This window comes from Aquirufa sp. OSTEICH-129A, assembly GCF_054558355.1.
Map to the genome: position 1 here is coordinate 1 of NZ_JBPXKC010000007.1, position 115343 is coordinate 115343.

Sequence of the window (115343 nt, forward strand, 5' to 3'; positions counted from 1 at the left end):
ATTGCTCAAGATCTAGACATCTCTCTTCATACCACTAAAAAACATCGAGAAAACATTGCCCGTAAGATTGGTAGTCATGGCAAAATAGAATTCCGAAAAATCATTCGAAATATCAAAATGTAGCTTGGCAGAGGTTCTACCCCAGGCCTGAAAGGTGAATTATCAACTTCTTGATTAAAGTAGGACTTCTTTCCCTACTATTCTCTTTTATTTTTCCAGCAGCTTTACACCATGTTTGCAAACATTGGTATTGCCCGAAAAACCAGAAAAGAGTAGGGATTGAAAAATTTATATCCATTCAAATGAACTTGACAAAAAATTACACAAAACTTTCAAAAGTATTGGCTGCTACAATTCTTATTGGGCTTACAGGCATATCAGCCAAATCCAATGGTACTAGTTTACATTTTACCAAATGTTGTACTGCCACCATAAAGCTTGAAAATAGGGAGAGTACAATATCTGTTACAAAATGTAGAACTACACTTATTGATGCTTGTGATGCTGCTTACAGAGAAGCACGAAAAGCCGCAATAGCTCTGGGGGAATAATTTACGAAAACGATGATTATCAGGGTAATCCTTTCTGATCATTATCCTGATAATGTTAATGAACAAATAATATTTTAATTCTAAATGAAAATGAGAACATTAGTCATAACTCTATTTTTCACCATTCTAATTGGAATAAAATGTCTAGCACAAAATTCAGAAATAAATATAGTTTATCAACTATTCAAAAACGGTGATATTATCCATTTCGATGTAAAAATATTGGATGATTTTTCAACTTATAAAGTTCAAGAAACAAAAGAAAATACCCCAAATGATTTTGTAATGAAAGTCACGACTCCAGGAAGTTACATTTTTGAAAAAATTAAAAAAGAAAATAAACTCTATTATTCTGAGCCAATCATGACAAAACGCTTTTATGTAGTTGATTCATTACATCCGATGAAATGGAGAATAAATAAGGAAATAAAATCAATTCTTGGCTATCCTTGTCAAAAGGCTCAAACACATTTCAGAGGTAGAGACTACATTGCCTATTTTACAAAAAAAATACCCGTAAATAATGGTCCATATAAGTTTGGGGGATTACCTGGATTAATTCTTGAAGTATATTCAACAGATGGAGAAATTAAATTTTTGACGAAAAGCATCAATTTTTCGAAAAACACAATTACCCATGTTCCCTCATATACAAAGTATTATGGTAAATACATTTCTCACCAAGATTTTGTTTCAACATATATAACTACTTGGAAAAACATTATTGCCAAGCTCAAATCAAGGGCTGAAGAGCATGTTCCTGGAGATGAAGACTACATCAAAAGCCATGAAATTGAAATCAAATATCCCGCATTACAGTTGGGAAGGGGAATGAATTTAAACGAATAGGTCATTATAATCGGATAATCAAAAGCCTAAAATGACCCAAATGAAATATTACTCAAATTCCCTTTTTAATATATCCGTGTTAGTTCTTTTGGGTTTAACTTTTACTAGTCCTGCTCAAAATCCAAAAATTTCTGCCAAAATTTTGGATGCAAGGAATGGCAAAAAGATACCTCAGGGCATAGCTATCATTGAAGATTCGCTTGAAAACCATATCAATTTCGCCCAAATTGAGTCCGGATTTCTATCTATTGAAATCCCCAGAAATACGACTATTTGGTTAACAGTTAATTCTTTAGGCTATCAGGGCTACCGCCATCAATTTCATGCTCAAGAGGCTATCAATAACACCCTACAAATATTCCTTCAATCTGATACTACTTATTTACTAGAGGAAGTTTACGTAAAAGCAAAACCTATTTATCAAAATCAAGACACATTAACATACAAGGTTCAAGCACTCAAACTTCCCGGTGATCAAAAAATTGAAGATTTACTTAAGAGGTTGCCTGGAATTACGGTGGATGAATATTCAGGCAAAATAAAATACAAAAACAAAAGAATACAGACGGTGCTATTAGATGGGGAAAACTTGTTAGATCAAAATTATAGCCTAGCCACTAAAAACATTGCCATTGATGATATTGATGAAGTTCAAGCCATTGAACATTTTACCGAGAATTCAATCATTAATAGCTTGGGGAGCTCTGAGGAGGTCGCCATAAATTTAAAATTTAAGAAAAAATTTACCTTTTCAAATTCCAGTAGTATGGATGCAGGAATCATGGAAAGCTCAGTCAATGCACTTCAAATTAAGAATAACACATTGATTAGTACCCCCAAAATCAAAAGTATCTTCAATGGCTCATTTAACAATATCGGAAATAATAACACTAGCATAGAATTTTCTAATATTAATTCTAATAACCCCGCCTACTCTTTTCTACCTGAAAAATTAATTCCCTTTAGTTCATCCTTTTTAAATTCGGATTTACAAAAAACGAATCGAAATAATCAACTTCAATTAGACTTCAATTCAATCTTTAAACTTCATAATAAGTTTAAAATTAAGGTAAGCAGCGCTAGGTTAAAAGATAAATATTCCATTATCCAAGAAAACGTTAGTTCGATTAACTTACCAAATCAATCCTTTAGCATATCTGATAATCGCCATGAAAAAACCTTATCGGATTATTGGTTAAATTCTATTTATTCCAAATATCAAGCTTCTACAAGTTTAATTATTGAGTGGAAATACCAATATACCGATGCATCACTTCTGAATTCAACGGAACAAGTAATTAATTCAGCTATAGACTTTAACTCAAATCAAAATTTTCAACAGAGGGACCAATTAGCTGATGTTATTATCACTTCCAAAATAGGCCAAAATTCTGCTCTCATATATACCTTTCAAAGCCTCATTAATACCAATGATTATGATTTGAATTACTTATATAAGTTATCAAACCCAGTAGATAAATTTCAACTTATCAATCATCGGAACCATTTGACAAAAAACACAATTCAGTTGATACACGTTTTTATTCCTAAAATTTTAATTGCTGAAACTAAATTAGATGTTAATCAACTTAAGCAGATTATACTCAATTTCAGACAATCCAATTATTTCGAAAAATCCATTAATCTGTCTCAAACCTTAAAAGGTAAGCTTTCCAATCTGGAATATAATTTCTCCGTCAATCATGAAGAAAATAGAATAGAAAATAATGAGCACGTAAATAATTCCTCAAGGTTTAACTACTCATTTAAAACAAGTTTTCCGTTTTTAGGTCAATTTATAGAATATAGAAACTCAAAATCAAATAAATCAAGCTACCGTAATTACATTTTAACCGATAGTGTTTTTTTAAATAGTCGATTTATTCGGCTTGATTCAAATCTAACCAATATCCCAATTTTACATACTCAGTCCATTAGCTTAGGGAATAACATTCAACATAATCTATACTATAATTTCAGTTATAGTCATTCCAAGCTGAACGGAGATTATTACCAGTCACAAGAAATTTCTGATTTGAATATTATACAAAAAAACATTTGGCTAAATCTTGCAAATGAAATGACCAATACTAAGCTTGAAGTAAACTTTTTTGTCCAACCTCTTACCATTAATTTGAAAAGTATAGTTGAGGTCTCCGCCTATCGATTTCCTAATATCATTAACAATTCCCAACCAAGAATCAATGAATCTTCAACTTTTCATCTTGGAATGGGGTTCTCCACTGGTTTTTTAAAAGGTTTTTCCATCCAAAATATTTTTCATTCCTATTATAATGTAATTGAGAACAATAGCTCTTTGTTTGAAAATTTTACTTACCGAAACCAATTCCAATTATTCTTTCGATTAAAAAAACTAGCCTATCGATTTGATTGGCAATCTTTGCAATACAGCACTAATGCAGATCCATTGCATTTTTTGGATTTTTCAATTCTCTACCGTCCAGAAAAATTACCTTGGTCAATCACGCTTAGAGGAAATAACTTATTGAACTATACTCAAAAAACATTCGTCACCTTGTCGGACTACGCCACTTCTTCATATAGTAATCCACTATTGGGCAGGTCGATTCTACTCTCGATAGCATACAGCCTATAAACTAGAAAAAAAATAAAGCAGGCTTAAGACATAAAGCTTATTTCAAAGTCAAATCAAGCCTAATTCAATAGATCATAATTATCAACTTCTTGGATAAAATAGGACTTCTTTCCCTATAAAATACTTTTTGAGGTCCATTAGCTTTACATCAAGTTTGCAAGTCTTGGTGTCACCCGAAAAACCAATAAAGAGTACGGAAGTAAATACTTAATTCCAACATTAAAATCAATTAAAGTACTTATTATGAACTGATTTACATTGGGATTATTTGTTTTAATCATAATTAATTATGTGAAGATCCCATTAAAGACTCTAAGTGAAAAATTTGGATGTCAATCTGTAAATCGTTGGTACAAAATTGACTATTAAAAGGAAGTTATTTATAATCTTTTTTATAAATAAAAAAGTAACTAAAACAGATATAATCATGAAAACAATTAAATATTTAAAAAATGCGGTCATTACATTATCTCTATTTGCAATACCTTCAGTAACTATTGCTCAAACAATGCTACCAGAAGTTATAGTTCGTTGTACACGTTACTCTGGAAGTTTTTCTTTTGGAAATCATTATGTAGAATGGATTATTGTAATTTGCGATAACCCCGAGGCCAATAATTTTTGGATTGATGTTTACCGTTAATATTAACTTACAAGGTATCAGGGCTTTTAATTCCAAATCTAAGCCCTGATACCCTAATTTTTCTCAATAATGCTCAATGTATCAAATCTAAAATTATCCAAATCAAAAAAAATAATCCTATCAAATGTTAACTTGTCAGTAGAGCTAGGAGAAATTATTTGTTTTTTAGGCAAAAATGGTGCTGGAAAAACGACATTATTAAAATCGATCGTAGGAGTCTACAAATTAGATGAAGGTCATTCATTTTTCGAAGATATAGATTTAGCTTCTAAAAATAGAAGTCAAATAATTCATGAAATTGGAATAATGATTTTTAATGATGCCTTTTATGATTTCTTAACAGGTAGAGACAATATAGAAATTGTACGCAATTTCTATAAAAACCCTTTTTTCTCAACAGATGAAATAATTGATTTGTTTGAATTAAAGAGTGTTGCTAACGAAGTAGTAAACAAATATTCTGCTGGATATAAACAGAGGCTCTTATTAGCGTTAAGTGTAATAAATTGCCCCAAACTTGTAGTATGGGACGAGCCATTCAATTCAATTGATAAGAATTATATAAAGTCTGTAATTAATATTATTAAGCATTTTCAAAAATCTTGGAATACAACTTTTCTAATAACAAGTCATTCTTTAGAAGGAGTAGAATCAATTTTTTCAAGAGTGGTACTTTTGAAAGAGACATGCATTAGTTTGGATATTCAAGTTGAGAATCTAAATAATTATTATCTATTTACCATTCAAGAGCATATTCCTATTGATAAAATAAGCTATGGTAATCTCTATTTTACAATTGATTTTGAGAATAAGATCAAAATAATATCGAATTTGGATATTAAAGAATTTTGCTTTAAAAATAATTTAAGTGAAAAAATAATAACTTTTAGCAGATTAACCACTAAAGATATTTATGAGTTTATTTAATTTTTTTATTGCAGAACTAAAAAAGGTAGTTTGGCAAAAGAAGATTTGTATTGTTTTTATAATTCAAGCAATACTTTTTTTTATTGTGATCTCTAACTTCTTTGGTTCATTACCAAATCTTTACGAACGCTGGTATGAAAAAAGTAAAGACATAATTCAATACGGAACATTTTTTACATATTTCAGCGCTAGTCTTTCCAACCGTGTATTTTTCATTATAACAATTTCAATTTGTAATCTAACTTTCCTTGTAAATGAAATGGAAAAGAAAAATTTACTCATAAGAAATTTGTTTTTCCTACCACCAAAATATTGCAGCTATTTTTTGTCAAAGTTCATAATCTGCAACTTTGCCATTTTTTTTCAGTTAATGTTTTATGCTACTATATTTTATTTTTTGTATAGTTCCGGTATCGAACCATATATAAAAGCAGAACTTGAAGAATTAACAATTTTAGATATTGCAATTAATTTCTTCTATTATTTTATAAAAACCATTTCGATTACAGCGGTTGTTTTGAATATTTCATTCTTCTTGAAAAGAAAACAATTTTACACCATCTTGATTTGTATAATTATAACATATAGTATGAGTTTTATAAAATTTAGCCCTTCTAATAGCCTGTTTGAGTATAAGTTATTTATAAATGATGAAATAATATTGGTTGATGGATTACTCATCGGATTTTGGTTATTACTTTCAATAGGAATATCATATAAAATTTTAAGTACACAGTTATGATATTTAAATTATTTCAAAATGAATATCGGAAAATTATTTCGCTATATCCCATTTGGATTATCACACTTACCTTCCTAATTATTTCATACTTATTATGTTACTATTTTATAGTTTCTAATCCTGTCCTTAAACAGTCTGTAATTAATAATTATTTTGATACTGCTTTTGTAGCTTTATTTATGAATTTTAACCTAACTTTTATTCTTTGGGGCTTTGTTTTTATGTATAGTACAATCAAGGAAATGTCATGTATAAATTTTTTCAAAACATATCCAATAAGTACAACCCATTTATTAGTTTCGAGATTTTTTACGCTTTATTCTCTATTTTTCATTAGTCTATTCATCATACTTAGCGTATCATATTTCCTTACCCATTATAGTTTTTCAAGTCGGATATTACTAACAAAAAATGAATATTTATATTTTAGGAACGGTTTTTGGGCTATGTCTTCTCATTTTTTTATTCTTTCATTTCCTTTTTTACTAACAGCATATATACTACCAATTATAATCAAAAGTACAGCCTTAAATGTAACTATAATCTTCTTATGTCATCTTTCAAGTAATTACATTTATTTTCCATCAAACCCTTTTAGAATTGCTGTTACAGTTTTTTCCCTTCACCACTCTATTCTTACGGGTAATCAATTATTTACTTTAATCGACATCCTTCCAAAATATATCATCTCCATTACCTATGTTGTTGTCATCTATTACTTTACAAAATCATTTTTAACAAAAAAACAATCTTAGAATTCAAATGACAACTGAACATTTTAAAATTGCAACGCTAATGATAATATACTATTTGATAGTATACTTTACATTATACTTTATTGATTTTGAATATTCAAATAATACAATATTGAAATTATGTCTAATCACCATTGAAATTTCAATTCCATTCTGTTTATATTTTTATTTCTTTCAAAAAAGAATATCTAATGTAAAATCTCTTTATTTTTCATGTTTATTGGCCCTTACACTTTGTGCAATATGTCATTTGTTCGTAAAAATATTCATTTATCAATATATAGATCCTGAACGTTCTAGCATTATCGCTAACAAAATTGCATCAGGAGTGGTAGCTAGAATAGAGTCAATCGAAAGAGAAAATAATATTAAAATTGATGTAAACAAAAGCACTGAATATAAAAAAGTTTACACTGACATAAAATCTAATTATGAAGTGAATGGTATCATAAAAAGTGCGTTTATGGATATTTTTATTTATTCAATCATTTCTGGACTTTTTGTTTATTTTACCCAAAGAAAAATGTTAAAACATTAACCTTTTGCAAAAAATTAGGGACTAATGCTATTGTACAAACCCCTAATACTTGGACACATTTGTAGAAACAGTTGTGTAATAATTGGTTGCCTTTTCGTTTAAATTTTGTCTAAGGTTTGTACACCTACCCCAAAAACGGATATCGAAAATCCGTCGGGGAAGAAAACACTTCTTTCACTGTTCTTGGAGAAACCCAACGCAATAAGTTCAGATAAGAACCCGCTTTATCATTTGTTCCAGAGGCTCTAGCCCCACCAAACGGCTGCTGACCTACTACCGCTCCCGTACATTTATCATTCAAATATAAATTTCCTGCTGCATGCTCCAAGGCTTTAGCTGCCTCCGACAAAGCATAGGCATCTTGCGAGAATATTGCCCCCGTTAATGCATAAGCCGAAGTTTGATCCACCAAATGTAAAGTCTCTTTCCAATCTTGATCTGGATAAACATAAATCGTCAATACTGGCCCGAAAATCTCCTCTTCCATGGTGCGATAATGTGGATTACTCGTCAATAGGACGGTCGGCTCCACAAAATACCCCCGACTAGCATCAAAGCCTCCTCCTGCAATCAATTCTACTTCCGATGATTTTTTAGCTTCAATGATATAGGATGTAATCTTATCAAATGCTTTTTGATCAATGACTGCATTCACAAAATTGCCAAAATCCTCTGTCCCTCCTACTTTAATCTGGGCTAGTTCAGATTGCAACTCGCTTTTCACGGCTGACCATAAGGATGCTGGCACATAAGCTCTAGAAGCAGCTGAGCATTTTTGACCTTGATATTCAAATGCTCCACGAATCAATCCTGTCACTAAGGCCTTTACATCTGCTGAAGGATGAGCCACTACAAAATCTTTGCCTCCCGTTTCTCCCACAATCCTCGGATATGATTTATATTTAGCGATATTATTTCCTATATTCTGCCAAATGGTCTGAAACACTTTCGTAGAACCTGTAAAGTGGATACCCGCAAATTCCCGGTGGGAAAATACAACCTCCCCTGCTTCGGGTCCATCGGAAAAAACTAAATTAATAACACCCGCCGGCAATCCTGCTTCTTCTAATATTTGCATCAATAAGGCTGCAGAATAAATTTGCTGAGGGGCTGGTTTCCAAACTACTGTATTCCCCATCATGGCTGGAGCTGCTGGTAAATTACCCGCAATAGCCGTAAAATTGAAGGGCGTCAAGGCATATACAAAACCCTCTAAAGGTCTATATTCTAATCGGTTCCAAACTCCTGGTGAAGAAATCGGTTGATCTGCATAAATTTGAGCTGCAAAATGGGCATTAAAGCGTAGAAAATCTACCCATTCACAAGCAGCATCTATTTCTGCCTGGTAAGCATTTTTTGATTGACCCAACATGGTTCTGGCATTCAATTCCATGCGGTATTTGTTGGCCGACAAATCAGCGGCCTTTAAAAAGATGGAAACGCGCTCTTGCCAAGTCAATGCTGCCCATGCTGTTTTAGCAGATAAAGCTGATTCAATGGCATCTGAAATTTCCTTTTTTCCTCCTTCGTAATAATATCCTAAAATATGCTGGTGATCATGTGGACAAGTCATGGCTACTTTCTTTGCTCCTAGAACCGACTTCCCATGAATACGCATCGGAACCTCAACTTGCGTATTACGCAGATTTTGAAGCGTATCTTGTAATCTTTGACGCTCAGCACTACCTACTGAGTAGGCGTATATGGGCTCATTTGTAGGCTGGGGGACTCTAAAAAAACCAGTTGACATATCTTTATTTAATGAAGTGTAAATTTCAAACAAAAGTACAGCATATTTTTCAAGGTTCAAATGAAAGATAAGGACTAAGCTTTTGCCATACGGCTTCATCTAGTAGTTGAACCTTTTTCAAATCTGCCCAATTTTGAAAAGGCCCATGTTGCTTGCGGTAGTTCAAAACCAAATTCGCTTGTCGGTATGGCAAATAAGGATGTCTAAATTCCTTCCATTCCGCCCTATTAATCAGCAAATATCGATAAACACCTTTCCCTAGTTGAAAGTGCTTTTGATGCTCATTGACCCAGCTACTATCCAAGCCATAAATTTCCTTCAATTGGGAAACTTGATAAAATCCCCCCAATTTTTCCCGGTAAGCAATGATTCTTTTGGCAAAGGCCGGACCTATCCCTGGCAAGGCAATCCATGCTAAAGAATCCGCTTCGTTGATATCGATTTGCCAATTTTGCTTTTTTCCTTTTTTGAATTCATGAGGGTAATCCGTATTTGAAAAGCTAGAAAATTTATTTACTGGAAAAGTGGAGAATTGCTTCTTTTTAGAATAGGATTCTTGATTTGCTTTTTCCATTTCAATCAAAGTTTTTGTCCAATAGGTCGGTTGAAAGGTTGCCATGACTTGTTGCCGACTAGCATATTCAATCCAGCGAGCGGTCAAATCCGCCAGGACTAAACAAATGAATAGGCAAAGCGTTCCTAGCATTTCGGACCTAGTCATTCCTAATATGAAGCGTAGGTAGTAATGAACTTTATTTTTCCACATGAAACTGATCATCATTTTGGCAAGAATAGTATTTTTTTGTGGAGGCTTCTAGCTAAGCTATTGTTTATTAGAAAATTATCAGTAATTTTGCAGGCTATTTTAGGATTAAAGCCCTCTGGGCAAATCCGAAGAGTGGTTCCGAAACAACTTTTCTTTTCGTAGGGAAATGGTCAAGGGACACCACTTCTTTTCATCTACGAGGCGTTCAGCTTGATTAATCTCTTCCAAATGGAGGAGAATTTGTGCCCCTAGGGCCATTATTCACATTAATTAAAACGTATAAAGCCTTGAGTAACATCACTGCCACCGGAAGACACAGCTTTGCGAAAACGCAGAGTGTGATCAATTATCCAGATTTTCTGGATATCCAAATCCAATCCTTCCAAGATTTCTTCCAGCTTGAAACTGCAGCTGAAAATCGCACGGACGAGGGTTTATTTAAAGTATTTGCTGAAAATTTTCCAATCGCGGATTCGCGTGAAAATTTCGTTCTTTCCTTTGTTGATTACTCAGTAGATCCACCGAAATATTCGGTAGATGAGTGTATTGACCGTGGATTAACGTATTCAGTGCCTTTAAAAGCCAAGTTGCGATTGATCTGTAATGACACAGACAACGAAGATTTCCAAACCATCGAACAAGAGGTTTTCTTGGGAAATATTCCTTACATGACAGAACGTGGGTCCTTTGTGATCAACGGAGCTGAGCGTGTTATTGTATCGCAATTACACCGTTCACCAGGGGTATTCTTCGCGCAATCGAAGCATACGAATGGAACGAAGTTGTATTCGGCTCGTATTATTCCATTCAAGGGTTCTTGGATTGAATTTGCTACGGACGTAAACAACGTCATGTATGCTTACATTGACCGTAAGAAAAAGTTTCCTGTAACAGTATTGCTTCGTGCCATTGGTTACGGAAATGACAAAGACATCTTAGATTTATTTGGTTTAGCTGAAGAAATCAAAGTTGATAAAAAAATCATCAAAGGTATCGTCGGTCGTCGTTTGGCTGCAAGGGTTCTAAAAACTTGGCAAGAAGACTTCGTAGATGAGGATACAGGTGAAGTAGTTTCAATTGACCGTAATGAAATCTTGATCGAGCGTGATACGGTTATTACGGAGAATGAAGTAGAAACGATTTTAGAATCAGGTTCTTCTACCGTTATTCTACATAAAGATGATGTGAACGTTTCAGACTACAACATCATTTATAACACATTACAAAAAGATACTTCCAACTCTGAAAAAGAGGCTGTAGAGGTTATTTATAAGCAATTACGTAACACGGATGCACCGGATGAGCAAACTGCTCGTGACATCATCCAAAACTTATTCTTCTCTGACAAGCGTTATGATTTAGGAGAGGTTGGTCGTTACCGTATCAATAAAAAGTTAGGCCATGACATCCCAATGGATGTGAAGGTATTAACGAAGGAAGATATTATTTCTATCGTGAAGTATTTGATCGGATTGATCAACTCTCGTGCGGTAGTCGATGATATTGACCACTTATCAAACCGTCGTGTTCGTACCGTAGGTGAGCAATTATATGCTCAGTTCGGAGTGGGTCTTGCTCGTATGGCTCGTACCATCAAGGAGCGTATGAACGTACGTGATAACGAAGATTTCAAGCCTGTTGATTTGATCAACGCTCGTACTTTGTCTTCGGTTATCAATTCATTCTTTGGAACCAATCAGCTTTCTCAGTTCATGGATCAAACAAATCCATTGGCCGAGATTACGCACAAAAGACGTATGTCTGCCCTAGGACCAGGCGGTCTTTCTCGTGAAAGAGCTGGTTTTGAGGTTCGTGACGTTCACTACACGCACTACGGTCGTTTGTGTACCATTGAAACTCCTGAGGGACCTAACATTGGTTTGATTTCCTCACTTTGCGTTCACGCTAAAGTGAATTCCATGGGCTTTATTGAAACTCCTTACCGTGTCATTGATGGCGGTAAAGTGGATGTAAGTAGCCATGTTCAGTATTTGACTGCTGAGGAGGAAGATGGCAAGAACATTGTTCAAGCTAATGCTCCTATTGATATTAAGTCAGGTAAATTCTTATCTGATCGTGTTAAGGCTCGTTTTGAGGGTGACTTCCCATTGGTTAATCCATCCGAAGCACAATTCATGGACGTAGCTCCTAACCAGATTGTTTCGGTAGCTGCTTCTATGATTCCATTCTTGGAGCATGATGATGCTAACCGTGCCTTGATGGGATCTAACATGCAACGTCAAGCGGTACCTTTATTAAGACCAGAAGCTCCGATTGTAGGAACTGGTTTAGAGCACCGTGTGGCCATTGACTCAAGAACTTTAGTAGTAGCTGAAGGAGATGGTGTTATTGAGTATGTAGATGCATTGAAGATTGTAGTGAATTATGATCAAACGGAAGATGAAAAACTAATCAGTTTTGATGGTTCTTCTAAAACCTACAAATTGATCAAGTTCCGTAGAACGAACCAAGATACCACGATCAACTTGAAGCCAATTGTTTTCAAAGGAGAGCGCGTTACGAAAGGACAAGCACTTTGTGAAGGATATGCGACTCAAGGAGGAGAATTAGCTTTAGGACGTAACATGAAAGTGGCATTTATGCCATGGCAAGGTTACAACTTTGAGGATGCGATTGTAATCTCAGAGAAAGTAGTTCGTGATGATATCTTTACTTCGATTCACATTGAAGAGTTTGAATTAGAGGTACGTGATACAAAACGTGGTGAAGAAGAATTAACTTCTGAAATCCCGAACGTATCGGAAGAGACTGTTCGTAACTTGGATGAAAACGGCGTTGTTCGTGTAGGATCTGAAGTTAAAGAAGGTGATATTTTAATTGGTAAGATTACTCCTAAAGGAGAATCTGACCCAACTCCAGAGGAAAAATTATTACGTGCCATCTTTGGTGACAAAGCAGGTGATGTGAAAGATGCTTCTAAGAAAGCACCTCCATCATTAAAAGGTGTGGTAATCGACACGAAGTTATTCTCTCGTCCTAAGAAGGATAAAGAAGAGCGTGAGAAGTCGAAAGCGGAGTTGAAAAAAGTGATGAAGCAGTACGGCAAAGATTTATTAGACATTCGTCGTATCATGATTGACAAGACAGTAGCCTTGTTAAATGGTAAAACATCTAATGGAATCAAGCACAAATTCGGAACAGTGATTGTTGAGAAGGGTGTTAAATTCAGTGCTAAAAACATTGAAGAATTATTATTCCCTGACAAGAACTTGTATCGCGATGAGAGCACTTATGCAGTACCAGAGGAAGCTAATTTACTGTCTGATTTGATCGTAGAAGAAGCTACTGCTGATGCAGAATTAAATGCGCGCTTCTTACAATTGATCAAGAACTATAACATTCGTCGTAATGAAATCGCTGGTCGATTCAAGCGTGAGCGTTTCGTGTTAGAAGTAGGTGATGAATTACCTGCAGGTATCGTGAAATTGGCGAAAGTATATGTAGCTAAGAAACGTAAGTTGAAAGTAGGAGATAAAATGGCGGGTCGTCACGGTAATAAGGGTGTTGTAGCTCGTATTGTACGTGAGGAAGACATGCCATTCTTGGAAGATGGAACACCAGTAGATATCGTATTGAATCCACTTGGAGTACCTTCTCGTATGAACTTAGGTCAGATTTACGAAACGGTATTAGGTTGGGCTGGACAAAAATTAGGTAAGCGCTATGCGACACCAATCTTTGACGGTGGAACTGAGGCTGAAGTAGCTGCTGAGTTGACTCTAGCTGGTTTACCAGATTGGGGCCGTACGTATTTATACAATGGTTTGACGGGTGATAAATTTGATCAACCAGTAACAGTAGGTATCATTTACATGCTGAAATTGGGCCACTTAGTGGATGATAAGATGCACGCTCGTTCGATTGGACCATACTCATTGATTACGCAACAACCATTGGGTGGTAAAGCTCAATTTGGAGGTCAGCGTTTCGGTGAGATGGAGGTATGGGCGCTTGAGGCCTTCGGAGCAGCGAATATCTTGCAAGAGATTTTGACTGTTAAATCCGATGACGTTATCGGCCGTGCTAAAGCATACGAAGCCATCGTAAAAGGTGAAAATATGCCAAAACCAAATATTCCGGAGTCATTCAATGTATTGATTCATGAATTACGTGGTTTAGCATTAGAAATCACCCTAGAGTAAACATACATAGGGCTGGCAACGGCCCTTAACTAACATCATTTTCCAAAAAAATTAAACGAAAATGTCATTTAAAAAGACTAGAAAGCTGAATAGCGATTTCCAAAAGGTGACCATTTCATTGGCCTCCCCTGAGTCGATCTTAGAAGGTTCAAATGGTGAAGTAACCCAACCGGAAACCATCAACTATAGAACGTACAAGCCTGAAATGGGTGGATTGTTCTGTGAGAGAATCTTTGGACCTACCAAAGATTGGGAATGTCACTGTGGAAAATATAAGCGTATTCGTTACAAGGGCATCATTTGCGACCGCTGTGGTGTTGAGGTAACAGAGAAAAAAGTACGTCGTGAGCGTATGGGCCACATCGAATTGGTGGTTCCAGTAGCGCATATTTGGTACTTCCGTAGCTTACCCAACAAAATTGGTTACATGCTTGGATTATCAACTAAGAAATTAGATCAAGTAATCTATTATGAAAGATACGTGGTTGTTCAAGCCGGTATGTATGCTGAAGAAGGAAAGATAGGTTCTCAATACCTTGATTTCTTAACTGAAGACGAATACTTGGATATCTTGGATAAGTTACCTCGTGAGAATCAACATTTGCCGGATGAAGATCCGCAGAAATTCATCGCGAAGATGGGTGCTGATGCCTTGAACATGTTGTTATCACGCATCAACTTAGACGAATTATCGGCAGACTTACGTCACTCGGCAGATACTGAATCTTCACAACAACGTAAGGCGGAAGCATTAAAGCGTTTGAAGGTTGTTGAAGCATTCCGTGAATCAGTTGGCCGTATTGATAACCGTCCAGAATGGATGATCATCAAAATGGTGCCAGTAATTCCACCAGAATTGCGTCCATTAGTGCCATTGGATGGAGGTCGTTTCGCGACTTCAGATTTGAATGATTTATACCGTCGTGTAATCATCCGTAATAACCGTTTGAAGCGTTTGATTGAGATCAAAGCTCCAGAAGTTATTTTACGTAATGAGAAGCGTATGTTACAAGAGGCTGTTGACTCCTTGTTTGACAACTCTCGTAAAGTCAATGCGGTTCGTTCAGAAGGTAACCGTGCTTTGAAATCCCTTTCAGATATGTTGAAAGGAAAGCAAGGTCGTTTCCGTCAAAACTTATTAGGAAAGCGTGTTGACTACTCAGGTCGTTCGGTAATTGTGGTTGGACCAGAATTAAAAATGCATGAGTGTGGTCTTCCAAAAGACATGGCAGCTGAGTTATTCAAGCCATTTGTTATCCGTAAGTTGATCGAACGTGGTATTGTTAAAACAGTTAAATCTGCGAAGAAAATCGTTGATCGCAAAGATCCAGTGGTTTGGGATATTTTGGAAAATGTCATGAAGGGTCACCCGGTATTATTAAACCGTGCTCCTACTTTGCACCGTTTGGGTATCCAAGCGTTCCAACCTAAATTAATTGAAGGAAAAGCGATTCAATTACACCCATTGACCTGTACGGCATTTAACGCCGACTTTGATGGTGACCAGATGGCGGTTCACGTTCCACTAGGACATGAAGCGATTTTGGAAGCCTCTTTGTTGATGTTAGCCTCTCATAACATCCTTAACCCTGCGAATGGAGCACCTATCACGGTACCTTCACAAGACATGGTTCTTGGATTATATTATGTAACGAAGGGAAGAAAATCGACCGAAACGCATAAAGTAGATGGTGAAGGCCGTCGTTTCTATGGTTTTGAAGAAGTGGTGATTGCTTTGAACGAAAAGAAATTATCTAAACATGCGAACATCGTGGTAAAAGCGAATGTACGTAAGGAAGATGGTTCTTTAGTAAGTGAAATGGTTGAGACAGTAGCGGGTCGCGTATTGTTCAACCTTTGCGTACCAGAGCAAGTAGGTTACATTAATGAATTGTTGACTAAGAAGAAATTGCAGCAAATCATTTCTCAAGTTCACAAGATTTGTGGAATGGCTCGTACTGCGCAGTTCTTGGATGATATCAAAGATTTAGGATTCCAACAAGCCTTCCACGGCGGATTGTCGATGGGTATTGGTGACGTTCAAATTCCAGAGGAGAAAGCACATTTAGTGAAGAAAGCTCAGGAAGATGTACAAGCAGTTTGGGATAACTACTTAATGGGTTTAATCACGGATAACGAGCGTTACAATGCTGTTATTGATATCTGGACAAAAGTGAACTCGAAAATTACCGAGACATTGATGAAGCAGATGGAAGAGGATAACCAAGGATTCAATGCCATCTACATGATGATGCACTCTGGAGCCCGTGGTTCTCGTGAGCAAATCCGTCAGTTGGGTGGTATGCGTGGTTTGATGGCTAAGCCACAGAAGAACTTACAAGGTTCGGTAGGTGAAATCATCGAAAACCCAATCCTTTCTAACTTTAAAGAAGGTCTAGACGTATTAGAGTACTTCATTTCAACTCACGGTGCGCGTAAAGGTTTGGCAGATACTGCCTTGAAAACAGCCGATGCGGGTTATTTGACTCGTCGTTTACATGACGTAGCACAAGATGTGATTGTGAATGAAGAAGATTGCGGTACCTTACGTGGTATTCAGGTATTCCCATTGAAAGATAATGAGGAGATCATTGAGCCATTATCAGAGCGTATCTTGGGTCGTGTGTCAGTACATGATGTATATGATCCTATCAGCAATGAATTGATTGTAGCTTCTGGTGATGAAATCACGGAAATTGCAGCTAACAAAATAGATGAAACAGCGATTGAATCCGTTGAGATTCGTTCGGTATTAACTTGTGAAACTAGAAATGGGGTTTGTGCGAAATGTTACGGACGTAACTTAGCTACAGGCCACATGGTGGGTCAAGGTGAAGCTGTTGGTGTGATTGCATCTCAGTCGATCGGTGAGCCAGGTACACAGTTAACATTACGTACATTCCACGTGGGTGGTACTGCTCAAAACGTTTCCTTAGATGCTAGCGTAAAAGCTAAGTTTGACGGGGTAATTAATTTTGAAGAGGTTCGTACAGTTAGTTCAACTGATTCAGAAGGAAATCCAGTAGAAATCGTTATGGGTCGTTCAGGTGAGGTTCAGATTATCAACCCGGCTAACAAGCAGTTGTTGATTTCAAGCAATATCCCTTACGGTTCTGTGATTCGCGTGAAAGATGGTCAAACCATCAAGAAAGGTGAAGAGATTTGTGCATGGGATCCATATAATGCGGTCATCCTATCTGAAGCTGAAGGTAAAGTGGTGTTTGAATCGATTGAGGAGAACAATACGTACAAAGAAGAAGCTGATGAGCAAACAGGCTTACGTGAGAAGGTAATTATCGAATCGAAAGATAAGACGAAGAACCCATCCGTATTGGTTGTGGCTAAAGGCAAAGAAGACTTGGTATATAACGTTCCGGTAGGTGCTCGTTTGGCGATTGATGAAGGAGACAAAATCAAAGCTGGACAGATCATCGCGAAGATTCCACGTGCAGCGGGTAAAACTCGTGACATTACGGGAGGTCTTCCACGTGTTACTGAGTTATTTGAGGCGCGTAACCCATCTAACCCGGCGGTAGTTTCTGAGATTGACGGTGTTATTTCATATGGTATCATCAAGCGTGGTAACCGTGAGATTATTGTTACTCCAAAAGAAGGAACAGAGCGTAAGTACTTGGTGCCATTGACTAAGTTTATCTTGGTACAAAACAATGACTTCGTACGTGCTGGAACGCCATTATCTGACGGAGCTATAACTCCATCGGATATCTTGTCAATCAAAGGACCAACAGCGGTACAAGAATACTTAGTAAATGAAATTCAAGATGTATACCGCTTACAAGGGGTAAAAATCAACGATAAGCATATTGAGTGTATCGTTCGTCAAATGATGCAGAAAGTTGAAATTCTTGATCCAGGTGATACTCAATTCTTACAGGGCCAAAACGTAGATCGTTTTGCATTCCGTGAGGAGAATGACCAGATTATGGACAAGAAAGTCATTACGGATGCAGGTGATTCAGATAAGTACAAACCAGGTATGATTATCTCTGCTCGTGCTTTACGCGATGAAAACTCTTCATTGAAGCGTAGAGACATGAAAGTGATGAAAGTACGTGATGCTCACGCGGCAGTATCTTCTGCTAATTTGCAAGGTATTACGCAAGCATCCTTGGGAACTGAATCATTCATCTCGGCCGCTTCCTTCCAGGAAACTACGAAGGTATTGTCTGAGGCATCGATTCGTGCGAAACAAGATACATTGGATGGCTTGAAGGAGAATGTGATTGTTGGACACTTGATTCCTGCGGGAACGGGAGTTCGCAGATACAAGGACTTCATTGTTACTCCAGTAGATGAGTTAAAACAATTAGAAGCCAAAGTAGCAGCTAGCGAAGCGGAAGTTGCCACTAAGGTTTCAGTTGAAAACTAGTCTAATTTAGAATTAATCAAAAGCCCCTTCAGGAAACTGAGGGGGCTTTTTTTATGATAATGAAATTTTAGTGGGAGAAAATTTAATTTTCTATAGTAAAATATAAAAAATACCACCACAAAAACCCAAATGGCCTTAAAAACCAAAGAAATATCCCATAGCATACAATCGCTACCGTAGCCCAGCGGGACTTTTGAAAAATCAGTGGGTAGCGATCATTTTCTACCAACATGATGATAATCAAATGGAGAATAAAATCGCCAAGGCTACTAAAACATAGCGAGTATCTACCCAAAAATAAGTGAAGGGTATCCAATCCAAAGCCTTGATAAAATCTACTAAGGTGCCCATGCAAGACAACAACACGATAAAGAAATTCATGTACCAGGAGGTCCAACGAAAGCGAAGTAAATTTTCCATAAGTTTTCCTTTTAATGTAAACTCAGCACTATTCCCGCCAAGTGTAATGATTTCTTTTCCTTCGCTTTTGTTCATTTCCCTTAACCATATTGGATTTTTTACCAATAATTAAATATCCAGACTGGTGTATGATTGGATTAATAAAATCAAGTCTTTCCTCCCTTTTATTGATTTTAAAATTCATCAAGGGACTCGGGAGCAGCAACTTTCTTGAATGAGCTGTACTATCCGAAAAATAAAAAAAAAGGACTAGCGTAATCATGATTATATCCAAAACCCAAAAAGTATACTTTCCCATTATCTGTTGCTTGTAAACACGTAAATCTTACCTTCCATCAACTCTTTTTTTATCTCTTTGTATTTGAGGGCAATCAAGAGTGCCATACACGTAAATGCGACGATAAGTAATTTTCCAATGAAATTTTTCATGTGATTAAAGGTTAGGCTGTAAATCAAAAAACTGGTTGAAAAAATTCTGCATTAAATAGTTGAACAAATTTGTCTATTTGCTGATGAAAGTTTCTTGCGAAATAGCAAGAAATGAGATTTACATGAACGAATATCAATTATATGATATAAATAGGGAGGCACTTGCTTAGCTTTTTAGACTTAAATTGCTTTGGCATATATCAATCAAATTATACTAGGTAAAAGATGCTTATACGCACATTATTCCTAATAATTCTTTAAATTTAAGCTTCCTATTTTAATGCTATGAAAAATCCCAATCCAGAAGAAAATCAGTTGAACATTGAATTACCAGAAGAAATTGCTGAAGGAGCTTATGTTAACCTGGCGCTGATAGCTCATTCTCCCTCAGAATTTGTCATGGACTTTATTCGTATTTTGCCTGGAATTCCGAAAGGAAAGGTAAAGTCCCGGATCGTCATGACCCCTGATCATGCTCAACGTTTATTGATGGCTCTTCAGGAAAATATTCAACGCTATGAAGAGGCATTTGGTCCCATTGCTAAGGATTTAGATAACCCTGGTTTTCAATTTCCGATGAACTATAATGGCCCCATAGGCGAAGCGTAAACGTTTGCGGAATCATTCCTTTAAAATAGAGCTTAAATTTTCTACATCTATTGGGTAAATACCCCTACTTTTCTGCTTTAGAAAGGTATATTAACCTTTTTTATATTAATGGCCATGCCCATTCTCAACCAACAATTAGTCAGTCAAGGAGCATTTAATACACAGCTTCCCCTGCAATATCCCTCTCCGGAAGTATTTAGCTATCCAGAGAAAATTCTTCAATTTGGAACAGGTGTTCTGTTGCGTGGTTTATGCGATTACTTCGTTGATAAAGCCAATCGAAATGGCGTTTTTAAAGGGCGTGTTGTTTTGGTAAAATCAACCTCAAAAGGAGGAGCGGATGCTTTCGAAGCACAAGATGGATTGTTTACACATTGTATCAAAGGAATTGATGAAGGGAAAGAAGTGGAAGAATATTTGATTAATTCTTCTATTTCCCGAACATTGACCGCCTCTAAAGAATGGGATGCCATTGTGGCCTGCGCTAGCAGTCCTGATATGCAAATTATCATTTCCAATACCACGGAAGTTGGTATACAATATGTTGCCGGTGATGCTATCTCAGGTGGCTGTCCTAGCTCTTTCCCTGCTAAATTATTAGCCTTCCTTTATGCTCGTTGGCAGCATTTTGGCGGCACTAAAGAATCAGGCATGGTGATTATTCCCACTGAATTAATCATCAACAATGGTGATGTATTGAAAGATATTGTCCTAAAACTAGCCCAGGACCATCAGCTTCCTGAAGAATTCATGCAATGGATTCAAAGTGCCAACCATTTTTGTAATTCATTAGTCGATCGCATTGTGCCTGGAGCTCCTGATGCAGCTACAAGCTCAGCTATCTGTGAACAATTAGGCTATCAAGATTCCTTAGTTATTATCTCTGAGGTGTATCGTTTATGGGCTATTCAAGGTGGAGCAGAAGTTAAAAAAATCTTAGGTTTTGCTTCGGCAGATGCAGGAGTGGTAATTGCTGAGGACATAGAAATTTACCGCGAATTAAAACTTCGCCTGTTGAACGGTACCCATACCCTCATGTGTGGAATGTCTTACCTCTTAGGATTCCGTTTGGTGAAAGATGTAATGAGCAATTCCTATTTGAGCAAATTGGTCATGAACCTAATGCTGACCGAATTGGCACACTCCATTCCCTACAAAATGGATTTTAAAATAGCCGATCGCTTTGGGCGTTCTGTTTTGGACCGTTTTAAGAATCCGTTCATTAACCATAAGTTGATTGATATTACGGTTCAGTATACCACCAAAATGAGAATGCGTAATATTCCATTATTGGTCAATTATTACCAAATATTTGGCAAAGCACCTGAACTTTTTGCCATGGGTTTTGCTGCCTATTTACAGTTCATGCATGCAGTTAAAGTAGAGGATGGTAAATATTTTGGAGAATGTAATGGGGAGTTTTATCCCATCCAATGCGACTATGCCGCTTATTTTTTCGAGGCATGGAAGGACTTAAATCTAACAACATTATTGGCAGATGAGAAAATCTGGGGGCATAATTTAAGTGCTTTGCCAGGCTTTGAAGATGCGGTGAAGAAATATTTATAAGGAAGAATGTAGAATTTAGAATGAAGAATGTAGAATGTAGAATGTAGAATGAAGAATGTAGATTGTAGAATGAAGAATGTAGATTGTAGAATGAAGGATTAAGGTATCTGGGATTGGGGAATTCGGTTGGGTTACTAGAAAAATGCTTCTACGAAAGTAAAGTTCCACCCAAAAAATTCTACATTCTACATTCTTCATTCTTCATTCCTCATTCTACCATAATTAATTAGTATGAAAGCTTTTTTAAACGAAGATTTTTTATTGCAGTCGAGCACGGCGCAAACATTATACCATCAATATGCGGCACAAATGCCCATCATTGATTACCATAACCATTTGGTTCCGCAGCAAATAGCAGAAGACAAGCAATTTGATAATATCACGCAAATCTGGCTATATGGTGACCATTATAAATGGAGAGCCATGCGGGCACATGGGGTAAATGAACGCTACATCACAGGAGACGCAAGTGATGAAGAAAAATTCATGAAATGGGCTGAAACAGTTCCCTATACCATGCGTAACCCTCTATATCATTGGACTCACTTGGAACTACAACGCTATTTTGGTGTGACGGAAGTCTTGAATGCTGAATCGGGAAAGCGTATTTATGATCATTGTTCTGCCCTGTTACGCAGTAAAGAATATTCGGTTCGCAATCTCTTGAGAAAAATGAATGTGAAGGCACTTTGTACGACTGATGATCCCATTGATAATTTAGCCTATCATCAAGCCATTGCGGCGAGTGGTTTCGAAATTAAAGTATTACCTACTTTCCGCCCAGATAAAGCCATGGCAGTGGATGATGAATTAAGTTTCATTGAATACATCAATGCCCTAAGTGAGGTCACCGGCAAAGCAATTAATCACCTACAAGATTTCAAAGATGCAATTCAAGAACGCCACGATTTCTTCCATTCAGTAGGCTGCCGTTTGAGTGATCATGGCCTAGAACATATCTATGCAGAAGACTATACAGAAGAAGAAATAGAATTGATATTTTCCCGCCTACATTCGGGTAAAACCATCAATAAAAAAGAGAAATGGCAGTTTAAGTCAGCCATGCTGGTGTTTTTTGCACATTTAGATCATGCCAAAGGATGGACACAGCAGTTTCATTTGGGTGCCTTACGAAATAATAATAACCGACTTTTAAGTAGTTTAGGGCCTGATACAGGTTTTGATTCCATCGGGGATTTTGAACAAGCAAAATCTTTGTCGAAATTTTTAAATACACTGGATACCACCAATCAACTGGCCAAAACTATTTTATACAACTTGAATCCAAGAGATAATGAATTGTTTGCGACCATGACGGGGAATTTCCAAGATGGAACGATTGTCGGGAAGATCCAATTCGGTTCAGGTTGGTGGTTTTTAGATCAAAAAGACGGCATGGAAAAGCAAATCAATGCTTTGTCGAATATGGGATTGTTAAGTCATTTTGTAGGTATGCTTACGGATTCCCGTAGTTTCCTTTCATTCCCAAGACATGAGTATTTTAGAAGAATACTTTGTAATTTGATAGGTCAAGATGTAGAAAATGGCGAATTGCCAGCAGATATGGATTGGTTAGGCAAATTGGTGAAAGACATTTCTTATACCAATGCCTCCCAGTTTTTTAATTTTGAATAAAGCATGAAAAAAGTAGTTACGTTTGGAGAAATCATGGGGCGACTAAGTCCTCCAGGATACGGGAGAATAGTACAGGCGCAATCGCTGAACTTAACCTTTGGCGGTGGAGAGGCAAATGTTTCTGCGGCTTTGGCGCATTTGGGAATACCCGCTGCCCATGTGACCAGATTTCCAGATCACGAAATGGGCCACGCTGCCACTTCCTATTTCAGAAAAGTGGGGGTTGATATGCAGTATGTTCAATATGGTGGTAATCGTTTGGGATTGTATTTCACGGAATTTGGAGCAGCGATGCGCCCAAGTAAAGTGGTTTATGACCGAGCAGATTCCTCCTTCGCTCACCTTGATCCTAAAGAATTTAATTGGAAAGAAATACTAAAAGAAGCCCAATGGTTCCATTGGACGGGCATTAGTCCTGCCATATCTGAATCAGCTGCACAGGCGTGTCGGGAGGCTATCAAGACGGCAAATGATTTAGGTATTACGGTTTCTGCTGACGTCAATTACCGTAAAAACTTATGGCAATATGGCAAAACGGTACAAGAGGTTATGCCCGATTTAATTGCAGGATGTGATATCATTGTTTGTGGGAAAGGGGATGCCGAAGACATTTTGAACATTGTTCCAGATGGCAGTACCAAAAGTGGCTGGGAGTCCATTTGTAAGCAAATCATGGCCAAGTTTCCTCGAATTAAAAAGATTATCAATACAAAAAGAGGTCAAATTTCTGCCTCTCAAAATACCTTGTCGGCCGCTTCATACAACGGGAAACAAGTATTAAAATCAGAAACAGTAGAAATTAGTCAAATTGTAGATAGAATTGGCGGGGGAGATGCTTTTATGGCTGGGTACATTTATGGGAATTTAATCCTAAAAGATGAAGCTAAGTCATTGTCCTTTGCCGTAGCTGCTTCCGCATTAAAACACACCATTGAGGGGGATATTAATTTAGCCAACCTAGATGAAATAGAAACCGTCATGAAGGGAGACCTGACAGGACGACTAAAACGATAACCATGGCAAGAAATTCTTCCGAAGTTGTATACCAACGCATTCAAGAGACACCCATTGTCCCATTATTTTTTAATGCTGATTTATCCATCGCAACTAGCGTATTAAAGGCTTGTTATGATGGAGGAATCCGTGTTTTTGAATTTACCAATCGTGGTAAAGAGGCTCCTTATATTTTTGCGAAAGCCATGGAATATGTGGAAAAGGAATGCCCTGATTTAGTCTTGGGAATTGGAACAATTTACGATGCCAAGCAGGCGAATGAATTCATTCAAATGGGAGCTGATTTTATGTTACAGCCTTTCACGACAGAAGCGGTAGGTGAGGTTTGTGGTAAACATGATATTCCATGGATGCCTGGAGCTATGACCCTAACTGAAATTCGTCAAGCTGAAATATGGGGAGCCAAAATTGTTAAAATATTCCCAGGTAATGTGGTGGGTCCAGCTTTTGTGAAGGCGTTGAAAGGCCCTATGCCTAATACCCAAATCATGGTAACTGGTGGAGTAGAGCCAAATAAAGAGAGCTTGAGCACGTGGTTTAATGCAGGTGCTGCTGCGGTAGGTATGGGATCTCAATTATTCCCGGCAGATTTGATTGCTAAAAAAGATTATCAAGCTATAGAACAAATGATTGCCCAATTAATATCAACTTACCGGGAACTGTAACCCAAACAAAACCTCATACTTATGGAAATAGGAAAATACCGTTGGAAAATTTGCGCATTGCTTTTCTTTGCCACGACCATCAACTACCTCGATAGGCAGGTAATTGGTTTATTAAAGCCGGTTCTGGAAGATCAATTTAATTGGTCAGAGACCGATTATTCCAACATTGTCATTACATTCCAAGCGGCTTATGCTATCAGCTTACTCGGTTTTGGTGGTATTATTGACCGTATCGGAACAAAATTAGGCTATTCGATTTCCATTGTAGTTTGGAGTATAGCGGCCATGTTACATGCTTTGGCAACTGGGACCATGAGCTTTGCCTTCATGAGAGGATTATTAGGTTTGGGAGAAGCAGGTAACTTTCCTGCCGCAATCAAAACCGTAGCGGAATGGTTTCCTAAAAATGAAAGAGCTTTGGCCACGGGAATATTTAATTCGGGTGCCAACATCGGTGCAGTAGCAGCCCCCATTTTAGTGCCTTGGATTTTAGGTGTTTATGGTTGGGAGATGGCATTTATCGCGACAGGAGCAATTGGATTTATCTGGTTGATTTTCTGGTGGTTATACTATGAAGTTCCGTCCAAGCACAAAGAATTATCAAAAGCAGAATTTGATTATATACACGCAGATAAAGACGAGAAAGACGAGAATCAAGAGCCAGTTAAATGGGCAAGGTTATTTGGCTTCCGCCAAACTTGGGCATTTTTCTTTGGGAAAATGTTAACAGATCCAATCTGGTGGTTTTTCCTTTTCTGGTTACCTTCTTATTTCTCCGAGCGTTTCCAATTAGACTTAAAAAAACCAAGTTTGGAATTGATCATCGTTTATACAGCTACCACGGTAGGTAGTATTGGGGGTGGTTGGTTATCAGGAAAATTAATTAACCTAGGCTGGCCTTCATTTCGTGCAAGAAAAATCACCATGCTTGGTTTTGCCTTAGCCGTAGTACCTATTATGTTAGCCCGCTATTGCGATAATATTTGGCAGGCCGTGGCCTTAATATCCTTGGCTGCAGCTTCTCATCAGGCTTGGAGTGCCAATATTTATTCGATCGCCACAGACATGTTCCCAAAGAAAGCTGTTAGTTCAGTGATTGGAATAGGTGGAATGGCTGGATCCGTGGGGGGTATTTTCTTCCCAATGATTGTCGGATCCTTATTAGATAAATATAAGTTATTAGGTAATATCAATGATGGTTATAATATCATCTTCTTACTTTGTGGAAGCGCCTATGTATTGGCTTGGTTAATCATTTATTCATTGGCCCCTAAATTGGAAACGGCTAATATAGACTAATCCAAAACAAATTTCATCAAGCGTGCTGAGCTTATCGGCACGCTTTTTTTATGTCCATTTTTGGAATAAATCCACTAAGTCATGAGCCAGTTCATCCTTGTGTTTTAAGCCAAAGGAATGGGTCTCTCCTAAGGCTGTATAAACAGTAACTTGATTCGTATTTATGCCAAATCCTGCACCAGGCACCTTTAAGGAATTTAAAACGATGGCATCTATTTTTTTACGATGAAGTTTTTCTAGGGTGTTTGCCTCCTCATTTTCTGTTTCCAGAGCAAAACCTATCAAATGCTGATCGGGCCGTTTTTGAGATCCCAAAGTTGCCAAAATATCATGGGTCTTTTCTAAATTCATCGTTAAGGCATTTTCCTTTTTCTTGATTTTCTCCTCAGCCCTGTTTGCTGGTCGATAGTCTGCTACCGCAGCCGCCATGACAGTCCAATCAGAAGAAGGAAATTCTCGTAAGCAAGCCTCTTCCATTTCCTTGGCAGAAGTAACAGGAATCCATTGAATACCTGAAAAGGTTGGTTTCAAAGCCATTGGACCAGCAATAACGGTCACCTCCGCGCCTTGTAAATAAAAAGCCTCTGCCAAGGCAATACCCATTTTCCCTGAAGAGTGGTTGGATATATACCGAACAGGGTCAATGGCCTCTTGGGTAGGCCCTGCACTTATCAATACCTTTTTCCCTTGCCATCCCCTACCCCTACCTATATTTTCAATTAAAGCAGCGACTATCTCTTCCGGTTCAGCCATTCGACCTTCTCCATGTAAACCACTGGCTAAAAAACCTGTATTTACAGATAGAATTTGATTCCCAAAGGATCGTAGCTTCGCCAGATTTTGCTGGGTGGAAGGATGTTTATACATGTCCTCATCCATGGCAGGCGCAATGAAGATAGGACAACGGGCAGATAAATAAGTAGCCAAAACGATGTTGTCACAAAGGCCATTGGCCATTTTACCTATGGTATGACATGTGGCAGGGGCAATGACATAAGCATCTGCCCAAAGGCCTAATTCCACATGATTATTCCAAACATTATTTTCATGAAAATCAATCCAAACGGGATGATTAGAAAAGGTAGATAAGACCAAAGGTGAAACAAAATCTTTAGCAGATTGCGACATTACTACACGTACCTCAGCCCCATTTTTTTTCAAAAGACGAACTAACAGTATGGCTTTATAGGCAGCAATACTGGCACTAATTCCTACAATGATTTTTTTACCCTGTAACATAGCATTGGAAAAGGTCGGCAAGTAACGAAATTTGCTCAAAATAAGGTAATTTTAAGCCCAAATTTGACCATGAAGATATTTGAAACAAAACTAGCCCTGCAAGATTTCATCGATGAATGTCGGTCGAAAAACGCTAGCATTGGATTCGTTCCTACCATGGGAGCATTGCATGAGGGGCATATGTCACTTATCAAAAAATCCAAAGAAAGTGGAGCTATTACGGTGTGCAGTATTTTTGTAAATCCAACCCAATTCAATGACCCAAAGGATTTTGAAAAATATCCCAAAACGATTCAAGAAGACTTAGAAAAGCTTGAAAAAGCGGGTTGTGAGCTTGTTTTTCTCCCTAGCGTAGCCGAGATGTATCCACAAGGAATGAATCAATTGCCCCAATATCCATTAGGTCGATTGGAGGAATTGTGGGAAGGAGCTCATCGTCCAGGACATTTTCAAGGAGTTTGTGTGATTGTTCATCGCCTGTTAGAAGCGGTTCGTCCGGATATTCTGTTTATGGGAAGTAAGGATTTTCAACAAGTAGCAGTCATCCAACACTTAGTAGCAAACTATTCATTTGAACCGCCAATAAAATTGATCTCCTGCGAAACCATTCGTGAGGCCAGTGGATTAGCCATGAGTAGTAGAAATGTCCGACTTAGTGAGGAACAAAAAAAACAGGCACTAGCTATTTATCAAGGCTTTGATATTATTCGAACCGCTTTGGCAAAGCAAGCGCAAGTAAGTATCGCTAACTTGGAGAAAAACTTTGAGCAACAACTACTTGATGCGGGATTTGACTCGGTAGATTATATTGCTTTTGCTGACCCTAACACATTAGAACCAATTACTGATCTCTCTCAAACCTTTGTTGTTTTAGTAGCTGCCTTTATCGGGGGTGTTCGCCTAATCGACAATCAACTATTTACTCATGAGCTATTTAAAAGAGTTTAAAAAAATCACCACACAAAGTCTTCAAATCATGAAAAAGCAAGGAGAGAAAATCTCCATGCTGACCTGTTATGATTTTTCTATGGCCAAACTTTTGGATCAATCAGGGGTGGATGTTTTACTGGTGGGTGACAGTGCCAGCAATGTGATGGCTGGGTATGAAACAACTTTACCCATTACCTTGGAACAAATGATTTATCATGCTCAATGTGTAGTTAGAGGTACAGATAGGGCATTGGTGTTGGTGGATTTACCCTTTGGTTCCTATCAATCCAATAGTGAAATTGCATTGTCCTCAGCTATTCGAATCATGAAAGAAACGGGAGCACATGCCATAAAGTTAGAAGGGGGTCAAGAAGTGATTGAAAGCATCAAAAAAATTGTGAAGGCCGGAATACCTGTCATGGGGCACCTTGGTTTAACGCCACAAAGTATCTATCAATTTGGTTCTTATGGGGTTAGGGCCAAGGAAGAAGATGAAGCAAATTTATTAATAGAAGAAGCCAAAATGCTAGAAGAAGCAGGTTGTTTTGGCCTTGTATTAGAAAAAATACCAGCTGCATTAGCGAGGCAAGTGAGTGAAAGTTTACATATCCCCACCATAGGCATAGGGGCTGGAAAACATTGCGATGGGCAAGTTTTGGTTATGCATGATATGTTGGGAATCAACACCGAGTTTAAACCCAGGTTTTTGCGCCGTTATTTAAATTTGGGAGAATTAATCCCCCAAGCTGTGAAAAACTATGTCGCGGATGTAAAAAACCAAGATTTCCCGAATGAGGCAGAGTCCTATTAAGCTAAACGATTTTGGGCGTTAGGAAACACAACGGTTGGCTGAAAGGTTTTTGCGGCTTCAAAGTCCATCAAGGCATATGAAATAATGATGACTATATCCCCCACTACCGCTTTTCTGGCTGCAGGACCATTGAGGCAAATGATACCGGAGCCTCGTTCCCCTTTTATCAAATAGGTTTCAATTCGTTCACCATTATTGACATTGACTACTTGAATTTTTTCATGTTCCAGCATGTTTGCAGCATCCATTAGGTCCGCATCCATGGTTAAACTTCCTACATAGTCAATATTGGCTTCTGTAACGGTGGCACGATGCACCTTTGATTTTAATATTTGTATTTGATACACCTTGTTGGTTTTTGAGAGTGTGCAAATTTACGAAAAAGAAATATTTAACTTTGTTAACTAATCAAATGAATGATGGTACTTTGCTTGGATTTCGGTAATTCTTCTTTAAAATATGCGTGGTTTGAGGCTGAGAAAATAAGGCACACGGGAACCATAGCAGTAGCCAATAAGGAATCAATATCAAATATTTGCCAAGGCCACAAAATCGAGTCCATCATACTAAGTAGCGTCATAGATCTTCCTGCTGACCTAGTAAATTTCTTAAAGAGGATCGCTCCATTTCACCAGCTTAATGCTTCTTCTTCAAGTTTGGTTAATTATTCTAAATATGATAAGTCGACCTTGGGGGTGGACCGTATAGCATTGGCAGAAGGGGCCCACATGCTTTACCCAGATCAGGCAAATGTAACAATTTGTTTGGGAACCTGCATCACTTATAATTGGGTCCTTGATGGTTTTTTTACATCAGGGGCAATAAGTCCTGGGCTGATGATGAGGGCAAAATCCATGCATGATTATACGGCTCATTTACCTATGATTAGCCCTCAAATGGACTTCCCCCTATTGGCTAACTCGACCTACGGGAATTTATTGGCTGGTACGATGTTTGGGATGTTATTAGAAATTCAAGGTTATATTACAGAAATAAGAAAAATCAAACCTTCCGCTAAAATTCTCCTTTGTGGCGGCGATGCCCCTTACTTTATTGAACGACTTAAAGGATTAGGTGTTCAATATGAGGCTAACCTAATTTGGAAAGGTTTAGCGGGATTGGGGAAATTAAATTTAGGGCTTTCCAGCAACGCTGTCAAGGTTTAAAACCTTGACAGCGTTAGGCAAATCTACTATTTTTCAATTCATATTCACTCCAGTTTGTTGATAAAATCAACTATTAAACAGGTAGTTTATTTTATTAAAAAATTACCAATAAACAGATTGGATTAGATGTTTAAAAAAGCAAAATTGGCTTGAGGGAACCAACGCTGTCAAGGTTTAAAACCTTGACAGCGTTAAGAATTTTAAGCTAACATTTAACCAAAGCTTAACTCCCTCCTAACATAAGCCTCTGCCAATCCACGTAGTTTTGATACAGAAAAACTACGCAATATGAGCGTTTCCTACCAACCCACTTACAAGACCATCGTTATTTCCGATTTACATTTAGGAAGTAAGGGTGCCAAGGCCAAAGAGATCAATGAATTCTTAAAAGCCTATTCCTGCCACCAACTCATTCTTAATGGGGATATCATAGATGGCTGGCAATTAAAAAAAGGAGGCGAATGGAAGAAAAAACATACCGGGTTCTTCCGGGCTGTGTTGAAAATGATGGATAGGTGGGATACGGAAGTAATATATCTTAGAGGCAATCATGATGATTTTTTAGACCAAATAATTCCCTTAAAAATCGGAAAACAGTTTTCAATTCGCCGAGACTATACCCTAAAATCCTTTGGGAAAAAATACTTTATCACACATGGCGACATATTTGATAGTATCACTAGCCAAATGAAGTGGCTTGCCTATTTAGGAGACATTGGATATACTTTTTTATTATGGGTAAATAAATGGTACAACTACCACCGTCAAAGACAAGGCAAGCCCTATTATTCCTTGTCACAGACCATCAAACAAAAGGTTAAAGCAGCCGTCAATTTCATCTCCGATTTTGAGGAAAAACTCGTCGAACTAGCCATTGCCCAAGAGGCAGATGGTATTATCTGTGGGCATATTCATAAAGCAGAAATCAAACAAATCAAGGGTATTTCCTATATGAATTCCGGGGATTGGGTTGAATCATTAAGCGCCTTGGTAGAGACACATCAAGGAGAATGGCTTCTACTTCAGTATCCTGATTTTGATTTAAAATCAGAATTAAAAGAAATCTTACATGATCAAATGACCCTCTAATATGGGAAAGTTTATATTTACGGTTCAAGGGGAAGGAAGAGGTCATCTGACCCAAGCCATTTCACTAAGTCAAATCGCTCAAGAGGCGGGTCATGAAATCATTGCTTACGCGGTGGGATCTACTAACATGCGTACTATCCCCCGTTTTTTTACGGATTTTATTGGGGACAAACCCCTTTTGCAATATGAAAGCCCTTCGCTTTGTTATGGAAATGGGAAAGCGGTTCAAGTGGGAAAAACAGCCCTACAAGCATTTCTTAAATTTAGAACTTATTGGAAAAGTGCCAGTGAATTAGCCGCATTTATCGAGCAATACCAACCAGATGGCATTGTCAACTTTTACGAATCCATTACTGGATTATATCAATGGAGAAATAGGTCTAAAAATCCCTGTATGTCCATTGGGCATCAATATTTATTATTAAATCGCCATTTTGAGAGTATCCCTGAAAAAAAATTAGACCAATTTTTCCTGAATTTAAATACTCAAATTACAGCGATTGGTTCCAAGAAAAAACTAGGTCTTTCCTTTCTTCCTTTAGAAAATGACCCCCAAAGAAATATCGAAGTTATACCCCCACTGCTAAGGAAAGAAGTAAAAGATTTGCAGGCAAAACAAGGGGGAAATTGGTTAGCATATCTGACACACTATCGATTAGCCGAAGATATCATGTCTTGGTCTATACAAAATCCAGCTATTAGGTTAGATTGTTTTTGGGATCATCCAAAACACAAAGAAGTTTATCAATTTTCGGAAAATTTAACCTTTCATCCCATCAATGCGGAAAAGTATCTAGAAAAAATGTCCGAATGCGCTGGTCTAATTTCTACTGCGGGCTTTGAATCGATTGCTGAGGCTATGTATTTAGCCAAACCAACCATGATGGTCCCTGTTCCCAACCATATCGAACAGATGATCAATGCCTTTGACGCATCTAATGCAGGAGCTGGAATAGCGACTAAAACATTCGACTTAAATCAATTCAAAAATTATCAACAAAAGCATCAAACCGATTACACCAACTATCAAAATTGGATTCAAGAATCTCCCCGATTAATGGACTTTCATTTGAGAGAACTTATTCAATCTAGACCAGTTCAAAAAAATGATTGGAAGTCTATTTTTTCGAAGCGAATCAATTGGACTTTGCCTAAAAATAATGGTGGGCTTTCCTTTCCTAGGGCCTAAAATCAGGCAACTCTTCTGCTTAAAAATAGAATTTCTAGGCTAAAGCTTAGTTATTGGTATTCGATTTTAGGAACTTTACCCTATTGTCTACATCCCATATGATTAAACCTTGGATTTACCTATTAATCGCTTCCATTTTTGAAACAGGATGGACTTTTTCATTAAAGTACATGAGCTTTGGAAGGCTGAAAGATGCTTTTCAACAGTATCCCCTGTGGTCTAAAGGCTTTGGAGTTGAGTTCTTCCCTTTACTTGGTTATATATTTTTTGGGGTAGCCAACATTTATTGCTTGTCGGTGGCGTTTAAAGATATTCCAACTGCAACTGCCTTAGCCGTTTGGACGGCATGTTCCCTGATTTTAGTCAAGCTGTTTGATGTGTTTTATTTTAAAACTCCTACCAACCTCACGGAGGTATTTTTCATGAGTTTAATTGTAATAGGCATCATTGGCTTAAAAAAATTTGCGGCTAGTTGATCTACATTTAAATTATTTTAAATTTTTACCCTACTTAGCGTATGAAAAAAATATATTTCCTTTTCTCCTTAATTTTTCTCTCAACTACATTATTGGGGCAAAAACCTCGTATTAAAAACATTATTTTTTTAATTGGAGATGGAATGGGCGTTAGTCAAATTTATGCTGGCCTAACCGCTAATAAAGGTCATCTGGCATTAGAAAGAATTCGACACATTGGATTTCATAAAAACCAAGCTACTGATAATTATGTGACGGATTCAGCAGCTGGAGCTACGGCCTTTTCAACGGGAAAAAAAACCTATAATGGCGCTATTGGTGTGGATGCCACTCAAACTCCTCAGGTAACGCTTTTGGAATTGGCAGAGAAGAAAGGGCTCGCCACCGGTTTGGTCAGTACGGCAGATATTACCGATGCTACCCCAGCCGCCTTCATAGCACATCAAATCAAGCGGAACATGCATGATGAAATTGCCAAAGATTTTCTAAAAACCGATGTGGAAATAGTTGTAGGAGGCGGTAGAAAAAGCTTTGACCAAAGAAAAGATGGACAAAATTTACTGGATTCACTCAAAGCTAATAAATACCAAATCGTGGAAACTAAAGCTGAAATGAATCAGATTAAACAAGGGAAGTTTTACTACCTCTATGCGCCTGGAGATCCTATTAAATTCAGTGAAGGTAGAGGTGAGGTCTTATTGGATGCGACTAAAAAATCCTTGGAATTGCTTTCTAAGAACAAAAAAGGATTTTTTGTGATGATTGAAGGTGGGCAAATTGATTGGGGTGGCCATGCCAATGATGCCAATTATGCTGTCACAGAAATGGTCGATTTCAATAAGAGTATTGCAGCAGCCTTAGATTTTGCGGAAAAAGATAAAGAAACCTTGGTAGTCATAACTGCGGATCATGAAACTGGAGGCATGGCACTACTCGGTGGGGACATGACAACTGGCGAGGTAAAAGCCTCTTTTATTACGAAAGGACATACCGGACAAATGGTGCCAGTATTTGCTTTTGGTCCAGGTTCAGAGGTTTTTCAAGGTATTTATCAGAATACCGCCATTTTTGACAAAATGAAAGCCGCTTTACGCCTATCTCAAAAATAGATTGTAAACTTTTCATGTGAATTTTTAAAGCCCATTGCTTCATAAAAAGCGTGGGCTTCTTTTCTTCGTTTATTCGAGGTCACTTCAATCGATTTCACGTCCTTGTCCTTCAGCTCAGATTGAAGCGCCTCAATTAACAAGCTCCCCAATCCTCTACCTTGATAACTGGCAGTAACTATCAATTCTTGAATTTCATACACCATTCCCCCATGATGCAATAGATTTTGTCCAATGGCGCTTAAAAATCCTAAAACAGATTTAGTTGAATTTTCAATAACTAATAAAATAATATTACTGTTGATTAAATATCCTTCTAAAATTTGTTGAAATACAATTGGATTAAATTGCCTATTCTCTAATTCCTCTAACAATGATAAAATTTCCCTCGCATCCTCCAATGTACCTCTCCTAATTAGAAATTCTCCTTTCATATGTTTACAATTTTTGTAAACATACTAATCTTCAATTAATTAAGACTTTTAATTTTCAGAATCCCCACTCAGAAAGGTACAGTTTACCAAGAAATTGATACAATAGTCTAAATAATAAATCGTTCTGTCTGCGCCCAGCTACGCAACGCTGTCAAGGTTCCAAACCTTGCCAGCGTTAAGAAAGCGCAGGCAGTTTTCTATAATTCCCTATTACTCCAATAAACAAGAAATGCCGAAAGGAATCCTTTCGGCATTTTCTGAATTACACCAATATAAAATCTTAGTAATCTGTATTTTGTGGATCCCAATTTGTCCAACCCTCAGTCCAATCCGTAGTTCCAAAGGCTCCAATATTAGTATTTGCCTCAAAACCAGCAGGTAAGCTAACTCCCGCTCCCAATAATTTAGAAGTGGATGTCAAGGCTAAACTTGGCTTTCCTTGTAGACGATTATAGCCCGCTGTTAAACCTAAGGTTTCTGCTGCTACACCAAACTGGTTTTTGCGTGATGCATCTTTCAACAAAGTTTCATCACCAGTTACGATAGGCTTCAACATGCCTGTTACTACTAATCCTGAAAGAACATTCTTACCAGTTACAAAATTATTTTGAGACGCAGTACCCTCTAACTCTAAACCACCTTTAGCTACCCATCCACCTACAAACAAACTATTAATAACTGAAATAGCTGAATTTCTTCTAATTCGCATAGCTGAACGATATTTTTTATCAACCGTTCCATCAGCAATAAACGCACTCACATTGGCAAACTTGGCACTTGTCTGAGGCGTAGCATCTGATCCTGCCGCATCATTATCTGATTCAAATGCATTACTATCTGAGCAAGAACATTGATCCGCTACTTGTGGGTCACGAATGGATAAAGCATATTGAACATTACCACTATATCCCCAGTCCGTATCAAAATCATCATCTAAATTTCTATAGGACACCAAGTGCTTTGCGTTTACATTACCGCCAAACCACTCAAATGCATCATCTCCATTGTAAGAAACCTGTACATAATCAATCTCCGTTCCTGATCCTACTCCGCCTAAAGTCAATCCATTGATTTCCTTATCTGTTTCAAAGGCAATTCCAGCAAATTCAATACGTACATATTTTAAAACACCTGAATTATCCGTATCAACTGTTCCTCCAAATGTAGACACGTTTTCTCCCTCAATCGTTGCTGGCGTTTTATTCACACGTGCATTGCCCAACATAATTAAACCACCCCAATCACCATAATTTCTAGAACCTTTTGCCTGTGCCGAAGTAAATACGATAGGCTTAGCTGCCGTTCCTCTAGCAATTAATTTAGCTCCTGGTTTAATAATTAAGGTACCTTTAGTGATTTTATCCCCCAAGATAATGGTACCTGGCTCTACCGTTAAAATCGCACCAGATTCTACATATACGAATCCTTTTAACAAATATTTTTCAGACTCTTTCCAAGTAGTATTAGCTGTGATTTTTCCTGTAACCTCCACTACCTTGCGGTTTGTAGGGGCAGGGACTGTAATTTCTACCTCTGAATCGTTTTTTGTACAAGCCGACAATCCTATGGCAGCTGTAAGCAAACAAGCGAAAATGACACGTAATTTTTGCATGAATTTGTTTATTATATGTTTTTAATTGTTACTACTTATCATTTTTCCTTGTGCCCTCACTAAAACTTCATGGTAATTCCCATGGTAAAATAGCTACCACGGTGATACTCTTGGTATACACCATCCTTGTCAGAAATTTCACCATCGCGGTTAGTATCCTGCACTAAAGAAAACTTCTGGTTTAATAAATCTTGAATCGCCAATTTAAAATCAATCTTTTGTGTCAATGCTTTCGTAATATTGATATCAACCACATTTCTAGGCATTTCATAAATGTCCGCCGACAATTGACTATCACCAATGACGAAGATTCGCTTACCAATCACATTGTATAATATATTGGCCTGCCATCCTTTATCCGCATTCTCATAAAATATACCTGCATTAATTAAATAAGGCGACTGGCCCTGAAGATTACGGTTCAACATGTTGTCAGACTGTCCCGCACGAACATTACTATTGATCAATGCTGCGTTGAATAATGCTACCCAATTCGGTGCTAATTGCTTTCTAATTTCTAATTCCACTCCAGTACTAGTAGCCTCTGTCGCATTATCTACTGTAAAGGCCACTGTACTACCATTGTAGAATACCTTTGACTCAATAGGATTCAAGAACTTTTTGTAAAATACCGCTACTGAAATCAGTTCTGATTTAGACGGATATAGTTCATATCTTACATCAAAATTATTGATAGTCGCATTTAATAATTTTGTCTTATCAGCTCTTGGGATAAATCCAGTACGAGTAACATCGTACACGAAGTCATAGTAAGTAAATGGCGCTAACTCGCGAAATTCCGGGCGGTTTACCGTAGAGCTATAAGCAAAACGTAATAAGTTTTTGGTAGTGAAGTTATAGGCCAAGTTCAATGATGGAAGTGGACTAAATACAGGGTTTGTTACCTTAATTGGCACCCCTGAACCTCTCTCTTTACTTTGCAATTCTTGGTTATTATACTCTCCTCTTAAACCGATAGTTGCATTTAATTTATCCCCAATCGGTAAATACAATTGAGCATAAGCAGCTCCAAAAGTATTTTGCGCAGTATATTTATCTTCAAAGTTGGTTCCTACTCCATAGTAGATGGAGTTTCCTCCTAAATTACTTGGGTTAAAGAAGCTAGTAGGATCTTGTTTTAATAATGAATTATCTGAGGATAAACGATTTGGGTTCGTAATACCATACCAACGGTTTGAAAATGCTCTCTCTTTGTATTCAGTATAAATACCCGCACGGAAAGTCGTTCTTAATTTTTCGTCTTCATTTTCCTTCAAAATACGATCAAAGTCCACCCGTGTGGTATAAATAAACTCCTCTACATGAGAGAATGAACGGGCTGATTGCTGTAAAGTAGGGCTGTCTGATTGCTGTAAATCAAAGGTAAATGGACCGGTAGAATTTCTCTCTCTACTTCTCGTATATCTTCTATAATCAGGCTCTGTTCTGTAGGTATAGCCCAAACCAGTAATCCATTTCAATTTACTAGTTGCCGACAATTCATGTGTTCCACTCAACTGGCCAGAATAGATGGATCGTTGCTCGTAGCGGAATGAGGCATTATTCAAATCAACGTTCTCATTATAGCCATTACGGAAAACTGTTTCTTTAATCCCTATTTGGTTGAATAAATTGCGGAACTCTAACTTATTGTTCGGATTTAAAATCAAGGCCCAATTGGACATCATACCAATTCGAACATTTTGCGACAAAGATTGATCCTGGTAATATTTCTCTGTATCTCCCAAGAAAGTAAATCTTCTCTGCTGCATCTGGAAGGCCTGATTGGTATTGGAATAATTCACATACGAAAAGTTCGTCAGCTCCTTATCTCCCATAAACCAGCGGTGAGCAAAATTTAAATTTCCCCTAAAATCAGGTAATACGTTTTTATCTTCTACTTGATAAAAGGCAGGTAAATTTCTAAAGTGCGAAATAACGGCTTCTGTATTTCCCGCTGTAGCAATACTATTTCTGGATGGGAATCCCGCTGGCAACTGACGTCCGCCATCATCATATCCTAACCAATCTGTTTTACCTCCTACATAAGACATGGCCTTTTGTGCTGTTGTTCCTGAGCGATAACTCGTAGAAAAGCTAGCCGAAAATGAATTTCCATCTGGAACCGTTTTGGTATAAATCTTGATGGCTCCTCCACCTAAATCACCCGGCAAATCAGAAGATGCTGATTTAAAAATCAACATACGATCGATGATTGAACTAGGAATTAAATCAAATGAAAAAGCCTTCGAATCTACCTCCGTGGATGGAGTAATGATATCATTTACCAGTACCGTGTTATAACGTTCATTTAAACCTCTAACCACCACAAATCTTTCATCAAATATTGAAACACCAGGAATTCTACGTACCACTGCAGAGGCATCCCTGTCTTGTGTTTTTTGAATCTGCTGTCCTGAAATACCCACCGCAATTTGCTGCAATTGTCTCGTTTCAGTTAATACTGCTACTTCCGATGTAGTAATTTTTTGAGCCTTAACCACGACGTTGGCTAGGGTTTTGTTGTCCTCTTGTAAGGAAACCGTAATGATGGTCTCTTTTCCTGACTCAACACGAACATTAGGAATTTGTTGAGATTGGTATCCCACCGAACTAACCACCAATTTATAAATTCCCGCAGGAACTGATGTTAATTCAAAATTTCCTTCAATACCCGTACTAGCTCCTATGGTCAACCCTTCTAGACGAATGGTTGCTCCAATAACCGGCTCCTTAGAAACAGGGTCTGAAATAGTCCCTTTAATCTTTCCTACTTGGCCAAAAGTATGGCCAAAAGACGCCAACGATACAAAAACGATTAATAAACTTCTAAATAATTGGTGCGTATTCATTTGCATTTATATTGATTACGGCACAAAATTACCTGCATTCAATAGGCTCATGGTTAACACGGTATTATCTATATGTTTCCTTATTGTTAAATAATTCCAAAAAATTTAACGATTTCGTAACATTGAAAATAAAATATAACTATTCAAAGAAATATAATTTTTTTAATAGGAATTTTCTAAAAAAAGTGAAATTTTTTGCCCTATTAATTTGGAGTTAACATGAAAAGTCTAGTTTTGACCCAACAAACGGAAATACTCCGCCTAAGAATTTATTAATCAAGCATTTAACATTAATCAACATTATGAAAAATTTCATCACCAAAAACGCCTTAGCCGCTTTCGTCGTAGCCGCTATTCTGTCTGTTTCGTCTGCCAATGCCGCAGAATTTGCACTTCCTGTCAGTATTGACCAAGTAGGTAAATTAAAATTCCTAGTTAGTTCAGAAAATAATTCGCCCTTGTTCGTTGTCATCTATGATGAGGACAATAACCAAATAAGCCGAGAATCACTTAGTGCCAAGAAATTATTTAATTTCTCCAACCTAAATGACGGCCTCTATAAAATGGTTATTCTTGATTCACGTAAAAACATCATCAAATCCAAGACCTTCAATATTTTAACTGAAACCCGAAGAGATTTGATTGCCATCCAGTAAGCAAAATCATCCCAAACCGAAAAAGGCGCTGCGGCGCCTTTTTTTGTTTTCATCCAAAATACCCTCCCAAAAAATAAGTTATAATACCAAGGCCCTGCTCAAAAATTCGTAAATTTAATTTCTGTTTTTTCCCATCAATTAAATTTCCCTTATGGATTATTTGGCTGGCTTGAATGAGCCCCAACGACAAGCTGTTTTACACACGGAAGGCCCATTAATGATAATCGCTGGAGCTGGCTCTGGTAAAACCCGCGTATTAACCTACCGCACGGCTCACCTGATTCAACAAGGGGTAGATCCATTCCAAATATTACTCCTAACCTTTACGAATAAGGCCGCTGGCGAAATGCGCCATCGTATTGAAACTGTGATTGGTAAAGATGCCAAAAATATTTGGATGGGAACTTTTCACTCCGTATTTGCCAAAATCTTACGTTTTGAAGGGGAAAAATTGGGCTATACCTCCAATTTCTCCATTTACGATACCGATGATTCCAAATCCTTATTGCGCACTATCATCAAAGAACAAAATCTAGACGACAAGGTATATAAAGTCAATTTAGTTTTGAATCGTATTTCTGGGGCTAAAAACAGATTAATTAGCCCTGAACAATACCTAAACAGTGCCATCCTGAATGAGGAGGATCGCATGGCTAGAATCCCCAAAATGGGCGAAATTTATCGAACCTATTGCATTCGTTGCTTTCAAGCCAATGCCATGGATTTTGATGATTTATTATATCAAACCAATATTCTTTTTAGGGATCATTTAGATGTATTAAATAAATACCAGCATAAATTCAAACATGTGATGGTAGATGAGTTTCAAGATACCAACGTTTCTCAGTACCTATTAACGAAGAAACTAGCTGCCGTACACCGTAATATTTGCGTGGTGGGTGATGATGCTCAAAGCATATATGCATTTCGTGGAGCCGATATCCAAAATATCTTGAATTTTGAAAGGGACTATTCAGACCTAACTACCATTAAATTGGAGGAGAATTACCGATCAACCAAAAATATTGTGGCTGTCGCAAATTCCATTATTTCTCGGAATAAAAACCAGCTTGAAAAGAATGTTTTTACTTCCAATGAGATTGGGGATCAAATAGAAATTATCCGAGCCGGAAGCGATAATGAAGAGGGTCGAATGATTGCCTCCACCATTTTTGAAACTAAACAAAAAGAAGGTTTACATTGGTCTGATTTTGCCATTTTATACCGTACAAACGCTCAATCACGTTCTTTTGAGGAATCCCTGCGTCGGCTAAATATCAAATACCGGATTGTAGGAGGTCTTTCTTTTTACCAAAGAAAGGAAATCAAGGATGTGCTTGGATACCTACGTTTTGTTGTCAATCAACAAGATGAAGAGGCTTTCAAACGCATTATCAATCTTCCTAAAAGAGGGATTGGTGATACCACCATAGCCAAAATTGCTGTGACTGCCGCAGAAAACAGTTGCTCCATTTGGGACGTCATTTCAAATATCCAAACGTTCCAAGGTGCTAGAGGTACTGCCGCCATTGAAAACTTCGCGGATTTGATTAAATCATTTAAAATAATGGCGGAAGTAGAGCATAAAGATGCCTATGAAATAGCCAATCACGTGGCCAAGGCATCTGGACTCCTTCGTGAACTTTATGAAGATAAAACCGTAGAAGGCCTAGCTCGATATCAAAACTTACAAGAATTACTCAATGCCATCAAACAGTTTGTCGATGACCCTGAAAATGAGGATAAATCATTGGCTACTTTTCTTCAATCTGTGTCATTATTAACGAATGCCGACACGCAAGAAGACCCCAATGACCGCGATAAGGTGACTTTGATGACAGTACACTCTGCCAAAGGCCTAGAATTTAAACACGTTTTTTTGGTGGGTTTAGAAGAGGATTTGTTCCCCAGCCAAATGATGTTACAAAGTCAAGCTGATTTGGAAGAGGAACGTCGACTTTTCTATGTAGCTGTTACCCGAGCAGAAAAGAAATTGATGATTTCCTATGCAGAATCGCGGTATCAATTTGGTCGACTAAAATCCTGTGAGCCGAGTAGATTCCTAGATGAGATCGATAGCGCCTATTTGAAAATGGCTAAAACGCCAGGCAAAAAGGAAGTTCAGGCTTTCAGACCCGTTCAAAAAACAGGATTTGTTTCCAGTTCAACTAGCCCATCAGCAGCCCAATTGATTCAAAAGCCTAAGCAAAACTCCAATTACCAGCATGTGGCTTCTAGTAATTTCGTGCCCACTGACCCTTTAAAATTAGAGGCGGGCCAACAAGTAGAGCATCAAAAATTTGGCTTTGGGCTAATCAAAAAAATCGAAATAAATGGCGCCGAAAGAAAGGCGATTATTAATTTTGAAAAAGGGGTAGGAGAAAAGACCTTACTGTTAAGTTTCGCCAAATTAATGGTGAAAGCCTAACTTATTTCTTGGGGGTGAAATACACATGTACAGGTCCTGGAGAGCTAGCAACCTCAGAAATGGTGTAAAAACCATCGGCTTGATGGGAAAAAGCCAGGGCTTCCCCTTGAGGTTCTAATTTGCTTGGAACAATTTTTGGTGGACGCTTTAAGGCTTCGCCTAAACTTTCATGCTTTCCCTTTTTCCAATAGTAAACCTCCAAATAATTACGGATAATTACCTCCTGATTATTGCTAGCCACATCTCCAGCGGTGATATTATACAATTGTTTCAAGATAGCAAGGTCTGAACTTGGTTCCGAAAAGTTCAACTTTCTAACAAAATCTGCCTCCACAATCCCAGAACTTTTAAAACTATTGGCACGGATACGAAACAAGCTTTTACGATCCTCTTGCTTGCTAATTAAATACATATCTCCATTCAACTGATCCACCAAAAGGCACTCCATATCCTTAGATCCATCAGGTAATTTAAATTCCAATTTCTCTACTTTCTTAATGATTCTTGTCACCATATTGGAGCCTCGAATATCAAATTCCTTGAACCGATAAATAAAATAAGAGTCGTACTCCTGCTTATTGTCGCCCGTATCGGCTACATAGATGTATGATTCACGCGGATTTTTATACCAATAAGCCAAATCTTCCCAATCACGGTTATGGGCTCCTTGCAGTAGAAATTCAACCTTACCCGTACCGTATCTGTCAATTAAGAAAATCCGATTTAAATCTTGGGAATCATTGACTACCCAGAATAATTCTAGATTCAGACGACTAGCAACCATTCCAGATGCCTCATCAATTTCGATATTCTCTAATACCCCCTCATCGACAGTCGCTGAAAAATTGGTTTTAGCCATTTGCGCATCGATGATATAGAGCGACTGGCATGCCCAAACGATTAAGGCAAGAACCACTAAACGAATCCAGTTAATTAATTTCACTTTCGTTTATAAAAATAAAGACGAACAGGTGAACTTCCTTTTTCTGAAATGGTATAATACCCTCCTCCATCTGCAGCAAAAGCTATTCCTTCTCCTTGATATTCCGTAGGGTTTCCTACATAAGGAACAGTTTTATGAGCTCTAGCTAAAGCTTCTGGGATCGTTTCATTGGCTTTTCTTTTCCAATAATAGCATTCAATGTAATTTTTAATTAAAATCTCCGAGTTATCGGGAGAAACATCCCCTGCGGTAATGTAATAGGCTGTTACGATTTTATCTATGGTGGAAAAGGGTACCGAAACGCCCAGTTCCTGAACAAATTCTGCCTTGACATTCGCTTGATTGGTAAAACTACCCGCCGGAATTTTATAGAGTCTTTTTCTATTTTCTCTTTTTGATATGATAAAAACATCCTTGGATTTTTGATCTACCAACAAACATTCCATATCTCGAGAGCCATCGGGCAAGGTGAATGTCAATTTCTGAACGCCCGTTATGCTGGCATTATTGATGGAGGAAACATTTGGTTCATTAAACCAATAAATTGCATAGGAAGCTTGATTGGCATTATTATCTCCAAAATCGGCTATATAGACCACCGCACTACCATTACTATCAGAGATCAAAGCAATATCCTCCCAATCCCTATTTTCTGCTCCTTGAATCACAAATTGTTTCATCCCCTTTCCAAAGGTATCAATCAAAAACAAGCGATTACTGTCTCCAGAATCATTATGTGCCCATAAAAAACCTTCATTTTTCTTACTAGCCACCAAGCCTGATGCCTCATCTAATTCCGGATTTTCAATGATTCCGCGATCTACACCTTCCTCATAACTAGACTCAGTCAAGCCAGGTTCTGGCGTGGGTGCTGGACCAGGACATGCCGTCAGCAAAAAGCTTAATGGAATTAAAAAAAGAAATCGTTTATAATTACTAGGCAGTTTTTTCATCAGATTCTGTGGGCATAGGCGTGGCATTCAAGCTAACCTTAATTTTTTTAATTCGGCGGGTATCTACCGACTGTATTTTGAACACAAATGGGTCGCAAACAATCTCCTCTCCAGCATGTGGAATACGTGAAAATAATTCAATACAAAGACCCGCTAATGTTTCGCTTTCCCCTTTTACCTTTTCAAAAATGGAAACATCAACATCAAAAACACGGCAAAAATCGTTCAAAGAAATTTTAGCCTCAAACAAATAGGTATGCTCATCTAGTTTTTTGTAGTCTAATTCTTCTTCATCAAATTCGTCGTTGATATCCCCGACAATTTCTTCAATGATATCTTCCATGGTCACTAAGCCCTCTGTCTCACCATATTCATTGACCACAATAGCCATGTGAACCCGTTTTTCTTGAAAATCATACAGTAAATCATCAATTTTCTTATTCTCTGGGACAAAGAATGGTTGATGCAATAAGGACAACCAATCAAAATTTTCATCGTTATCTATATGTTCCAAGAGGTCTTTTATGTATAAAATACCTTCTATTTTGTCAATTGTCTCGGCATATACAGGTACACGGGAGTATCCATTTTTATTGATTTTATCCATTAATTCATGGAAGTCCATTTCCGTATCAAATGCCACGATATCTCTCCTGGCTTTCATGACCCCTTTGACAGAGGTATTTCCAAAATTCAAAATCCCACGTAAAATATCCTTTTCCCTTTCAGAGGTATTTTCATCCGTGGTAATCTCCAAAGCCTGGTTTAATTCATGGGTAGTTAAATAATAGGATTTCTTTTCAATCCTACTTTCAATCAAATTAGAAATCCCCAATAAAACACGAGAAAGTGGCTTAAATACCAAGGTAAAGAAGTCAATCAATGGAGCTGTATACCTTGCAAAAATCAAGTTATTCTGTTGGGCCCAAACTTTTGGAATCAATTCTCCGAAAAAAGCAATGATGAAGGTGACGCCAAACAAGAGGAATAAGGTAACCAGCAAAGAGTTAACGGACTCCTCCCCGATCAATAATTGGGTTAGGTAATTTGCTAGTGTAATGAAAATAATATTGACAAAATTGATGGCAATGAGAAGCGTGGCCAGTAAAAGTTGAGGTTGATCCAATAATTTACTTAATGTTTTCTCCCTTTTAATGACACTTTCTTTTAGCGATATTCTTTGCTCTGCATTGAGCGAAAAAAAGGCAACTTCTGAGCCGGAAAGCAAAGCAGAAAGTAATATTAGAGCAAATAAAATAAGGCTAATAAAAATGATGGAGGGCGCGCTGATGTTGGGTTCAAAAGCAATCAATAAGACATTCGAAAAGGGATCGGCCTCCATAGGGTAAAATCAAAATTTATACAAATTTATAAAAAAGGGAATAGCTTTTTTAACTATTCCCTTCTAGCCCAGAATATTAAAATGGAAGATCATCATCTCCAGAGTCTGCTACTTGTGGAAAACTTGGTGAAGGTGATGCCGATTTCTCTGCCGTTGGCAATGCCTCAGGACGGGGTCTTGCTTCTGGAGATTCATTGGCTGGTCGATCATTTCTTCCTCCAATCAAATTGATGGATGTGGCCCGAATTCGATACCCACGTACCGTAGCACCATTTTTATCTTGCCATTCTTCTGACCTGATTTTACCTTCAATGTACACTTGATTACCTTTTCGCAAATATTGCTCTGCAATATTGGCCAAATTATCCCAAAGTTCTACGCGATGCCATTCCGTTTGCTCTACGCGTTGTCCGTCTTTTCCTGGATAGGATTCTGAAGTAGCAATATTGATATTGGCTACTTTAATCCCACTTGGTAAGGCTCTTACTTCTGGGTCTCCCCCCAAATTGCCTAATAAAATCACTTTGTTTACTCCTGCCATAATGTGTTTGTTTTATTTGATTATCGGCAAACCCTTTGCCAAAACAAAATTATCGTGGCATTGAATCATTAAAAATCTGCATCTGCAAATTATCAGTTATCAGATTCAAAAGCAAGACCGATTTTCCCAGCTTTTCGAAGTCCACAGGTCGCATCCATTGAAATCCCTCCTGAACCTTAATATCAAGATTATCAGGAACTTGGATATGCCAAGCCCGGCAATGAATCTTTTGGTGACTAAGCAAGTGTATTTTAGGTGATTTCAAGCTCTGAACAGAACTCCCTTGCAGGAATAGACTAAGGTTTTCATCTATTTCCAATAGGTTTTCTAAGTCTTCCTCCTGTTGAGATTCGACCAAATAAAACTCCCACAAACCAGACCAAATATCCTTTTCTTTTCTTTCTCTAACTAAAATTTTGTTTCCCTGCTCAATAATAAAATAGTTAAAGTAGCGATTCCGTTGCTTAACTTTCTTTTGTTTGACAGGAAAATCTTGAACACGTTTTTCTTGAAATGCAAAACAGGTCACACTCAGTGGGCAGCTAGCACATAAGGGGGCCGGACTGCATTGCAAGGAACCAAAATCCATGATGGCCTGATTGAATTCTGCGGCTTGATCGGGTGGAATTAATTCTTGGGCCACTTCGGTAAATTCTTTCCTAGCTGAACTGTGTAAAATATCCGTTTCAATCCCAAAATACCGAGCCAAAATTCGAAAAACATTTCCATCCACCACTGGCTTGGCTTCCCCAAAAGCAAAAGAAGCAATGGCGGCAGCTGTATATGGCCCAACACCCGGCAATTGAATTAAAGAATCATAGGTAGTGGGGAAATTCCCTTGATATTTTGAAACTACTAATTTGGCCGTTTTATGTAAATTTCTGGCTCTGGAATAATACCCTAAACCTTGCCAATGTCGAAACAGAACTGACTCATCTGAATCAGCCAAGGATTTTACCGTAGGGAAAACCTCCAGCAATTTTAAATAATATGGCAGCCCTTGGGCTACTCGAGTTTGCTGTAAGACTATTTCTGATAACCATATAGCATAAGGATCTTGGGTTTGTCGCCAAGGTAATTCACGAGCATGTTGTCGATACCAGCTTAAAAGGCCTTCAGTAAAAGGGTGATGATTTTTAGATTGCATGGGATGAATCAAAGATACGAAGAAAGAAGGGAGCTATTTGACAAGCAATTGCTAAAAAAATCAATTAAATCATTGAGAAGCATTTCTATTCTTCGAGAAAAACATTACTTTTGTGTCCCTTTTAAAGAAAGGGAAAGCGATTAGAACAAAATAGATCATTTAAAGCATTAATTACCGTGACCAAGGCAGATGTAATTGCTGAGATTTCCAGCAAAACAGGGATTGACAAAAAAGATGTTTCTGAAACGTTAGAAAAGTTTTTCGAAGTTGTAAAAGATAATTTGTCCAAACAAGAGAACATTTATGTTCGTGGTTTTGGAAGTTTTATTAACAAAAAGAGAGCTAAAAAAATTGCTAGAAATATTTCAAAAAACACGGCAATTACGATTGACGAGCACTATGTGCCAAGCTTTAAGCCTGCCAAAGTGTTCATTGAACAAGTTAAAACGAGCACTGACCCTGCTAAATAAGGTATAATACCTCAGGTCTAGAAAGATGAAGAAATCCTATGTGATCATTCTTGTTATTGGCCTTGGGTTAACAGCCCTCATATTTCAATTACCTAAAGGAAATGTGAGTAATACCACGAGTAACGCTCCTGCTGGAGGTGCCAATCGCGATGCGAAAGGCGATGATCACCAGGATGAGCATAAAGAAGAAAGCGCGACAAAATCAGAAGAAATGCATGCCGCACCGTTGACAAAAGCTCAACAAGCAGCCGTTTCAAAATTAAAAGTTGAATTGAGTCAAGCTAAAACAGAGGTTTCTCAATCCGGTGTGTTAGATAAATTAATCAACACATTTGTGGGAGCTAATCATTACGATAGTGCTGCATATTATGCAGGGCAATTCGCAGAGCAGCACCCCGGTATGAATAATCTCTTACGTGCAGGCCAATTGTATTTTGAGGCCCAAACTTATGCGCTGAACCCAAGTAAAGGTAAAGCCATGGGAGAAAAAGCACGTGTATATTTTGAACAAGTATTATCGAAAGATCCGTCTAACCTATTGGTGAAAACGAATTTAGCGATGACTTACGTGGATACGCCCACTCCCATGAAAGGTATTACCTTACTGAGGGAAGTGATTGAACAAGAGCCGACATTCGTGCCTGCTTTATTCAACTTAGGAATTTTATCCATTAAATCGAATCAATATGGCAAAGGCCAGGAACGATTCACACAGATATTGAAGCTGGAACCAAACAATTACAAAGCTGCCTTAAACCTCGGCTTTTGCTTGGCCCAGTTAGATAAATTAGATGAGGCAAAGAAAGTGCTTCGGATGGTGCTTGACAAGAGCAAAGATCCAGAAGAAACCAAAGCTGCCCAAGAGTTGCTCGCAGAAATGCAAAAACATTGAGGTTGAAAATCAACTTCTTACATTATTTAAAAATTTAAACGCTAACAGGTATGCCTTGCGGAAAGAAAAGAAAACGTCACAAGATTTCAACACACAAAAGAAAGAAACGTCTTCGTAAGAATCGTCATAAGAAGAAATAGTTAGTATAATTACCTCCTTTTGGTAGCGTAATTAGGTAACCCAAAAACAGACCATCACAAATGGCCTGTTTTTGGTGTTTGTTATATATATTAGCATAGGGATAAGTCTGTCCCGTCTAACATTCTTCTCGTAATATATTGTGAGTAATGAATTAATCATCAATTCTACCCCCAAAGGGGATAGAATTGCCCTTTTGCAAGACAAAAGGATTGTAGAATATCATATCGAACAGTCGGAACCTCAATTCTCTGTGGGTGATATCTATCTCGGTACTGTCAAAAAATTAGTCTCTGGTCTAAACGCTGCCTTCATTGATATTGGTTATGAAAAGGATGCATTCCTTCACTACCATGATCTAGGCCCTAACTTGAACTCGCTCCAGAAATTCTCACGAGATGTGATGAATAAAAAGGGTAAGAACATTAAGTTAGAGAACTTCAAAATAGAAGAAGAAATTGATAAGCTAGGTAAAATCGACAAGGTTTTAACCCGCAATCAACTCATCTTAGTGCAAGTAGTTAAAGAACCTATTTCTACTAAAGGCCCTCGTTTATCCTGTGACATTTCCATAGCAGGCAGATTCTTGGTATTGGTTCCTTTTTCTAATGGGGTCAATATTTCTAAGAAAATTACGTCCAAAGCCGAAAGAAGTCGATTGATGAAATTGATGTCATCCATCAAACCAAAAAACTTTGGGGTCATTGTTAGGACAGTAGCGGAAGGTAAGGCAGTAGAAGAAATGGAGCGCGACCTTCGCGATTCCATATCCAAATGGGAAGATGGTATCGCTAAGTTGGTAGATGCCAAGCCTAGAGATCGGGTTATCGGTGAAATGAGCCGAGCTACATCGATGTTGAGGGATTTATTGAACAATGACTTCGATAATGTCATTGTCGATAACCAAGATTTATACAATGAGGCTAAAGGTTATGTGCACCAGGTAGCTCCGGAAAAAGAAAAAATTGTCAAATTACATACGGGTAAAACCAAGTTGTTTGAACAGGTGGGCATCGAAAAGCAGTTAAAAATGCTATTCGGAAGATCCGTTTCTTTACCAGCGGGTGGTTACCTGATTATTGAGCATACAGAAGCATTGCACGTCATTGACGTAAACTCTGGAAATAAATCCAATTCCGAAGATGATCAAGAAGCTACGGCATTAAGTGTAAACCGAGAAGCCGCTAAGGAAATTGCTCGTCAATTACGCCTTCGTGATATGGGTGGTATCATCGTGATCGATTTCATCGACATGAAAAAAGCGGATAACCGTAAGTTGATTCAGGACATCATGCGTGATGAAATGAGAACGGACCGCTCCAAGTATACCATCTTGCCGCTGACCAAATTCGGTTTAATGCAAATCACCCGTCAGCGTGTTCGACCAGAAATGAACGTGGCTACGCATGAAACATGCCCAAGTTGTGGAGGTACAGGTACCATCACGGCTAGTATTGCTGTTTCAGAGATTATTGCCCAGCATGTAGAACATTTGGTTACCAAACAAAATGAGAAAAAGCTCACTTTATTGGTTCATCCATTCTTAAGTGCTTACTTTACTAAGGGATTCCCTTCCATACGAATGAAGTGGTTTATGACGTTTAAGTCTTGGATTCACATCACAGAAGATTCCTCCCTAGGTATTACTGACTTTAAGTTTTTGAACCATAATGGAGATGAGATCGAGATATCGTCTTAGATCATATATATTACTTCTAAGTTTTCTTTCACTGTCTTTCCTAAGCTTAGGTCAATGGTGGAAGAAAACCGAAGAAGCAGAAAAAGAGCGTTCCAAAGGGATGCTTTTGTTCACATCAGAAGTACAGATTGAGGCCACCAATGCCATCAATCAAATGTACAACTTCAAATTCCCGGAAGCCGAGCGGGAATTTAACTACCTCAAAGTCAAACATCCAGATCATCCACTACCCGACTTCCTTTTGGGCCTTGTTCAATGGTGGAAAATGGTTCCCAATACGCAAAACGAAGTCTATGACGACCGATTGTTGGAATACATGGATCGGAGTATTTCGAAAGCAGAGAAAATTTGGGATGAAACAGAAAATCCAGAAGCCGCCTTTTTTATGGCAGCCGCTTATGGTTTTAAAGGGCGTTTACATGCTGAGCGTAAACATTGGGCAAGGGCTACTTTAGCCGCTAAAAATGCGCTTAAATACTTAGAAAACTCCCGAGAATTTGCCGATTTTAGTCCTGAACTGATGTTTGGAGATGGTTTATACAATTACTATTACCACTTCATTAAACAAAATTTCAAACTATTGCGACCGGTATTATGGCTTTTCCCAAAAGCTAATAAACAACAAGGAATAGAACAATTGGAAAAGGTTAGCTACCAAGCTTTCTACACGCGTACGGAAGCACGGTATTTCCTATTGCAAATCTATGCCATGGAAAATATGTCGGACAAGAGCTACGAACTGGCCAAATATACCCACCAAAATTATCCTGATAATCCATTTTTTGAACGTTACCATGCCCGATCTGCTTTTATGTTAGGCAAATTGGATGAAGCCATGGAAATTTCTAAGAGTATTCTCCAAAAAATAGATAACCATCAGGTGGGTTATGAAGGAGTATCCGGCCGATATGCCAGTTATATTTTGGGCTATTATCAATTATATATTTTTAAAAACCCCTCTGAGGCTAAAATATATTTCCAAAAATGCATGGATTTCTCCATTCAAACTGGTTCCTTAGAGTCAGGATATTATTGGGCCTCTGTTTTAGGATTAGCGCGAATTGCCTTTCAAGCAAGCGATTTCGATAAGGCCGTTGACCTTTGTAAAGAGGTGATGGACAAAGCAGATAAAAAAACAAGCCAATATACCGAAGCTAAAAAACTACTTTCTGAGGCAAAAAAAGCTAGAAGAAAAAAGAAATAAAGAATTTAACAATTACTTAATATTGGCATCGTAGGTATCATGTACTTTTGCATCCATATTTGCACCAATATACCTTAAATAACATCCTATGTTTGGGTTAGATCCTACCTTATTTTTCTTACTTTTTTTCTGTCTGTTTGCTGCTTGTGCATTTGAATTCGTGAATGGTTTTCACGATACTGCCAATGCCGTAGCAACTGTCATCTATACCCATTCATTAAAACCAACTCAAGCTGTTGTTTGGTCTGGATTCATGAATTTTGTTGGCCTTTTAACAGGTGGAGTAGGTGTAACCATGAGTATCATCGGCTTACTTCCGACCGAGTTGCTCATTGACACCAATGTCTACCATTCCATGGCCATGGCACTCTCCTTATTATTTTCCGCTATTTTGTGGAATCTTGGTACTTGGTATTTTGGTATTCCGGCATCCAGTTCACATACCTTAATCGGTTCCATTATTGGTATTGGCGTGGGACACGCCATTTTACCAGAAAATCAAACAAATGTCAGTGCGGTAAACTGGGATAAAGCTCAGGAAATTGGGCAAGCCTTATTGCTTTCGCCGCTATTTGGTTTTGCATTAGCTATTGTATTGATGTATATCTTAAAAAAAACCATTAAGAATAAAGAAATATTTAAGGAGCCTAAAAAGAATTCCCCTCCTCCCCTTTGGATTCGTGCTATACTGATTACTACCTGTACTTTAGTTTCTTTTTTCCATGGACGTAACGATGGTCAAAAGGGAATCGGTTTAGTAATGGTTATTCTAATCGCCTTTTTACCAGGCTATTTTGCCATCAATTCTACCTTGGATTTACAGCGATTACAAAAAGATTTGAATCAAGTTGAAATCATTTCAGCCAAAATCGATACCACTACCTTATCCATCAAAGAGCAGGAAAGTTACCGCACCGTAATGGTCTCTTCTAAAGCATTGCACGAACTACTTTTAACAAAAAACATTCAAACTAGTAATTTAAGTACCAAGCAGAAATTTGAAATCAGAAAAGCCGCCTTGAACATCAATAAGCATGCCAAAAAGCTGATTGAAAGTGAGGCTGTAGCGTTATCGGAAGCTGATAAAAAAGCATTCAAAAAAGCTACCGCAGGAGATAAGGCTGCATTTTTTGCATTTGGTGCTACTTCAGGTACAGGGATTGCCGCAGTAACAGACTTTGCTCCAAACTGGGTGATGTGGATGGTTGCTTTATCCCTAGGATTAGGAACCATGGTAGGCTGGAAGCGCATTGTAGTAACCATTGGAGAAAAAATCGGTAAACACCATTTAACCTATGCTCAGGGTGCTTCTGCCGAATTAATTGCCTCGGTAACCATCGGACTAGCCACTGCCTACAAATGGCCAGTTAGTACTACGCATGTATTGAGTTCGGGTATTGCAGGAACCATGGTAGCCTCGAAAGGAATCAAAAATTTACAAGGCGGAACCGTTAAAAATATTGTGATGGCTTGGGTATTAACCCTACCAGTTACCATCATATTAGCCGCAGGTTTATTTGTCTTTTTCCGCTGGATAACGGGCTAAACATACTCCATGAAAGGGAAGCAAATATGGCTTCCCTTTTTTTTATCTAATTCTTGGGAATAGATTTTATAGAAATCCATCTCCCGATCCCAGTGAATCTCCACATATCAAATCTGGAAACATTCTTTTAAACAAGGCATTTGCGTATCTTTGCACTTTGAAAAAAAATGAAATCAGATATCATCAAAAATTACTTTCCAGAATTGAATCCAAAACAATTGGAACAATTGGAAATGCTGTATCCATTGTATCAAGAATGGAATGAAAAAATCAATGTAATTTCTAGGAAGGATATCGATAATCTGATGCTACATCATGTGCTTCATTCTTTAGGAATAGCCAAAATTATTAACTTTAGACCTGGTACGGAGATTCTAGATGTAGGTACAGGGGGAGGATTCCCTGGTATCCCATTGGCCATATTATTTCCGCAGTGTACTTTTACTTTGGTAGATAGTATAGGTAAAAAAATCAAAGTAGTAGAAGGTGTAGCTAGTGCTTTAGGGCTAGAAAATGTAACTGCCTTACATACCCGGGCCGAAGATTTAGATCAAGACTTTGAGTTCGTTGTTAGTAGAGCTGTGACACGCATTACACCCTTTTATTATTGGGTCAAAAATAAGATTAGTCCAAACCACTTTCACACCCAAAGAAACGGTATTCTTTGCCTAAAAGGCGGAGATTTAACGGAAGAATTAGCCGAGTTTGGGAAAAAGCATAAAATATTTGAGTTGGGAGAAATCTTCCAAGAAGAATTTTTTGAAACTAAAAAAGTGGTTTACGTTCCTATGTAAACAAGGTTTATTCCATATATTGAATTTTTAATCTGTTTGAATGCCCCATATTTCAGTTGCTCTTTGTACCTATAACGGCGAAAAATACCTACCATATCAACTGGAGAGTATAGCTTCACAAACTCAAGCCATTGATGAACTTGTGGTCTTTGACGATGGCTCCAGCGACAAAAGCATTGAAATTTTAGAAGCTTTCAAACAAAAAGTCCCTTTTGACGTCCACATACATCAGAATGAAAAGAATGTGGGAAGTAGTAAGAACTTTGAACTTTGCGTTCAAGCATGCCAAGGTGATTTAATCTTTTTTAGTGATCAAGATGACCTTTGGCTTCCTCATAAGGTAGAAACCTTGGTTCGATATTTCAAAAACTATCCTGAAATAGATGCTGTTTTTTCCAATGCCATCATGATTGACCGATCTGGAAAGCCTACCGGCAAAACCAGTTTTGAACAAATTGAATTCATAGAACCTTTACAGGAACTTTGGAAATCGGGGCATGCTTTTGATATTTTATTGAAAGGCTACGTAGTCACTGGAGCAACCTTGGCTATTCGTTCCCAGGTAAAAGCTGAAGTTTTCCCTACACCACACATTATTCCAGAACTCATTCACGATGGCTGGATAGCCTTGTATTTGGCCATGACGAATCGGATTGCCTTTGTAAAAGAAGCCTTGATTCAATACCGTGAACATGAAAGCCAGCAGGTGGGGCTTAAAAGCGAGAAAAAAGCCGTATCTCTTCTGGATAGACTTAAGCGCTCTAGGAAGACCAAATTGGCACAAATAGAAAAAAAAGCCACAGATTCTGCTGCCCTATTCACCTATTTGTCATCTCATGGGAAAGCACCTGAGGGTGCCTTAAAAAAAGTAGCCAGCCGAATGTCTCATTACCAAATGCGCGCTAGTCTAGCTGATAACCGATTACTAAGAATTTGGCCAGTCATGAAAGGAGTTTTGCAAGGAGATTATAAATTGCATGACGGAGGCAAGTGGTGGCATCCTGTATTAGGAGATATCGTTGAATAAGATGCAAACATTAGTGGGAATCGTTATTCCTATTTACAAAGAATCCATTTCTGAATTGGAGCAAAAGTCTTTGCTTCAATGTAAAAAAATTTTAGGTCATTACCCCATTCATTTTGTATTACCTGAAGGCCTACATGCTCCTTATGTTAAGGAATATTTCCCAACAGCTAGTATAGAATATTTTGCGCCGACATTCTTTACAAGTACCAAATCATACAATCATCTATTGATAGATCCAGCTTTCTATGAGCGATTTATTCAGCATGAGTTCATTTTAATCTACCAATTGGATGCCTATGTATTCCAAGACGATTTAATCGCTTGGTGCCAAAAAGACTTTGACTATATAGGTGCCCCCAAACTGAAAAAAAAGCATTGGGAGAACAAGAATGCCTTTCAATGGCCCTTGATTGAGCCTATAATGATGAATGGGGGCCTATCTTTACGAAAAGTGGCCCCCATCATTAAATTTTTGAATTGGTATCATCGACTATTTGGCACTTGGCCTGCCAATGAAGATTCGCTTTTTTCTGTTTACCATAAAAGAGCTTTCCCCCTTCGATTTTTGCTCAAATTACCTAATTGGAAAGAGGCCCTAGCCTTTGCCTTTGAACAAAACCCCCAAATTAGCCTTCAACTCAATGAGGGAAAATTACCATTTGGTTGTCATGCTTGGGAAAAATACAATCCCCAATTTTGGAAACCTTACATGGAAGAAAAAGAATCTTAGAAATTTTTCTTCGCTAAATAATCACGACTGATCTTTAAACTTTCAAATGGATCGCGCTTACTAACGTCTTGCTCTACAAACCAGTATTTCAAGCCTGCAGCTTTTCTAGCAGCAAAAATTCGATCAAAATCAATGGTGCCATTTCCTACTTCGGTAAACACTTTAGTTCCTGCTTCCATGTCTTTTACATGCCAAAGTGGGAAACGACCTGGATGCTTTTCAAAATAAGCTACAGGATCTACTCCAGCCCGACCAAACCAATATAAATCAGCTTCCATTTTTACCAAGTCTGCTGATGTATTTTGTAAAATGAAATCATAAGGCACAAAATCTGCCGACTTCACAAATTCAAAATCATGGTTATGGTAGGCAAATTGAATACCTGCCGATTTTGTTGCTTCGCCTGAACTTGTCAATAAACTAGGAAGGGCTTTATAATGATCGGCGCTACGCTCATTGGGGAATAAGAAAGCACAAACCATGTACTCTGCACCTACATGATGTAAATCTTCTACTGCTTTTTGCCAACCGTCAGACAAAGTACCTTTGGACTTAATGGCAATCCCTGAGGTATGGTGAGAACTAACCACTTTTAAACCTACACGGTCTAAAATACCTTTAAATTCATGTGCGGTTTTCCCAAAAAATGTACCATTGTATCCGTAGATTTCTAAGTTTTTATATCCTAGGCCTGCTAATTTTTCTAAAGACCCTTCAAGATCCCTGGCAACAGCATCACGTACCGTGTATAATTGTACACCCAAAGGTCCTAAATAGGGATTGGATGCTAAGCTGGAGTGAGCATATAAGCCAGAAACTCCTAAGGCTAAGCCTTTTAAAAATATTCTTCTTTCCATTGTATTAATATGATAAAATAGATATCTACGAATTTAACTATTCGCATAAATAAATGAAATTAATTGGGTAATTAGTTTTACTATCCTCAAGATTTCAGGAGATACGTAGATTTCAAAGTCTTGCTTTTCGACAAGATTTCATCGAAAAACAGACTTCTATAAATTAAAAGAACAAAGGAATACAAAAAATGAATTTATGAGGCCACGATCAAGGCTTGGGCAGTCATGAAGTCGCGCAGTGGTCTAACTTGTCGCCGAGATATAGAAATATTCACGTCATTTGTCAACTTGATGACCTTTCCATGTTTCAAATCAACTGAAGAAATACTTTTAGGGTTAACTAATGCAGATTTGGAAGGACGAATGAATCCATACCCTTGTAATAAAGTTTCGTAAAATTTTAAGGTACGGCAGGAAAGAACTTTACGACCGTCATTCAGAAAAATATTGGAATAATTGCCCTCTCCGCGGATGAACAAGATACAAGATGGGCAAACTTTAAAAGTTCCTAAATTAATTAATAACTTTTCGTCTTGATTAACAGGTTTAACATTATTCATAAATTTGAGTAGATTAGTGTAACACAGGGAACTAATACGATGTAAAGCTAGGCAATGTTCTCAAATAAAATCTAACCATTCGCGTTATTTGTGTTATTAACGCATTTAAAGTGCATGAAGGCCAATAAAATTCTAATTTTAATCTCAAAAAAATAATCTGTACAAACATATTTCTTTACATAATTTCAATCATATTGAGAAAAATAAGTTCTTACAATATACCCAAATACTTATTTAACAGGTCAAAGTCCTTTTAGAAAATCCATACCTTTAAGAAAAAAAACAACTATGAAATACAGACGTTTTGGCAAAACAAATTGGCAAATAAGTGAAGTAGGCTATGGCATGTGGGGTCTAGCTGGTTGGACGGGCTCCGATGATAATGAAGTACAAAAATCCCTAGAATTATCGGTAGAATTAGGTTGTAATTTCTTCGACACTGCCTGGGGCTATGGTGAAGGATTATCCGAACAAATTTTAGGGTCCTTGCTCAAAAAACATGCAGATAAGCAATTGTATGCTGCCACTAAAATCCCACCAAAAAATTTTATTTGGCCCTCGAAATCACATTTTGAATTAAAGGATTGTTTCCCTGCTCAACACATCATTGAATACACCGAAAAAAGTTTGAAAAACTTAGGTGTAGAGCAAATTGATCTTCAACAATTCCATGTTTGGGAAGATGCTTGGGCGGACAACGATGATTGGAAAGAAGCTGTCCAAAAATTAACCCAAGAAGGAAAAGTAAAACATTGGGGAATCTCTGTGAATCGTTGGGAACCTGCTAATTGTTTGCGTTCATTAGAAACCAATTTATTTTCAGCGGTACAGGTGATTTACAATATCTTTGACCAAAACCCAGAAGACCAATTGTTTCCACTATGTCAAAAATTAGACATCGGCATCATTGCACGTGTACCCTTAGACGAGGGTAGTTTAACCGGTTTATTGGATTATAATACCACTTTTCCTGCGGACGACTGGCGTTCTACCTATTTTGTTCCTGAAAATTTGATATCAAGTGTAGATCATGCAAATGCATTGAAACCACTGGTTCCTGCCAATATGGATATGCCTGAAATGGCACTTCGATTTATATTGTCGAATCCTGATGTGGGAACGATCATTCCAGGAATGAGAAAAATCAAACACGTGAAAAGTAATATCGGAACTTCAGATGGACATGGATTAAGCCCAAGCCTATTGGAAGAATTGAAAAAACACCGCTGGGAAAGACAGCCTACCGAGTGGTCCCAATAGACTGATCAAATAGTTCCTTTAACTGAGCCTCTTCACGGAATCCCGATGTTTTTTGGAGTAATTTTCCTCCTTGGAAAACCAAAAAGCTCGGGATTTCATCAATTCCGAATGACTGTAAGATCGCCTGATTCCCATCAGCCTCCACTTTCAAGACTGTCACCTTTCCTGCGTAATCTTGAGTCAATTTATCGACGGTGGGCATCATTTTTAAACATGGGGCACACCATTTGGCATAAAAATCAACGACCACTGCTTTTTCTTGTTGGACTTTCTTGGTAAATTCTGCTAAATCCCAGCCTTTATCATGGGCTACTTGAGGAACACCCTCCAAAGGTTTTAACTTAGTTGTCCATTTCAAATAACCGCCTTTCAGCTCCGTCACTTGAAAGCCTTCCTTTCGCATCAATTCCGCAGCTTGTGCCGAACGTCCTCCAGACAGACAGTATATTAAAACTAGCTTATCTTTCGGCAATTTTTTGATTTGCTCCGAAAAATCAGCTGACCTGAAATCAATGTTTAATGCCTTTGGCAAATGGCCTCCTCCAAATTCACCGGATGTTCTAACGTCAAGTAAAATAGCATTGGGAGTTTCTTGAATCTTTTTTTCAAAAACCTCAACCTCAGCAGACTGAGCATGAAGCGAAGAAGTTAATAAAAGAGCAAAGGCGAAAAGAGTAGGAAAAAGTATTTTAGCTTTCATTATTATTTCATTAATTATCAGCGATTTAAGTAGCTGACTTTCGGTAAATCAGTGATATTATCTAAAAATTACGTTATTTTGCAGGGCAATTTAATCAATTACAACGTAATCCATTTATTCACAATAATAATTATACGATGAGTGCAATACAGTACGTTCACGCAAGACAAATTTTAGATTCACGTGGAAATCCCACAATCGAGGTAGACATCAAAACTGAAGATGGCGCTTTCGGTCGTGCAGCCGTTCCTTCTGGAGCCTCTACAGGTATCCACGAAGCAGTGGAATTACGCGATGAAGACAAATCTGTTTATGTAGGAAAAGGTGTTTTAAAAGCCGTAGAAAACGTAAACACAACTATCGCAGAGGAATTATGGGGCCTAGAGGTATCTGAGCAGAACATGATCGACCGTTTGATGATCGAATTAGACGGTACACATAACAAAGGAAAATTAGGTGCTAACGCTATTTTAGGTGTTTCTATGGCTGTTGCTAAAGCGGCTGCACAAGAAGCAGGTCTTCCATTATACCGTTATATCGGTGGAGTAAACGCTAATACTCTTCCTGTTCCTATGATGAACATCTTAAATGGTGGTTCTCATGCGGATAACAGCATCGACTTCCAAGAGTTTATGGTAATGCCTGCAAAAGCGGAAAGTTTCTCTCATGCTTTACGTATGGGAACAGAAGTTTTCCATGCCCTAAAAGGTGTATTAAAAAGCAAAGGTTATTCAACCAACGTAGGTGATGAAGGAGGTTTTGCTCCAAATATCAAGTCGAACGAAGAAGCTATCGAAATCGTTTTACAATCGATTGAAAAAGCAGGTTACAAACCAGGTGAAGAAATCTTCATCGCCATGGATGCTGCTTCTTCTGAATTCTTTGATGAGAAAACAGGATTGTATACTTTCAAAAAATCGGATGGCAAGCAATTGAACAATATGGAAATGGCTGCTTATTGGCAGACTTGGGTAAATAAATACCCTATCATTTCTATTGAGGACGGTATGGCTGAAGATGATTGGGCAGGTTGGGCTGAGCAAACTAAATTGATTGGTTCCAAATGTCAATTAGTTGGTGACGATTTATTTGTAACCAATGTGAAGCGTTTACAGCAAGGTATTGAGCAAGGTGTTGCTAATGCTGTTTTGGTTAAGGTAAATCAAATTGGTTCTTTAACAGAAACCATCGATACGGTTAACTTAGCGAAACGCAATTCATACAAAAACATTATGTCGCACCGTTCTGGTGAAACAGAAGATGCCACCATCGCTGACTTGGCTGTAGCTTTAAATACGGGTCAAATCAAAACTGGTTCTGCTTCTCGTTCTGACCGTATGGCTAAATACAACCAATTACTTCGTATTGAGGAGGAATTAGGTGCAAATGCATATTTCCCAGGTTTAAATTTCTAAGAATATGGACCGCATTAAAGGGCTTTTTCTTGGACAACATCGTTTCTACGTAATTTCAACCAGCATCTTGTTGGTTTGGATGTTCTTTTTAGATACGAATGACCTTAGAGTCCAGTATCGACTTTGGAACGAACTTAGGGTGATGAAAAATGAAAAAGCTTTTTACCAACAAAAATTAAAAGAACTGGAAAAAGAGCGCCGAATGGTGATTGGAAACCCAGCCTTGTTGGAAAAATATGCGCGAGAAAAATATCTGATGAAACGACCCAATGAGGATATTTTTGTCATCGTTGATGAGGAAAATAAGCCCTTGGAACCTTAATAAAAAAGCTCCCTTTGAATGGGAGCTTTTTTTATTGCTTTGAATCAATTTCTTTATCAAGAAATTGGACAATATGGTAAAATCTTAAACGTTTTCCACAACGCTGTCAAGGTTTGGAACCTTGCCAGCGTTAAGGGAAAAAATCAATTTCATTAACTAAAACTTCAAGTCCTTACTGGAAATAGTTGATTTCTCTGCCGCATTTCCTTTCCAAACACTCCAAGGCTCTGTTCTTTGCTTCATGACCGTAGCGCCCATACTCACAAAAGTTCCTTCGCCAATCACTGAGCTATCTCGGATGGTGGCATTTACGCCAAAGAAACAATAATCATTCACCTGGCAATTTCCCGAAAGAACAATTTGTGAGGTGAAAAATACATGGTTCCCAATTTTGCTATGATGACCAATGTGATTTCCTGACCATAATACGCAGTTATTTCCAATCTGAACGTATGGTTGAATGGTGTTGTCTTCCAAAATAAAACAGTTTTCTCCTATTTTATCGGTTAGGACAGTCGCATGTGAACTGATGTATGAAATGTATTTATAGCCTTTTTCTAGGCCTTGCTCATAAACTCTGGCTCGAACTTGATTCATTCCTGCCGCCGTCATAGGCGCAAAAAATAGGTATTCCGCAGGAGGGAAACGCTGTTCCACCGTTTCAAACGGAACCAAAGGCAAACCATGAAATTCATTCTCTTTGATATACTGCTCCTCCACAGTAAAGCCAGCTACTTCATGTTCACTATCGTTCTTTAAGTAATATAATGCTAATTCGGCAGACTGTGTATTTCCAAAAATGATAACCTTTCCCATATATTCAATCGATAGAATGATTCAAACACAAAACGTAAATGTGCCAGAAATTATTTAAAATAACGCAACGCCTGTCATCTCTTTAGGTTGCTCTACTCCCATCAATTTTAAGATGGTCGGGGCAATATCTCCTAATTTTCCGTTGGACAAGCTTGGGTGATCATGAGCATCCACTAAAATGCAAGGTACTAAGTTGGTGGAGTGAGCTGTATTAGGTGAACCATCTTCATTTATCATGACATCCGCATTACCGTGATCAGCAATGATGATGAAAGTATAACCATGAGCTAAACCTGCTTTAACCACTGCCTTGGCACAGCGATCAACTGTTTCTACCGCTTTCACTACCGCAGAAAACACACCCGTATGACCCACCATGTCAGGATTTGCAAAATTTAAACACACAAAATCTACTTCTCCTTTCTCCAATTCCGGAATCAAAGCATCTCTTAAATCAGCCGCAGACATTTCAGGTTGCAAATCATAAGTAGCCACTTTCGGTGAATTTCTTAGGATGTTGGTTTGCCCAATAAAAGGCGTCTCTCGACCTCCTGAAAAGAAGAATGTTACGTGTGGGTATTTCTCTGTTTCCGCAATTCGAATCTGCTTTTTACCTGCTCCTTCCAAAACCTCTCCTAAAGTCATCGGTAAATTAGAATCATTGAAAATGACATGAACATTCGTAAACTCTTTGTCGTACTCCGTCATAGTCAAATAATACAAATTCAACTTATGCATGTTTTCCTCATGGAAATCCTTTTGCGTCAAAGCTTGGGTGATTTCTCGCCCACGATCCGTACGGAAATTGAAACATATCACCACATCTCCTTCTGTAATCTTGGCTAAAGGCACCCCATTGGCATCTGTGGCTATAATGGGCTTAATAAATTCGTCCGTCACATCGGCAGCATAACTATCCTTGATAGATTGAATAACATCTTGTGTCAAATAACCTTCTGCATCCACCATGGCATGGTAGGCTAAAGCCACACGCTCCCAACGATTATCTCTGTCCATGGCAAAGTAACGACCCGTTACCGAGGCAACATGGGCTCCCGTTTTTTCACAATGCTGAACTAAATCAGTCATGAACTTCAATCCTGACTTAGGGTCCGTATCACGTCCATCTGTAAATGCATGTACAAAGACCTTAGGCAATTCTGCTTCTTGAGCCGTACTTAATAAAGACTTTAAATGTTCAATATGGGCATGAACTCCGCCATCAGAAACAAGACCCATAAAATGAACCGCCTTGCCCTCTTTTTTGGCATAGTCAAATGCTTTTGCCAATTCGGGTTCTTGTCCTAAGGTATTTTCAGTCACCGCTTTATTAATCCTAACCAAATTTTGGTAAACGATTCGACCAGCACCTAGGTTCATGTGACCTACTTCTGAATTACCCATTTGACCTTCAGGAAGACCAACGGCCAATCCTGAGGCCTCTAATTTAGCATGTGGGTATTGGGTATATAAGGACTTAACAAATGGGATATTGGCTGCATCTATGGCAGAAACCTTTGGGTTGGTAGCAATTCCCCAACCATCTAATATCATTAGTACAACTTTCTTATTCACAGTATTTCATTTATTTCCTATAAAATTAGCCAAATTCAGGGAAAAAATCGGCTATTCATCCTTCAGAACTTTCGATAAGCGAACAATATCTGCTACTTCTATGGCAGTTTTGTCATAACCATGAATGGTAACAGCAATCATCGCTTGCCCTAACTCCTTCAAGGTACAAACCATATTGGGGGCCGCCCAACGTAAAAATGGGTACATCCAATTGATGTATTTATAAAATGGTAAAGCGTGTTGTAAACCCTCCGTAGGATGAAGCATTCCAGGTCTAAATGCATAAGCCGCTTTAAAACGTAATTTTCTTAGGTCATTTTCCGTTTTTCCTTTGACCCTTGCCCACATTAAACTCCCTTTCTCAGTTGAATCGGTACTTTTCCCCGAAACATAGATAAACGTGAGCTCGGGATTATTTTTTTCAATAGACTTCGCAAATCCCAAAGTCAAATCGTAAGTCAACCGCGTGTACACTGCTTCATTTTTACCGATGGACGTAACTCCCAAACAAAAATAGCATGCATCATATCCCTTTACTTGGTCTTGCAATTCCTCCGTTTGATAAAAATCTTTCAAAATAATCTCCTTTAATTTGGGGTGGGATTTACCTGAAGGACGGCGACTTATGACCAATACTTCTTCTACATGAGGTGATAGCAAACATTCCTGCAAGACTCCTTCCCCCACCATACCGGTAACCCCCGTTACGATTACTTTGATTTTTGAATTTTTCATGGTAGAATTGAATTAAAATAATTTGAGTTTAAATTTAAATGAACACATGAACAATCGTCGCGAATTTTTACAACAATCTGGCCTATTAGCCGCAGGTTCAGCACTAACAGGTTCAGCAGCTACTCCTTCTATGAATTTCATCCACCACGTTTTATTTTGGGCCAAAAATCCAAGTAACGAAGCCGAAAAAACCCAACTTTTCAAAGCGCTCAAAGCGCTAGGAGGCCTTCCAATGATCCAATCTGCTCATGTGGGCAAACCGATCATTACGGAGTTTGACAAACCAGTTACTGAGGGAAGTTATACTTTTTCTGTCGTATTGACTTTTGCCGATGCAGAAAAGGAAAAAGAATATTTATATCACCCTTTACATAAAAAGTTCATAGATGACAACAAGCATTTGTGGGGGAAGGTTCAAGTAATTGACTCTCAAGCTATATAATTTGAATAAAACCTATTAAAAACTATGAATAATAATCGAAGAGACTTTCTCAAACTTAGTGGATTAGCCGCATTAGGTGGATCCGCTAAATGGGAAATTAAGGACTTGGCTACGAGCATGCAAGTAGAACAAGGCAAGCAAACTTTTAACATGTCGGGCTATGCCGCGCCAAAAATTGAAACCGTACGTATTGGATTTATCGGTTTGGGAAACCGTGGTTCTGGTGCTATTACCCGCGTCAATCGCATTGATGGAGTAAAGACGGTTGCGGTTTGTGATATCCGAAAAGAAAAAACGGATGCCGCTTTGAAAGCCTTGGGTAAAATGGGTATTCAACCTATCGTTTACACCGAGAAAGAGGAAGCTTGGAAAGCGATGTGTGATCGACCGGACATTGATTTGATCTACATTGCCACCCCTTGGCATTTACACACCCCTATGGCTGTATATGCCATGAAACAAGGCAAGCATGTGGCGGTAGAAGTACCGGCAGCCACCACCTTAGAAGAATGCTGGCAATTGGTTGAGACTTCTGAGAAGACTAAAAAGCATTGTATGATGCTGGAAAATTGCTGCTATGACTTCTTTGAGTTATTAACTCTCAACATGGCTCGCCAGGGATACTTTGGAGAAATTATCCATGCGGAAGGTGCTTATTTGCATGATTTATTAGACCATAATTTCACGCAAAGTACCTATTACCAAAGCTGGCGCTTAAAAGAAAACCTACGCAACGGCAATTTATACCCAACCCACGGCCTAGGACCTATTTGTCAATTATTGGATATTAACCGAGGTGATCAAATGGATTATTTGGTATCTACCTCTACCAATGATTTCTCTATGCACCAACGAGCGGTAGAGTTAGCCCAAAAAGACCCTTTCTACCAACAATTCACCAATAAGAGTTTCCGTGGGAATATGAATACCACCACGATTCGTACCGTGAAAGGTAAAACCATGATGGTTCAACATGATGTTTCTACACCTCGCCCCTATTCCCGAATCCATTTGTTAAGTGGAACTAAAGGTATGGCTGTAAAATATCCTGATCCTAAAATTTCTGATCACCACCATAACTGGATTTCAGCCGCTGAGATGGCAGAATTGGAGAAAAAATATGCGCCACCGATTGTAGCCAAGATAGGTGAATTAGCCAAGCAAATAGGCGGACATGGAGGCATGGACTTCATGATGGACTGGCGATTAATTGATTGCCTACGCAATGGATTGCCTTTGGATCAAAATGTTTACGATGCCGCCGCTTGGAGCTCGATAGGACCATTAAGTGAAATGTCCGTTAAAAACAGATCTAGATCCATGAACGTCCCTGATTTTACCCGCGGAAGTTGGAAATCCAATACCCCGGTGGATATCACTTTAGCACAAGGAGGAACTACGGGAGTAAAAGCCCAAAAATAAGCTTTACTTTTTCTTTTTCCCCCAAAACTTCTTACCACCTTTTTTAGGTCCAGAAAAATTTCGCCCCTTATCGCCAGCCTTTTGTAAGGCTGGCTCATAAGCGGGGCCAGCTCCAAACTCTTCTGGAATAGGTGATTTTGTCACTTCTTTTTCTAACAACTTTTCAATACTCGCAAATTTTCTCTGTTCGGCAGGACTGATTAAAGTATAGGCGGTACCTTGACTTTCTGCCCTTGCCGTACGACCAATGCGGTGAATATAATCCTCTCCATCATTAGGGACGTCGTAATTGATGACCAACTCAATTTCGTCGATGTCAATGCCTCGACTTAAAATATCTGTGGCTACTAAAATAGTCGTCTTTTTATTTCTAAAATCCTGTAATACTTGTTCACGAACATCTTGTTCCAAATCCGAATGGATTTCCTCTACTTTGAATTTGGCCCTCTTTAAATCGTTAGTAAGTGTTTTTACGTTTTGCTTTCTGGAACAAAAAATAATCACACGACTATACTCTTTTAATCGCAATAGGTGCTTAATCAAAGGTGATTTTTGCTCCTCAAAAACAACAAAAGCTTCTTGAACAATTTGCTCAGGGGGTTTTGAAACAGCAATATTTATCTCTACAGGATTTTTCAATAACTTTCTGGCCAATTCCCGCATTTTATGCGGCATAGTAGCTGAAAATAAGAGGTTTTGACGCTCTGGACTTAAAAAAGAGGTGATTTTGATTAGATCATCTTGGAAGCCCATATCCAACATACGATCAGCCTCATCCAACACCAGGTATTTGACCTCTTTGAGATTAACATAACCCATATTTAAGTGGGCAATCATACGACCAGGCGTACAAACTACAATATCGCAACCACTGGTTAAAGCGGTTTTCTCCGTCGTAAAAGACTGGCCATCCCCTCCACCATAAACGGCAATGCAAGAGACATTGGTAAAATACCCTAAACCTTCCATATTATCCGCTATTTGAATGGCCAATTCACGGGTAGGAACAATGATTAGAGCATTGATTTGATTTTCAGCATGTGGCTCAGTGATGATTTTATTTACAATAGGCAGCAAAAAAGCAGCAGTTTTACCCGTACCTGTTTGTGCTGATGCAATAATATCTCTCCCCTCCAAAATCGGTTGAATAACTTGAGACTGTACGGGAGTTGCGGTCTTATAGCCCATGGAATCAATTCCTGCTAAAAGGCTGTCGGCCAGACCTAATTCTTTAAATGTCAAAATCGTTTGATTAAAATGATGCCTCTTCCGAAGATGGAATTGGAAAGACAAATTTACGCCTTATATCTCACATTTCTTTCAATTTACCTTGGGAGACCCTACAGACTAGGCTTTGACCTGTCTTTTAGCCAGGAAGTACATTCCTAAGCCGGAAAATACTAGTAAAACCACACTTGCTCCGTCCTGCCAGGTGAACGATTCTGGATGATGCAAAAGGTATTCCCAACTCTTTGCTTGAGTCCCTGTCCAAACAGCCAAAGCGGTTCTTGGTAACATACCTATCATTCCTGCCAAACAAAAATCCAGGAAACTTACTCCTAAAAACGACATCATGGCGTTGGTGATAGCAAAAGGAAATATAGGCGAAAGGCGAGCTAAAAATACCCATGAAAATGATTGAGCCTGCACATTGGACAAAAATTGTGCACCTTTTTTCGTACGTTTTATCCAGCGAATTATGGCTTGACCTTTCCATAATTTGGCCATACCAAAACCCAACATTGACGCTAAACTATAGGCAAAAATCAAAGGCCAAATACCTTGAAAACCCCAAATATAGCCTACAAATAAGGCCAAAAAAGTAGTTGGGCACAAGGCCAAACCCATCACAAATACAGTAGCTAACCAAAATAATATTTGTTGACTTAAACTAAAGTCTAAAAAAAAGCTTGGATTAGATACGGCAAAATAACCTAAGGCTAAACTTGAAATAAAAGGTAATAGACCCATCCACAAAAGGTAAGCCATTTCTAAAAAAAGTTTTTTACGAAAGCGCATGTGGTATGAGATAGAACAACAAAGATAGGGGAATTTCATAATCCAGCCTATTTGCCTACCTTTGCAAGGCTGTTTACCCAGAAAGAAAGCCCATGGAAATTGCCATCGTTAAATACAATGCCGGGAATGTTGCCTCCGTGATGTACGCACTTGATCGAATCGGAGTGCCGTATCGCTGGACAGACGATGAGACGATTTTACGCCAAGCAGATAAGGTGATTTTTCCTGGCGTAGGAGAAGCTAGTACGGCCATGGCACATTTAAAAGAAAAGGGCTTAGATTTACTTATTCCTCAGTTAAAGCAACCCGTTTTAGCTACTTGCATTGGTATGCAACTTCTTTGTAAACACTCAGAAGAAAACGATACCACTTGCATGGGAGTATTTGATGTGGAAGTAAAACGTTTTCAGTCGCAGGACTTAAAAATCCCGCATGTTGGCTGGAATTCCATCCAGGCCAATCAAGCGAATCCTTTGATGGAAGGCTTAAAAAATGAAGAATACGTTTATTTTGTGCACTCGTATTATGTGCCGGTAAACCCTCTTACCACAGCCATATGTGATTATGTACAGCCATTTTCAGCCATGCTTCACCAAGACAACTTTTATGCTGCCCAGTTTCACGCAGAAATTAGTGGAATGGCAGGCCAACGAATTATAGAAAATTTTCTCGCATTATAAATCATGTTTCAACTTATCCCCGCTATAGATTTAATTGGAGGCCAATGTGTTCGCTTGACCCAGGGTAATTATGCTCAAAAAAAGGTATATCATTCGGACCCATTGGAGATTGCAAAGGAATTTGAGGGGGCAGGTATCCAACGATTGCATTTGGTAGATTTGGACGGGGCAAAGGCTAAAAAAATTGTCAATGCGCATGTTTTGGAAAGAATTGCCAAAGGAACGAACCTTCACATTGATTTTGGTGGAGGTGTACAATCCGACGAAATGATTGATATCGCCTTTTCAGCAGGAGCCCAACAGATTACGGCTGGTAGCATTGCCGTTAGTCAGCCAGAATTAGTAAGAAGTTGGTTGAAAAAATACGGTGCTGACAAAATCATTTTAGGCGCTGATGCCCACAATGAGCAAATTGCCGTTTCAGGCTGGCAGGAAAATTCCCAAATTTCCATCTTTGATTTCCTAAGAGACTATTGTGCTGCAGGAGTAAAATATGTGATATCAACGGATGTGGCTAAAGATGGCTTATTGCAAGGACCTAGTTTTGATTTGTACGAAAAAATACAAGCTCAAGAGCCTGACTTACAGCTCATTGCAAGTGGCGGGGTGGCTTGTTTAGATGATTTATACCGACTGCGCGACATGAACATTTTTGGTGTGATAGTTGGAAAAGCCTTTTATGAAGGACGAATTAGTTTAGCTGAATTAGCCACCTTTGCCAAAGAATCTGCATGTTAACCAAAAGAATCATTCCTTGTTTAGACATCAAAGATGGGAGGACCGTCAAAGGAACCAATTTTGTGGATTTACGTGATGCAGGAGATCCTGTAGAGCTTGGAGCTTTATATGCTAAAGAAGGAGCCGATGAATTGGTTTTCTTGGATATCACTGCTACCGTAGATGACAGGAAGACCTTGGTTAATTTGGTACGAGAAGTGGCAAGACATGTGAATATTCCCTTCACCGTGGGAGGGGGAATATCTTCTATACAGGATGTTTCAGCCTTATTAAACGCTGGGGCAGATAAAGTTTCAATCAACTCCTCAGCTGTTAGAAATCCTGATTTAATTGATGAATTAGCCTTACAATTTGGCTCGCAATGTATCATTGTGGCCATTGACACCCGTTGGGTTGATGGAACAGATTGGGTACATACTCATGGAGGAAGAAAAATTACGGATATTCAGACCATTCCATGGGCCAAAGAAGTTGAGAATCGAGGTGCTGGAGAAATTCTATTGACTAGCATGGATGCTGATGGAACGAAAGCTGGATTTGCCAATAAATTGACATCCACAATCTCGCTTAATTCCTCCATACCAATCATCGCCTCGGGTGGAGCGGGTAGCATGGAACATTTTTATGAAGTATTTACGGAAGGGAAAGCCGATGCCGGATTGGCGGCCAGCATTTTCCACTTCAAAGAAATCGATATTTTAGATTTAAAGAATTACCTAGCCAGCAAAGGAATTCCGATGCGTATTTAATAAATTCACCAGTATTTTTGACAAAATGAACTCAAGCCCCGACTTTTCTAAAGGATTAATACCTGCTGTTATTCAGGATGCCTCCACTCTACAAGTATTAATGCTTGGCTATATGAATGAGGAAGCCTATGTAAAAACACAGTCAGAAAATATTGTCACTTTCTATTCTCGATCAAAAGAGCGATTGTGGACCAAGGGAGAAACTTCCGGAAATTTCTTTCATGTTAAAAATATTCATTTGGATTGTGACCAAGATACCCTGTTAATCCAAGTTAACCCGGTAGGCCCTGCTTGCCATACAGGTGCAGATACCTGCTTTAATACCTCTAACCAAGACAATGCCGCTTGGCTTGACTATTTAAAGCACATCATTCGCTCTAGAAAAGGAGCTTCTGCCGATACTTCATATACCGCATCTTTATTCCAAAAAGGAACCAATAAGGTAGCTCAAAAAGTAGGAGAAGAAGCCGTAGAACTCGTGATAGAAGCTATGTCAACTAACGATGAATTATTTAAAGGTGAGGCGGCAGACTTAGTTTTTCACTTATTGGTTTTATTAGAAGACCGAGGAATTGGATTGGAAGAAATCATAAAATTATTACAGCAAAGACACGCGAAATAACATGATAGGGTTCATCATTCGATACATCATCATTGCAGGGGTCATTTTAATCATCCCGCGCTATTTAAAGGGAATTGTCGTTGACGGATTCACCACTGCCCTCTTAGTAGCCTTAGCCATGGGCTTTTTAAACTCATTTGTAAAACCCTTTTTGCAAATCATTAGCTTTCCTATCACCTTTATGACCTTGGGATTGTTTTCTTTGGTCATCAATGTGGCCATGGTTTACTTGACAGAATTATATGTTCCAGGTTTTCAAGTAAGTGGTTTTGTGGCTCCCTTAATCTTTAGTTTTCTCGTAAGTTTTTCTAGCACCGTGGTGGGCTGGTTTACCAAATAATCATGGCAAACCACGTTGAAAGGTGATTTCAGTAGCTAAACCTATGGCACTGAAACGAAATGCCATGGAATAAGCTTGTGATGGATTTGTCATTTTATCACAATGAGGTCCTTTTTCCAAAAAATACACATAGTATTCTTGATTTCGATCTGCCAATTGTTGGATATCCGGTTTGCCAAAAATATCCTCAATATCATTGGAACTAACCCCCTTTAAATTCTCTTTGTGGGATTTCAACCAATCAACTTGAGAGCCTCTGCTACCTTGACATCCAGCTTCATCTTGTACAAATTTATTGACATCAAAACCACTTAAATCGGGCTGTTTGGTACAAGAGGACAAAAGCCATATTAGTAACAAAAAGCAGGATATTCGAAATGAAAACGACATAGGGCTTTATTTATTTATTCAAAAATACCAAAAGGATTCCCGTCAGGAAAGCACTCGAGGATAAATTCATGGATTTAAACAAATTGTTGGTAAATTCAGGTCAAATTCACGTGATGCGCATATTACTTTGTCCTGATAAATTTAAAGATTCCCTTAGTGCCGCCGAGGTTTGCCAGGCTTTAGCCAAAGGGATTAAAAAATCCTATCCAGATGCTATCATCCAGTCGCTGCCATTAGCAGATGGTGGAGAAGGGACCTTGGATGTCATTCACGAAATTTTTGGAGGAGAATGGATGCATGTCAAGGTCAATAACCCACTCTTTCAACCTATTCATGCCCCCTACCTTTGGGTAAAAGAAAAAAAACAGGCATTTATTGAGATGTCAAGAGCCTCGGGGATAGAATTATTAGCACCCAAAGATCGTAATCCTGCATTAACGAGTACCTATGGCACGGGAGAGCTAATCCGACATGCCTTAGAATTAGGGGCTAAAAAAATCACCTTAACCGTGGGTGGATCTGCCACGAATGATGCAGGAATGGGTATGGCGGCCGCTTTAGGTTTCCGTTTTTTAGATGAACAAGGAAATGAGTTAGCTCCGATTGGAGAAAATTTGAGACATATTCATCGAATATTGCCTAGTAATTTAAAGGATCAATTAAGTCTGATTCAGTTTCAAGTAGCCACAGATGTTCGCAATGTTTTGCATGGGCCTCAGGGTGCAGCATACGTTTTTGCCAAGCAAAAAGGAGCTGACGAAACCATGATTGAGCAATTAAATGAAGGTTTAATACATCTAGCTACATTCTTTCCAAATGCTAGCATGGCACATACACCTGGAGCAGGAGCAGCAGGAGGTTTAGGAGCAGGAGCCTTGTTTTTTCTTCAAGCTAGTATTCACCTCGCTTCTGAGTGGATATTAGAATTAGTGTCATTTGACCAGCATGCTGCCCAAGCAGATGTCATCATCAGTGGTGAAGGAAAAATTGATGTCCAATCTTGGGAAGGGAAATTAATATCTACCCTAATTCAACATAGTCAAGCCTGCCAAAAGCCCATCATCCTAATTTGTGGTGGACTACAAGATGTAGGGAAAATTCCTGCATCGATGCAACACATACCTGTTTATCCCATTTTGGTGCCTCCCATTCGATTAGAGGATGCCATGACTCATGCCGCAGACTATCTAAGCCAAATAGGGCAAAAATTAATCTTATAATTGAACGAGTCTTGCAGCCGCTTCCAATAAAACCTCATCCGATTTGGCGAAGCAAAAACGCAAAATTGTATCACCGGGAGCCTTTTCATAAAAAACAGAAATAGGAATAGACGCCACTTGGATTTCTTTAGTCAATCTTTCTGCTAAATCTACATCTCGTTCTTGGCTGATTGCACTATAATCCATGCATTGGAAAAAACTGCCATGACTTGGTAATAATTTCCATTTACTTCCTTCAAAAGCCGAAGCAAATAAATCCCTTTTTCTTTGGTAAAATTCAGAAAGTCCCAAATAATGTGCAGGTTCTTTAAGGTAATCCGCAAGGGCATATTGCAATGGAGTGGCACTGGAAAAAGTCACCCATTGGTGTAGTTTTTGAAACTCCTTGGTCAAATAGGCGGGCGCCAAACAGTAACCAATTTTCCAACCCGTTATGTGGTAGGTTTTACCAAAAGAACCACAAACAAAACTTCGTTGACGAAGCTCTGGGTGCAACAATACGGAATAATGCTTTTGACCGTCAAAAACTATGTGTTCATATACCTCATCGGAAATAATCAGGATATTGGTCCCTTTCACTATTTCAGCCAAGGCATTTAAATCATCTTCGGTCCAAATGGAGCCCGTAGGATTATGCGGACTATTCACCATAATGGCCCTTGTCCTGGGACTAATGGTACGAGCCAGCTCTTCCCAGTCTATTTGAAAACCCCGCTGAGCATCCATAGATAAATGAATGGGTATGCCGCCTGCCAAACGAACAGCAGGGTCATATGCATCATAACTGGGATCAAACATGATGACTTCATCACCCGGAAAAACGCAACAATGTATGGCACAAAATAAAGCTTCTGTAGCCCCAGAAACAACTGTTACTTCCTTATTAGCATCGACGTCAATACCATAAAACAAACTAGTCTTATCCGCTATGCTTTGTTTAAAAACGGGCACTCCAGCCATAGGAGCATATTGATTATGGCCTTTGGAATAGAATGCCAACAAAGATTGAAGTTCTTCCGAACAGTCAAACCCAGGAAAGCCTTGCGACAAATTTAAGGCATTGTGCTCGGCTGCTAGAGCCGACATTTTAGTGAAGATAGTGGTTTGTACTTGCGCTTGTTTGGAAGGAAAACTAATCATATTAATCCATCAAAGGTTCACCGTCCAACCATACTTGTTGAACTTTTAAATCATCACTCATATGTATCAAGCAGGCCTTTTTCCCTACTTCGACCGATCCTATTTCTCGATCTAAATTGGCCACTTGGGCTGGATAAAGGGTAGCCATACGAATGGCTTCTTCCACATCTATCCCCACGTGATGCACGCAATTTTGAACGGCCTGTTCCATCGTTAAAGCAGAGCCCGAAAGCGTACCCGATTCATTAGAAAACTTTCCATCCTTTTTTTCAAATAAATAAGGGCCAGACACATCATGAGTCACGGCATCGGTAATCAAAAATAAACGATGTTTCTTCAATTCTTTGGCCAACTTCACAGAACGAAAATCACAGTGTAAGCCGTCCACGATAATACTAGTCCAGGCATCGCTCGACAAACTAGCTCCCACAAGCCCCAATGCTCGGCTTTGCCACTGTGACATGGCATTAAATAAATGTGTAATCCGATGAGCCCCCTTGGATAAAGCATTATTTGCTTGGTCAATAGTTGCATCTGAATGCCCCAAAGAAACCATGATGGGGCTTTTGATGATATAATCTAATTCCTCTTCCGAAAACATTTCCGGAGCGATGGTCATGTAGATAGGCAAATCACCAGCACGATGCACAATTTCTTGGATGTAGTCAATGGAAGGCTTTTGTACAAATTCTTCTTTATGAGCCCCCTTTCGTATAGGGTTGAAAAAGGGCCCTTCTAAATGTAAACCAATCAAACCTTTGCCTCCCTTTGCCAGATAGGCTTTACAAGCATCAATAGCCTTCCACATGGTTTCCTTAGGGGAGCAGTTCAAGGTAATCTGAAAATGGCTTGTCCCTGTTTGCTGATGCTCTTCAAAAGTTTTGGCTATAGCCGCTTCAGTAGGATGGTTGGAAAATAAAATTTCGCCTCCACCATACACTTGCAAATCAATAAAACCGGCACAGATAAAACCAGATCCCTCTAAATCACCTTCCACTGATTTAATCTCCTGAATACGACCTTGATGCACATGAATTTGTTGATCGATCAACCATTCATGTCCCGTAAAAACGCGTTTTGCTAATATAACCATTGACCTTTATTAATAACCAGCTGCTTGTCCGTCTTTTCTAGACTCAGACGCGCCAAAATAAACTTTTCGAACGGGATCCCATTTGATGGCTTGATAACCACCATAAATTCCATTCATAAAACCAACTTGATGACCTTTTTGTAATAATTCTCGAATGACTTCATAAGGGTATCCGCTTTCCAGCGTAATTGTTCCACCCGTCAATTCCATCGCCTCCCCAGTAGGTTCAGAAGACCCTTCGTGATTTAACCTTGGCGCATCTCCAGCTTCTTGAATATTCATACCAAAGTCCACTACATTCATCACAATCTGCACGTGGCCCATCGGCTGAAAAGCTCCACCCATAACACCAAAGCTTAAAAAAGGCTGACCATCCTTGGTAACAAAAGCCGGAATGATGGTATGAAATGGACGTTTTCCAGGGGCATAGGTATTATTTTCTCCTTCATTTAAACTATACATTTCCCCACGATCTTGGAACATAAATCCGAGTCCATCCGGCATCAAACCAGAACCAAATCCACGGTAATTACTTTGAATCAATGAGACCATGTTGCCATCTTTATCTGCTACTGTCAAATAGATGGTATCTCCCTCTTTTAAAGCTGGATTTCCTGCGTCATAATGCCTAGCAGCACGGTTCGCTTGAATTAGTTTTCTTCGCTCAGCTGCATAGGATTTTGAGATTAAATTAGCCACTGGAATTTTGGCAAATTCAGGGTCGGCATAGTATTTAGCTCGATCTTCAAACACCAATTTTTTGGCCTCTGTAAATAAGTGAATGTGCTCTGCACTACCATGCTTTATTTTGGAAAAATCGTAACCTTCTAAAATATTTAACATTTGTAAAGCTGCAATTCCCTGACCATTGGGTGGCAATTCCCAAACGTCATAACCACGGTAATTAACCGACACAGGATCAATCCAAGTGGAGGTATGGGTCGCTAAATCCTCATAGCTTAAAAATCCACCATTCTTTTTCATAAATGCATCCATGGTTCTTGCCATATCGCCTTTATAAAACACATCTCGGCCTTCCTTTCCGATTCTTTCTAAGGTATTTGCCAAGTTAGGGTTTTTAAACACATCCCCCACAACAGGAGCTTTTCCAGAAGGATAATAGTGTTGTGCTACATTGGGAAACCTTCCATAATTCGCTTCTACCCGTTGCAAGGCTGAGGCAAATTCCCCATGCACAGGAAATCCATTTTTAGCATAGGAAACAGCCTTTTCCAAGACCTTTGACATAGGCATGGATCCAAATTTTTTATGTAATTCAAACCATGCATCGACGCAGCCCGGTACACTAACAGGTAAGGGACCTGTGCTTGGAATATGTTTCAATCCTCTTTTCTTCAATTCAGCAAGGGTCAAGGATTTAGGTGATCTACCAGAACCATTTAATCCGTATAATTTTTTGGTTTTCGCATCCCAAACGATCGCAAACAAGTCGCCACCAATTCCATTTACATGGGGCTCCACAACACCTTCCATGGCATTGGCAGCAATGGCGGCATCGATGGCGTTCCCACCAGCCTTTAAAACATCCAAGGCCGCTTGGGTAGATAATGGATGGGAAGTAGCAGCCATTCCGTTTTGGGCTATAACCTCAGAACGGGTAGCCCATAATTTTCCATATGGCCTATCTTGAGCCCAAAGGCTCACAGGAAATAACAATAATAAGAGTAGTTTTTTCATGATGAATGTAAGTTAAGGCCTTGAATTTAATGAGATTAATTTGATTATTTATGCGGATGTACCAAGCCTTAACGCTGGCAAGGTTCAAAACCTTGACAGCGTTGCGTTTTAACGATTAAATTTTCAAATATATTGTCCAGCAAATTGATAATCATTTAGCGTAAAAAAACCATGAGTATTGAGTCAAATGTCCTATTTCTAGGAGTTTCCAGCTATACAAAAAGACCTCGGACAGCGCCCGAGGTCTTTCGTTTAATCCCCAAAATATAAAATAAGTGTACTATGCTGTTTTACGGATTTTTTGCTTGATACGTTCCGACAAATAATACATACAGGGAACGATAATCAAGGTCAAAGCCGTTGAAAATGTTAATCCAAAAATGATGGTCCAAGCTAAAATCCCCCAGAATACGGCTGAATCAGACCCAAAGAAAATGTGTGGGTTCAATTCTGTAAACATAGCGGCAAAGTCAATACTCAAACCTAATGCCAAAGGAATCAAACCAAGTACGGCAGCCGATGCTGTTAATAACACTGGCGTTAATCGAATTCCCCCTCCTTCAATGATGGCTTCTTTTAAATCATAACCACGCTTGAAACGAAGTTCTTCGATAAACTCAATTAACAAAATACCATTTTTCACCACGATACCTGCTAGAGCAATCACTCCCACACCTGACATCAATACAGAGAAAGTCATGCCAAAAGCTAAGAATCCTAAAATTACTCCCACCAATGAAAGCAAAATAGTGGCGAAAATAATGACAGGTTTTATCGCAGAGTTAAATTGAGTTACTAAAATTAAGTAGATCAAAATCAAGGCAGAAATAAAGGCAATTCCTAAGAATGCACCTGTTTCTTGCTGCTGCTCTTGTTCTCCTCCCATTTTAATTTTATATCCCTGAGGCAATTCCATCGTTTCAAATAAACCATTCAATTCCGCCACAATCTCGTTCGCATTATATCCTTCAATCACATCAGATCCCAGTGTGACAACACGCTCTTGATTTTTACGGTTAATCTGGCTAAAAGAAGAGGCATAACGAATATCAGCCACCGAGCTTAAAGGAACTTGACGAAGCATACCTCCAGAATTCATATCACGGTAGGTAATATTCATTGAAAGTAATTTTTCAATCTGATTTCTAGAATTACCTTTTAAACGCAATTGAATAGGATACTCATCTTTAACATCACGGTATTTAGATATTTCAACGCCAAATAAGGCGCCACGTATGGCCATAGCTACTTGAGCTGAAGAAATTCCTTCCCGACTAGCCTTCTCGCGATTGACATCCACGATAATTTCGGGCTTATTTGTCACCAAATCCGATTTCAATTCTTGGATACCTTGGATACCCGCCTTTTGAATTGAATTCAATACTTTTTTCTCCAAATCCAACAACACACCGAAATCATCACCGGAAATTTCGATCGAGATTGGCTTACCAGTAGGTGGTCCATTTCTTTCACGCTCGATAGCCATCTCAACACCTGGAATTGGACTAGACTTAAACGAATTTTGTAATTTGGTCAATAAATCTTGTGTCGATAAGCCTCCTCGCATTTGAACTTTCTCAAAGGCAATCGTCACCTTACTTTTATGCGGAGTAGCACTACGATCTGGATTCATTGGATCGCCTGCGTTCTTTCCTACGTTGGAAATAACCGAATTGACAATACCCATGGCTTTTTCTTTTTTCAAGAAAGTAAACACGCGCCCTTCGATGACCTTGGTCATGGAATCCGTCACAACGGCATCTGTTCCAATAGGCATTTTGGCATAGATATAAACATAATCCGGATCTCCAGAAGGGAAGAATATCACTTTTGGTTTAACGATTCCAAATAAAACGAAAGAGAAAACCAATAGTCCGAAAGAGGCCAAGACGGCATAAACCGGTCTGCGACCTTCCAATACCCATGAAATAACCCGACGGTATGCATTTTTAAACGCTGGTAAGGTTTTATCTTGGAATGGAACAATCCATTTAGGCGTAACCACAAAGTGATTAAAGACATAAATGATGATGGCAAAAAGGAAGAAATTACCAAAGCCAAAATGACCTAATTGAAAACCTATCAAATATCCTCCTAAGGTAAGACTCAATAAAATCACGACCGTTTTACGTATATCAGAGAATTTAGGATTCTTGACATCATTCACCTCTTCATCATGACGTTTCATGAATGACATGGCAAAAACAGGATTCATCACATAGGCAACGAATAAAGAAGCAAACAAGGTGATAATCAAGGTGATTGGCAAGAATTTCATGAATTCCCCAACAATACCAGGCCAAAATAATAAAGGTAAAAAAGGCGAGATGGTCGTTAGGGTTCCTGATAATACCGGAACAAATACTTCAGAAGCTGCTAATTTAACCGCTTCTACAATGGTCAACTTTTTGAAGTTATTAAATAAACGGTGGGCATTTTCTATAACCACAATTGCATCGTCCACCACAATACCTAAACTAAGTAAAAAAGCAAATAACACAATGGTGTTCAAGGTGAAGTCGAAACTCGGCATGAACAAGAATGTCAATAAAGCCGATAAAGGCACAGATAATCCTACAAAAGCAGCATCACGAACACCCATAAAGAACATCAATACAATCACCACAAAAACGAAACCAAGAATAACTGTATTAATTAAATCAGCAATATCTCCACGGGTTCTTTCCGACTGATCCGCTGTAATAGACACGGTCAAACCACTTGGGAAACGTGTTTCTTTATATTCATCAATGGTTTTTTCAATTCTATCAGCTGCATCAATTAAGTTGGAACCAGCCCTCTTGATAACGTTTAGGGTAATTACCGACTTATTATTTAAACGAGCAAAATCTTGTTTTTCCTCAAAACTATCTTGTACATCCGCTACGTCTTTTAGTCTCACTACCGCACCTGTACTAGAGCGAATGATGATATTAGACAATTGCTCCATGCTTTTAAATTCTCCAGTTACTCGCAAGGCCCGTCTAACACCATTGACAGGAAGTTCCCCACCTGATATGTTCACGTTTTCCCCTTGCACAACGGATTGAATGTCGTAAAAGGTTAAACCATAGCTTTGCATTTTCGCCAGATCCAAGTTTATTTGAATCTCACGCTTGAGAGCACCAATGATGTCCACCCGATTAATTTCAGGCATTCCTTCGATTTCATCCTGCAAGTCTTCGGCATATTTCTTCAATTTATCCAATGGGTAATCCCCGGCAATATTGATGTTCATGATGGGGAACTCCGAAAAGTTCACTTCCGCTACCGAAGGTTGTCTTGTTAGATCCTTAGGTAAGTCCGTGACAGACTTATCTACCGCATCCTGTACACGTTGTTTGGCCACTGGAACTGTTACATCGGTATTAAACTCAACGATGATCACAGAAACGTCTTGCAAGGCATTCGACTTCACACTTTTTACCCCAGTAATAGCTTTTAACTGCTTTTCAATGGGCTTGTTAATTACATTTTCAATGTCTGTTGGCGTAGTACCAGCATAGACTGTTTGAATGACCATTTGTGGAACGACAATATCCGGGAATTGCTCCTTCGGCAATTGCTTGTAGATACCCATACCCGCCACAAAAATGATGAAGGTAAAGATGTATATGGTGGTACGATTTTGCCCCAACCAATCTATCATGTGATAGATAAGTCCTTTTCCTTCGGGCAGTTGCTCGTTTTTTATATTTTTTTCCATGTTGTGGATTCTTTCAGATTAGAATGAAATGGCTTGACCGTCAACTAAGTCTTGGTATCCTTGGGTAATCACTTGATCTCCCACTTTAATACCCGAAGTAATCTCGGCTTGACCATTGTAAGATAAGCCAATGGTTACTTGACGAGCACGGGCCACTTTCTTGCCAGCTTCGTCTACTGCTACATAAATCAAATTCCCTTTTTCAGTTTTTTGAATTAGGTTCTCATCCAATACAATGGCATTCGCTTTGGAAACATCATTGATATTGATAACAGCTAATTGATTTGGCTTTAACTCATTGCCTACATTTGGTATACGAGCCTCGATATCAAACGTACGAGACAAAGGATTTACCAATTGGGAAACCAAGGTAATTTTTGCTTTCAGCTCCTTGTTGATATCTGGGAATTTAATCACGATTGGATCGCCAACTTTAACAGAACCAACATAGGTATCCGAAATCTTAGCCGCTACTTTTAAGTTTCCTAAATTCACAATCTGAACGATGGGTAAACCTGGAGAAGCCATTTCACCAGCTTTTTGACGAACAATTTCTATCGTTCCAGAAATAGGCGCAATGACTTTCGACATGGCCAATTGAGCTTGTAAGGTAACCAAACGTTTTTCTAAGGATTCTTTGTTTGACTTAGCACTCAAATACTGTACTTCTGTACCAATTTGTTGATCCCAAAGTGACTTTTGCTTATCAAAAAGGATTTTGGCTAAAGACAATTGGTGTTTCACTTCTTCCATTGACTCCTTTAAAATATTATTATCAAGCGTTGCAATCAATTGTCCTTTTTTAATCGCTTGACCTGCAACAACCGGCAAAGTAAGGATGGCTCCAGCAGTTTGCGGGCTAACTAAAACCGTATTTTCAGCTAATACGGATCCTTGAGCTTCTACAAAGTGGTTGAAATTTTGAGCCTGGATTGGACTTACCCCAACAGCCACTACTTTTTCAGCAGCTTTAGGATTTTCCTTTCCAATCTCTTTTTCGATAGCAGTAATTTTTGCATTAATTTCTTGAGCTTGCTTTTTCAAATCAGCTAACTCTTGTTTTTTATCTACTGACTTGGTGCAAGCTGCAACAAGCAATACGGCGGCTAATAATATGGTAAGATTTTTCATGAGATGTTTGTTAAAATCGTGTTATTCTGAGTATAGGGTACCGTTGGCCTTTTCTAATTCCACCTTGGCAATCAAGGCATTATAAAGGGAGGTGAAATAATTTGCTTGAGATTCTTTGATGGAAGTTTCTGCATTTAATACTTCCAAGTTAGACCCCACACCTTGCTGGTATTTCACGCGAGTCACTCTGGAAATTTCATTGGCTAAATCCAAATTAGCCTTTTGCTCCTTCAATGATTCCAATGAGTTTTTCAAGGTAATTAAAGATTGGCTGCGTTGTAAGTCAATGGAAGATTTCACTAAATCATAGCTTTGACGAACCTTTTGAAGGTTATTTTGCGATTGAATGGTTTTATATTTCTTCGAGAAACCATCAAATATGGGAATCTGAAGTGAAAAACCTAAAGTCGAATTATCAAACCAAGATTGACTAACCAAATCACTAAAAGTTTTACGTCCATTGGTAAAACCATAATTGAGGTTGAACAATAATCGAGGAAGATAACCGGCTTTCTGACTACGCACATCAAGCTCAGCTAATCCTTCTTGGGTTTTAAGAATCGAATACTCAATGCGGTTGCCATAATTAAAGGGCAAATTTTCATCAATGGCATTGAATTTTAAGTCTACTTGCTCCAAAGTCAAGGATAATCGAATAGGCTCATCCATAGGATAACCCATTTGGAATTTCAATAAAGAATATCCCAAATCTTGAATACGAATCACATTTTCCAATTCTGTTTTCAAGTTATTGGACTGAACTTCTAATCGCTGCACATCAATTTTTTCAACAAATCCCTGCTTATTCAAAGCTCTTGTTTCTTTCAATAATGAATCCAAGCGGCCCACATTGGCTTGTAAGATCTGTAAGCGTTTCTCGTTAACCAGAATACCGTAATAAGCTTTCATTACGCCTTCGGCAACTTGTTGCTTAGTCTGAAGTAAATTTTTTGTAGACAACTCCTTATAAACCTCAGAAGCTTTTAGACCTAATAAATAGGTTCCGTCAAAAACCAATTGACTTAGGCCGACATTAGCCATGGCTGAGTTCTTAACACCAAATTCAGCCGCAATGATTTCTCCTTCTGCTGCAGCAGGATTAAAGGTTTTGGCAGGAATAAACATTCTTTGAATGATCAAGTTATTGGTGTAATTCACCCCAGCATTAACTTGAGGTAATCCTATAGCCTTGATTTCATTAATTTTGGCACTTGCATTCTGCAAATCCAAATGGCTATTTTTTACTTGAACATGATGGTTGATAGCATAATCAACAGCCTCTTTTAGACTGAAACTTTGTGCCAATCCCGACCATGACAAGAAACAAAATAGCCCGATAAAATTGAGTTTTTGGCGAATCATGTTAGTTGTTATTTTGGTAAGATAAGTAGAGAGATAGACCTTTTTCTGTGAGAATGCCTCGCATAAAATGATCTAGTAAAATTTGTTGTGTATCAAAAAATGAAAGTTTACTATGGGAATAAAAATTAGGATCAAAGGATAAATCCACTTCTCCCATACGTAGTCGAGCTATTAATTCCACTTCCAATTCAGGGCGAAAATAGCCCTGCTCAATTCCCGTTCTTAAATCCACTTGGAGGGTATTCAAAATACAATCTTCCTTATACTTGGAAAATAATTCATACGCTTTCGGAAAATATTTCTTTACCTCATACAATAAACGCGGGTTCATTTCAGATAAAGTAGACTTCATAATTTCCAAGGATTGCAAGGTTTTATGAATCACATCCTTGGAGGTTTTATCCAACTCTTCCCATTTAGATAAGTCATTTTGAATGAATGATTCCAATACCTGGTATACCATGGCATCTTTATCTGGAAAATGTTGATAAATCGTTTTTTTAGAAATGCCCAATTCTGAAGCAATTGTATCCATCGTTACGGATCTTACCCCGTATCGGAAGTACAATTCTGCCCCCTTTTCAAGTATTCTACATTTCATGCTCTAAAATTAATTTAAATTCGAGAGCGTAAAACTAAGGAAACTTTTAAGTACTACAAAGTTTTTTGTATTATTTTTAGATTATCGGCTTGAAGAAATGATGAATGGTAATGGAATTAGCGACCAAAATCATCCTGTAAACGAACGATATCAGATTCATCGGATGGATGCTCCAAATCAGTATGTTGCCAAATTTCTGCTACTAAGCCCCATTGATCCAAACCAATAAGGCGATGTCTTTGCCCTTTGGGTAATTCAATGACATCCTGTTCTTGATAAATCCCATAATCACCTTGTACATCCGTGCAAGAAATGGCAACGCCGATAGGTCCACGAACAACTGTCCATATTTCAGCGCGTCGGAAGTGATATTGCCAAGAAAGTCGCTGATGTGGGGCCACTACTAAGAATTTGGGGCTGAGCTTCTGGGTGATTTGAATATCATCCAGGCTTAATTGAGGGAAATACTGAGATACAAATTTTGCCACTTGGCTTTCATCCAGAACAAAAAATCCACCCCAGGGTCTAGTGAAATCTTGATCGATGATGTGGAATCCTGCCTTTTCAATATAGGCTTGGACTTCTTGAAGAATAGCTGCTTTAGGCAAATTTGAGTCAAAATGCATACGTAGAAATTAATTAGGCAAAAATAGAAAAAGGACGGGTAAATCCCCGTCCTTTCATTATTTACCTGGTAAAAGATATTACAAAGTCCAGCCTGCGCGGTATTCTCTTCTAACAAATTGGTTAGCAGGGTCAAAATTGGTAATACGCATATTCGTTGCATCCCAATTTAACTTTTGACGGCCAATGTACTTGGCAGTACGACCTTCTCCTTCACGTAACATATAGGAACGAATAGCTAAGTTACCCATCAAAACGGATTCCGTAAATGGACCTGCATAGTCAAACGGAGAACTAACCTCCATTTTTCCAAAACCTGCTTTACAAGCTTCCACCCATTGTGTATTATGGCCACCGTCTCCGCCAACTACCCGTGGTAATTTAGCTTTTGGAAGTTCTTCTGCAGGAACTTGTTTTCCATTTTTGAAAACTTTTGGATACATACCATAAGTTCCACAAGTCATAATACCTTTTGAACCTATCAAAATAACTCCATTTGATCCATCTGGGTCACCAATGGTCTCTGTGGATGGAATTCCATCTGGATGAGGGGCACGTAAACCACCATCATACCAAGTTAAGGTAACAGGTGAAGGATTACGTTTCGTGGCCGCATAATGTAGCGTAACCATGGATGATGGAGGACATCCTTCAGGAATCCACTCAGGTACCCAATCATTCAAAAATACGGATCCAACAGAACATTCCACGTCAATAGCGTCTCGGATACCCAATACTTTAAACGGAGGATCTAAAAGGTGACAACCCATATCTCCTAAAGCACCTGTACCATAGTCCCACCAACCTCTCCATTTAAATGGCAATAAGGCAGGATTATACTCTCTATATTTAGCTGGTCCCAACCATAAATCCCAATCTAATTCTTTAGGTACTTCAAAGCCTGCAGAAGGGTATTTAATCCCTTGTGGCCAAACAGGACGGTTTGTCCACACTTGTACCGTATGAACTTTACCAATAACACCACCGTCAAACCATTCGATCATAGTTCTAACACCATCTCCTGAAGAGCCTTGATTTCCCATTTGAGTAACCACTTGCATTTCACGAGCTTTTTCAGCGATCACACGAGCCTCATAAATGTCATGAGCCAAAGGCTTTTGAACATATACGTGTTTCTTACGACGCATAGCCTCCATGGCGATGGTTGCGTGGGTATGGTCAGGAGTAGACACGATGACTGCGTCTACATTGTTTCCTTCTTTGTCTAAAGCAGCACGAAAGTCTTTATAAAAATTTGCTTTAGGTAAGTCTTTCTTAATTCTAGCTACTTGGCGGTCATCTACATCCACAACCGCTACAATATTTTCAGCTCCTTTATTATAGGAATTCATGATATCACTATACCCTTTTCCTCCTCCACCAATACCCATGATATTTAATTTATCAGAAGGGGCTTGATATCCTTTTCCAAGTACATGGCGAGGGACAATGTAAAACGAGGCAGCTGCGACGGAGGCATTTTTAATAAAATCTCGCCTTGAATGATTACTCATAGTATTTGCTAGTTTTAAAAGGTTATTACTTTTCAAAGATTTGTCAACGTTGACAACGTTGACAAATCTACATTTATCTTAGTAAAATTGTCAAAAAATCTTCAAATGACAAATCTATTTCTTGATATTTTACCAATGGCGAATTATGAATCAAGTAATTAATATTTGCCCATCAAAACCGATAAGACATAAAAAAAGGGGCTTGCTCTCGCAAACCCCTTCCAGCAAACCTTAATTTACTTATTCAGCTTTCTTGGATTTTTTCTCCAATTTTTTGATCGCTTGAGCACGCTCAGCACCTTCCATCTGCTCTTTCAAGGCAGATAAAGCTCCGATATCACCCATCGTTGATTTTTCTGCTGTTACCGTTGTCTTCTCAGAAGACTTAGCGGCTGCCTTTTTCTTTTCAGGCTTAGCAGCTGCTGCGGTTTCCTCTGCAGTTGGTGCAGTGAAAGTACGTGTGTGAGAAAGAATAATCTTACGATCATCTTTTTGGAATTCAGTTACAATGAAATCCAAAGCCTCACCCACTTCCGCTACTGAATCATCTGATTTAGTCAATTGCTTCAATGGAGCTAATCCTTCGATACCGTATGGCAATTCTAACACAGCCATTTTATCATTTTTCGAGATGATAGTAGCTTTGTGAGAAGAACCTACTGTAAATACACTTTCAAATGTATCCCAAGGATTCTCTTCTAATTGTTTGTGTCCAAGAGCCAAACGACGGTTATCAGCATCTAATTCGATTACGATAACATCTAATGAATCTCCAACTTTTACAAACTCAGATGGATGTTTGATTTTCTTAGTCCAAGATAAGTCTGATACGTGAACAAGACCATCGATACCTTCTTCTAACTCAAGGAATAAACCAAAGTTAGTTAAGTTGCGAACAGTTCCTTTGTGCTTTGTACCTACTGCATATTTAGACAACAAGTCAGTTTTAGTCCAAGGATCTTCTGTCAATTGCTTAATACCTAAAGACATCTTGCGCTCAGCACGATCTAATGTTAACACAACGGCTTCCATTTCATCACCTACCTTCAAGAAATCTTGTGGATTACGTAAGTGCTGAGACCATGACATTTCTGACACGTGGATTAACCCTTCAACACCTGGTAAAACCTCTAAGAATGCACCGTAATCTGCTACGTTAACAATCTTACCTTTTACCTTAGATCCTACTTCTACGTCAGCCGCTAAAGCTTCCCAAGGATGAGCTTGTAATTGCTTCATACCTAAAGAAATACGCTTCTTGTTTTCGTCGAAATCTAATACTACAACTTGGATCTTCTGATCTAATTTCAACACCTCTTGTGGGTGGTTGATACGACCCCATGAGATATCTGTAATGTGCAATAAACCATCTACACCACCTAAGTCGATGAACACACCGAAATTAGTCATGTTTTTGATCACACCTTCTAATACTTGACCTTTGTCTAAGTTGTTCAAGATCAACTGACGTTGCTCCTCTAGATCTTTCTCAATCAATACCTTATGAGAAACAACTACGTTATCATTTGTATGGTTAATCTTAACTACTTTAACCTCCATGTTCTTTCCAACAAAAATGTCGAAATCACGGATTGGCTTAACATCAATTTGAGAACCTGGCAAGAATGCCTCGATTCCAAAAATATCTACGATCAAACCACCTTTAGTACGACGCTTAACGAAACCATTGATAATGGTATCTTCTTCTAAAGCACGCTCAATATTGATCCATGCTCCCATTACTTTCGCAAGCTTACGAGAAAGAATCAATTGGCCGTTTGAATCTTCTTGGTTTTCAATATACACTTCTACCTCGTCACCTGCCTTTAAATCAGGCATATCACGAAACTCTGAAGCAGATACCAAACCGTCAGATTTGAATCCAATGTTTACAATAACTTCACGGTCAGTTTTGCTCACTACAATACCTTTCACCACTTCCTTCTCTGTAACCGAATTCAAAGTAGCCTCAATGGCTGCTTCCATTTGTTTCTTTTGCTCAGCAGTGTAATTACCGCCGAAACCTTTACCATCGATCTGATCCCAGTCGAAATCTTTTTGTTTATTAGACATAATTTTTGCCCTTGCTACATCAACATGCTGGGCTAACATGCTGAAATTTAGATTAATAATTAATTTTTAAATGGGGTGCAAAGATAAATAAAATAATTTCAAATTCAACTGAATTCCTTAAATTAGAAGCCTCAAGACCATGACAACATGAAAAAAATCGCCATTTGGCTACCAATTGCCTTCCTTTGTACTCAAATTTTATCAATTTCTTTATTAGCAAAACCTATTCAAGGCCCTATGTCCCTTACATCCAAACCATTTGGCAAAACCCAAGCCGGAGAACCTGTTACTTTATATACCCTGAAAAACAAATCTGGCATGGAAGTTCAGATTATGAACTACGGTGGTATTATTACCAAAATTTTATGCCCAGATAAAAACAACAAAATTGAAGATGTTGTATTGGGCTATGAAACTCTTCAAGAATACGAAAAAGGATCCCCATATTTTGGGGCCATCATCGGAAGATATGGCAACCGCATTGCCAAAGGTAAATTTAGTTTAGACGGCAAAACCTATGAATTGTATACCCAAAATATGGGAAACCACCTGCATGGTGGCAAAGTAGGCTTTGATAAAGTTGTCTGGAAAGTCTTAGCCGCAGAAGGTGACGACAATGGATCCAAATTAGTATTATCCTACCTATCAAAAGATGGTGAAGAAGGTTATCCTGGTAATCTACAAGTTCAAGTAACCTACACGCTGAGCCCTTCTAATGAATTGGGCATTGAATATAAAGCCACGACTGACAAGGCAACCGTACTTAACTTAAGCAATCATACCTATTTTAACTTGTCAGGAAATGCCAAAAGGGATATTACTGGACATCAAGTTCAACTAAATGCCAATAAATTAGTAGCTGTCGATGAAACCTTGATCCCTACAGGTGAGCTCATTGATGTAAAAGGTGGAGCATTTGATTTTATTCAACCACACTTGATTTCAGAGCGAGTTGACGCAGATGATATTCAAATCAAACGGGGTGGCGGATATGACCACTGTGTCGTTTTTGATAAAGCTCCAGGAGTTTTTGCCAAAGTTGGTAAGGTTGTTGATCCAGTATCAGGAAGAAGTGTAGAATTATCAACTTCTGAACCAGCTACCCAGTTTTATACCGGTAACTTTTTAAATGGCACCTACTCTGGCAAATACGGGGTTAGTTATACCAAAAGAATGGGATTTTGCCTAGAAACGGAACATTTCCCAGATTCCCCTAACCACCCAAGTTTCCCTAGCACCGTATTACGTCCGGGTGAAACATATTCGAGTAAAACAGTTTATCAGTTTGCTCATTAAAAAATAACCTTAATGTCAAATTTACCCTGTAACTTAACGCTGTCAAGGTTTTAAACCTTGCCAGCGTTGCTTTTTTTAGCCTCCTCCCAATATACATCCATCTCCGCTAAAGTCATTTCAGAGAGAATTTTCCCCGCTTCTTTTGCTTTCTTTTCCAAGTACTTAAATCGATAAATGAATTTACGATTGGTTCGCTCAACAGCCGTTTCTGGATTAATATCAATAAAGCGAGCAAAATTAACTAAACTGAAAATCAAATCACCCAATTCCCCTTCTGCCATCTCTTTTTCTTCATCAGATAGCTTCTTGCCTACAAATGTCTCCTTAAATTCTCCTAATTCTTCTTCTACCTTGGCCCAAACCTGCTCTTTTTCTTCCCAATCAAAACCTGCTCCGCGTGCCTTTTCTTGAATTCTCATTGCCTTCACCAATGCAGGCAATGACCCAGGCACTCCTGATAAAACAGATTCGTTCCCCTCTTTGAGTTTTAATGCCTCCCAATTGGCCTTAACTTCTTCCTCTGTATCTGCTTTAGCATCTCCATAAATATGCGGATGTCGTGAAATCAACTTTTCGGCTATGCTATCAAGTACATCTTTAACATTAAAAGCATGGTTTTCTGATCCGATTTTACTGTAAAAAACCAAATGCAAAAAAAGATCTCCAATCTCCTTTTTAACCTCCATTTGATCGCCATCTAAGATAGCATCTGATAATTCATAGGTTTCTTCAATGGTCAGATGACGTAAAGAATCCATGGTTTGCTTCTTATCCCATGGGCATTTTTCCCTTAAATCATCCATGATACATAAAAGTCTGTCAAATGCTTCTGCAGCCTCAGGATATCTCATAGTATTGTTGTTTGTAAGCAAATATTCCAAAATAATCAATCAATTTAAGCTGGTAAACCTAAATCATCTACTCCCATAAAATCTTTACCGTTTCCGTCAAAGGCAATAACAGCAATAAACACCTCTTGCATTGAATGCTTTGTTAAGTCGAAAAAATGCTACATGATTAATATCAATTACTTGATTAAAATGATGCAATTATTTTGAAGAAAAAAACGTTGTAGCCTTAACGCTGTCAAGGTTTAGAACCTTGCCAGCGTTGAGAAAAAATTTAATTATTTAACCCATACACCCGCACATAATCAACCAGCATCTTTGCTGGGAAAATAGCATCATCTACCCCTTTTTGTCCTCCCCAATTTCCCCCAACAGCTATATTTAAAAGTAAATGTTGCTTTTTATCAAATGGCCACTCTTCCCACCCTTTGCTGGTGTTTTGAAAGGTAAAATATAACTTACCATCAATAAAGGCCTTGATGTAGTCTGGAGTCCAATCGATTCGATATTCGTGAAATGATTGATCAAAATCTGACACCAGTTGCGTAGCCGCTTTTTGCGTGTTGATCACATGATTAAAAGCTTTGGTATGCACGGTAGCATGAACCACTCCGGGATCATATCCCACATGCTCCATGATATCTATTTCGCCGTTATCTGGCCAATAAGTACTGCCATATTCCGATTGACTGGCTAAAGTCCAAATAGCGGGCCAAGTTCCTCGACCCGAGGGCAATTTGGCTCTTACTTCAATGCGACCATATAAAAAATCTTTTTTACCCTTTGTCACCAACCTAGCAGATGTAAAATTTCTATTTTCGAAGCTCTCTTTTCTAGCTTCAATAGTTAAATACCCATTTTTCACATAAGCATTGTCCAAATCCGCTTTGGTATAAAACTGAAGTTCATTATTTCCCCAACCTGAACCTCCCACATCATAAGACCAGATTTTTTCGTCAGGCAATCCTGATTGCTCAAATTCATCTGACCAAACCGGGTTTTGAGTAAAACTATACTCTTTGGCCGCTACGCTTTGAATATTTTGAATATTCAAAGGCTCTGGAACATCTGAACCTTGTTTACAGGCTAAAAAAATTAGTAAAATAAGTCCCCCCAATAAGGATATTTGCTTTTTCATTTTTGACTATTTTAATATTAAATTAAGGAGAATCAGCTCAAAATTCCTAATTTGATTCGCGATTTTACCCGCCTACACATGGACTTCCAATTAGTATCTTCTTATCAACCTACGGGTGACCAACCTACTGCTATACAACAGCTGGTAGAAGGGGTTCAAAAAAATGAAGCCGCTCAAACGCTTTTGGGAGTAACCGGCTCTGGTAAAACCTTTACCATTGCCAATGTCATTCAACAAATCAATAGGCCAACGCTTATTTTGAGCCATAATAAAACTTTAGCCGCCCAGTTGTACGGAGAATTTAAATCTTTCTTCCCTGAAAATGCGGTTGAATATTTCATTTCCTATTATGACTATTACCAGCCTGAAGCTTTTATACCTACCACTGGGACTTACATAGAAAAAGATCTTTCTATTAATCAGGAAATAGAAAAACTGAGATTAGCCACCACCTCTTCGCTCATGTCGGGCAGGAGGGATATCATTGTGATTGCTTCGGTTTCCTGCATTTATGGAATGGGAAATCCTGATGAATACCGAAATTCCATATTAAGAATTGGCGTGGGAGAAACCATTTCAAGAAATCAATTCTTATTCCGCTTGGTGGAAATATTATATGCGCGTACCGAAGGTGAATTTTTACGAGGTACTTTTCGCGTAAAAGGAGATACGGTTGACATCTTTTTGGCCTATGCGGACTTCGGTTACCGATTCATCTTTTTTGGGGATGAAATCGAAGAAATCCATCGGATAGACCCATGGACGGGGAAGAAAATTTCTACCGAAAAAATGGTGGCAATATTCCCTGCCAACTTATTTGTCACAGGGAGAGAAACTTTAAACCAAGCCATTTCCTTCATTCAAGCTGATTTAGTTGCCCAAATTAAACACTTTGAATCAGAAGGCCGATTATTAGAGGCAGAGCGTATCAAGCAAAGAACGGAATTTGACCTAGAAATGATGCGGGAATTGGGTTATTGTTCGGGAATTGAGAATTATTCTAGGTACTTTGATCAAAGGAAGGCAGGCCAAAGGCCATTCTGTTTACTTGACTTCTTCCCAGAAGACTTCCTCATGGTAGTAGACGAAAGTCATGCTACCATGCCTCAAATTAGGGCCATGTGGGGTGGCGACCGCTCGCGCAAGGAATCTCTGGTGGAATATGGCTTCAGGCTTCCATCTGCCATGGATAACCGACCACTTACTTTCCAAGAATTCGAGGATATCATTGGGCAAACCATTTTTGTTTCTGCTACTCCCTCCGACTATGAATTACGACGATCTGAAGGTGTAGTTGTGGAACAAATCATTCGTCCAACAGGCCTTCTAGATCCTAAAATTGAGGTTCGTCCAACTAAAAATCAAATTGATGATTTACTGGATGAAATATATGATCGCGTCAAGAAGAAAGAAAGAGTTCTTATTACCACCTTAACCAAAAGAATGGCGGAAGAACTTTCCAAATACTTAGACCGCGTGGGAGTAAAAGGACGGTATATTCACTCGGAAATTAAATCCTTAGAGCGTGTAGAGATATTACGTGAACTCCGACTCGGGGTTTTTGATGTGTTGGTAGGGGTTAATCTCTTGCGAGAGGGTCTAGATTTGCCAGAAGTGTCGCTCGTGGCCATCATGGATGCCGATAAAGAAGGATTCTTGCGTGATATACGATCACTGATTCAAACCATAGGAAGAGCGGCCAGAAATGAAAATGGGAAGGTATTGATGTATGCCGACCGTATCACAGGATCCATGGAAAAAGCCATATCTGAAACAAATCGAAGAAGAGCGATTCAAATGGAATACAATGAAGCACATGGCATTACTCCTAAAACCATTTGGCGTAGCCATGATGAGATTTTGGAACAAACCTCCATTGCAGATCGTATGGCTAAGCCTACTAAAAACTATTTGATTCAACCAGAAGAAAAACTAGCCGCCGCCGATCCATTGTTGGCCTATATGTCGAAAGGCGACTTGGTCAAACAACGCGACAGCATTCGAAAAGAGATGGAAAAGGCCGCCAAAGAGATGGACTTCCCATTGGCTGCTAAATTTAGGGATGAATTATTGGCAGTAGAAAAACTTATTTCCGAAAAGTAAATAATTCATTTTCCTCAGGGACAAAATAAAAAATGCCCGAATTTCTTCGGGCATTCCTTCGATTTATCTTGAACTCTTATTCTTCAATAAAAGGATAATCCTCCTGAACATAAACATCTTTGTAAGCTTCATCTTTCGATGGGAATGGAGAGTTTTCTGCAAATTCCACTGATTCTTGTACTTGAATTTTGATCTTAGCGTCTATCTCGTCCAATTCCGCTTGGGTCATAATATTATTTTCCAAAATGGTCATTTTAACTTGCTCGATTGGATCACGCTCTTTGTAGGCTTCTACCTCTTCCTTAGAACGGTATTTTTGAGGATCTGACATCGAGTGTCCACGATAACGATAGGTTCTAAATTCTAAGAAAGTAGGCCCTTCTCCTGCACGTGCTCTTGCCGCAGCGCGAGAAACTGCCTCATGTACTGCTTCCACGTCCATCGCATCTACTGGCTCAGATGGCATATCATAAGCCTCACCAATGGTGTATAAATCAGTTACATTGGAAGTTCTAGCAACCGAAGTTCCCATGGCATAACCATTGTTCTCTACCACAAAAATTACAGGAATTTTCCAAGTCATCGCAATGTTGAATGTCTCATGCAAAGCACCTTGACGAACCGCACCATCACCAAAATAACAGATAGCTAAGTTTCCTGTTTTATTATATTTCTCAGCAAATCCTAAACCTGCTCCCAAAGGAATCTGTGCACCTACGATACCATGTCCTCCTACAAATCCTACACTCTTGTCAAAGATGTGCATCGATCCACCTTTACCTTTGGATGCTCCCGTGATTTTTCCATATAACTCCGCCATAATAGCGTTAGGTGATGTCCCTAAAGCTAATGGGATACCATGATCACGGTAAGCAGTGATGTATTTATCTCCTTCTTTTAAAGCTGATTTTGAACCAGAAGAACATGCTTCCTGTCCAATGTATAAGTGGCAAAATCCTTTAATTTTTTGCATTCCATACAATTGACCGCACTTCTCTTCAAACTTACGTTGCAACTGCATCGACTCATACCAATAGCGGTAGGTCTCTTTCGAATACTTAGGAGCTTTTGTTTCTTTCTTTGCCATGATTTTATTCAAAAATTCATTTGGTTAGTCGAATGGGGAAATACCCATTGACCGAATCAGCTACGAAATTAAAACAAAAGCATTAAGCTGCCAAAAAATGAATGGATTTAGCCAAAATCAATCCGTAAAATCCATGATTATTCCTTATTTTTACGATTCAAGCCTTATTTCTAAGCCCGCATGTACCTTAAATCATTACAGGTCAAACAATTTAAGTCCTATGCGGAAGCTCAATTTGATTTTATCTCCAACATCAATTGTATCGTAGGTGAAAATGGAATCGGTAAAACCAATCTGTTGGATGCCATACATTTTCTATCCATGACTAAAAGTGCGCGGGGCTTAGGAGATCCTCTTTGTATACAACATGGAGAAGATTATTTCATGATTCAGGGAAATTTTGTTTACAAAAAACAAGATGATACAAAGATCCCAGCCAGTGAAACACAGATAACCTGTGCCTACCAACGAGGGCAGAAGAAGACTTTTCTTCGAGACCAAAAAGCCTACCCTCGTTTGGCTGACCACATAGGTAATTTCCCGGTTGTGCTGATGGATCCGTATGACACCGACTTAATCCGTGAGGGGAGTGAAGAACGTCGACGATTTTTCGATGGAATGATGGCTCAAATGGACCGTGGTTTTTTAGATAATTTACTTCGATACAATCGAATCGTCCAACAAAGAAATACCTTATTAAAACACTTTGCTGAGCGAGGAAGCATAGATCGAATACAGCTCGACAGTTACCATGATCCGATGGTGCAACTTGGAGAAAGTATCGCGCTTGCTCGCGCCGAATTTCTAACTAAATACCTCCCCAATTTTCAATCGCACTATGCCAAATTATCCGATGACCGAGAACAGGTCAACATTCAAATAGAAAACACCTTCCCTTTAGGAGAGCTAGATAATTCATTAAGAAAAGCGGAAGCCCAAGATCTAGCTGCACAAAGAAGTACCTTGGGTATACATCGAGATGATTTTAGCTTTGAAATCAATGGATTTCCCTTGAAAAAATTCGGCTCTCAAGGACAGCAAAAAAGCTTTGTGGTGGCCTTAAAACTTGCTCAATTTGATACTTTGGCACAAGCCCACCCTAGAAAACCGCTCCTATTATTGGATGATATTTTTGATAAGCTGGATGACCGAAGGATTCAACGATTGGTACAAATGATGGCGGAGGATCATTTTGGACAAGTATTCATTACGGATGCTCGACCCGAAAGAACCAAATCACTACTCAAAAACCTTCAAGGCGAAATTAAGTACTTGGCCTTATAAAAATAGGCCTTGGTATAAGGTTTCGGCAAAGGCCTGTTCAGAGTTTTCATGCGCCATTTTTTCCATTTGCTCTTTGGAAAAACCTATGCCTAGATTCAAAAATTGCTCCAACTGCTCAGCTATTTGAACGGGGGATTGGGCATCTACTACAATTCCCAAATGCATGCTTTGAATTAATTTTCCTAGAAGGCCAAAGTTAGTACCCAAAACTACTTTTTGGGAAATACTTGCACGCACCAAGACTGAACTCATTCCCACGTGATTTTGATATAACATCAACACTAAATCGGCTGCTTCAAAACACAACTGAATTTCTTTGCCTTTCAATTCTTGAAAGATGGAAATGACCTCTAGCTCGGGATATTGGGGGAATAGTTCTTCCAAATGTTTTTGATAGGCTGGGCTTATTGCCCCTGCCACCAAGAGACAAATTTGATTTAACTCTTCTTGATTTAAATGTTGGGTCGACTGCAAATATGCTTCTATTCCTTTTCTAGGATCTAGGTAACCGAAAATTAAGCATAGCTTTTTGTTGGCAGGTAATTTCCACTTCTCTTTAAAATCCTCTACGTCAGCCGAACTCAGCTCATAAGCTCTTACTGGATCTGAAATTCTTAAGACTTGAGTTTTTCCAACCCATGGACGAATATGTTTGACAGCCTTATGATCTAAACTAAATAAGACTTTCATGGAAGATCTCCAAGTGGAGAATCGCAACATCCATTTTTTAATCAAGGCACTTTTCCAAGAAGCTTTACGATAGTAAAAATTGGGTCTAAAATAAATTCCTCCCAACTGGAAATGAGCTTTTTTGCCAAACAAAATCCCCAACTGGAAATAATCAAAATACATTAACAAACCATGAGATGCTTGCCAAGCTTCACTTATGTCCACATATAAATTCCATTCAGCTATGGACCTTTTATAGATGGATTGTCCATGCAAGCGCTCAATTGTAGAGGCATCTAAGGGATGAAAATGGATATTATTCCCTAAATCAAAACCCCAATTTTCACGATGATTTTTGAAACTTTGAATAAAGTTTTCTGGAACAATAAGTAAAAGCTCTACATCTGGCTTTTGGCTAAATTGATGAATCAAGTATGCTAGATAATCCGCATGATGACCGTCATCAATGGAGTCAAAAATACTTAATCGATACGTTGTAGAGCTCGCCATAAGGTATCAAAATTAAGAATAAAATGCGTAATTTTACATTTATTGTATCCTTGTGTTAACGCGCCGTCTTTACCTATTTTTCCTTACCCTTGCACTCTTTTTCTTTGAATTGAAACAATCGAGGAGTCAAAGAATAGGAGGTTTTTTATTTGATAAATTACCTCAAGACTATCAATTATATCCCAGAAATCATCAAAACAATGGCCTGATCTCCATTGCTGGTACTTCCGATTCGAATCAATGGACGAATATATCCATTGTAGTAAATAGAAATAAGGATCGGTATTCCTATTCAAAAATCAAATTAAACTTCCAACAAGGTCTAGGTTTTTTCAATACGCAAATCAGCATCAAAGCAGAGTTAGCTGAATACGAAATTCAAATTTACGCCATACAACAACAGGACTCTATTCTAATCGTCAACAGAAAAAACATTGTGGCGGGTGATGTCTTTTTAGTCAGTGGACAGTCCAACTCGTATAATGGGAAAGAGAACAAAAAAGTCTACAAGGGTGAATTTGCCCGGAGTTTTGGAAAATATGCCAACTATACCAATACAGTGCCATATAACCCCTCAGACACTTTGTGGTCTATCTCCAATAGTCCCGCAGATGTAGGTTTATGGGCTTCTCAAATCCAAAAACATATCATAGAGGAACAAAAAATCCCAGTCTGCATCATCAATGGAGGCTCTGGAGGTTCATCCATGGAATATAATCTGGCAAGAGGAGTAGAAAAAGCAGATCTGTCGCAGTCGAGCGGTAGATTGTATTATAAAGTCATGAAAGCAGGCTTATTGAATGCAGCAAAGGCTTTTATCTATCGGCAGGGGGAAAATGATTCCAATGGAAATGCTTTGGGCTGGCTGGAAAACTTTAAAAAGCATGTTGATTTGTTAAAAAAGGAATATCCGAGTATTCAGAAAATTTATTTACCTCAAATCAATGTCGTGGATGGGAATTATGCCATGCAAGGGTATTTGAGAAATGATCAACGCAAAATTCTTCAAGAGAACCACTTCATTCAAGGATTTGCTACGGTGGGTACCCAAGGATACGATGGAATTCACTATACACCAGAAGGTTATTTTCAAAGTGCATGGGAGATGTATCGATTATTGGATCGTGATTTCTACAGTAAAAAAATCAATGCGGCTTATGAAAGTCCAAATCTAAAAAGGGCCTATTTTGGCTCAGCAGATAAAAAATTGATTGTTTTGGAATTTGACGATAAACAAGAAATGGTGGTACAGCAAGACACCACGCTCATGACCAAGCAAGGCCAAAACTTGCTGAGGTCAATCCAAGAGAATTTCTATTTAACGGGTATTTCTTTACCTCAACTCAAATTTCAAGAAATACAAGCAGTCAAGGCTTATGGAAACAAGGTTGTAATACGTTTGGAAAAAGCTCCCTTAGAAGAAGTTATTTCTTACTTACCAAGCTATTTTCCCAAAGACAATTTCAATCAATTTTCTGGACCTTATTTGAAAAACAAAGGAGGTATGCGGGCTTTTAGTTTTGAAAATATTCGAATTGAGCCAATAGAACTTTTCGATACATTAGCCAGTGTGCATACTTTTTATACGATTCCTCAAGACTACCAATTATTTCCCCGAAATAAAAAAACGAATTTAGGAGAAATTACCTTGGCAGGGAATGAAAGAAGTGGCCATTATAAGGCTATTTCAGCAATTTTAAAAACAATTAATGGGATTCAGTCATACCAAAGATTGAATTTGGTTTATCAAAATAATAGAGCGGAATGGACTTTAAAATTGCCCATAAAAGCAGAAAAAGTAAATCATACCTTAGAAATATTTGTCCATAAATCATCCATAGATTCTGTGAAAATTGCCTCTAGAGGGCATCTGGTGGCAGGAGATATCATTCTGGTGAACGGAGGAATTAATGCAAGTGCCTCTTTTAATGAATCGGAAACGGATGAATTTTCCCGGACATTTGGGAGAAATTCCATCCAACATAATGGGGAGGAATACGCTCTGTCAGATACCATTTGGTCCGTCGCTAATTCCGCGGGTTATGCCAATAATGTAGGCCCATTAGCTTATTCTTTACAAAAAAACTTATCCGAATCCCTTCAAATACCCATTGCCCTATTGAATCTTAGCGACCATCACTCCACCACGGAAGGATTATTGAAATCGGCCATGGACCCTTTATCGCTAAGAACAAACTATGGCAAAATGCTCTATCGAATCGAAAAAGCTGGACTAAAGAATCAGGTTAAAGCCTATATTTTCCGACATGGTGAAATCGATTCGGATAAGATAGCTCAGTCGACCATCGCTTCTGTAAATCAGCTAATTCAGGATTTAAAAGATGATTTCCCGGGCTTAGAGAAAATCGTACTTTGTCAAAATGACATTGGCGACCACCCTAGTGAAAATGGCGCTATTTTACGAGAATTTCAAAGGACCATTACCCGAAAATTCCCCATGGTAATCCCTTTCAGTACGCTGGGAACTAAGGGTTTTACAGGTTCCATTTATTCCAAAGAAGGATACCAAAGTAATGGTAGAGAAATTGCCCAACTATTACTTCTGCAAGTCTATCAGCTAGGAAATTCTGATGTTGAAAACGGAGCGCCCAATTTAAAAAAGGTGTACCAATCACGCGCGAATCCAGAAAAATTGACCTTAGAATTTGAAAAAGGGCAAAACATTCAGTTTCCAGGTACCTTCACTCATCCCTCTGGCAAAAAATTGGAAATCAATGAATTTATCAATGTGGATAATTTTGCCTTTCAAATTAAAAAAGCCACAGTCAATGGTCATAAAATTGAATTGGATTTAGTCTCTAATACCCCCAAAAATACGATCTCATATTTACCTTCTTTCGTAAGTAGCAATTACTATTTTTTCCCCTATTTAGGCCCATATATCCAAAATTCTAAAGGGAAAAATGCCTTTTCATTTTACCAAGTTAAGATTCAAAAAGCTCTAAGTGCGCCCAAAATACTAGAAAAGCAGAAAAAATGGGATTTGATTTCCATTCAATGGGAGAATTTACCTCAGGCCTCATCCTACCAACTTCTAAGAAAAAAATCAGGTGAAACTAATTTCCAGGTAATGGGTCAATTTACGCCATCAACGAATTCATTTAGTGAGATTCCAGCAAAGCTCAACACGTCGTATGAATACCAATTGATTGCCCAAAATGATTCCACAGAATCTGATCCAGCCATGATTACCATAAGTGTACCTGACTCGTTAAATAGTATTCCGTTGAGTTTAGTCAAGCAAGAAAAACTAAGTATTCCATTAATCTGGCCTAAAGTCGCTGATGCTAGTAAATATGTCTTATCAAGACAAGGGCCAGGAGAACCTTTTAAGACTATTTATCAAGGAAACGAGATACAATTTGAAGATAAAGAAATTACTGCTGGAATAAGTTATGTGTACAAAATGCAATACTTTACGGAGACAGGAATATCTCAAACTAGTTATTTAAAAGCCAAAACAGAATTAACCTTAGGTACCGAAAATGAAGCTAAAAATGGTATTCGCATTTTCCCTAACCCGAGTAAAAATCAAATGACCTTAGAATTTGGGGAGCATATTTCAGGTCAAGTTTTCCTAGTTAATATGAATGGAATGCACTTAAAACAATGGGGGATTTTTCATCAAAATTCCTTAGAGATTTCTTTGGCAGATTACCCAGAAGGCAGCTATTTCATTCAAATACAAAACGAGCAATGGCCCTCAGATTTAATATATAAAGTTGTACGTATACCTTAGTACAAAAAACTAATAAATAAAAAAAGGGGCTCGATGAGCCCCTTTCTACTAAGATTAATTCATTATAAATTACGCTTCTTCAATTCACTCACGGCAAAATCAGCTGCACGAGCAGTTAATGCCATGTAAGTCAATGATGGGTTCACGCAAGAAGCCGAAGCCATTGCAGCACCATCAGTAACAAATACGTTTTTAACGTTGTGAATCTGGTTATGCTTATTCAATACCGAGGTCTTAGGATCACGACCCATACGAGCAGTACCCATTTCGTGAATACCTAAACCGATATGTGTATTAGAATTATTGTAGGCATTGATATTTTTAAAACCAGCTGCTTCTAACATTTCAGCCGCGTCATTCATCATATCCTGACGCATTCTAATTTCATTTTCACCAAATTCTGCTTCAAACTCTAAAACTGGAAGGCCCCACTTATCTTTTTGTGTTTGACTTAAAACAAAACGGTTATTAGGATTTGGAAGAATTTCTCCAAAACCACCGAAACCAATAGTCCATGAACCTGGCTGAGTTAAACTCTCTTTAAACTCAGCTCCAAATCCATCCATGTTGGTACCACGTCCCCAGCCTGCACGGCTAGCTCCACCTTGGTAACCGAAACCACGAATATAGCTACGCTTATCATTACCCCAGTTACGGAAACGAGGGATATATAGACCATTTGGACGGCTTCCAAACATGTAATCGTCGTTAAATCCTTCAATTTGAGCAGATGCCCCTACACCTAAATGGTGGTCCATGATGTTGCGGCCTAATTGATCGCTATCATTTCCTAAACCATTGGTGAAGCGGCTCGACTTAGAGTTCATCAAAATGGAGGTAGAACCTATGGCCCCTGCATTAACAAAAATGATTTTAGCAAAATATTCTGTCACTGCCATCGTGTTTTGGTCAATCACGCGAACCCCTTTTGCCTTTTGAGTAGCCTCGTCATAAATAATTTCAGAAACGATGGCATTGTGAATCATGGTCAAGCGCTTAGTACGCATGGCAGCGGGTAAAGTAGCCGAAAGTGAACTAAAATAACCACCATATGGACATCCACGCATACATTTGTTACGATACTGGCATGCACCTCTACCCAAAGCCGTGTGGTGAGCACCAGGCTGGGTTAAGTGAGCTACGCGACCGATAGTAACCGGACGACCTAATTTCTTATTTAATTGCTCTTTGAAATATACCTCTGGGGCCGTTAAAGCCATAGCCGGTAAGAATTCGGAATCAGGTAATACGTCCAACCCTTCTCTTTGACCTGATATACCAGCAAATTTTTCTACATAAGAATACCATGGAGCTAAATCCTCGTAGCGAATAGGCCAATCTGTCCCAATACCATCCTTGGCATTTGCTTCAAAATCTTCTTTATTCCAACGATAAGATTGACGTCCCCAAAGTAATGATTTACCACCAGTATGATAAGCACGAATCCAGTCGAAACCACCCTTTTTCTCGATGTAGGGATTTTGCTTATCGTTTTCAAATAAGTAACGATGCTCTTCATTCGGTGTATAACCGGTACGCATACCTGCCCAATATTCTTCCGCCGCCATATTGGTTGGACGACCACGGTGAGGGAAATCCCAAGGATCTTTCAATGCGGTCTCATAGCCTTCTACGTGCTTAATTTCACGGCCACGCTCTAGCACAGCTACTTTTAATCCTTTTTCAGTTAATTCTTTGGCAGCCCAGCCACCTGATATACCAGAGCCTACGACAATAGCATCGAAGGTCTGACTTTTTATTGCATCTATGTTAAGATTCATATAAGTAATGATATTTGATCAGATTAATATTGATATGCTTTTTGGCCCGGCTTCAATTTGGTTGGTTCAAATTTGCCTGGAACTGTTACATATTCAAAAGAAGAGGTAATTCCTTTTTCAGAAGTAAAGTAACCCAAAAGCGTTAGCTCTTTGATTAATCTCCAGAATGGTACTCCATTATTTCCTTCCAAGGTTTCTTTATCAACATTATCGCCCACTTTTTGTTGTTTCAAACGATAAGAACTCATGAGCTCTTTGGTGTTGCTTTCCAACAATTTCAGCATGGCTATTTGACCACTTGCGTTTTGACTTAAAAAACCAGCCTTGTCTAAATCAGAAACCCCTTTTAGAAAGCTTCTTTGCTCAGCCAATTTATAGCAATCAGTTAACATTAATTCAATAAATGCAGGAACTCCAGCTTCAATAGCTCCTGGGGTGGACGTTTTAGGAATAATGTGTTCTGATACGGCAGCCACTATTTTCCTTTGAGTCTCCGACAAGCTAAATGATTCAGCCAAGTTAGCCTTGCCAAGGTGTTTCGCTTCCATAGCCATTAATGTCGGAGCGGTAATTGCACCCCCTAACATCACAGCTATTTGTGAGATAGCATCTCTTCTTGTAAGCATAATTTTATGGGTTAATAAGTTCTTTAAAGTATCCGTTTACTCAATCAAAATGATACGAAAACAAAATTAATCAGAATATTGATTTTTCAAGAAGAAATACAAAAAAAAGGGGCTGATTTGATTCAGTCCCTTTATAAATAATTAAATCAACGAATGTATTCTCAAAAAAGAGAACCTATTCATTTTTTATCAAGTAGTTGAATAGGTTTAGAGGGGATTTTGGGGGATTTTTACCAACGCTGTCAAGGTTTAAAACCTTGACAGCGTTAGGCAAAAAAACAGATTTAGTATCCCGGATTTTGTTTTAAATAACCCGTTAAGTTAGATGCTCCATCTATCGCAGTTTGAGGAATAGGGAACAAACGCATGTTTTTATCCGTATTATTTTTCTCTGTCCAAGAATCTTCATATTTACCAAAACGAATTAAATCCGTTCTACGTTGATTCTCCCAATAGAATTCAAAACCACGCTCACGAAGTAAAGTATTTAAATCAATACTTGTTAAAGCTGGAGCTGGCTTGGTACGTGCTGCACGCACAGCATTAACATCTACCAAGGCACCTGCTGCATCTGACTTACGTAATTTAGCTTCTGCACGCATTAAGTAAGCATCAGCTAAACGAATAATCACGATATCTGCCTCACCAAAGTTACGTCCAGAAGAAGACTTCTTGGAGAATTCATATTTCTCCACGCGATAGCCTGTGCTGTAATCACTACCTGCAGTGGTAAAGTTCACTGTCTCTGTATGAATAACTAAAGGATAAGGTGCTTTACCACGCGTATTATACAATGGACCTACTTTAAATTTACCATCTGGACATTTCACAAAGGCTCCGCTTTGAAAAACCAAGCCATATTGTTGACCTCTTAAAATACCACGGTCAATATTATATGAATTACCATCCACACACTCAACTTTAGGGTCTACATTTCTTCTATAAAAACGAGGATCTGCATCAGCTGGATCAACATTTCCATAAGCATTTACCCATGAACGATAAAAATCTGGAGTAATGGCAGGACCATCTGTACCATTAGCTGCTGGATAAGCAGGTAGAGGACGCTGGTCATTAGCTAAAGAGAAATAAGCCATACGGTTATGACCATTCAATTCAGCACGTTGATCTACTGCAAAAACCAATTCCTTATTGGAGTGATTATCATTACCAAAAATTGCAAAATAATCTGCTGATAAGGCATACTGACCAGAACTAATAATCTTAGTTGTATATTCAATCACTTTATCCATATCAGCTGCTGAATGGTTTAACGTAGCTCCATAAGGATCACGGTAAGCAGCTGCATTTAGGTGCAATTTGGCTAATAAACCCCAAACAGCTCCTTTAGTAATACGACCCGGACCTGTCGTTGTTTCTACAATTGGCTCAATAGCTAATAATTCAGTACGAATATATTCCACTGCCTTATCCGTTCTCAAAATGGTAGAAACATCTCCCAAATCTTCCTTTTGAAAAGCAACACCAAATAAATCCAACATCAATAAATTGTAGAATGCACGCATACCACGAGCTTCAGCAATGTAAAGCGTAGATGAGGCATCTTTGTTCACCTTTAAGGAATTAATGGCTGTAACCGAGCGAGAAATTCCTTGTAAAATAAGGTTCCAAGTATTTCTTACGTTAGGATCTGTACTCGTCGTTTGGTGACGGTGTAAAGACAAATAGATACCATTATCACCCCAGTCTGTACCTCCACGATATGGAAGGATAGCCTCATCTGTTGAAATTTCAGTTAAGGCAAACAAATTGGTATGCTGGTAAATACTAGGCAATAAAGCATAAGCTGGCGCCAAAATTCCATCAGCCGCCTGTTTATCGGTCACTTTAGTAGCATTATACTCATCTAAAATGATTTCATTCAAATTGGTACAGCTATAAAAAGCCATCATACCAAAAAGAACTATGGTTATTTTTCCTATCTTTTTCATTTTTGTTTAACGATTAAAATGTAAGATTTAAGCCGAAGATGACAGATTTAGCTTTTGGATAGCTTAAGTAGTCAATTCCATAAGATAATACTCCGTTCATAGAGCTATCTTTATTTACCTCTGGATCAAATCCATCGTAATTGGTAGCAATCCATAAGTTTTGTCCTGTTACAGATAAGCGTAAAGTTGAAACCCACTTACTAATTCCTAGTTTTTGTGTGTCAAACGTGTATCCCAAAGTAGCGTTGTTCAAACGTAAGAAACCGCCATCTTTTAAGAAACGAGTAGACACAGGAGCTGCATTACTGTTCGATTCTCTTGAATCAGCAAATGCTGCCGGCGTTGTATTGGAGTTTTTCGCAATTTTCAACTTATAGAAATTCGAGTTGGCTGTATTATCATAAATTTTATTTCCAGCAACTCCGTTGAATTGTAAAGACAAGTCAAATCCTTTGTAAGCTAAATTTCCAAAGAAGTTATACTGTGTTGATGGCAAGGCTGTTCCTGCTGCAATACGATCTTTATCTGTTACAATTCCATCACCATCCACATCACGGTAAACACTCATACCTTTGTCATCATATCCAGTAAATTCTTTCAAGAAGAATGTACCGATAGGCTGTCCATTGATATAACCATTGATGGTAGCTGATGTCAAACCTGAACCAGAGGCAGAACCTGAAGGTATTACTGTGTAAGGTGAGCCTACAACTTCGTTTTTAATCAAAGTCAAGTTACCACCTAAACTATATTTCCAACCAGTTTCAGTCGTTCCTTTATATTCCAAATCCAATTCTAAACCACTGTTATTGATTTTCATATCTTTCACGTTTGCCCAAACTGATGAAGCAGGTTGAACAGGATCTGAAGGAATTACTTCCAATAACATGTTGTTAGAAACTTTGTTGAAATAATCTATCGATCCAGAGAATGCTCCATTTCCGAATGCAAAATCCAAACCAATGTTACTTTGCGTTGAAACCTCCCATTGAATATCTGGATTAGCTAAACGAGAATAGGTAATTCCTGATGGGAAAGTTGAAGTATTATCCAAAGGATAAGAAGTTGTTCCAGAGATGGTCGAAGTAAACAAAGGCTGTGTAATTTTCGAAGGTATCTCTTGGTTACCTGTTTGTCCCCAACCTGCACGTAATTTCAAGTTGCTGATATCGGTATTCTTCAAGAAAGCTTCTTCAGAAATTCTCCATCCTAAAGAGAAGGAAGGAAACACACCGTATTTGTTATTAGCACCAAATTTAGATGAACCGTCAGCACGAACAGTGGCTGTCACCAAGTACTTATCTTTATATTGGTAGTTAAAACGACCAAAATAAGATTGTAACTCATTGATAAATGCTGAACCACCTGGTTTATTCGTTGCCATCGTTAATTCTTGACCTACACCTGGGTTATAGATTGGGTCAATTGGCAAATCCGCAGGGAATTTATTGATACTCCAGTTACGGTATTGAACTTTAATTTTTTGATATGAATGACCTACCAAAGCAGAGAAATTATGATCTCCGTTGTCATAGGTATACGTCAAATAGTTCTCAACCAAACGGTTGTTATTATTAGCTAAATATGAATCTAAACGACCATCTTGTTTTGGAATGTTACTACCTAAAGATTGAATATCACGCGTTGAGGTTGAATTATCCAAACCAAAGTTCAAACGATACACTAAGCCTTTCACAATTTTCAAGGATGGTGAAATGCTAGCAATCGTACGGTTGATGGTTGTAATGTCTTTAAACAAAGTCAATCCTAACAAAGGGTTAGAAGCTGTGGCATAACGAGCCAAAGATCCATCTGCCGCATAAGCAGGGAGTGTCGGGTTGTTCGCAATGGCTGTTCCTAACAATCCTTCAATGGATGGACGCTCATTATTAGTATTGGTCACGTTTAAATTAGCATCAACAACCAAACGATCCTCCCAAAACTTCTGAGTCACATTGATACGACCTGTGTAACGATCTAATTGGTTATTTTTCAATATACCTTCTTGAGTTTGTGCTCCAAAAGAAGCATAGTAAGAAAGCTTATTGGCTCCACCACCCAAACTCAAGTTATAGTTTTGAGTTAAAGCCTGACGTGTAACTTCTTTTTGCCAATCTGTATTTCCTCCGAAATCTTCCAAGTTACCGCCATTGGCTACTACTTGTTTACGGAATTCAGATGCTGATAAAACAGGTAATGCACGAGCGATGTTTGAAACAGCTAAACTAGAGCTGAAATTCAAAGTTGAAACACCCGCCTTACCCTTTTTAGTAGTAATTAAAACTACACCATTGGCACCACGAGCACCATAAATAGCTGTGGCAGATGCATCTTTTAACACGTCAATCGTTTCAATGTCCTGAGGATTCAAGAAGTTCAATGGATTTCCTCCACCTGTACTTGAATTATCCAAAGCTAAACCATCAATGACAAATAATGGAGTACTTCCAGTACGAATACCTCCTGGTCCACGAATCGTAATTCCTTGATTACCACCTGGCTCACCCGTAGCAGAGGTAACATTAACACCAGCCACTTTACCCTGTAATAATTGCTCTGGAGAGTTAATGATACCTTTATTAAAGGCTGCGCTTTGAACCGACTTAACAGAACCAGTTACATCACGCTTGTTTTGTGTACCATAACCTACCACAACTACCTGTGCCAAGTCAGCGGCATTGGCCACCATGGCAATTTCTAATGATGATTTAGAACCTACGCTTACTTCTTGAGTAGCATAACCAAGGTAGCGAACTACCAATACCGCGTTGTCATTTGGTATTGAAATAGTAAATGCACCATTTACATCCGTGCTTACTCCTTTGGTTGTACCCTTAAGAATTACGTTACCGCCGATGAGTGCCTCTTTGGTAGTGGCATCAAACAATCGACCTTTAATTTGTTTACCCGCTTGTGCATTCAAATCGAATGTCCCAAGCATGATGATACTGGCTACAAAAAATAGTACTATCCGAGTACTTGCATTTCGTAACAAAGCACACCATAATGGATCGTGTAATTGTTTTTTCATGAATTGATTTTTTGAAATGGTAATTTTTGGGTTTAAAAATTTTTGAAATTTACCGATTAATAATTGTAATATCTTCACAAATTTTTACGCAAACGTTTGCATTTGAGGCCATATGGCTATTACAATCCCGTAAAAGTAGAATGCAATGGTGATTACTCCATAAATACCATATTAAGGTATTGTTAACAAAAACTAGGATCGAAGGGAGGATTCCCGAATGATTAACTTGGGATCCAGAGAAATAGTAACCGGATCTAGCTTTTGATCTTTTTTGGATAAAAACAATTTGGCAGCTTCTTCTCCTATCTTTCTACTTTGTCTGGAAACAGAACTCAGAGGAGGATGACCAAAGGAAGCAAGTGGAATATCATCAAATCCAACAATGGCTACTTCTTCTGGAACAGCTATACCCATTTCCCTCAATACATACATCGCCGCTATACATACTTCATCATTCACCCCAAAAATGGCATCCGGCTTGATTGTCCCCTGCATTAAATATCGGGTTGCCTCAATGGCACTTTCCGCCGAAAAGTGAACATATTCAATCAGGTCTACATCCACTTGTCGTCCATGTGCCTTCAAACAATCTTGGTACCCCATAAAACGCTGTTGAGACACACTAATTCCTGAAGGACCATGCAAATGAGCAATGCGCTGACAGCCCATGTCAATCAAATGTTGGGTGGCCATATAAGCCCCTTGGTAGTCATCTGTCACTACGCGGTCCGAAGCCACACCATGATTAGGGCGATCAATAAAAATCACAGGCAATGACCTTTGAATGACCCGATCAATATGCTCACCCAATTGTTGGTCATAACTTTCCTGGGCCATGGAAATAAACAAGCCATCTACCCGATTGGCCAATAATCGATCTATATATTCTTTTTCAATAGTGTGCGACTCGTTACTTACGCAGATATTCAACAAATAACCTGATTTCAGTAGAATTTCTTCCATTCCTTCCAATATGGAAGACTCATGATAGTGGGTAATTGATGGCAAAACAAGTCCCAAGGTCATGGAACAATTATTCAACAAACTAAGCGAAAGGGTATTTTTTTGATAACCGACCTTTAGTGCATATTCTTGAATGGTTTTCCTCGTTTCAATATTAATAGCAGGATGATCATTCAATGCCCGCGAGATAGTAGATGGCGCACATTTAAACTTCTTAGCTATATCTTTTATAGAAACAGAATTATTCAAGTTATCAGTATATTGGTAAGTATTTCAAATATATAATTTTTTTGTGTGAAAAATCGTTTTCAAGCCTAAAGGCTGTCAAGGTTTGAAACCTTGCCAGCCTTAGGCGGAGAGTTCTTTTTAGATTAGGATTTTCAAGGCAATGTTGTTAATTTCATATTTTCTAAACCTTTAGTTATATGACTACTTCGAATCCTGAATTCGATAATAATAAGATTCCCGTAAAGAAACTTTGGCAAGTAATCATCGCCTCCTCCGTTGGAACCGTCATTGAATGGTATGATTTCTATATTTTTGGTAGCCTTTCAGCCATCATCTCTCTTTCCTTTTTCCCAAAAGATGATCCTACTGCTGCCTTTATCTCCACATTGGCTGCTTTTGGGGCAGGTTTTGTAGCTAGGCCGTTTGGTGGTATCATATTCGGTCGACTAGGCGATCGGATAGGAAGAAAATATACATTTTTATTAACCCTGATTTTAATGGGTGGTTCCACCTTTGCCATAGCCTTTATTCCAAGTTATTCAGATATTGGAATTATAGCACCGGCCATATTACTTTTATTAAGGATTATTCAAGGGCTAGCACTAGGTGGAGAATACGGAGGTGCTGCTACCTATGTAGCCGAATATGCCCCTGATGCGCATCGTGGTAAATACACGGCCTATATTCAAACTACGGCTACTTTAGGTTTCTTTGTTTCCATCATCGTTATTTTGATTTGCCAAAAAATCATGGGAGATGTAGAATTCAAAGCTTGGGGCTGGCGTATTCCCTTTGCTCTATCAGGAATTTTGGTCATCGTTTCCTACTTCATTCGTAGAAATATGCATGAATCCCCTCTTTTTGCCCGACTGAAAAAAGAAGGCCGTCTATCTGAAAACCCATTAAGAGAAGCATTTGCTAGCAAGTCCAATCGTCGATTGATGCTGATTGCTATGTTTGGGGCTATTGTTGGACAAGGGGTCGTTTGGCATACGGGTCAATTCTATGCTCAAATTTTCATTAATAAAATTTTGATGGTCGATTTCACGACCACCAATTTAATTATAGCGGCATCTTTGGTCGTAGGTACTCCCCTCTTTGTGGTTTTTGGAAGTTTATCCGACCGTATTGGTAGAAAAAAAATCATGCTAGGCGGAATGGCCTTGGCAGCCATAAGCTATTATCCTTTGTTTGCTTGGATGTCTGATATCGTGGCGCAAGAAGGAACCTTGGTGGATGGAGTCTATTTATTAACTACCACAGGAACAGTCAAATTAGCATTCATATGCATCTTGTTGGTCACCTTTGCGGCTATGGCCTATGGACCTATTGCCGCTTTTTTAGTTGAATTATTCCCTACTAAAATTCGCTATACTTCTCTATCAATTCCTTACCATTTTGCCAACGGGGTATTTGGGGGTTGTGCTCCCTTTGTGGCTACTTGGTTAGGTGCCATAACACATTCCAATTTCTCTGGCATATTTTATCCCATCACGCTAGCTGCACTTACAGTTATCATTGGGGCTATTTATTTACCAGAAACAAAAGGACGAGCTATAATGGATTAAGGTCATGAACAAAATTATACAAGAAGCTATCCAACGAGAGGCCCAACTAGCTACAAGAAGGCACTTTTTAAGTAGTCTGGGTACAGGACTTGGCTCTTTGGCTCTTGGTAGTTTTTTGACCAATTGTAGTTCCGATACAGGTAAGCAATTTGCTTCTCCCTTGGCCGCAAAAAGTTCCCCAAAACTAGGTAAAGCCAAGTCGGTCATTTTTTTACACATGGCAGGGGCTCCGTCCCAGCTTGAGTTATTTGATTACAAGCCAAGTTTGGCCAAATTTGATGGTAAAGAATGTCCGCAAGAATTATTGGCTGGCAAGAAATTCGCCTTCATTCGCGGAGTGCCTAATTTACTTGGCCCCAAAGCTCATTTCGAACAAAGAGGACAAGCTGGGCACTGGATTTCAGACTACCTTCCACATTTAGCTAGTCAAGCAGATCGTGTAAGCTTCCTAAAAGGGATGCATACTGACCAGTTTAACCATGCCCCAGCACAACTTTTAATGCATACAGGATCAGCTCGCCTAGGCAGACCCAGCATGGGTTCATGGGTGAGTTATGGCCTTGGAACAGAAAATCAAAATCTACCTGGATTCGTGGTATTGGCCTCCGGTGGAAAAAATCCGGACGCTGGAAAATCAGCCTGGGGAAGTGGATTTTTACCCTCCATTTACCAAGGCGTGCAATGTCGCTCAGAGGGAGAACCCATCCTATTTATTCAAAACCCTCAAGGTATCAATGCTGATGTTCGAAAAGCAAGTATTGAAACCATCAACCAAATCAACCAAGAAACTTACCAAGAATTTGGTGACCCCGAAACCGTAGCCCGCATTGCCCAGTACGAAATGGCCTATAAAATGCAAAGCTCCGTACCCGAGGTGATGGATATCAATAAAGAACCTGCCTATATCCATGAAATGTACGGCACCGAACCAGGAAAAGAATCTTTTGCCAATAACTGTTTATTGGCTAGAAAGCTGGTGGAGCAAGGGGTGCGCTTTGTGCAACTGTTCGACTGGGGTTGGGATACCCATGGAACGGGATTAGATGGTTCTGTGGATTATGGTTTACATCAAAAATGCCGACAAATAGATAAAGCATCCACTGCGCTATTATTGGATTTGGAGCAGCGTGGTTTATTGGATGAAACCTTAGTTGTTTGGGGAGGAGAGTTTGGTCGAACCCCCATGCAAGAAAATAGAGAGGGAAAACAACTCGCTTACTTTGGAAGAGACCATCATACAGAAGCCTTTACTATGTGGTTAGCAGGAGGAGGGATCAAACCTGGCGTTTCTTATGGTGAAACGGATGATTTAGGCTATTCAACCATTTCGGGAAAAACTTCGGTTTATGATTTACAGGCTACCATACTCCAATGTTTAGGTTTTAACCATGAGGAATTCACCTATCCATTTCAAGGCCGTAATTTCCGGTTAACCGATGTTTTTGGCAAAGTAATTGATCCTATTTTGGCATGAAAAACCTCATCATTATCTCCATTATAAGTATTGTAGGCTTTTTTGTCGTCAAGCCGTTTTGGGGAAATGATACACGCATTGATTATAATACCCAAGTAAAACCCATCTTAAATAAAAACTGCATAAGCTGCCATGGTGGAGTCAAAAAACAAGGCGGTTTCAGTCTTTTGTTCAGAGAAGAGGCTTTAGGGAAAACAAAATACAATGCTGCGGCTATTATCCCTGGGCATCCTGAAAAATCGAGCTTCATTCGTCGTTTGACCTTGAAGGATCCAGAAGAAAAAATGCCTTATAAAAGGCCTGCTTTGTCTCAAAAAGAAATCGATATTTTAACCCAATGGGTCAAAGAAGGTGCTCAATGGGGGGATCATTGGGCCTATCAACCCATAAAAAAACCATCCGTCCCTTACAGCTCTTGGTGGAAACAAGCTCTTTCATGGATAGGCATCAATGCCGGATGGGAGGAAAATGAAATAGACCATTTTGTAGGAGCTAAGCAATCAGAAATGGGACTGGGCCATCAGTCTAAGGCTGAGAAGGCCGACTTACTAAGGCGGTTAAGTTTAGATTTAACTGGACTTAGCCCCACAGAAGCAGAATACAGGGCATTCGAAAAAAATGATTCCAAAGATGCTTATGAAAAAAAGGTGGATGAATTATTGAATTCCCCCAGATTTGGAGAAAAATGGGCCAGTATGTGGATGGATTTGGCCAGATATGCGGATACCAAAGGATATGAAAAAGACGACAAACGAAGTATCTGGAGATACCGTGATTATGTCATTGAATCCTTTAATCAGAACAAAGCTTATGACCAATTCATTACAGAACAATTAGCTGGTGATTTATTACCCAATCCCAAAGAAAGTCAATACGTTGCAACTGCCTTTCATCGAAATACAGCGAATAATGATGAAGGCGGAACAGAGGATGAAGAATTCAGGGTGGCGGCCATCCTAGACCGGGTAAATACCACCTGGGAGGCACTTCAAGGAACGAGTTTTTCTTGCGTTCAATGCCATTCACACCCTTATGACCCAATCCGCCATGAGGAATATTACCAATACATGGCATATTTTAATAATACCAGAGATGAAGATGTTCCCGACGAATCTCCCTATTATCGACATTTCAAATCATCCGATCAACAGCGTGTTGATTCCTTATTACAATTTATCCAAGCCAAGTATCCAAAGGACCATCAAACTTGGAAACGAAGTATTCAATTTGTTGAACCCAAAATACATCCTCATTGGGCCGATGAATTTGTCAATGGTGCCCTACAAGACAATAAGTATTTAGCTGTCCGTCCGGGTGGATCAGTCCGATTTAAAGCCGTACCGATGAATGGCAAAACAGAAATGTTAATTGCCTATAAAAATACCAATGAGGCTCCGTCTCAATTAGTGATTCGGCAGGGCTCATTACAGGGTAAGGTGATTAGCCAAATAAAACTAGATACCACTTTATCCGAAAAAGAAGGCCTGAAAAAAGGTAATTGGGCACATGGCTGGACTTATGCCTTTTTCACCCTACCTGCCTTGGAAGGAAAACAAGATTTATATTGGTCATTTAGCAATAAAACCTGCCAAGCAGATCAAAATACGGCCGTCATTGCATATTGGATGTTATTACCCAAAACACCGGAAGCTTTAAAAAACACGAACTTTTTATCAACAGTTAAACGATTAATCAGTACGCAACCTGATGGCACAACACCTATCTTATTAGAAAATCCAGAGGAATATACCCGCAAGACCCCCGTATTCGAAAGGGGAAGCTGGTTGGTACCAGGTAAATACGTAGAGCGATCTATCCCTCATTTATTTGCCAAGCAATACAATAAACCTGTCCGAAATCGATTGGAATTAGCTCAATGGATGAGTAGTCCACAGAATCCTCTCACCGCGCGAGTGGCGGTAAATCGTTTTTGGGAACAACTGTTTGGCACGGGCCTAGTGGAAACTTTAGAGGATTTAGGAAGTCAGGGCCTTTCTGCCAGTCACCAAGACCTATTGGATTTTTTAGCTTACCAATTTCAATTTACCTTTCAATATAAGCCCAAAGAATTTATCAAATACGTGGTCATGTCTGCTACGTACCAGCAAAGCTCCGAACATACTAAAGAGTCCATAGAAAAGGATCCGAACAACCGCTATTTGAGCCATGGACCTAGAATCCGCTTGAGCCCTGAGCAGCTTCGCGATCAGGCCTTATTGTGGTCAGGATTATTATCCTCTAAAGTAGGTGGCCCAAGTGTCATGCCGGAGCAACCAGAAGGAATATGGAATGCTCCGTACAGTGGCATGAAATGGACTAAAAGTGATGGGGAAGATCAATGGCGACGTTCCCTGTATACCTATTGGCGACGTAGCAGTCCTTATCCCACACAGGTTACTTTTGATGCAGGAACTCGTGATATTTGTTTATCTAGACGAATCCGAACCAATACCCCGATGCAGGCACTTAACACCTTAAATGACCCTGTTTTTATGGAATGTGCTTTATTCTTTGCTAGAAAATTTCCGAAACAAGATGAGGAGAAATTCATTGAGAAGGCATTTTATCAACTTTTTGGTAAGGAAATCAGTTCGGCAAAAAAGAAATATTTGGTGAATTTTTATCAACAGGTACTTCCTATCTACCAAAAAGACCAAGGTAAGTGTCGAGAATTTTTACATCTTTGTCCAGATAATACCATGCCGCAAGAGGCTCCTGCTTTAATTGCTCGAACCCTTGTCAGCAATGTATTATTTAACCTAGATGAAAGTGTCAATAAACCTTAATACTAATCAACCTCTTAAAATACCTATGAACAAGTCCATTCAACGCAGAGATTTTTTAAAAACTAGCTCCGTTTTAGTTGGCGGTAGCCTCTTATCAACCTCAAATACTATGAAAAAAATTGCCCCAAAACCTGGCGAAATCGTGATAGGTCACAACAATTTTAAATTTAAGGTCATTCCCAACTGGGGGATCCTAGATGCTGGCAAAAACCCTGTTAACGACTGCCATGAAATGGTGGAAGACGCCAAGGGTCGTTTGTTTTTATTAACCAATGAAACCAAAAACAATGTTTTGATTTATGATAAATCAGGAAAGTTATTAGACTCTTGGGGACATACCTATCCGGGAGCACATGGTTTAACTATTTTAAATGAAGGTGGAGAACAGTTTTTATTGATTTGCGATAACACTCGCCATCAGGTCATCAAAACAGATTTAAAAGGTAAGGAAATTTTCAAAATCGAATATCCTAAAGAAACGGGGGTCTATGACCATCCGCATCAATTCGTCCCAACGGAAACGGCGGTTAATCCTAAGAATGGGGATATCTACGTAGCTGATGGTTATGGAGCAAATTATATTATTCAATATGATGCAAAGGGAAAATACATTCGTCATTTTGGAGGAAAGACAAACGACTATGATGATAATTTATTCAATTGCTGCCATGGTGTTTTAGTGGATACACG

The 115343-nt window shown here is 38.7% G+C and carries 93 protein-coding genes (1 of these 93 running past the window's edge); 52 read left to right on the top strand and 41 right to left on the bottom strand.

Features of this window, described 5'->3' with window-relative positions:
- The 8 genes from SKC36_RS11775 to SKC36_RS11810 all read left to right on the top strand — a co-directional run bounded on the left by SKC36_RS11775 (position 1) and on the right by SKC36_RS11810 (position 7622).
- Positions 1-123, top strand: a complete 123-nt coding sequence (locus SKC36_RS11775; protein ID WP_459466066.1) for a hypothetical protein — start codon at positions 1-3, stop codon at positions 121-123.
- Between the two features lie 47 nt (positions 124-170).
- Positions 171-551 (top strand): hypothetical protein, encoded by a 381-nt coding sequence (locus SKC36_RS11780; protein ID WP_459466009.1) that lies wholly within the window; start codon positions 171-173, stop codon positions 549-551.
- Positions 552-641: 90 nt separating this feature from the next.
- On the top strand, positions 642-1400 hold the full coding sequence (locus SKC36_RS11785; RefSeq protein WP_459466010.1) for a GLPGLI family protein: 759 nt from the start codon (positions 642-644) through the stop codon (positions 1398-1400).
- A gap of 40 nt (positions 1401-1440) precedes the next feature.
- Entirely contained in the window at positions 1441-4017 is a 2577-nt protein-coding gene (locus tag SKC36_RS11790) for a hypothetical protein (protein ID WP_459466011.1), read from the top strand.
- Between the two features lie 427 nt (positions 4018-4444).
- The gene (locus SKC36_RS11795) at positions 4445-4660 is read left to right on the top strand and encodes a hypothetical protein (RefSeq protein ID WP_459466012.1); all 216 of its coding nucleotides are present in this window, start codon (positions 4445-4447) and stop codon (positions 4658-4660) included.
- 69 nt (positions 4661-4729) lie between these two features.
- Positions 4730-5587: an ATP-binding cassette domain-containing protein gene (locus tag SKC36_RS11800; RefSeq protein ID WP_459466013.1), complete on the top strand. Its 858-nt coding sequence runs from the start codon at positions 4730-4732 to the stop codon at positions 5585-5587.
- Positions 5574-6329: a hypothetical protein gene (locus SKC36_RS11805; protein ID WP_459466014.1), complete on the top strand. Its 756-nt coding sequence runs from the start codon at positions 5574-5576 to the stop codon at positions 6327-6329. The genes SKC36_RS11800 and SKC36_RS11805 overlap by 14 nt, the downstream gene beginning before the upstream one ends.
- Before the next feature lie 1005 nt (positions 6330-7334).
- Positions 7335-7622, top strand: coding sequence for a hypothetical protein (locus tag SKC36_RS11810; protein WP_459466015.1), 288 nt, complete (start codon positions 7335-7337; stop codon positions 7620-7622).
- A 124-nt stretch (positions 7623-7746) separates the two neighbouring features.
- Here the strand turns inward: SKC36_RS11810 and pruA are convergent, their stop codons facing one another.
- Together pruA and SKC36_RS11820 are read right to left on the bottom strand one after the other, a co-directional pair.
- Entirely contained in the window at positions 7747-9372 is a 1626-nt protein-coding gene (gene pruA / locus SKC36_RS11815) for an L-glutamate gamma-semialdehyde dehydrogenase (RefSeq protein ID WP_459466016.1), read from the bottom strand.
- 49 nt (positions 9373-9421) lie between these two features.
- Positions 9422-10138: a ComEA family DNA-binding protein gene (locus tag SKC36_RS11820; protein WP_459466017.1), complete on the bottom strand. Its 717-nt coding sequence runs from the start codon at positions 10136-10138 to the stop codon at positions 9422-9424.
- A gap of 287 nt (positions 10139-10425) precedes the next feature.
- Here SKC36_RS11820 and rpoB point away from each other — a divergent pair, with 287 nt between their 5' ends.
- Together rpoB and rpoC are read left to right on the top strand one after the other, a co-directional pair.
- Complete coding sequence (gene rpoB, locus SKC36_RS11825; protein WP_459466018.1) at positions 10426-14301, top strand: DNA-directed RNA polymerase subunit beta; 3876 nt, start codon at positions 10426-10428, stop codon at positions 14299-14301.
- A 61-nt stretch (positions 14302-14362) separates the two neighbouring features.
- Positions 14363-18691, top strand: a complete 4329-nt coding sequence (rpoC, locus tag SKC36_RS11830; RefSeq protein WP_459454905.1) for a DNA-directed RNA polymerase subunit beta' — start codon at positions 14363-14365, stop codon at positions 18689-18691.
- A 240-nt stretch (positions 18692-18931) separates the two neighbouring features.
- Here the strand turns inward: rpoC and SKC36_RS11835 are convergent, their stop codons facing one another.
- Entirely contained in the window at positions 18932-19111 is a 180-nt protein-coding gene (locus tag SKC36_RS11835) for a hypothetical protein (RefSeq protein ID WP_459466019.1), read from the bottom strand.
- A 714-nt stretch (positions 19112-19825) separates the two neighbouring features.
- Here SKC36_RS11835 and SKC36_RS11840 point away from each other — a divergent pair.
- The 6 genes from SKC36_RS11840 (at position 19826) to SKC36_RS11865 (ending at position 26331) form a co-directional block, all read left to right on the top strand.
- Positions 19826-20149: a DUF3467 domain-containing protein gene (locus tag SKC36_RS11840; RefSeq protein ID WP_130924388.1), complete on the top strand. Its 324-nt coding sequence runs from the start codon at positions 19826-19828 to the stop codon at positions 20147-20149.
- 114 nt (positions 20150-20263) lie between these two features.
- Complete coding sequence (locus tag SKC36_RS11845; protein ID WP_459466020.1) at positions 20264-21718, top strand: tagaturonate reductase; 1455 nt, start codon at positions 20264-20266, stop codon at positions 21716-21718.
- A 231-nt stretch (positions 21719-21949) separates the two neighbouring features.
- Positions 21950-23353, top strand: coding sequence for a glucuronate isomerase (gene uxaC / locus SKC36_RS11850; RefSeq protein WP_459466021.1), 1404 nt, complete (start codon positions 21950-21952; stop codon positions 23351-23353).
- Between the two features lie 3 nt (positions 23354-23356).
- Positions 23357-24367, top strand: coding sequence for a PfkB family carbohydrate kinase (locus SKC36_RS11855; RefSeq protein ID WP_459466022.1), 1011 nt, complete (start codon positions 23357-23359; stop codon positions 24365-24367).
- 2 nt (positions 24368-24369) lie between these two features.
- Positions 24370-25032, top strand: coding sequence for a bifunctional 4-hydroxy-2-oxoglutarate aldolase/2-dehydro-3-deoxy-phosphogluconate aldolase (locus tag SKC36_RS11860; RefSeq protein ID WP_459466023.1), 663 nt, complete (start codon positions 24370-24372; stop codon positions 25030-25032).
- Between the two features lie 21 nt (positions 25033-25053).
- Complete coding sequence (locus SKC36_RS11865) at positions 25054-26331, top strand: MFS transporter (RefSeq protein ID WP_459466024.1); 1278 nt, start codon at positions 25054-25056, stop codon at positions 26329-26331.
- A 48-nt stretch (positions 26332-26379) separates the two neighbouring features.
- Here SKC36_RS11865 and coaBC read toward each other — a convergent pair whose 3' ends face one another.
- On the bottom strand, positions 26380-27609 hold the full coding sequence (gene coaBC / locus SKC36_RS11870; RefSeq protein ID WP_459466025.1) for a bifunctional phosphopantothenoylcysteine decarboxylase/phosphopantothenate--cysteine ligase CoaBC: 1230 nt from the start codon (positions 27607-27609) through the stop codon (positions 26380-26382).
- Positions 27610-27639: 30 nt separating this feature from the next.
- Here coaBC and panC point away from each other — a divergent pair, with 30 nt between their 5' ends.
- Positions 27640-28518, top strand: a complete 879-nt coding sequence (gene panC / locus SKC36_RS11875; protein WP_459466026.1) for a pantoate--beta-alanine ligase — start codon at positions 27640-27642, stop codon at positions 28516-28518.
- A complete protein-coding gene (gene panB / locus SKC36_RS11880) occupies positions 28496-29311 on the top strand; it encodes a 3-methyl-2-oxobutanoate hydroxymethyltransferase (RefSeq protein WP_459466027.1) in 816 nt (271 codons plus the stop codon). The genes panC and panB overlap by 23 nt, the downstream gene beginning before the upstream one ends.
- On the opposite strand, the gene panD is transcribed toward panB, so the two are convergent.
- Positions 29308-29658, bottom strand: coding sequence for an aspartate 1-decarboxylase (panD, locus tag SKC36_RS11885; protein WP_459454916.1), 351 nt, complete (start codon positions 29656-29658; stop codon positions 29308-29310). The two genes, panB and panD, sit on opposite strands and share 4 nt — an antisense overlap.
- A gap of 69 nt (positions 29659-29727) precedes the next feature.
- On the opposite strand from panD, the gene SKC36_RS11890 reads away from it, so the two are divergent.
- The 5 genes from SKC36_RS11890 to SKC36_RS11910 all read left to right on the top strand — a co-directional run bounded on the left by SKC36_RS11890 (position 29728) and on the right by SKC36_RS11910 (position 34340).
- Positions 29728-30477: a type III pantothenate kinase gene (locus SKC36_RS11890; RefSeq protein WP_459466028.1), complete on the top strand. Its 750-nt coding sequence runs from the start codon at positions 29728-29730 to the stop codon at positions 30475-30477.
- A 288-nt stretch (positions 30478-30765) separates the two neighbouring features.
- The gene (locus tag SKC36_RS11895; protein ID WP_459466029.1) at positions 30766-31566 is read left to right on the top strand and encodes a UDP-2,3-diacylglucosamine diphosphatase; all 801 of its coding nucleotides are present in this window, start codon (positions 30766-30768) and stop codon (positions 31564-31566) included.
- Position 31567: 1 nt separating this feature from the next.
- Complete coding sequence (locus SKC36_RS11900; protein WP_459466030.1) at positions 31568-32755, top strand: glycosyltransferase family protein; 1188 nt, start codon at positions 31568-31570, stop codon at positions 32753-32755.
- Between the two features lie 98 nt (positions 32756-32853).
- Positions 32854-33231, top strand: coding sequence for a DMT family transporter (locus SKC36_RS11905; RefSeq protein ID WP_459466031.1), 378 nt, complete (start codon positions 32854-32856; stop codon positions 33229-33231).
- Between the two features lie 41 nt (positions 33232-33272).
- Complete coding sequence (locus tag SKC36_RS11910; RefSeq protein WP_459466032.1) at positions 33273-34340, top strand: alkaline phosphatase; 1068 nt, start codon at positions 33273-33275, stop codon at positions 34338-34340.
- Here SKC36_RS11910 and SKC36_RS11915 read toward each other — a convergent pair.
- The 3 genes from SKC36_RS11915 to SKC36_RS11925 form a co-directional block, all read right to left on the bottom strand.
- Positions 34331-34771, bottom strand: coding sequence for a GNAT family N-acetyltransferase (locus tag SKC36_RS11915; RefSeq protein ID WP_459466033.1), 441 nt, complete (start codon positions 34769-34771; stop codon positions 34331-34333). The two genes, SKC36_RS11910 and SKC36_RS11915, sit on opposite strands and share 10 nt — an antisense overlap.
- 280 nt (positions 34772-35051) lie before the next feature.
- Complete coding sequence (locus tag SKC36_RS11920) at positions 35052-36383, bottom strand: T9SS C-terminal target domain-containing protein (protein ID WP_459454923.1); 1332 nt, start codon at positions 36381-36383, stop codon at positions 35052-35054.
- A 59-nt stretch (positions 36384-36442) separates the two neighbouring features.
- Positions 36443-39235 carry a TonB-dependent receptor gene (locus SKC36_RS11925; RefSeq protein ID WP_459466034.1) on the bottom strand — a complete coding sequence of 931 codons (2793 nt, stop codon included), beginning with the start codon at positions 39233-39235 and terminating at the stop codon, positions 36443-36445.
- A gap of 302 nt (positions 39236-39537) precedes the next feature.
- Here SKC36_RS11925 and SKC36_RS11930 point away from each other — a divergent pair, with 302 nt between their 5' ends.
- Both SKC36_RS11930 and SKC36_RS11935 read left to right on the top strand, forming a co-directional pair.
- Positions 39538-39891 carry a hypothetical protein gene (locus tag SKC36_RS11930; protein ID WP_459454925.1) on the top strand — a complete coding sequence of 118 codons (354 nt, stop codon included), beginning with the start codon at positions 39538-39540 and terminating at the stop codon, positions 39889-39891.
- A 151-nt stretch (positions 39892-40042) separates the two neighbouring features.
- Positions 40043-42319, top strand: coding sequence for an ATP-dependent helicase (locus SKC36_RS11935; protein WP_459466035.1), 2277 nt, complete (start codon positions 40043-40045; stop codon positions 42317-42319).
- Between the two features lies 1 nt (position 42320).
- On the opposite strand, the gene SKC36_RS11940 is transcribed toward SKC36_RS11935, so the two are convergent.
- From SKC36_RS11940 to mutY, 5 genes are all read right to left on the bottom strand, one after another.
- A complete protein-coding gene (locus tag SKC36_RS11940) occupies positions 42321-43262 on the bottom strand; it encodes a hypothetical protein (RefSeq protein WP_459454927.1) in 942 nt (313 codons plus the stop codon).
- A complete protein-coding gene (locus SKC36_RS11945; protein ID WP_459454928.1) occupies positions 43259-44215 on the bottom strand; it encodes a hypothetical protein in 957 nt (318 codons plus the stop codon). The genes SKC36_RS11940 and SKC36_RS11945 overlap by 4 nt, the downstream gene beginning before the upstream one ends.
- Positions 44199-45557, bottom strand: coding sequence for a gliding motility-associated protein GldE (gene gldE, locus SKC36_RS11950; protein WP_459454929.1), 1359 nt, complete (start codon positions 45555-45557; stop codon positions 44199-44201). The genes SKC36_RS11945 and gldE overlap by 17 nt, the downstream gene beginning before the upstream one ends.
- A gap of 76 nt (positions 45558-45633) precedes the next feature.
- A complete protein-coding gene (locus SKC36_RS11955) occupies positions 45634-46098 on the bottom strand; it encodes a single-stranded DNA-binding protein (protein ID WP_459466036.1) in 465 nt (154 codons plus the stop codon).
- A gap of 49 nt (positions 46099-46147) precedes the next feature.
- On the bottom strand, positions 46148-47245 hold the full coding sequence (gene mutY, locus SKC36_RS11960) for an A/G-specific adenine glycosylase (protein WP_459454931.1): 1098 nt from the start codon (positions 47243-47245) through the stop codon (positions 46148-46150).
- A gap of 176 nt (positions 47246-47421) precedes the next feature.
- Here mutY and SKC36_RS11965 point away from each other — a divergent pair, with 176 nt between their 5' ends.
- The 8 genes from SKC36_RS11965 to SKC36_RS12000 all read left to right on the top strand — a co-directional run bounded on the left by SKC36_RS11965 (position 47422) and on the right by SKC36_RS12000 (position 55745).
- Entirely contained in the window at positions 47422-47715 is a 294-nt protein-coding gene (locus SKC36_RS11965; protein WP_109321911.1) for an HU family DNA-binding protein, read from the top strand.
- 25 nt (positions 47716-47740) lie between these two features.
- Positions 47741-48607, top strand: coding sequence for a tetratricopeptide repeat protein (locus SKC36_RS11970; RefSeq protein ID WP_459454932.1), 867 nt, complete (start codon positions 47741-47743; stop codon positions 48605-48607).
- Positions 48608-48887: 280 nt separating this feature from the next.
- Positions 48888-50444: an Rne/Rng family ribonuclease gene (locus SKC36_RS11975; RefSeq protein WP_130924352.1), complete on the top strand. Its 1557-nt coding sequence runs from the start codon at positions 48888-48890 to the stop codon at positions 50442-50444.
- Entirely contained in the window at positions 50422-51648 is a 1227-nt protein-coding gene (locus tag SKC36_RS11980) for a tetratricopeptide repeat protein (protein ID WP_459454934.1), read from the top strand. The genes SKC36_RS11975 and SKC36_RS11980 overlap by 23 nt, the downstream gene beginning before the upstream one ends.
- Positions 51649-51736: 88 nt before the next feature.
- Positions 51737-53194 carry an inorganic phosphate transporter gene (locus SKC36_RS11985; RefSeq protein WP_459454935.1) on the top strand — a complete coding sequence of 486 codons (1458 nt, stop codon included), beginning with the start codon at positions 51737-51739 and terminating at the stop codon, positions 53192-53194.
- Positions 53195-53361: 167 nt separating this feature from the next.
- Complete coding sequence (gene rsmG / locus SKC36_RS11990; protein WP_459454936.1) at positions 53362-53988, top strand: 16S rRNA (guanine(527)-N(7))-methyltransferase RsmG; 627 nt, start codon at positions 53362-53364, stop codon at positions 53986-53988.
- A gap of 40 nt (positions 53989-54028) precedes the next feature.
- Complete coding sequence (locus tag SKC36_RS11995) at positions 54029-55015, top strand: glycosyltransferase family 2 protein (RefSeq protein WP_459454937.1); 987 nt, start codon at positions 54029-54031, stop codon at positions 55013-55015.
- 1 nt (position 55016) lies between these two features.
- Positions 55017-55745: a DUF5672 family protein gene (locus SKC36_RS12000; protein WP_459454938.1), complete on the top strand. Its 729-nt coding sequence runs from the start codon at positions 55017-55019 to the stop codon at positions 55743-55745.
- Here SKC36_RS12000 and SKC36_RS12005 read toward each other — a convergent pair.
- Together SKC36_RS12005 and SKC36_RS12010 are read right to left on the bottom strand one after the other, a co-directional pair.
- Positions 55742-56602, bottom strand: coding sequence for a sugar phosphate isomerase/epimerase family protein (locus SKC36_RS12005; RefSeq protein WP_459454939.1), 861 nt, complete (start codon positions 56600-56602; stop codon positions 55742-55744). The two genes, SKC36_RS12000 and SKC36_RS12005, sit on opposite strands and share 4 nt — an antisense overlap.
- 194 nt (positions 56603-56796) lie before the next feature.
- Positions 56797-57162 (bottom strand): LytR/AlgR family response regulator transcription factor, encoded by a 366-nt coding sequence (locus SKC36_RS12010; protein WP_459454940.1) that lies wholly within the window; start codon positions 57160-57162, stop codon positions 56797-56799.
- Positions 57163-57450: 288 nt separating this feature from the next.
- Here SKC36_RS12010 and SKC36_RS12015 point away from each other — a divergent pair, with 288 nt between their 5' ends.
- Entirely contained in the window at positions 57451-58422 is a 972-nt protein-coding gene (locus SKC36_RS12015) for an aldo/keto reductase (RefSeq protein WP_459466037.1), read from the top strand.
- Here SKC36_RS12015 and SKC36_RS12020 read toward each other — a convergent pair.
- Positions 58403-59122 (bottom strand): thioredoxin domain-containing protein, encoded by a 720-nt coding sequence (locus SKC36_RS12020; protein WP_459466038.1) that lies wholly within the window; start codon positions 59120-59122, stop codon positions 58403-58405. The two genes, SKC36_RS12015 and SKC36_RS12020, sit on opposite strands and share 20 nt — an antisense overlap.
- A gap of 137 nt (positions 59123-59259) precedes the next feature.
- Here SKC36_RS12020 and eno point away from each other — a divergent pair, with 137 nt between their 5' ends.
- Together eno and SKC36_RS12030 are read left to right on the top strand one after the other, a co-directional pair.
- The gene (eno, locus tag SKC36_RS12025; RefSeq protein ID WP_109321895.1) at positions 59260-60537 is read left to right on the top strand and encodes a phosphopyruvate hydratase; all 1278 of its coding nucleotides are present in this window, start codon (positions 59260-59262) and stop codon (positions 60535-60537) included.
- 4 nt (positions 60538-60541) lie between these two features.
- Positions 60542-60859 carry an FtsB family cell division protein gene (locus SKC36_RS12030; RefSeq protein ID WP_459466039.1) on the top strand — a complete coding sequence of 106 codons (318 nt, stop codon included), beginning with the start codon at positions 60542-60544 and terminating at the stop codon, positions 60857-60859.
- A gap of 156 nt (positions 60860-61015) precedes the next feature.
- Here the strand turns inward: SKC36_RS12030 and SKC36_RS12035 are convergent, their stop codons facing one another.
- Genes SKC36_RS12035 through SKC36_RS12045 form a run of 3 tightly spaced genes read right to left on the bottom strand, consistent with a single transcriptional unit; the run spans position 61016 to position 63985 of the window.
- Complete coding sequence (locus SKC36_RS12035; protein WP_459454944.1) at positions 61016-61675, bottom strand: acetyltransferase; 660 nt, start codon at positions 61673-61675, stop codon at positions 61016-61018.
- Positions 61676-61729: 54 nt separating this feature from the next.
- Positions 61730-63250, bottom strand: a complete 1521-nt coding sequence (gpmI, locus tag SKC36_RS12040) for a 2,3-bisphosphoglycerate-independent phosphoglycerate mutase (protein ID WP_459466040.1) — start codon at positions 63248-63250, stop codon at positions 61730-61732.
- 51 nt (positions 63251-63301) lie between these two features.
- Positions 63302-63985: an NAD-dependent epimerase/dehydratase family protein gene (locus SKC36_RS12045; protein WP_459454946.1), complete on the bottom strand. Its 684-nt coding sequence runs from the start codon at positions 63983-63985 to the stop codon at positions 63302-63304.
- Positions 63986-64031: 46 nt separating this feature from the next.
- On the opposite strand from SKC36_RS12045, the gene SKC36_RS12050 reads away from it, so the two are divergent.
- On the top strand, positions 64032-64427 hold the full coding sequence (locus SKC36_RS12050; protein ID WP_459454947.1) for a Dabb family protein: 396 nt from the start codon (positions 64032-64034) through the stop codon (positions 64425-64427).
- 24 nt (positions 64428-64451) lie between these two features.
- Positions 64452-65849, top strand: a complete 1398-nt coding sequence (locus SKC36_RS12055) for a Gfo/Idh/MocA family protein (RefSeq protein ID WP_459454948.1) — start codon at positions 64452-64454, stop codon at positions 65847-65849.
- A gap of 3 nt (positions 65850-65852) precedes the next feature.
- Here the strand turns inward: SKC36_RS12055 and SKC36_RS12060 are convergent, their stop codons facing one another.
- Positions 65853-67091, bottom strand: coding sequence for a DEAD/DEAH box helicase (locus SKC36_RS12060; RefSeq protein WP_459466041.1), 1239 nt, complete (start codon positions 67089-67091; stop codon positions 65853-65855).
- A 105-nt stretch (positions 67092-67196) separates the two neighbouring features.
- A complete protein-coding gene (locus SKC36_RS12065) occupies positions 67197-67868 on the bottom strand; it encodes a TVP38/TMEM64 family protein (RefSeq protein WP_459466042.1) in 672 nt (223 codons plus the stop codon).
- A 92-nt stretch (positions 67869-67960) separates the two neighbouring features.
- Here SKC36_RS12065 and hisH point away from each other — a divergent pair, with 92 nt between their 5' ends.
- Genes hisH through SKC36_RS12090 form a run of 5 tightly spaced genes read left to right on the top strand, consistent with a single transcriptional unit; the run spans position 67961 to position 70997 of the window.
- Positions 67961-68548, top strand: coding sequence for an imidazole glycerol phosphate synthase subunit HisH (gene hisH, locus SKC36_RS12070; RefSeq protein WP_459454951.1), 588 nt, complete (start codon positions 67961-67963; stop codon positions 68546-68548).
- A 3-nt stretch (positions 68549-68551) separates the two neighbouring features.
- The gene (gene hisA / locus SKC36_RS12075; RefSeq protein ID WP_459466043.1) at positions 68552-69286 is read left to right on the top strand and encodes a 1-(5-phosphoribosyl)-5-[(5-phosphoribosylamino)methylideneamino]imidazole-4-carboxamide isomerase; all 735 of its coding nucleotides are present in this window, start codon (positions 68552-68554) and stop codon (positions 69284-69286) included.
- Entirely contained in the window at positions 69280-70035 is a 756-nt protein-coding gene (hisF, locus tag SKC36_RS12080; RefSeq protein ID WP_459466044.1) for an imidazole glycerol phosphate synthase subunit HisF, read from the top strand. The genes hisA and hisF overlap by 7 nt, the downstream gene beginning before the upstream one ends.
- Positions 70036-70060: 25 nt before the next feature.
- Positions 70061-70657, top strand: coding sequence for a bifunctional phosphoribosyl-AMP cyclohydrolase/phosphoribosyl-ATP diphosphatase HisIE (gene hisIE, locus SKC36_RS12085; protein ID WP_459454954.1), 597 nt, complete (start codon positions 70061-70063; stop codon positions 70655-70657).
- A gap of 1 nt (position 70658) precedes the next feature.
- The gene (locus SKC36_RS12090) at positions 70659-70997 is read left to right on the top strand and encodes a phage holin family protein (protein WP_459466045.1); all 339 of its coding nucleotides are present in this window, start codon (positions 70659-70661) and stop codon (positions 70995-70997) included.
- On the opposite strand, the gene SKC36_RS12095 is transcribed toward SKC36_RS12090, so the two are convergent.
- Entirely contained in the window at positions 70998-71387 is a 390-nt protein-coding gene (locus SKC36_RS12095) for a hypothetical protein (protein WP_459454956.1), read from the bottom strand.
- 68 nt (positions 71388-71455) lie between these two features.
- Between SKC36_RS12095 and SKC36_RS12100 the strand changes: the two genes are divergently transcribed.
- Positions 71456-72607, top strand: a complete 1152-nt coding sequence (locus SKC36_RS12100) for a glycerate kinase (RefSeq protein ID WP_459466046.1) — start codon at positions 71456-71458, stop codon at positions 72605-72607.
- Here SKC36_RS12100 and SKC36_RS12105 read toward each other — a convergent pair.
- The 10 genes from SKC36_RS12105 to rpsA all read right to left on the bottom strand — a co-directional run bounded on the left by SKC36_RS12105 (position 72602) and on the right by rpsA (position 87549).
- A complete protein-coding gene (locus SKC36_RS12105; RefSeq protein WP_459466047.1) occupies positions 72602-73747 on the bottom strand; it encodes a methionine aminotransferase in 1146 nt (381 codons plus the stop codon). The genes SKC36_RS12100 and SKC36_RS12105 overlap by 6 nt on opposite strands.
- A 1-nt stretch (position 73748) precedes the next feature.
- Complete coding sequence (nagA, locus tag SKC36_RS12110; RefSeq protein ID WP_459466048.1) at positions 73749-74840, bottom strand: N-acetylglucosamine-6-phosphate deacetylase; 1092 nt, start codon at positions 74838-74840, stop codon at positions 73749-73751.
- Positions 74841-74849: 9 nt separating this feature from the next.
- Positions 74850-76538 carry a gamma-glutamyltransferase gene (gene ggt / locus SKC36_RS12115; RefSeq protein ID WP_459466049.1) on the bottom strand — a complete coding sequence of 563 codons (1689 nt, stop codon included), beginning with the start codon at positions 76536-76538 and terminating at the stop codon, positions 74850-74852.
- Between the two features lie 280 nt (positions 76539-76818).
- Complete coding sequence (locus tag SKC36_RS12120) at positions 76819-80187, bottom strand: efflux RND transporter permease subunit (protein ID WP_459466067.1); 3369 nt, start codon at positions 80185-80187, stop codon at positions 76819-76821.
- A gap of 75 nt (positions 80188-80262) precedes the next feature.
- Positions 80263-81375 carry an efflux RND transporter periplasmic adaptor subunit gene (locus SKC36_RS12125; RefSeq protein ID WP_459466050.1) on the bottom strand — a complete coding sequence of 371 codons (1113 nt, stop codon included), beginning with the start codon at positions 81373-81375 and terminating at the stop codon, positions 80263-80265.
- A gap of 21 nt (positions 81376-81396) precedes the next feature.
- Positions 81397-82737, bottom strand: coding sequence for a TolC family protein (locus SKC36_RS12130; RefSeq protein ID WP_459466051.1), 1341 nt, complete (start codon positions 82735-82737; stop codon positions 81397-81399).
- Position 82738: 1 nt separating this feature from the next.
- Positions 82739-83338 (bottom strand): TetR/AcrR family transcriptional regulator, encoded by a 600-nt coding sequence (locus SKC36_RS12135; protein WP_459466052.1) that lies wholly within the window; start codon positions 83336-83338, stop codon positions 82739-82741.
- 116 nt (positions 83339-83454) lie between these two features.
- Positions 83455-83964 carry a cupin domain-containing protein gene (locus SKC36_RS12140; protein WP_459466053.1) on the bottom strand — a complete coding sequence of 170 codons (510 nt, stop codon included), beginning with the start codon at positions 83962-83964 and terminating at the stop codon, positions 83455-83457.
- 78 nt (positions 83965-84042) lie between these two features.
- The gene (locus SKC36_RS12145) at positions 84043-85476 is read right to left on the bottom strand and encodes a Gfo/Idh/MocA family protein (protein WP_459454965.1); all 1434 of its coding nucleotides are present in this window, start codon (positions 85474-85476) and stop codon (positions 84043-84045) included.
- A 240-nt stretch (positions 85477-85716) separates the two neighbouring features.
- Positions 85717-87549: a 30S ribosomal protein S1 gene (gene rpsA, locus SKC36_RS12150; RefSeq protein WP_459454966.1), complete on the bottom strand. Its 1833-nt coding sequence runs from the start codon at positions 87547-87549 to the stop codon at positions 85717-85719.
- A gap of 147 nt (positions 87550-87696) precedes the next feature.
- Here rpsA and SKC36_RS12155 point away from each other — a divergent pair, with 147 nt between their 5' ends.
- A complete protein-coding gene (locus SKC36_RS12155) occupies positions 87697-88845 on the top strand; it encodes an aldose epimerase family protein (protein ID WP_459466054.1) in 1149 nt (382 codons plus the stop codon).
- 50 nt (positions 88846-88895) lie between these two features.
- On the opposite strand, the gene mazG is transcribed toward SKC36_RS12155, so the two are convergent.
- Both mazG and SKC36_RS12165 read right to left on the bottom strand, forming a co-directional pair.
- Complete coding sequence (mazG, locus tag SKC36_RS12160) at positions 88896-89696, bottom strand: nucleoside triphosphate pyrophosphohydrolase (RefSeq protein ID WP_459466055.1); 801 nt, start codon at positions 89694-89696, stop codon at positions 88896-88898.
- Positions 89697-89967: 271 nt separating this feature from the next.
- Positions 89968-90831, bottom strand: a complete 864-nt coding sequence (locus SKC36_RS12165) for a glycoside hydrolase family 16 protein (RefSeq protein ID WP_459454969.1) — start codon at positions 90829-90831, stop codon at positions 89968-89970.
- 78 nt (positions 90832-90909) lie between these two features.
- On the opposite strand from SKC36_RS12165, the gene uvrB reads away from it, so the two are divergent.
- Positions 90910-92934: an excinuclease ABC subunit UvrB gene (gene uvrB / locus SKC36_RS12170; protein WP_459454970.1), complete on the top strand. Its 2025-nt coding sequence runs from the start codon at positions 90910-90912 to the stop codon at positions 92932-92934.
- A 76-nt stretch (positions 92935-93010) separates the two neighbouring features.
- Here the strand turns inward: uvrB and pdhA are convergent, their stop codons facing one another.
- Positions 93011-94021 (bottom strand): pyruvate dehydrogenase (acetyl-transferring) E1 component subunit alpha, encoded by a 1011-nt coding sequence (pdhA, locus tag SKC36_RS12175; protein ID WP_459466056.1) that lies wholly within the window; start codon positions 94019-94021, stop codon positions 93011-93013.
- A gap of 180 nt (positions 94022-94201) precedes the next feature.
- On the opposite strand from pdhA, the gene recF reads away from it, so the two are divergent.
- Positions 94202-95305 (top strand): DNA replication/repair protein RecF, encoded by a 1104-nt coding sequence (recF, locus tag SKC36_RS12180; RefSeq protein WP_459454972.1) that lies wholly within the window; start codon positions 94202-94204, stop codon positions 95303-95305.
- On the opposite strand, the gene SKC36_RS12185 is transcribed toward recF, so the two are convergent.
- A complete protein-coding gene (locus tag SKC36_RS12185; RefSeq protein WP_459466057.1) occupies positions 95300-96484 on the bottom strand; it encodes a glycosyltransferase in 1185 nt (394 codons plus the stop codon). The two genes, recF and SKC36_RS12185, sit on opposite strands and share 6 nt — an antisense overlap.
- A 109-nt stretch (positions 96485-96593) precedes the next feature.
- Between SKC36_RS12185 and SKC36_RS12190 the strand changes: the two genes are divergently transcribed.
- Positions 96594-100244, top strand: a complete 3651-nt coding sequence (locus SKC36_RS12190; protein ID WP_459466058.1) for a sialate O-acetylesterase — start codon at positions 96594-96596, stop codon at positions 100242-100244.
- A gap of 62 nt (positions 100245-100306) precedes the next feature.
- Here the strand turns inward: SKC36_RS12190 and SKC36_RS12195 are convergent, their stop codons facing one another.
- The 5 genes from SKC36_RS12195 to SKC36_RS12215 all read right to left on the bottom strand — a co-directional run bounded on the left by SKC36_RS12195 (position 100307) and on the right by SKC36_RS12215 (position 108846).
- The gene (locus SKC36_RS12195; protein ID WP_459454975.1) at positions 100307-102025 is read right to left on the bottom strand and encodes a GMC oxidoreductase; all 1719 of its coding nucleotides are present in this window, start codon (positions 102023-102025) and stop codon (positions 100307-100309) included.
- Positions 102026-102048: 23 nt separating this feature from the next.
- Positions 102049-102651 carry a gluconate 2-dehydrogenase subunit 3 family protein gene (locus SKC36_RS12200; protein ID WP_459454976.1) on the bottom strand — a complete coding sequence of 201 codons (603 nt, stop codon included), beginning with the start codon at positions 102649-102651 and terminating at the stop codon, positions 102049-102051.
- A gap of 284 nt (positions 102652-102935) precedes the next feature.
- Positions 102936-104603, bottom strand: a complete 1668-nt coding sequence (locus tag SKC36_RS12205) for a RagB/SusD family nutrient uptake outer membrane protein (protein WP_459454977.1) — start codon at positions 104601-104603, stop codon at positions 102936-102938.
- A 13-nt stretch (positions 104604-104616) separates the two neighbouring features.
- A complete protein-coding gene (locus SKC36_RS12210) occupies positions 104617-107544 on the bottom strand; it encodes a SusC/RagA family TonB-linked outer membrane protein (protein ID WP_459454986.1) in 2928 nt (975 codons plus the stop codon).
- Between the two features lie 282 nt (positions 107545-107826).
- Positions 107827-108846 carry a LacI family DNA-binding transcriptional regulator gene (locus SKC36_RS12215; RefSeq protein WP_459466059.1) on the bottom strand — a complete coding sequence of 340 codons (1020 nt, stop codon included), beginning with the start codon at positions 108844-108846 and terminating at the stop codon, positions 107827-107829.
- Between the two features lie 176 nt (positions 108847-109022).
- Between SKC36_RS12215 and SKC36_RS12220 the strand changes: the two genes are divergently transcribed.
- The 4 genes in view from SKC36_RS12220 to SKC36_RS12235 are tightly spaced (at most 25 nt apart) and all read left to right on the top strand, a layout consistent with a single transcriptional unit that may run on beyond the window.
- Positions 109023-110393, top strand: coding sequence for an MFS transporter (locus SKC36_RS12220; RefSeq protein WP_459466060.1), 1371 nt, complete (start codon positions 109023-109025; stop codon positions 110391-110393).
- Between the two features lie 4 nt (positions 110394-110397).
- A complete protein-coding gene (locus SKC36_RS12225) occupies positions 110398-111867 on the top strand; it encodes a DUF1501 domain-containing protein (RefSeq protein WP_459466061.1) in 1470 nt (489 codons plus the stop codon).
- On the top strand, positions 111864-114653 hold the full coding sequence (locus SKC36_RS12230) for a DUF1553 domain-containing protein (protein WP_459466062.1): 2790 nt from the start codon (positions 111864-111866) through the stop codon (positions 114651-114653). Before SKC36_RS12225 ends, SKC36_RS12230 begins: the two co-directional genes overlap by 4 nt.
- Positions 114654-114678: 25 nt before the next feature.
- A protein-coding gene (locus SKC36_RS12235) for an NHL repeat-containing protein (RefSeq protein WP_459466063.1) crosses the window boundary here: on the top strand, positions 114679-115343 show its 5' portion. It continues 409 nt past the right edge of the window; only the first 665 of its 1074 coding nucleotides appear in the window; the start codon lies at positions 114679-114681; the stop codon falls past the right edge of the window.

Excerpts from the sequence above, each read along its gene's own strand:
- SKC36_RS11785 (WP_459466010.1), top strand. The coding sequence starts at position 642 with ATGAGAACATTAGTCATAACTCTATTTTTCACCATTCTAATTGGAATA.
- SKC36_RS11790 (WP_459466011.1), top strand. The coding sequence starts at position 1,441 with ATGAAATATTACTCAAATTCCCTTTTTAATATATCCGTGTTAGTTCTT.
- SKC36_RS11795 (WP_459466012.1), top strand. The coding sequence starts at position 4,445 with ATGAAAACAATTAAATATTTAAAAAATGCGGTCATTACATTATCTCTA.
- SKC36_RS11800 (WP_459466013.1), top strand. The coding sequence starts at position 4,730 with ATGCTCAATGTATCAAATCTAAAATTATCCAAATCAAAAAAAATAATC.
- SKC36_RS11805 (WP_459466014.1), top strand. The coding sequence starts at position 5,574 with ATGAGTTTATTTAATTTTTTTATTGCAGAACTAAAAAAGGTAGTTTGG.
- pruA (WP_459466016.1), bottom strand. The coding sequence starts at position 9,372 with ATGTCAACTGGTTTTTTTAGAGTCCCCCAGCCTACAAATGAGCCCATA.
- SKC36_RS11820 (WP_459466017.1), bottom strand. The coding sequence starts at position 10,138 with ATGTGGAAAAATAAAGTTCATTACTACCTACGCTTCATATTAGGAATG.
- rpoC (WP_459454905.1), top strand. The coding sequence starts at position 14,363 with ATGTCATTTAAAAAGACTAGAAAGCTGAATAGCGATTTCCAAAAGGTG.
- SKC36_RS11835 (WP_459466019.1), bottom strand. The coding sequence starts at position 19,111 with ATGGAAAATTTACTTCGCTTTCGTTGGACCTCCTGGTACATGAATTTC.
- SKC36_RS11840 (WP_130924388.1), top strand. The coding sequence starts at position 19,826 with ATGAAAAATCCCAATCCAGAAGAAAATCAGTTGAACATTGAATTACCA.
- SKC36_RS11845 (WP_459466020.1), top strand. The coding sequence starts at position 20,264 with ATGCCCATTCTCAACCAACAATTAGTCAGTCAAGGAGCATTTAATACA.
- uxaC (WP_459466021.1), top strand. The coding sequence starts at position 21,950 with ATGAAAGCTTTTTTAAACGAAGATTTTTTATTGCAGTCGAGCACGGCG.
- SKC36_RS11855 (WP_459466022.1), top strand. The coding sequence starts at position 23,357 with ATGAAAAAAGTAGTTACGTTTGGAGAAATCATGGGGCGACTAAGTCCT.
- SKC36_RS11860 (WP_459466023.1), top strand. The coding sequence starts at position 24,370 with ATGGCAAGAAATTCTTCCGAAGTTGTATACCAACGCATTCAAGAGACA.
- SKC36_RS11865 (WP_459466024.1), top strand. The coding sequence starts at position 25,054 with ATGGAAATAGGAAAATACCGTTGGAAAATTTGCGCATTGCTTTTCTTT.
- panC (WP_459466026.1), top strand. The coding sequence starts at position 27,640 with ATGAAGATATTTGAAACAAAACTAGCCCTGCAAGATTTCATCGATGAA.
- panB (WP_459466027.1), top strand. The coding sequence starts at position 28,496 with ATGAGCTATTTAAAAGAGTTTAAAAAAATCACCACACAAAGTCTTCAA.
- SKC36_RS11890 (WP_459466028.1), top strand. The coding sequence starts at position 29,728 with ATGATGGTACTTTGCTTGGATTTCGGTAATTCTTCTTTAAAATATGCG.
- SKC36_RS11895 (WP_459466029.1), top strand. The coding sequence starts at position 30,766 with ATGAGCGTTTCCTACCAACCCACTTACAAGACCATCGTTATTTCCGAT.
- SKC36_RS11900 (WP_459466030.1), top strand. The coding sequence starts at position 31,568 with ATGGGAAAGTTTATATTTACGGTTCAAGGGGAAGGAAGAGGTCATCTG.
- SKC36_RS11905 (WP_459466031.1), top strand. The coding sequence starts at position 32,854 with ATGATTAAACCTTGGATTTACCTATTAATCGCTTCCATTTTTGAAACA.
- SKC36_RS11910 (WP_459466032.1), top strand. The coding sequence starts at position 33,273 with ATGAAAAAAATATATTTCCTTTTCTCCTTAATTTTTCTCTCAACTACA.
- SKC36_RS11915 (WP_459466033.1), bottom strand. The coding sequence starts at position 34,771 with ATGAAAGGAGAATTTCTAATTAGGAGAGGTACATTGGAGGATGCGAGG.
- SKC36_RS11920 (WP_459454923.1), bottom strand. The coding sequence starts at position 36,383 with ATGCAAAAATTACGTGTCATTTTCGCTTGTTTGCTTACAGCTGCCATA.
- SKC36_RS11925 (WP_459466034.1), bottom strand. The coding sequence starts at position 39,235 with ATGAATACGCACCAATTATTTAGAAGTTTATTAATCGTTTTTGTATCG.
- SKC36_RS11930 (WP_459454925.1), top strand. The coding sequence starts at position 39,538 with ATGAAAAATTTCATCACCAAAAACGCCTTAGCCGCTTTCGTCGTAGCC.
- SKC36_RS11935 (WP_459466035.1), top strand. The coding sequence starts at position 40,043 with ATGGATTATTTGGCTGGCTTGAATGAGCCCCAACGACAAGCTGTTTTA.
- SKC36_RS11945 (WP_459454928.1), bottom strand. The coding sequence starts at position 44,215 with ATGAAAAAACTGCCTAGTAATTATAAACGATTTCTTTTTTTAATTCCA.
- gldE (WP_459454929.1), bottom strand. The coding sequence starts at position 45,557 with ATGGAGGCCGATCCCTTTTCGAATGTCTTATTGATTGCTTTTGAACCC.
- SKC36_RS11955 (WP_459466036.1), bottom strand. The coding sequence starts at position 46,098 with ATGGCAGGAGTAAACAAAGTGATTTTATTAGGCAATTTGGGGGGAGAC.
- mutY (WP_459454931.1), bottom strand. The coding sequence starts at position 47,245 with ATGCAATCTAAAAATCATCACCCTTTTACTGAAGGCCTTTTAAGCTGG.
- SKC36_RS11970 (WP_459454932.1), top strand. The coding sequence starts at position 47,741 with ATGAAGAAATCCTATGTGATCATTCTTGTTATTGGCCTTGGGTTAACA.
- SKC36_RS11980 (WP_459454934.1), top strand. The coding sequence starts at position 50,422 with ATGAGATCGAGATATCGTCTTAGATCATATATATTACTTCTAAGTTTT.
- SKC36_RS11985 (WP_459454935.1), top strand. The coding sequence starts at position 51,737 with ATGTTTGGGTTAGATCCTACCTTATTTTTCTTACTTTTTTTCTGTCTG.
- rsmG (WP_459454936.1), top strand. The coding sequence starts at position 53,362 with ATGAAATCAGATATCATCAAAAATTACTTTCCAGAATTGAATCCAAAA.
- SKC36_RS11995 (WP_459454937.1), top strand. The coding sequence starts at position 54,029 with ATGCCCCATATTTCAGTTGCTCTTTGTACCTATAACGGCGAAAAATAC.
- SKC36_RS12000 (WP_459454938.1), top strand. The coding sequence starts at position 55,017 with ATGCAAACATTAGTGGGAATCGTTATTCCTATTTACAAAGAATCCATT.
- SKC36_RS12005 (WP_459454939.1), bottom strand. The coding sequence starts at position 56,602 with ATGGAAAGAAGAATATTTTTAAAAGGCTTAGCCTTAGGAGTTTCTGGC.
- SKC36_RS12010 (WP_459454940.1), bottom strand. The coding sequence starts at position 57,162 with ATGAATAATGTTAAACCTGTTAATCAAGACGAAAAGTTATTAATTAAT.
- SKC36_RS12015 (WP_459466037.1), top strand. The coding sequence starts at position 57,451 with ATGAAATACAGACGTTTTGGCAAAACAAATTGGCAAATAAGTGAAGTA.
- SKC36_RS12020 (WP_459466038.1), bottom strand. The coding sequence starts at position 59,122 with ATGAAAGCTAAAATACTTTTTCCTACTCTTTTCGCCTTTGCTCTTTTA.
- eno (WP_109321895.1), top strand. The coding sequence starts at position 59,260 with ATGAGTGCAATACAGTACGTTCACGCAAGACAAATTTTAGATTCACGT.
- SKC36_RS12030 (WP_459466039.1), top strand. The coding sequence starts at position 60,542 with ATGGACCGCATTAAAGGGCTTTTTCTTGGACAACATCGTTTCTACGTA.
- SKC36_RS12035 (WP_459454944.1), bottom strand. The coding sequence starts at position 61,675 with ATGGGAAAGGTTATCATTTTTGGAAATACACAGTCTGCCGAATTAGCA.
- SKC36_RS12045 (WP_459454946.1), bottom strand. The coding sequence starts at position 63,985 with ATGAAAAATTCAAAAATCAAAGTAATCGTAACGGGGGTTACCGGTATG.
- SKC36_RS12050 (WP_459454947.1), top strand. The coding sequence starts at position 64,032 with ATGAACAATCGTCGCGAATTTTTACAACAATCTGGCCTATTAGCCGCA.
- SKC36_RS12055 (WP_459454948.1), top strand. The coding sequence starts at position 64,452 with ATGAATAATAATCGAAGAGACTTTCTCAAACTTAGTGGATTAGCCGCA.
- SKC36_RS12065 (WP_459466042.1), bottom strand. The coding sequence starts at position 67,868 with ATGCGCTTTCGTAAAAAACTTTTTTTAGAAATGGCTTACCTTTTGTGG.
- hisH (WP_459454951.1), top strand. The coding sequence starts at position 67,961 with ATGGAAATTGCCATCGTTAAATACAATGCCGGGAATGTTGCCTCCGTG.
- hisA (WP_459466043.1), top strand. The coding sequence starts at position 68,552 with ATGTTTCAACTTATCCCCGCTATAGATTTAATTGGAGGCCAATGTGTT.
- hisF (WP_459466044.1), top strand. The coding sequence starts at position 69,280 with ATGTTAACCAAAAGAATCATTCCTTGTTTAGACATCAAAGATGGGAGG.
- hisIE (WP_459454954.1), top strand. The coding sequence starts at position 70,061 with ATGAACTCAAGCCCCGACTTTTCTAAAGGATTAATACCTGCTGTTATT.
- SKC36_RS12090 (WP_459466045.1), top strand. The coding sequence starts at position 70,659 with ATGATAGGGTTCATCATTCGATACATCATCATTGCAGGGGTCATTTTA.
- SKC36_RS12095 (WP_459454956.1), bottom strand. The coding sequence starts at position 71,387 with ATGTCGTTTTCATTTCGAATATCCTGCTTTTTGTTACTAATATGGCTT.
- SKC36_RS12100 (WP_459466046.1), top strand. The coding sequence starts at position 71,456 with ATGGATTTAAACAAATTGTTGGTAAATTCAGGTCAAATTCACGTGATG.
- SKC36_RS12105 (WP_459466047.1), bottom strand. The coding sequence starts at position 73,747 with ATGATTAGTTTTCCTTCCAAACAAGCGCAAGTACAAACCACTATCTTC.
- nagA (WP_459466048.1), bottom strand. The coding sequence starts at position 74,840 with ATGGTTATATTAGCAAAACGCGTTTTTACGGGACATGAATGGTTGATC.
- ggt (WP_459466049.1), bottom strand. The coding sequence starts at position 76,538 with ATGAAAAAACTACTCTTATTATTGTTATTTCCTGTGAGCCTTTGGGCT.
- SKC36_RS12120 (WP_459466067.1), bottom strand. The coding sequence starts at position 80,187 with ATGATAGATTGGTTGGGGCAAAATCGTACCACCATATACATCTTTACC.
- SKC36_RS12125 (WP_459466050.1), bottom strand. The coding sequence starts at position 81,375 with ATGAAAAATCTTACCATATTATTAGCCGCCGTATTGCTTGTTGCAGCT.
- SKC36_RS12130 (WP_459466051.1), bottom strand. The coding sequence starts at position 82,737 with ATGATTCGCCAAAAACTCAATTTTATCGGGCTATTTTGTTTCTTGTCA.
- SKC36_RS12135 (WP_459466052.1), bottom strand. The coding sequence starts at position 83,338 with ATGAAATGTAGAATACTTGAAAAGGGGGCAGAATTGTACTTCCGATAC.
- SKC36_RS12140 (WP_459466053.1), bottom strand. The coding sequence starts at position 83,964 with ATGCATTTTGACTCAAATTTGCCTAAAGCAGCTATTCTTCAAGAAGTC.
- SKC36_RS12145 (WP_459454965.1), bottom strand. The coding sequence starts at position 85,476 with ATGAGTAATCATTCAAGGCGAGATTTTATTAAAAATGCCTCCGTCGCA.
- rpsA (WP_459454966.1), bottom strand. The coding sequence starts at position 87,549 with ATGTCTAATAAACAAAAAGATTTCGACTGGGATCAGATCGATGGTAAA.
- SKC36_RS12155 (WP_459466054.1), top strand. The coding sequence starts at position 87,697 with ATGAAAAAAATCGCCATTTGGCTACCAATTGCCTTCCTTTGTACTCAA.
- mazG (WP_459466055.1), bottom strand. The coding sequence starts at position 89,696 with ATGAGATATCCTGAGGCTGCAGAAGCATTTGACAGACTTTTATGTATC.
- SKC36_RS12165 (WP_459454969.1), bottom strand. The coding sequence starts at position 90,831 with ATGAAAAAGCAAATATCCTTATTGGGGGGACTTATTTTACTAATTTTT.
- uvrB (WP_459454970.1), top strand. The coding sequence starts at position 90,910 with ATGGACTTCCAATTAGTATCTTCTTATCAACCTACGGGTGACCAACCT.
- pdhA (WP_459466056.1), bottom strand. The coding sequence starts at position 94,021 with ATGGCAAAGAAAGAAACAAAAGCTCCTAAGTATTCGAAAGAGACCTAC.
- recF (WP_459454972.1), top strand. The coding sequence starts at position 94,202 with ATGTACCTTAAATCATTACAGGTCAAACAATTTAAGTCCTATGCGGAA.
- SKC36_RS12185 (WP_459466057.1), bottom strand. The coding sequence starts at position 96,484 with ATGGCGAGCTCTACAACGTATCGATTAAGTATTTTTGACTCCATTGAT.
- SKC36_RS12195 (WP_459454975.1), bottom strand. The coding sequence starts at position 102,025 with ATGAATCTTAACATAGATGCAATAAAAAGTCAGACCTTCGATGCTATT.
- SKC36_RS12200 (WP_459454976.1), bottom strand. The coding sequence starts at position 102,651 with ATGCTTACAAGAAGAGATGCTATCTCACAAATAGCTGTGATGTTAGGG.
- SKC36_RS12205 (WP_459454977.1), bottom strand. The coding sequence starts at position 104,603 with ATGAAAAAGATAGGAAAAATAACCATAGTTCTTTTTGGTATGATGGCT.
- SKC36_RS12210 (WP_459454986.1), bottom strand. The coding sequence starts at position 107,544 with ATGCTTGGGACATTCGATTTGAATGCACAAGCGGGTAAACAAATTAAA.
- SKC36_RS12220 (WP_459466060.1), top strand. The coding sequence starts at position 109,023 with ATGACTACTTCGAATCCTGAATTCGATAATAATAAGATTCCCGTAAAG.
- SKC36_RS12225 (WP_459466061.1), top strand. The coding sequence starts at position 110,398 with ATGAACAAAATTATACAAGAAGCTATCCAACGAGAGGCCCAACTAGCT.
- SKC36_RS12230 (WP_459466062.1), top strand. The coding sequence starts at position 111,864 with ATGAAAAACCTCATCATTATCTCCATTATAAGTATTGTAGGCTTTTTT.